This is a genomic window from Luteimonas padinae (assembly GCF_014652935.1).
Taxonomy (GTDB): Bacteria; Pseudomonadota; Gammaproteobacteria; order Xanthomonadales; family Xanthomonadaceae; genus Luteimonas; species Luteimonas padinae.
Genome location: NZ_BMZT01000002.1, coordinates 168,095 through 283,437, shown reverse-complemented (window position 1 = coordinate 283,437; position 115,343 = coordinate 168,095). Strand labels below are relative to the sequence as shown.

The following is a 115,343-nucleotide window of genomic DNA, read 5'->3' as shown; positions in this document are numbered from 1 at the left end:
GCCTTCCGCCGCCATCTGCTCGCCAGCCAGGTGCTGCTGCAGGCGGTGCTGCCGGGGATGCGCGACGCGCGGTGGGGCCGCATCGTCAACGTGGTTTCGACCTCGGTGCGCGAGCCCATCCCCGGCCTCGGCGTTTCCAACACGGTGCGCGGCGCCGTCGCCAGCTGGGCGAAGACCCTGGCGCGCGAGCTGGGCGGCGACGGCATCACCGTGAACAACGTGCTGCCGGGCTTCACCGAGACCGGGCGCATCGAGCAGATCGTGGCCGACCGCGTGGCGAAGACCGGGCAGTCCCCGGACGACGTGCGCGCGGCGATGTGCGCCACGGTGCCGGCCGGACGCTTCGCGCGCCCGGAGGAGACCGGCGGCGTGATCGCCTTCCTGTGCTCGCCGGCGGCCGGCTACGTCAACGGCGTCAGCCTGGCTGTCGACGGCGGGCGCATGGCCTCGATCTGAGGCCGTGCCCGAAGGCCCGGAAATCCGCCGCGCCGCCGATCGCCTGGCCGAGGCGGTGGCCGGCGAGCCGATCACGCGGGCGATGTTCGCCTTCCCGGAGCTGAAGCGCTTCGAGGCCGACCTCGTCGGACGGCGCATCGAATCGATCACCCCGCGCGGCAAGGCGCTGCTCATCCGCTTCGACCATGGCTGGACGATGTACAGCCACAACCAGCTTTACGGCGTCTGGCGGATCGTCGCGCCCGGCGAGCAGCCGCAGGCGACCACACGCTCGCTGCGCGTGGCCTTCGAGACCGCCCGCGGTGCGATCCGGCTGTACTCGGCCTCGGACGTGTCGATGTGGCGCAGCGACGAGGTCGAGTCCCATCCCTTCCTCCAGGGCCTGGGCCCGGACGTGCTCGATCCCGCGCTCGATGCCGCGGCCGTGGCCACGCGCCTGCAGTCGCCGGCCTTCCGCGGCCGCGCGCTGGCAAGCCTGCTGCTCGACCAGGGCTTCCTCGCCGGCATGGGCAACTACCTGCGCGCCGAAGTGCTGTTCGCCGCGGGGCTGCGGCCGGAGCGACGGCCGAAGACGCTCGATGCGGCGGCCACCGCGCGACTGGCGCAGGCCCTGCTCGACATCCCGCGGCACAGCTACCGCACCCGCGGCATCGCGCCGGCCGACCGCATGCGCGAGGACTACCTCACCGACACCTCCGACGCCTTCCGCTTCCAGGTGTTCGGCCGCGAAGGCCAGCCCTGCCCGGCCTGTGGCACGCGCATCGAGCGGATCAACTCGGGATCGCGGCGGCTCTACCTCTGCCCCGCCTGCCAGTCCTGACGGCCCGGGCCCGCGCGGGTAAGCTTGCGGGATGCGACGCTACACACACGTCATCGGCAGCGGCACGCGCGAGGCCGCCAGCGCGCGCTGGCGCGACGTGTTCGAGCCAGCCTCCGGCAAGGTGTATGCCGAAGTGGCGGATGGCGATGCCTCCGACGTCGACGCCGCGGCCACCGCGGCCGGCGAGGCGTTCCCCGCCTGGTCGGGACTGCGCAACAGCGAGCGCGCGCGCCACCTAGAGCGCCTGGCCGACGCCCTCGAGGCGCGGCTGGACGACTTCGCGCATGCCGAGGCCCGCGACGGCGGCAAGCCCCATGCGCTGGCGCGCGACGCGGAGATCCCGCGCGCGGTGTCGAACCTGCGCTTCTTCGCCCATGCCGCGACCCAGTTCGCAAGCGAGTCGCACCACGGGGAGGCCGGCCTGAACTACACCCTGCGCCAGCCGCTGGGCGTGGTCGGCACGATCTCGCCCTGGAACCTGCCGCTGTATCTGTTCACCTGGAAGATCGCGCCGGCGCTGGCGGCCGGCAACACCGTCGTCGCCAAGCCGTCGGAGGTGACGCCCGCGACCGCGACGATGCTCGGCGAACTGGCGCTGGAGGCCGGGCTGCCGGCCGGCGTGCTCAACGTGGTGCACGGCGGCGGGCCCGAGGTCGGCGAGGCGATCGTGCGCCACGACGCGATCAGGGCGGTGTCGTTCACCGGCAGCACCGCCGTGGGCCGGCACATCGCGGGCATTGCCGGCACGCAGCTGAAGAAGGTCTCGCTGGAACTGGGCGGCAAGAACCCGACGCTGGTGTTCGCCGACAGCGACTGGCGCGACCGGCTCGACACCATCGTCCGCTCCGCGTTCCAGAACAGCGGGCAGATCTGCCTGTGCGGCTCGCGCATCCTGGTCGAGCGGCGGGTGTATGCCGAATTCCGCGACGCCTTCGTCCAGGCCGCGCTCGCGCTGCGCCCCGGGGATCCCATGGACCGCGATGCCAACCTCGGCCCGCTGGTCTCGCAGGCGCACTTCGACAAGGTCGTAGCCGCGATCGCGCGCGCGCGCGACGAGGGCGGCCGGGTGCTGTGCGGCGGCGTTGCGCTGGACCGTCCCGGCTGGTTCGTGGCGCCGACGGTGATCGAGGGCCTGGGTCCCGACTGCGCCAGCAACCGCGACGAGATCTTCGGCCCGGTCGCCACCCTGCAGCCGTTCGACGACGACGACCATGCGCTGGCCCTGGCCAACGCCGGCGACTACGGCCTGGCCGCTTCGGTGTGGACGCGCGACCTGGCGCGGGCGCACCGCTTCGGCGCGCAGCTGCGCTGCGGCATCGTCTGGATCAACACCTGGCTGATGCGCGACCTGCGCACGCCCTTCGGCGGCATGGGCCAGTCCGGCCTCGGCCGCGAAGGCGGGCTGGAGGCGATGCGCTTCTTCACCGAACCGCGCAACGTCTGCATCGCGACCTGAGCCCGCATCCCTTTCGCACCACACGGATTCCCCATGTACCGAATGCACGACCTGCTCGAACGCAACCGCATCTGGGCCGAGCGCGCCCGCGCGGAGGACCCGGGCTTCTTCAGCCGCCTGTCCGGGCTGCAGCACCCCAAGTACCTGTGGATCGGCTGCTCCGACTCGCGCGTGCCGGCCAACCAGATCATCGACATGAACCCGGGCGAGGTCTTCGTCCATCGCAACATCGCCAACGTCGTGGTGCACACCGACCTCAACTGCCTGTCGGTGATCCAGTACGCGATCGACGTGCTCGAGGTCGAGCACATCCTGGTGGTCGGCCACTACGGCTGCGGCGGCGTGGGCGCGGCGCTCACCGGCCAGCGCGTGGGCCTGGCCGACAACTGGATCCGCCACGTCAAGGACGTCAAACACAAGCACCGCGCCATCATCGAGGCCATCGACAGCGACGAGATCCGCCACGACCGCCTGTGCGAGCTCAACGCCCTGGAGCAGATGATCAACGTCTGCGAGACCACGGTGGTGCGCGAAGCCTGGGCGCGCGGGCAGAAGCTGGCGGTGCATGCCTGGGTGTACTCGCTGCGCGACGGCCGCGTGCATGATCTCGGCCTGTCTATCGATTCGCCGACAGCCCTGCCCGAGCAGTACTGGCCGGCGCTGCAGCGCATCAGCGAAGACCGCGAGGACCGCTGAGATGGCCGGCACCGTGGTCCAGGCCAGCACCGCGCCCAAGCCGGTCGGCGCCTATCCGCACGCGCGGCGCGTCGGCGACCTGCTGTTCCTCTCGGGCATCGGCCCGCGCGACCCGGCCAGCGACGCGATCCCCGGCAACGACTACTACGCCGACGGGCGCGTGCGCGCCTACGACATCGCGGCGCAAACCCGCGCCGTGTTCGCCAACGTCCGCGCCGTGCTCGAAGCCAGCGGCGCGCGCTGGGAGGACCTGGTAGACGTGACCGTCTACCTCACCGACATGGCGCGTGACTTCAAGGCCTACAACGCGGTCTGGGCCGAGCACTTCCCCGATCCCGCCACCGCGCCCTGCCGCACCACGCTGGGCATCACCGCGCTGCCGACGCCGATCGCGATCGAACTCAAGTGCGTCGCCGCCATCCAGGGAGACACGCCATGATTCCGCCGCCGCTGGACTTCCAGAAGTGGATCGAGGACAACCACCACCTGCTCAAGCCCCCCGTGGGCAACAAGTGCATCTACGACGGCGATTTCATCGTGATGGTGGTCGGCGGCCCGAACGCGCGCACCGACTACCACTTCGAGGAAGGCCCGGAGTGGTTCTACCAACTCGAAGGCGAGATGGTGCTGCGCATCCAGGAGGACGGGAAGGTGCGCGACGTGCCGATCCGTGCCGGCGAGACCTTCCTGCTGCCGCCGCGCGTGCCGCATTCGCCGCAGCGCGCCGAGGGTTCGATCGGGCTGGTGATCGAGCGCCGCCGCCTGGCGCACGAGGACGACGGCCTGATGTGGTACTGCGTGAACTGCAACGAGAAGGTCTATGAGGAGTTCTTCCACCTCGAGGACATCGAGCAGGACTTCTTCCGCGTGTTCGAGAGGTTCTATCGCAACGACGAGCTGCGCACCTGCAAGGCCTGCGGCCATCTCAACCCGCGACCGACGCGCTATGAGATGCAGGCGGATTCGCAGGCGGACATCACTTGACCATTGCAGGTTCAAATCCCGCCCCCGCTACCAGCAGCGCTTGACCATGCCCGATCTGGGCATTAATTTGCCCAATATGGGCAACAAACCATCGGCACAGAAGATCAGCGAGGCTGCAGCCCGCTACGCCAAGGCCAACCTGAGCGATGCGCTCTTCACCGCCACGCAGCGCCGCGTGCTGGGCTGTCTCTTCGGCCAATCCGGACGCAGCTACAGCGTCAGCGAGCTGATCCAGAACACCGGCGCCGGCAGCGGTGCCGTGCAGCGTGAGCTGGCCCGCCTGGCGGGCAGCGGACTGCTGCGGGTCGAGCAGGTCGGCAAGCAGAAGCGCTACAGCGCGAATCCCGATGCTCCCATCCACGACGAGCTCGTCGCCATCGTCCGCAAGACCTTTGGCCTTGCCGATCCCCTGCGCGAAGCGCTGACGCCGCTGGCCGATCGCATCCGGGCCGCTTTCGTCTACGGCTCCGTGGCCAAGGGCACCGACGTAGCGAGCAGCGACATCGACCTGATGCTGGTGTCCGACGACCTCGCCTATCCCGAGGTCATGGGCGCGCTGCATCCGGTGATCGAGCGGCTCGGGCGGGAGGTCAATCCCACCCTCTACACCCAGGCCGAACTGCGCCAGCGCGTCGACTCCGGCAACAGCTTCGTCACCCGCGTGCTGCAGCAGCCGCGCATCTGGCTGATCGGAGGCGAGCATGAGTTCGCCGCTTGAGAACCTCGCCGGCCCCGGAAAGCCGCTGTCGCCGGAACCGGCCGACGATGCCGAAGTCGCGGGCCTGCTGCGCTCGGGCCGTGCACGTCTGGCCGATGCCGGCAACGACGCGCTTTCGCTCGAAAGCCGCTTCGACCTTGCCTACAACGCCGCGCACGCACTGTGCCTGGCGGCGCTGCGGCGCCACGGTTACCGGGCGCGACACCGCTACATCGTGTTCCAGGTGTTGCCGCACACGCTCGGGCTTGGCCCCGAGGTGTGGGCGCGTGCTCGCCAAGGCGCATGATCTGCGCAATCTGGCCGAGTACGAGGGCCATGTCGACGTCGAGGCACGGCTGGTACAGGACGTCATCTTCGCCTGCCGGAAGGTGTCCGCCGCACGCGACTGACCAGCGCGCTCAATGACATGCACCCGCGGCCGGCTTAGGATTCCGCCATGCTGAAAATCGACATCCACGCCCACTACCTGCCCCGCGACTGGCCGGATCTCGCGCGCAAGTACGGCGACGAACGTTTCCCGGTGATCCACCACACCGAGGACGGGCGCCACCGCATCTACAAGGACGGGCGCTTCTTCCGCGAGATCTGGTCGAAGACCTGGGACGCACGCGAGCGCATCGACGACTACGCCCGCTTCGGCGTGCAGGTGCAGGTGATCAGCACGGTGCCGGTGATGTTCAGCTACTGGGCGAAGCCCAACCAGGCGCTGGAGCTGCACCAGGCGCTCAACGACCACATGGCCGAAACCTGCCGCGCGCATCCGCGCCATTACGCCGGCATCGGCACGGTGCCGCTGCAGTCGGCGCGGCTGGCGGTGCAGGAGCTGGAGCGCTGCATGGACCAGCTCGGCCTGCAGGGCGTGCAGATCGGCTCGCACGTGCAGGTTTCGCCGGACGTGCACTGGAACCTCGACGCGCCCGAGCTGTTCCCGTTCTTCGAAGCCGCCGCCGACCTGGGCGCGGCGATCCTGGTGCATCCCTGGGACATGATGGGCACGCCGACCATGCCCAAGTACTGGCTGCCGTGGCTGGTGGGCATGCCGGCCGAGCAGTCGCGCGCGGCCTGTTCGCTGGTGTTCGGCGGCGTGCTCGAGCGGCTGCCGAAGCTGAAGATCTGCATGGCCCACGGCGGCGGCAGCTTCCCCTACACCATCGGCCGCATCGAGCACGGCTTCAACATGCGCCCGGACCTGGTGGCCACCGACAACCCGCGCAACCCGCGCGAATACCTGTCGCGCCTGTACTTCGATTCCTGGGTGGCCGACGACCGCGCGCTGCGCTACCTCATCGACACCTGCGGCATCGACCGCGTGATGCTCGGCACCGACTATCCCTTCCCGCTGGGCGAACAGCAGCCCGGCGCCGGCATCGACGCCCTTGGCCTCGACACCACCGCCCAGGCCCGTCTCTATCACGGCACCGCACTGGAATGGCTGGGGCTGGCGGTTTCGCGCTTTGCGTGACATCTGTTTTTTGCCACGGATGGACGCGGATTTGCACGGATTTACACGGATAGAGCAACAGCATGGAGAGCAGGCCGTGGTGAACTGATCCCTTTCTTTTTCTTCTGCTTTATCCGTGTGAATCCGTGCCATCCGCGTCCATCCGTGGCAAAAGAGGCTTTCCAATGACCGAGCCATACACCGACCAGTACGCCGCAGCCCTCGACGGGGCCGATCCCCTGCGCAGCCTGCGCGGCGAGTACCACGTGCCGCGGCACGGCGATGGCGAGCAGGCGTATTTCGTCGGCAATTCGCTGGGGCTGCAGCCGAAATCGGCGCGGGCGCATGTCGAGGACGTGCTCGACAAGTGGGCCGCGGAAGCCGTCGAGGCGCACTTCACCGGCACCACGCAGTGGATGCCCTACCACGCCCTGCTGCGCGAGCCGCTGGCGCGGGTGGTCGGCGCGGAGCCCGGCGAGGTGGTGGCGATGAACTCGCTCACCGCCAACCTGCACTTCATGCTGGTCAGCTTCTACCGGCCCACGCGCGAGCGGCCGGCGATCCTGATGGAGGCCGGGGCGTTCCCCTCCGACCGCTATGCGCTGGAATCGCAGGTCCGTTTCCACGGCTTCGACCCGGCCACCGACCTGATCGAGCTCGAGCCCGACCAGCCCGAGGGCCGCTTCTCGATGGAGGCCATCGCACGCGCGATCGAAATCCACGGGCCACGCCTGGCGCTGGTGCTGTGGCCCGGCGTGCAGTACCGCACCGGGCAGGCCTTCGACGTCGCGGAGATCACGTGGCTGGGGCACGCCGCCGGCGCGGTGGTCGGCTTCGACCACGCGCACGCCGCGGGCAACCTGGCGCTGCGACTGCATGACGACGGCCCCGACTTCGCGGTGTGGTGCCACTACAAATACATGAACGCCGGCCCGGGAGCGGTGGCCGGCTGCTTCGTGCATGCGCGGCACGCGCACACCGACCGCCCGCGCTTCGCCGGCTGGTGGGGGCACGAGGAGGCCACGCGCTTCCGGATGGCACCGACGTTCGAACCCACGCCCGGCGCGGAAGGCTGGCAGCTCAGCAATCCGCCGATCCTCGGGCTGGCGCCGCTTCGCGCGGCGCTGGAACTCTTCGACCGCGTCGGCATGGACGCGCTGCGCGCGAAGTCGCTGTCGCTGACTGGCTACCTGGAAACACTGATCGCGCAGCGCCTGTCCGGGACGCTGGCCATCGTCACCCCGGGCGATCCGGGGCAGCGCGGCGCCCAGCTTTCGCTGCGCGTGCTCGAGGGCCGCGGTCTGCGCGGGCGCGACGCCGGGCGTTCGCTGTTCGAATCGCTGTCGGCGCAGGGCGTGCTGGGCGACTGGCGCGAACCCGACGTGATCCGCATCTCGCCGGCGCCGATGTACAACAGCCACGCCGACGTGCTGCGCTTCGTGCGCGCCACCGAAGCCTGGCGCGAGGGCCGCGCATGAGCACCGCGCCGCGCGAAGCCACCATCATCGGTGCCGGCCTGGCCGGCGCACTGATGGCCACGCTGCTGGCCCGGCGCGGCTGGAAGGTCGAGGTCTACGAAAGCCGCGGCGACCCGCGCGTGCACGGCTTCGCCGGCGGCCGTTCGATCAACCTCGCGCTGGCCGAGCGCGGCCTGCACGCCCTGCGCGCCGCCGACGCCGACCGCGACGTGCTCGCCCAGGCGGTGATGATGCGCGGGCGCATGGTGCATCCGCCTGCCGGCACGCCGCAGCTGCAGCGCTACGGCCGCGACGACAGCGAGGTGATCTGGTCGGTCAGCCGCGGCGAGCTCAACATCACCCTGATCAACGCGGCCGAAGCCGCCGGTGCGCAGCTGCACTTCGACCGGCGGCTGGAGGCGGTGGACTTCGCCGCCAAGCGCGCGTTCTACCGCGGCGGCGGCGAACTGCACCGCGTCGGCTTCACCACGCTGATCGGCTGCGACGGCGCCGGCTCCACCCTGCGCGGGCAGATGCGCGCGCAGCGCGACCTCGGCGAACGCACCGAGTGGCTCGGCCACGGCTACAAGGAGCTGGAAATCCCGCCCGCGCCTGACGGCGACTTCCGCATCGAGCCCAACGCGCTGCACATCTGGCCGCGCGGGCGCTACATGTGCATCGCGCTGCCCAACGACGAGCGCACGTTCACGGTGACGCTGTTCATGGCGATGCAGGACGAAGGCAACGGCGACCCGAGCTTCGAGACCGTGCCAGACTCTGCCGCCGCGCGCGCGCTGTTCGAACGCGACTTTCCCGACGCCCTGCCGCTGATCCCCGAGCTCGAGCACGACTTCGACGCCAACCCGGTCGGCACGCTGGGCACGCTCTACCTCGACCGCTGGCACCTCGGCGGCGACGCGGTGCTGATCGGCGACGCCGCGCACGCGATGGTGCCCTTCCATGGCCAGGGCATGAACTGCGCCTTCGAGGACTGCGTCGCGCTGGCGCGGCACCTGGATGCGACCCGGGACCTCGCCGCAGCCTACGTGGCCTTCGAAGCCCAGCGCATGCCCGACGCCGCCGCCATCCAGAAGATGGCGCTCGACAACTACATCGAGATGCGCGACCTGGTCGACGATCCCGGCTTCCTGCTGCAGCGCGAGCTGGAGCTGGCGCTGCAGGCGCGCCACCCCACCCGCTTCATCCCGCACTACGCCATGGTCACCTTCATGCGCATCCCCTACTCGCTGGCGCTGGAGCGCAGCGAGCTGCAGCGGGTGATCCTCGAGGACGCCACCCGCGGCCTGACCTCGCTGGACGAAGTTGACATCGGCGCGCTCGATCCCGTGATCGAGGCCGCCCTGCCGCCGCTGGAGGACAGCCCGTGAGCGCCCGCGCACCTGTGGCCGCAGGCACGGTGGCGGCGTGAGCGACAGCTTCCTGTTCTACGACCTCGAGACCTGGGGCACCGATCCACGACGCACGCGGATCGCGCAGTTCGCGGCGATCCGCACCGATGCCGACCTGACCGAGCTGGGTGACCCGATCGAGTTCCTCGTGCGTCCCTCCGACGACCTGCTGCCCTCGCCCGGCGCCTCGATGGTCACCGGGCTCGCCCCGCAGGACGCGCTTGCCGGCCTGTCCGAGGCCGAGGCCTTCGCGCGCATCGCCGACGAGATGTCCCGGCCAGGCACCTGCACGCTGGGCTACAACTCGCTGCGCTTCGACGACGAGTTCGTGCGCCACGGGCTGTTCCGCAACTTCCACGATCCCTACGAGCGCGAGTGGCGCAACGGCAACTGCCGCTGGGACCTGCTCGACGTGATGCGCCTGGCGCACGCGCTGCGGCCCGAGGGCATCGAGTGGCCCACTCGCGACGACGGAGCCACTTCGTTCCGGCTCGAACACCTGGCCGAGGCCAACGGCGTGCGCATCGGCGACGCCCACGAGGCGCTGTCGGACGTGCGTGCGCTGATCGGGCTGGCCCGGCTGTTCCGGACCGCGCAGCCGCGGCTGTGGCAGTACGCGCTGGCGCTGCGCGACAAGCGCCACGTCGCCGGCATGCTCGATCCGTTCGCGATGACGCCGGTGCTGCACGTCTCGCAGCGCTACCCGGCATCCCGCCTGTGCGCGGCGGCCGTGGTGCCGGTGGCGGTGCATCCGCAGATCGGCAACCGCGTCATCGTCTACGACCTCGACAGCGACCCGGACGGGCTGCTGGCGCTGTCGGCCGACGAGATCGCCGCGCGCCTGTACGTGCGCTCGGCCGACCTGCCCGAGGGCGTGTCGCGCGTGCCGCTGAAGGAAGTGCACACCAACCGCTGCCCCGCGCTGGTGCAGTGGAACCACCTGCGCCCGGCGGACTTCGAGCGCCTGGGGATCGATCGCGAGGTCGCCGAGGCCCGCGCCGCCCGCATCCGCGCGCACGGCCCCGCGATCGCGGAGAAGGTGCGCCGCGTGTTCGCCCGCGAGCGCGACCCGCGCGAGCGGCCGGACGTCGACGCGGCGCTCTACGACGGCTTCGTCGGCGACGGCGACAAGGCGCGCATGGCCCGCGTGCGCGCCACGCCTCCGGCGCAGCTGGGAACCACCGACTACGGGTTCCAGGACCCGCGCCTGGCCGAACTGCTGTTCCGCTACCGCGCCCGCAACTGGCCCGACACCCTCGACGCCATCGAGCGCGCGCGCTGGGACGACTACCGGCGCCGGCGCCTGCACGCCGACAGCGGCCTGTCCGAATGCAGCTTCGAAACCTATTTCGCCGACATCGCCCGGCTGCGCGCGGAGGCAGGCAGCGACGCCGCCCGCCTCGCTCTGCTCGACCGCCTGGAAGGCTGGGGCCGCGAGCTGGCGACCGGCCTGCCCCCGGCCGAAGACGCGCCCACCGGCGGCGCCGGCGTCCACGACCACGCCGCCCCCACGCCATGACCACCTACTTCAGCGACCGGACCTTCCGCTTCCTGCGCGCGCTCGCCCGCCACAACGAGCGCGCCTGGTTCCATGCCCACAAGCAGGACTACGAGGCGCACGTGCGCGAGCCGCTGCAGCGGCTCATCACCGACCTGCAGCCCGACCTGGCCGAAGTGAGCCTGCACTTCCGCGCCGACCCGCGCACCGTGGGCGGCTCGCTGTACCGCATCCAGCGCGACACCCGCTTCGCCAACGACAAGCGCCCCTACAAGACCTGGCAGGGCGCACGCCTGTTCCACGCCCGCCGCCAGGAGCTGGCCACGCCGCTGTACTACCTGCACATCGAGCCCGGCGGCTGCTTCGTCGGCGCCGGCATCTGGCGCCCCGAATCGCCGACGCTGCGCCGGATCCGCCAGTTCATCGTCGACAACCCCGCCGCCTGGAAGGCCGCCGCCCACGCGCCCGCCTTCCGCCGCCGCTACGCGTTCGACGACGAGGACAGGCTGGTGCGCCCGCCGCGCGGCTTCCCCGCCGACTTCGCCTTCATCGACGACCTGCGCCACCGCAGCTTCGTGGCCACGCGGCCGCTGGACGACGACACCGTCACCGGCCCGAAGCTGCGCCAGGTGCTGGCGAAGGACCTGCGCGACCTCGCGCCCTTCGTGGACTATCTCTGCGCCGCGCTGGACCTGGAGTTCTGAGCATGGCCGATTCCCGCAGGCTGAAATCACTCGGCTGGATTGCGGCACTCGTGCTGGTGGCGCTGCTGGCATGGACCGCCAGCGGACCGTGGCGCGCCGTCGCCGGCATCCGCCAGGCCGCGCAGGCCGGAGACGCGCGCGCGCTGGCCCGGCACGTCGACTTCCCGGCGCTGCGCGCCAGCCTGAAGCCGCAGGTGCAGGACCGGATCGTGCGCGCGGCCGGCGTGGACGCGCAGGCCGGCCCGTTCGCCGCCTTCGGCCTGAGCGTGGCCAGCGGGCTGGCCGGCGGCCTGGTGGATGCGATGGTCACCCCGGCGGGCCTGGGCGCGATGATGGAAGGCCGCAAGGTCTGGAACCGGCTCGGCAACGTGCCCCCGTCCGCGCGCGGCGATACCTCCGCGCAGCCCGGGCCCGTCCCGGAGCCGCGCCTGCGCTTCGAATCCCTGTCGCGCGCGTCGGCGACGGTGTCGAGCGGAGACGGCGGCGAACTTGTGCTGGTGCTGACCCGCAAGGGCACGCGCTGGCGGCTGTCGGAGGTCCGGCTGCCGCCAGCCTGAGCCTGCTTCAGCCTGCCACCGCCTCCGGCCGGCGCTCGGCCTTCGCAGCGGCCCTGGCAGGGCCCTCAGCGGGCCGGGATGCCTGCGCCGGAGCCTTCACCGCCGCCGTTTCCGGGCACTTGGCCTCCGGAACACGCAGGAACGCCTCCAGCGAATCGTCCATCGCCTCCATCCACGGCGTGTGGTGCGGCGGCGCCTGGGTCCCGGTGATGGTCGATCGATAGCTCTTGTTGCGGTAGTCGAGGATGCCGAGCTCCTTGTCGTGCATCCACTCCTTGAACATCGCCGCCATCTCCTCGATCGCGAAGTCCGGGTAGTCGCTGCGGTCCACCAGGTCGCGGACGTAGGCGGCCTGGAAGTCGATGTCCTCGTCGGCCGAGGTGGTGGCGTTCTCGCGCGCGAACCAGGCCTCGCTGTCGGCGAGCATCTCCTCGCGGGCCGGCAGTGCGGTGCGGCCGATGATCACGTCGCGCGCCAGCCATGCCTGGGCGTCGAACATGTTGAAGGTGTAGTACTGGTCCTGCATGCCGAGATAGACCAGCTTCGGGTTGTCGATCCAGAACACGCCCTTGTACAGGCCCTGCGGATACAGCCGGTTGCTGGTGCGCAGCGTCAGCTCGTCGGGCAGGAACGGGAAGTGGTGCTGGTAGCCGGTGCAGAGGATGATCGCGTCCACGTCGCGCGAGCTGCCGTCGGCGAAGTGCGCGGTATTGCCCTCCACGCGCAGCAGCAGCGGCTTCTCGCTGAAGGCCTCCGGCCAGTCGTAGCCCATGGGCGCGCTGCGGTAGCTGAACGTCACCGACTTCGCGCCGTACTTGTAGCACTGCGTGCCGATGTCCTCGGCCGAATAGCTGCTGCCGATCAGCAGCAGGTCCTTGCCGGCGAACTCGCAGGCATCGCGGAAATCATGCGCATGCAGCACGCGCCCGGGGAACTGCGAGAGCCCCTCGAAGTTCGGCGCATTGGGCGTGGAGAAATGGCCGGTGGCCACGACCACCCAGTCGAACTCTTCGCTCACCATGCGGTCCTCGACGAGCTCGCGCACGGTGACGGTGAACCTGCCGGTCTCCTCGCTGTACTCGACCGAGTGCACGGCGGTGTTGAAGCGGATCTGGTCGCGCAGGCCGCTGCGTTCGATCCGGCCCATGATGTAGTCGCGCAGCACCGGGCGCGGCGGGTAGGAAGCGATCGGACGCCCGAAATGCTCCTCGAAGCTGTAGTCGGCGAACTCCAGGCACTCCTTGGGGCCGTTCGACCAGAGATAGCGGTACATGCTCGCGTGCACCGGCTCGCCGTGCTGGTCCAGGCCGGTGCGCCAGGTGTAGTTCCACATGCCGCCAAGGTCGGACTGCTTCTCGAAGCAGACCACTTCGGGAACGTCCACGCCGGCCCGGCGGGCGGCGTCGAAGGCGCGAAGCTGGGCAAGGCCGCTGGGGCCGGCTCCGAGAATGGCGATGCGTTGACTCATGATGTGTCTTCTCCTGTTCGAGGCGCAGCCGGAGGCTGCGGCCTGGCGCGACGGGCGCGCGGAAAGCGCTGCCGGAAAGGAAAGGAAAAACAGCGGCCGGCAGGCGCAGGAATGCCCGGCTGCAGCGGGCTGCACCCAGGACGTTCGGCTGGGCTGGGGCGTTGTCGGCGGCGCCTGCGCGAAACGGGTCGCGAAACTTCGGCGAATGCGAAGCAATCGGCGGCAAATTGCGATCAACAGCGGCGAATTGTAGCACGGGCTCCGCGACGGCCCGGCGCTGGCCTCGACTCAGCCGGCGTTGGAGACACCGTGCGGCACGTGTCCGGTGGCCACGTGCTCGCGCGCCGAATCGATGTTGTGCTGCGAATCATCGAAGAAGATGTCGGCGCCGAACACGTCGAGGAACGGCCCCTTCGGGCGGCCGCCGAGGAACAGCGCCTCGTCCAGGCGCACGCCCCACTCGCGCAGGGTGCGGATGACGCGCTCGTGCGCGGGCGCCGAGCGCGCGGTGACCAGCGCGGTGCGGATCGGCGAGGCCTCGCCCGGCGGATACGCCGCCTGCAGGTGGTGCAATGCATCGAGGAAGCCGCGGAACGGGCCGCCGGACAGCGGCTCGCGCGCGCGCTCGATCTCGTGGCGGTGGAAGGCCTCGATGCCGGCCTCGCGAGAGACCCGCTCGCCCTCGTCGCCGAAGATCACCGCGTCGCCGTCGAAGGCGATGCGCAGCTGGTCATGCCGGTGCGCCGGCGCCTTGGCCGGCAGGATGGTGGCCGCCGCGACGCCGTTCTCCAGCGCCGCTCGCACCGACTCCGGGTTGGCCGACAGGAACAGCTGCGCGCCGAACGGGCGGATGTAGGGCCAGGTCGGCTCACCCGAGGTGAAGGTGGCGCGCGCGATCGCCAGGCCGTGGTGCTGGATGGAATTGAAGATGCGCAGCCCGGTGTCGGCGGAGTTGCGCGACAGCAGGATCACCTCGACCCGCGGTGCCTCCGGCGAGGCGCCTTCGTTGAGCGCCAGCAGCTTGCGCACCAGCGGGAAGGCGATGCCCGGCTCGAGGATCTCGTCCTCCTTCGCGCGCTGGTGCTCGGCATAGGCCTCGATGCCGTCGCTCTCGAACAGCGCATGGCTGTCCTCGAGGTCGAACAGGGCCCGCGAGGAGATGGCGACGATCAGCGGCGGCAGGACATCGGAGGGCATGGCGCCAGTATGGGCGAAGGCCGTCGCATGCGGCGAGACCCCGGGGCGGCCGGCTCAGGCCTCGAACTGTTCGCTGAGGATGCGCTCTTCCAGGTTGTGCTCGGGATCGAACAGCAGGGTCACGGTGCGGTCGCGCGACTCCTGGATGGTGACCTCGACCACGTCGCGCACCTCGTGCGAGTCGGCGGTGGCGCTGACCGGGCGCTTGTAAGGATCGAGCACGCGGAAGCGGACCACGGTGTCGGCCTTGAGCAGCGCGCCGCGCCAGCGCCGCGGGCGGAAGGCGGCGATGGGCGTCAGTGCCACCACGCTCGAGCCCAGCGGCAGGATCGGGCCGTGCGCGGAATAGTTGTACGCGGTGCTGCCGGCCGGCGTCGCCAGCATCACGCCGTCGCAGACCAGCTCGTCCAGGCGCACCTGGCCGTTGAGTTCGATCGAGACATGCGCGGCCTGGCGCGTCTGCCGCAGCAGCGACACCTCGTTGTAGGCCAGCGACCCGACGCTGGCGCCGGACTCGGTGGCCGCCACCATCTCCAGCGGCCGCAGCACGGCGGGTTCCGCACCCTCGAGGCGCGCCATCAGGTCGGGCACGCCGCCGGACTCGCCCTGGTAGTGGTTCATCAGGAAGCCGACGGTGCCGAGCTTGAGGCCGTAGACGGGCTTGCCCAGCCCGCCGTGGCGATGCAGCGTCTGCAGCATGAAGCCGTCGCCGCCCAGCGCGCAGATGATGTCGGCCTCGTCCGGCGCGCACTGCCCGTGCCGGGCGGTGAAGCGTGCCAGCGCCGCCTGCGCGTCGGCGGCAGGGCTGGCGAGGAAGGCGATGCGCGGCGATCCGGTCATGGCCGCAGCATAACCCGCGGCCATGGTCGGCGAAGCCCCGCCCTCCCCCGCCTTGGACGGAGGGCGGGTGGCCGCCTGCCTCAGCCCGCGCTGGCCAGCTGCGCCAGGCGGCGCACCGCCACCGACGCGGTCGGATAGTCCAGCGAGGTCTGCGCCGCAAGCTCGGACAGCATGCCGAGCGTGAAGCGCAGCGCGGCGTCGTCGCGGCCGATCCACTGCGCGACCTTGGCGTCGGCGTCGCGGCCCGGCATCGACAGCACCTGGCCCACGAGGGCGCGCTGCTGCGCGGCGAGTTCGTCGCGCAGCGCGCCGCGGGCGACCGCGTGCCAGCGCCCGTCCACCGCCAGCGCGTCGATCTGCTGCACCAGCCAGGGCAGGTTCAGCGCGTCGGCGAGGCGGAAGTACACGCGCGCCACCTCGACCGGCTTGCGCTTGCGCTCGCGCGCCAGCTCGATGATGTCGGGGCTGGCCTCGAGGTACGGCAGCGCGGCCAGCTGGCTGGCCAGCACGTCCGGAAGGCCCTTGGCGCGCCAGTCGGCCAGCGACTGCTCGTAGGCCGGGCGCTGCGCGGCGGTGAGGATGTCCTCGCCGGCATAGATCGCCTGGAAGCCGTCGTGGTAGCGCTCCACCGCGCTGGTGATGGTCGGCAACGCGCCCGGGCGCGCCAGCAGCCAGCGCGTGAACGAACGCTGCAGCGCCCAGATCACCTGCAGGGCGTCGATCTGCACCGACTCGTGCACCTTGCCGTCCAGCGCATCGATCTGCGCCCACAGCGTGCGCGCCTCGATGGTCTCGCGGGTGATCGTGAACGCCTTGGCCACCTCGGCCGGCGTGCGCCCGCTGTCTTCCTGCATGCGCAGCAGGAAGGTCGCGCCCATGCGGTTGATGGTCGAGTTGGTGACCGCCGTGGCGATGATCTCGCGCTTCAGGCGGTGCTGCTCCATGGCCTTGGCGTACTTCGCCTGCAGCGGCTGCGGGAAGTAGCGCTGCAGTTCGCGCGACAGGTACGGGTCCTCCGGGATGTCGGAGTTCAGCAGCTGCTCGAACGCCACCAGCTTGGAGTACGACAGCAGCACCGCCAGCTCCGGGCGGGTCAGGCCGAGGTTGCGCGCCTTGCGGTCGGCGAGCTCGGCGTCGCTGGGCAGGAACTCGATCTGGCGGTCCAGCAGGCCCTGCGACTCCAGGGTCTGGATGAAGTGCTGCTTGGAGCCCAGGCGCGACACGCTCATCCGCTCCATCAGGCTGATGGCCTGGTTCTGGCGGTAGTTGTCGTTGAGCACCAGACCGGCGACCTCGTCGGTCATCGCCTTCAGCAGCTTATTGCGCTCCTCGATCTTCAGCTTGCCGGCCTGCACCTGGCCGTTGAGCAGGATCTTGATGTTCACCTCGTGGTCGGAGGTGTCGACGCCGGCGGAGTTGTCGATGAAGTCGGTGTTGAGCAGCACGCCCGCCTGCGCAGCCTCGATGCGGCCGCGCTGGGTCATGCCCAGGTTGCCGCCCTCGCCCACGACGCGGCAGCGCAACTCGCCGCCGTTGACGCGGATGGCGTTGTTGGCACGGTCGCCGACGTCGGCGTGGGTCTCGCCCGCGCCCTTGACGTAGGTGCCGATGCCGCCGTTCCAGAGCAGGTCGACCGGCGCCTTCAGCACCGCCGACATCAGCTCGTTGGGGCTCATCGCGGTGGTGCCGTCGGCGAGGCCGAGCGCTTCTCGCATCTCCGGCGACACCGGGATCGACTTCGCGCTGCGCGGGAACACGCCGCCGCCCTTGCTGATGAGCGCCTTGTCGTAGTCGTCCCAGCTCGAGCGCGGCACCTTGAACAGGCGCTGGCGCTCCTTGTACGAGATCGCCGAGTCGGGGTTGGGGTCGACGAAGATGTGGCGGTGGTCCATGGCCGCGACCAGGCGGATGTGCTTCGACAGCAGCATGCCGTTGCCGAACACGTCGCCCGACATGTCGCCGATGCCGACCGCGGTGAAGTCCTGCTTCTGGCAGTCGATGCCGAGCGCGCGGAAGTGGCGCTTGACCGACTCCCAGGCGCCGCGCGCGGTGATGCCCATGCCCTTGTGGTCGTAGCCGACCGAGCCGCCGGAGGCGAAGGCGTCGTCGAGCCAGTAGCCGTAGTCGCGCGACAGGCCGTTGGCGATGTCGGAGAAGGTCGCGGTGCCCTTGTCGGCGGCCACCACCATGTAGGGATCCGGATCGTCGTGGCGGACCACGTTCGCCGGCGGCACGATGTCGCCGGCGACGGTCAGGTTGTCGGTCAGGTCGAGCAGGCCGCTGATGAAGCGCTTGTAGCAGGCGATGCCCTCGGCCTGGATGGCATCGCGATCGCCGCCCACCGGCGGGCGCTTGACGATGAAGCCGCCCTTGGAGCCGACCGGCACGATCACCGTGTTCTTCACCATCTGCGCCTTCACCAGGCCCAGCACCTCGGTGCGGAAGTCCTCGCGGCGGTCGGACCAGCGCAGGCCGCCGCGCGCCACCGGGCCGAAGCGCAGGTGGGTGCCTTCCACGCGCGGGCCGCAGACGAAGATCTCGCGGTACGGGCGCGGCTTGGGCAGGTCCGGCACCAGGGCGGAGTCGAACTTGAAGGCGATGTAGTCCTTCGGCGCGCCGCTGGCGTCGAGCTGGTAGTAGTTGTTGCGCAGCGTCGCGTCGATCACGCCGACGTAGCTGCGCAGGATGCGGTCCTCGTCGAGGCTGGCCACGCCCTCGAGCAGCTCGCGGATCGCGGCGTGCGCCGCCTCGATCGCCGGCTTGCGGGCCTTGTCGCTGATCGCGGGGTCGAAGCGCGCCTCGAACAGTTCGACCAGCTTGACCGCAAGCTGCGGATTGCGGACCAGGGTCTGCTCGACGTAGCTCTGCGAGAAGGGCACGCCCACCTGCAGCAGGTACTTGCAGTAGGCGCGCAGCATCGAGACCTGGCGCCAGCCCAGGCCGGCAGTGGCGACCAGGCGGTTGAAGCCGTCGTTCTCGGCGTCACCGCTCCAGATGCTGGCGAAGGCCTCCTCGAAGCGGGCGGCATCGGGCTCGGCGCCGCCGACCACCTCGACCTCGAAGTCCTGGATGTAGGCCACGCGCGGTGCGCCGCCGCCCGCCGCCGCCATCTCCAGGCGGTGCGGATGCTCGGCGATCACGCGCAGGCCCATGTTCTCCATCATCGGCAGCACGTCCGACAGCGGCACGTCGTGGCCGGCACGGTAGAGCTTCAGGCGCAGCGCGCCCTCGCCCGGGCGGTCGAGCGCGGAGCGCTGCAGGCTCAGGCGCAGGTCGTCGGGGCCCGACAGCGCATCGAGGCGGGCGACATCGGCCGCCGCCACCTTCGGCGTGGCGCGCTCGATGTAGGGCACCGGCAGCGCACGCCCCCACTCCGCGGCCAGGGCCAGGCCACGGGCCTCGCCGTGGTCTTCGATCAGGGCTTCGCGCAGGTCGTCCTGCCAGTTGCGGACGATCGCCGACAGGCGCGCCTGCAGGGCGCCCTCGTCCACCTCGACCGCCTCACCGGTGCGCGGCCGCGCCAGCATGTGCAGCTGCGCCAGCGGCGACTCGCCGAGGCTGACGTTGGTGTCGACGTGGTCGGCGCCCAGCACCTCCTTGAGCATCGATTCAACGCGCAGGCGGACCTCGGTGTTGTAGCGGTCGCGCGGCACGTAGGCGAGCACGGAGTAGTAGCGGCCGTAGTGGTCGCGGCGCAGGAACAGGCGGCTGCGCACGCGCTCCTGCAGGCCGAGGATGCCGCTGGCCACGCGCTGCAGCTCGCCGGCCGAGGCCTGGAACAGCTCGTCGCGCGGCAGGGTCTCGAGGATGTGCTTGAGCGCCTTGCCGCTGTGGCCGGTATCGGCCAGGCCCGAGGCGCCCATGACCTGCTCGTGGCGGTCGCGCACGATCGGGATGTCCCAGGGGCGGCGGCTGTAGGCGCTGGAGGTGTAGAGGCCGAGGAAGCGCTTCTCGCTGGTGGCCTTCGCGCCCTTGGCACCGAAGCCGAGCACGCCGATGTAGTCCATGTAGCCGGGGCGATGGATGCTGGAGCGGGCGTTGGTCTTGGTCAGGATCAGCGGCTCGACGGCGCGCTCGGTGCGCTGCGCGCCGACCGTGCGCAGCAGTCGCGGCTTGCCGACGTCGCGGCCGCGCAGCAGGCCCAGGCCGCTGCCGTCGATGGCCTGCAGGACCTCGTCCTTGCCCTTTTTCACCACCTCGTACTCGCGGTAGCCGAAGAAGGTGAAGTGGTTGTCGGCGGCCCAGCGCAGGAAGGCCTGGATTTCGGTGCGCTCGGCGTCGGACACCGGCAGCGGCGCGTCGTCGAGGCCTTCGGCCACCTGCTCCATGCGTTCGCGCATCTGCTGCCAGTCCGCGACGATCGCGCGCACGTCCTCCAGCACACCGCGCACCGCGGCCTCGACGCGCGCGCAGCCTTCCGGCGTCTGGCGATCGATCTCCAGGTGCATGAGCGACTCACCCGCGCCCGTGCCCACGCCGGTGAGCCGGCCGGCGCGGTCGCGGGCGATCTCCACCACCGGATGGCCCAGCACGTGCACGCCGATGCCGAGTTCGGCCAGCGCCATGGTCACCGAGTCGACCAGGAACGGCATATCGTCGTTGGCGATCTGCAGCACGGTGTGCTGGGTCTCCCAGCCGTGAGTGGCGAGCGTCGGGTTGAACAGGCGCACGCTGGCGCTGCCCGGCTTGCGCTTGCCAATGAAGTCGAGGAAATCGGTGGCCAGCGCCGCCCAGCTGTCGGCCTCGTGCACGCCGATCTCGTCATCGCCCATGCGCTGGTAGAAGGCGGCGGCAAAGGCCGCGGCATCGTCGCCGCCGGCCTTGCCGGCGCGCTTGCGGACGGCGGCCAGGACCGGATCGAGCAGCGTGCTGTCGCGCGCGACGGCGCGGCGTCCACCGGCCGTCTCGGCCTTGGCGGGGCTGGTGCTACGGGCAGGAACCTTCTTGCGGGCAGTACTCATGTCGGCTTCCGGATGCAATGAGGCCCGCGCACAGGCACGGGCCAAGGGGTGGGGGTTGTCAGGGACAGGGGACCGCGGACGCGCCGTTTCCCGGGATGGGAACCGGCACCGGGCGCGGGCACTGGCTTGTCGATGGCACAGGCTGCACGGTCGCTTGCCTCAGCGCAGCCCGGTTTCGTTGCGGGCGATCACCAGCCGCTGGATCTCGCTGGTGCCCTCGTAGATCTCGGTGATCTTGGCGTCGCGGAAATAGCGCTCGATCGGCATTTCCTTGCTGTAGCCCATGCCGCCGTGGATCTGCAGCGCCTGGTGGGTGATCCACATGGCGGCCTCCGACGCGGTGAGCTTGGCGATCGCCGCCTCGTTGCTGAAGCGCTGGCCCTGGCCCTTCACCCACGCCGCACGCAGCGTCAGCAGCAGGGCCGCGTCGAGCTTGCACTTCATGTCGGCGATCTTGGCCTGGGTCATCTGGAAGGTGCCGATCGGCGCGCCGAACGCCTTGCGCTCCTTGACGTATTCGAGCGTCGCCTCGTAGGCGGCGCGGGCGATGCCGATGGCCTGGCTGGCGATGCCGATGCGGCCGGCATCGAGCACGCCCATGGCGATCTTGAATCCCTCGCCCTCGTCGCCCAGGACCTCGTCGGCCTGGACGACGTAGTCGTTGAACTCGATTTCGCAGGTGGCCGAGGCGCGGATGCCGAGCTTGGGCTCGGTCTTGCCGCGGCCGAAGCCGTCGCGGGCGGTGTCGATAATGAAGGCGGTGATCCCGCGGGCGCCCTTGTCCGGGTCGGTCATCGCGAACAGCACGATGTACTTGGCCACCGGGCCCGAGGTGATCCAGCTCTTCTTGCCGTTGACCACGAAGCTGCCGTCGGCCTGCTTCACGGCGCGGCAGCGCATGGCGGTGGCGTCGGAGCCCGACTGCGGTTCGGTCAGCGCGAAGGCGCCGATCTCGCGCCCTTCGGCGATGGCGCTGACGTAGAGCTTCTTCTGCGCCTCGGTGCCGTGGGTCAGGATGCCGTTGCAGAACAGCGAGTTGTTGACCGACATGATGGTCGAGTGCGCGGCGTCGGCCGCGGCCACTTCGACCATGGCCAGCACGTAGGCCACCGGGTCCATGCCGGCGCCGCCGTACTCGGCCGGCACCTCGATGCCCATCAGGCCGTTCTCGCCCAGCAGCCGGATGTTGTCGAGGGGGAATTCGCCGGTCTGGTCGTGGTGCTCGGCGCTCGGCGCGATCTTTTCCTGCGCGATGCGGCGGGCCACGTCCTGGATCATCAACTGCTCTTCGGTGAAGCTGAAATCCACGCGCTGCTCCTGTATGCGCCGCGCCCGGGCGACGGCCTGAAAACAAGAGCGCCATTCTAGCCTGCCCGCCGCGCCGCATCGACAGTCCGAGCGCGCCGCGCGCGCACTCCGGCAGTCCCTGCGCGGGACGCGCGGCCTTGACCGGGCGCGGATCGCGTTCGACAATGCATCTCTATATCGCGATGCGAAGATATATCGATGGATCTCGAAGCCTGGTCGAGCCACCTCAAGGTACTCGCCGACGCCACCCGCGTACGCCTGCTGGCCCTGCTCGACGGAGAGGAGCTCACGGTCGCTGAACTCTCCGCGATCACGCGCCTGGCCCAGCCCCGCGTCTCCACCCACCTCGCCCGGCTGAAGGAAGCCGGCCTGGTCCGCGACCGGCGCGCCGGCGTGTCCGCGTACTACCGCTTCGACGAGGACCGCCTGGATCCGGCGCAGCGCGCATTGTGGCAGACGCTGCGCGACGGCAGCGACGACCCGCTGCTGCGCCAGGACGCCGAGCGCGTGGCCGGCGTGCTGGCGATGCGCGCCGCCGACCAGAACTGGGCCGATTCGGTGGCCGGCGACATGGAGCGCCACTACTCGCCGGGCCGCACCTGGGAGGCGATGGCGCGCTCGGCGCTGCCGCTGCTGGAAACCGGCGACGTGCTCGACATCGCCTCCGGCGACGGCGTGCTGGCCGAGCTGCTGGCACCGCATGCGCAGCGCTATGTCTGCATCGACGCCAGCCCGCGCGTGGTGGCGGCGGCGCAGGAGCGCCTGAAGCGCTACCGCAACGTCGAAGTGCGCGAAGCGGACATGCACGCCCTGCCCTTCGACGACGGCAGCTTCGACCTGGTGGTGCTGATGCACGCCCTGACGTACTCCGCCAAGCCCGCGCTCTCGGTGGCCGAGGCCGCGCGCGTGCTGCGCCCGGGCGGCCGCCTGCTGCTCACCAGCCTCGCCCGCCACGGCCACCGGGCCGCGGTCGAGGCCTTCGGCCACGTCAACCTCGGCTTCACCGAAAAGGAGCTGCGCCGATTCGTCGACAAGGCCGGCCTCGCGCTGCAGTCCTGCGAAACGGTCACCCGCGAGAAGCGCCCGCCGCACTTCGAAGTCATCTCCCTGATCGCAGGCGCGCCATGAGCCCCCTTCCCTGGCTCCATCCCGGCCGCGTCGCGCTGCTGGAAGCCGCGCTGGCCGAACGCATCCTGGTCATCGACGGCGCCATGGGCACGATGATCCAGGGCCACCGGCTGGACGAGGCCGCCTACCGCGGCGAGCGCTTCGCCGCCGGCTTCGACGCGCACCAGCCCGGCGACCGCGCCGCACACGACCTCAAGGGCAACAACGACCTGCTGAACCTCACCCGTCCGGAGCTGATCAGCGGCGTGCACGCGGATTACCTCGCGGCGGGCGCGGACCTGGTCGAGACCAACACCTTCAACTCGACCGCCGTCAGCCAGGCCGACTACGGCCTGCAGCACCTGGTGCGCGAGCTCAACCTCGAGGGCGCGCGCCTGGCCCGCGCCGCCTGCGACGCCGCCGAAGCCGCCACGCCCGGCAAGCCGCGCTTCGCCATCGGCGTGATCGGGCCCACCAGCCGCACCGCCTCGATCAGCCCCGACGTCAACGATCCCGGCTTCCGCAACACCAGCTTCGACGCCCTGCGCGAGGACTACCGCGTGGCCATCGACGGGCTCATCGACGGCGGCGCCGACGTGCTGATGGTCGAGACCATCTTCGACACCCTCAACGCCAAGGCCGCCCTGTTCGCGATCGAGGAAGCATTCGACGCCCGGGGCGCACGCCTGCCGGTGATGATCTCCGGCACCATCACCGACGCCTCGGGGCGCACGCTGTCGGGCCAGACCGCGGAGGCCTTCCACATCTCGGTCGCACACGCGCGGCCGCTGGCCGTGGGCCTGAACTGCGCGCTGGGCGCGAAGGAGCTGCGTCCGCACGTCGAAACCCTGGCGCGGGTGGCCGACTGCCTGGTCAGCGCGCATCCCAACGCCGGCCTGCCCAATGCCTTCGCCGAGTACGACCAGACGCCGGACGAGATGGCGACGATGCTGGAGGAGTTCGCCCGCTCGGGCCTGCTGAACCTTGTCGGCGGCTGCTGCGGCACCACCCCGGCGCACATCCGCGCCATCGCCGACGCCGTCCGGGGCCTCCCGCCGCGGTCGCTGGCTTCGCTGGAGGTGGCGGCGTGAGAGTTCTTTTGCCACGGATTTACGCGGATGCGCCGCGGATTTTCACGGATAAGGCAAAAGCATTTTTTTGCCACGGATTTACGCGGATTAACGCGGATCTGGCCGAGGCAAGTCTTGGGGAGGTCGGTGAAAGTGGTTCGCCGCGTACTGTCGCCGGCCGCTCCGAACCCACTTCCAGCGGCTTTTGCTCTATCCGCTTTAATCCGCGTAAATCCGTGGCAAAAAATGCTCCTCGCTTTTTCTGCTCTTCCCGCTTTATCCGTGTAGATCCGCGGCGCATCCGCGTAAATCCGTGGCAAAAAAACGGCGGGGTGTCCCGATGAGCACGCGCAGGTACACGCGGCTGTCGGGGCTGGAGCCGCTGGTCATCACTCCGGAGCTGCTGTTCGTCAACGTCGGCGAGCGCACCAACGTCACCGGCAGCGCGCAGTTCCGGAAGCTGATCAAGGAAGACCGCTTCGAGGAGGCGGTCGAGGTCGCGCGCCAGCAGGTCGCCAATGGCGCCCAGATCCTCGACGTCAACATGGACGAGGGCCTGATCGATTCGGCGAAGGCGATGACGCGCTTCCTCACCCTGATCGCGTCCGAGCCCGACATCGCGCGCATCCCGGTGATGGTCGACTCCTCGAAATGGGAGGTGATCGAGGCCGGGCTGAAGTGCCTGCAGGGCAAGGGCGTGGTCAATTCGATCTCGCTCAAGGAGGGCGAGGAGGCATTCGTCGAGCACGCGCGCAAGGTGCTGCGCTACGGCGCGGCGGCGGTGGTCATGGCCTTCGACGAGGACGGACAGGCCGACACCGCCGCGCGCAAGGTCGAGATCTGCACCCGGGCCTACCGGATCCTGGTCGACCAGGTCGGCTTCCCGCCCGAGGACATCATCTTCGACCCGAACATCTTCGCCATCGCCACCGGGCTGGAGGAGCACAACAACTACGCGGTGGACTTCATCGAGGCCACGCGCGTCATCCGCGCGACGCTGCCGCACTGCCACGTCTCCGGCGGCGTCTCCAACGTCTCGTTCTCGTTCCGCGGCAACGAGACCGTGCGCCAGGCGATCCATTCGGTGTTCCTGTACCACGCGATCGCCGCGGGCATGGACATGGGCATCGTCAACGCCGGCGCGATGCCGATCTACGACGACCTCGATCCCGAACTGCGCGAACACGTCGAGGACGTGATCCTCAACCGCCGCCCGGACGCCACCGAGCGCCTGCTCGCGCTGGCCGAGCGCTACCGCGGCAGCAAGGGCCGGAAGCAGGAGGAGGACCTGGCGTGGCGCGGCAAGGACGTGCGCGCGCGGCTCAGCCATGCCCTCGTGCACGGCATCGACCAGTACGTGGTCGAGGACACCGAAGAGGCGCGCCTGCTGTCGACGCGACCGCTGGACGTGATCGAAGGCCCGCTGATGGACGGCATGAACGTGGTCGGCGACCTGTTCGGCGCGGGCAAGATGTTCCTGCCGCAGGTGGTGAAGTCGGCGCGGGTGATGAAGAAGGCGGTGGCCTGGCTGCTGCCCTTCATCGAGGCCGAGAAGCTGCGCACCGGCGACAGCGGGAAGAACAACGGCAAGGTGGTGATGGCGACCGTGAAGGGCGACGTCCACGACATCGGCAAGAACATCGTCGGCGTGGTCCTGGCCTGCAACAACTTCGAAGTGATCGACCTCGGGGTGATGGTGCCGGCGCAGAAGATCATCGACACGGCGGTCGCCGAGAACGCCGACCTGGTCGGCGTCTCGGGCCTGATCACGCCTTCGCTCGAGGAGATGGGCCACGTCGCGCGCGAGATGCAGCGCCAGGGGCTGACCATCCCGCTGATGATCGGCGGCGCCACCACGTCGCGCGCGCATACCGCGCTCAAGATCGATCCGCACTACAGGTCGCCCACGATCTGGGTGAAGGACGCCTCGCGCGCCGTGGGCGTGGCGCAGTCGCTGGTGTCGGCGGACCTGCGCGCACCCTTCGTCGCCGCCAACGAGGCCGACTACGCCGGCATCCGCGAGCGCCACCGCAACCGCGGCGACGCCAAGCGCCTGGTGCCGCTGGAGAAAGCCCGCGGCCAGCGCTTCGACGGCGGCTGGGACGCCTACGTGCCGCCGGCGCCGGCGAAGCCCGGCATCACCGTGTTCGACGACTACCCGCTGGCCGACCTGGTCGAGACCATCGACTGGACGCCGTTCTTCCAGGCCTGGGAGCTGGCCGGCCGCTTCCCGGCCATCCTCGATGACGAGGTGGTGGGCGTTGCCGCCAGCGAGCTCTATCGCGACGCGCGCGCGATGCTCGACACCATCATCGAGGAGAAGTGGCTGACCGCGAAGGCGGTCTTCGGACTGTTTCCCGCCAACAGCGTGGGCGATGACGTCGAGCTGGAGGTCGCGCCCGGCGCACCCCTCACCGTCCCCTTCCTGCGCCAGCAGGTCGACAAGCCGGCCGAACGCCCCGACTTCTGCCTGGCCGACTTCATCGCGCCGAAGGACAGCGGCCTGCAGGACTGGATGGGCATGTTCGCGGTCACCGCGGGCATCGGTATCGAGCCGCACCTGGAGCGCTTCCGCGCCGACCACGACGACTACCGCGGGATCCTGCTCAAGGCGCTCGCCGATCGCCTGGCCGAGGCCCTGGCCGAGCACCTGCACCGCCGCGTGCGCACGGAGTTCTGGGGCTATGCGCCCGACGAGGCGCTCGACAACGATGCCTTGATCAATGAGGCCTATCGCGGCATCCGCCCCGCCCCCGGCTACCCGGCCTGCCCCGACCACAGCCCGAAGGAGCAGCTGTTCGCGGTGCTCGACGCCACCCGGAACGCCGGCATGGAGCTGACCGACGGCTTCGCGATGCTGCCGACCGCGGCGGTGTCCGGCTACTACTTCAGCCACCCGAAGAGCCAGTACTTCGTCGTCGGGCGGGTCGGCAAGGACCAGGCGGCCGACTACGCCAGGCGCCGCGGCGTGCCGCTGGCCCAGGTCGAGCAGTGGCTGGCCTCCAACCTCGACTACGATCCCGACTGAGCACCCCACCGGCACGTCGATGATCGAGCACGCGCGCACTGCCGCGGCAGCACCGGTGGTGCGGCTGTCGAGCTTCTACTTCGCCTACTACGCCGCGCTGGGCGCGTTGACGCCCTACTGGGCGATGCACCTGCAGTCGCGCGGCATGGGCATCACCGCGATCAGCGTGATGATGAGCCTCTGGTACGCGACCCGGGTGGTGGCACCCAGCACCTGGGCCACGATCGCCGGCGCATCGCCGAAGCCGATCCGCTGGCTGCGCATCGGCTGCGTGCTGACGGTGGCGAGCTTCGCCTGCTTCCTGCCGGAGCAGCCGGAATGGACCCTGTTCGCGGCGATGGTGGCGTTCTGCTTCTTCTACAACGCGGTGATGCCGCAATTCGAGGCGATCACGCTCGGCCACCTCGGCGCCGATGCGCACCGCTACGGCACGATTCGGGTCTGGGGCTCGATCGGCTTCATCCTGGTGACCACCGGCTTCGGCTGGCTGATCGAACGCCACGGCGCCGGCATCCTGCCCTGGGCGATGCTGCCGCTGTTCGTGCTGATGGCCGCGAGCGCCTTCGCCAACCGCGACGCCGGCCACGTCGGCCCGCGGGGGCGCGCGGGCGGCGAGTTCTGGGCGATCGTGCGCCAGCCGCGCGTCGCCGCGTTCCTGGTCGCCGCCTTCCTGGAACAGCTGTCCTTCGGCCCGTACTACACCTTCTTCTCGGTCTACATGGACGGGCTCGGCTACTCGACGTCCACGCTGGGCCTGCTGTGGACGGTGGGCGTGGTGTTCGAGGTCGCGGTGTTCTTCACCATCTCCGGCATCTTCCGCCGCTGGGACGCGAGCTGGCTGCTGCTGGTATCGATGGCCAGCGCCGTGCTGCGCTGGTGGGCCACCGCGCTGTGGCCGGACAGCATGCCGGTGATGCTCGTGGCCCAGGCCACCCATGCGCTGGGCTTCGCGGCGTTCTTCGCCGCCGCCATGCAGATGCTGGCGACCTGCTTTCCCGGACGACTCAACGGCCACGCCCAAGGCCTGTTCTACGGCTTTTCCTCGGGCCTGGGCGGCGTGCTGGGCGCCCTGGTCGCCGGCCAGCTCTGGCCCTGGGGCGATGGCCGCCTCGCCTTCCTGGCCGCCGGCTGTTTCGCCCTGCTCGGCTGCGTCATCGCCTGGATCTGGGTGGTGCCGCGGGGAAAAGGCGTTGCCACGGATCTAGGCGGATGAGAGCGGATCTGCGCGGATAGGGCGAAGGGTGGGGAAAGAGCGGAAAGGCTTTACCACGGATGACGCGGATCACGCGGATTTACGCGGATCTGGCCGAGGCAAGATGGTGCATGTTCTGACAGGGCATCGCGCGACTCCACTCGGCGCGCGCAGACCTTCCTTCAAGGCACTGCTCTATCCGCGTAAATCCGCGTGATCCGCGTCATCCGTGGTGAAAAAAGCTCTTGCCTGATCCGTACAGATCCGCCCTCATCAGCGTAGATCCGGGGCAAGGCTTTTCCAGCCCCTCACCAGACAAGATCATCCGGCACCTGGTACTTCGGGTCGGCGTAGGGGTCGTCTTCGGCCGGGGCGTCCGGGTCGACCTTCAGCGCCACGCAGGCCGGGAACACGGCTTCGGCTTCGGCCAGGACCGCGGCGGTGACCAGGAGGTAGCTGCCCTTGACCTGGACCACGCCCAGCTCGCCGGCGTTCAGCGCGCGCAGCTGGTCGGCGGTGACGTGCACGCGCTTGATCTTGCCGCCGTAGTCGAAGTGGCGAACATGGTCGGCATCGGCGGCGTTAAGGCCCTTGCCATCGAGCAGCGCCGCCAGCTTCGCCTGTGCTTCGCGGCGCAGGCGTGCGGCTTCCTGCTTCTCGCGCTCGGCGCGGATGCGCTCGTCCTTCTCGCGCTGGGCGCGGATGGCGTAGGCCTTGGCGAGGTCGATGTCGCCTTCCGGCCGGCGCGCGCGCGCGTCGCCGCCCTGGCGCTTCTTCGCGTCCGCCTGCCCCCGGCCCGCACCGGGTGGCTGCCCCTGCCGGCGCCCGGCGTCGCCGCCCGGCCGGCCACCCTTGCCGCCGCGCGCATCGGCCACGCGGCCCTTGCCGCCCTGGCCATCCTGCCGGCGCGGCGGCTTCGGCTTCTCTGCGCCCGGGGTCGGCTTGAAACCGAGGCCCAGCAGCTGGTCGCGCAACGTATCGCTCATCGGTCTTCAGTAATGCGGCGGAGGGGGTTCGTCGGCGGGATCGGCGGTGACGCCCGGGCGGCTGGCCTGCAGCTCCTCGAGGGCGCGCCGCAGCAGGACATCATTGCGCGCCAGCTCGATCCTGGCCCCGGCGAGGGCGTCGCTCAGCTCCGCCATCGCCTGCTCCTGGAAGGCGAGCCGGGTTTCCAGCTCGACCACGCGGGCCTCGATGTCGGCGGCCATCGTCAGTGCGCCCGCACCGAGCGCCCGCGGCCGATGCCGTAGTAGGCCAGGCCGGCGTCCTCGGCGTCTTCCGGGCGGTAGATGTTGCGGCCGTCGAAGACCACCGCGTCACCGAGCTTCGCACGGACCTGGGCCAGGTCGGCGCTGCGGAACTGCTTCCACTCGGTCACCACCACCAGGGCATCCGCGCCGTCGAGCGCGTCGGCGGCGGACGCGCAGAGCACGAGGTCGTCGCGATCGCCGAAGATCCGGCGGGCCTCGTCGGCCGCCTCGGGATCGTAGGCACGCACCCGCGCCCCGGATTCCCAGAGCTGGGCCAGCAGGCGGCGGCTGGAGGCTTCGCGCATGTCGTCGGTGTCGGGCTTGAAGGCCAGGCCCCAGACCGCGAAGGTCTTGCCACTGATGCCACCGTCACCGTAGTGGCGCGTCACCAGTTCGTGCAGGTGGCCCTTCTGGCGCTCGTTGACCGCTTCCACCGCGTCCAGCAGCAGCGGCTGGTGGCCGACCTGCTGCGCGGTGCGCGCCAGTGCCTGCACGTCCTTCGGAAAGCACGAGCCGCCGTAGCCGGCGCCCGGATAGATGAAGTGCCAGCCGATGCGCGGGTCCGAACCGATGCCCTTGCGCACCATCTCCACGTCCGCGCCCACCTTCTCCGCGATGTTCGCGATCTCGTTCATGAAGCTGATCTTGGTCGCCAGCATCGCGTTGGCCGCGTACTTGGTCAGCTCGGCCGAGCGCACGTCCATGACCACGAAGCGGTCGTGGTTGCGGTTGAACGGTGCATACAGGCGCTTGAGCTTCTCGGCCGCGCGCGGATCGTCCACGCCCAGCACGATGCGGTCCGGGCGCATGCAGTCCTCGACCGCGGCGCCCTCCTTCAGGAACTCGGGGTTGGAGACCACGTCGAAGGCGATATCGGCGCCACGCGCCGCGAGCACCTCGGCGATGGTCGCGCGCACGCGGTCCGCGGTGCCCACCGGCACCGTCGACTTGTCGACCACGATGGTTGGCGCCTGCAGGTGTTCGCCGATGGTGCGCGCGACCTGCAGCACGTACTGCAGGTCGGCGCTGCCGTCCTCGTCGGGCGGCGTGCCGACGGCGATGAAGACCACCTCGCCGTGCGCGACCGCGCGCGCTGCGTCGGTGGTGAAGTCCAGCCGGCCGGCGGCGTGGTTGGCCTTCACCATCGGCTCGAGGCCGGGCTCGTAGATCGGGATGATGCCCTGGTGCAGGCGCTCGACCTTGCCCGCGTCCACGTCCACGCAGACCACGTCGTGCCCGACCTCGGCCAGGCAGGTGCCGGTGACCAGGCCGACGTAACCGGTGCCGAAGATGCTGACCCGCATCGCTTATTCCGCCTCGTCGATGATGTCGAGCAGTTCGACCTCGAACACCAGCGCACTGCCCGGGGCGATCGGACCGCCCGGAGTGCCGGTGTCGCCGTAGCCCAGCTCGCTGGGCAGCCACAGCATGTACTTGCTGCCGACCGGCATCAGCTGCAGGCCTTCCTGCCAACCCGGGACCACGCTCGAGAGCGTGAACACCGCCGGCTCGCCGCGGTCGTAGGAGCTGTCGAACACGGTGCCGTCGAGCAGCGAGCCCTTGTAGTGCACGCTGACGCGGCTGTCCGGACCCGGCTTCGGGCCCTCGCCCGCCGTCAGCACCTTGTACTGGAGGCCCGACGCGGTGACCTGTACGCCTTCCTGCTTCGCGTTCGCGTCGAGGAAGGCCTTGCCGGCGTCACGGTTGCCCGAGGCCATGCGCGACTGCATGCGCTGGCCGAAGGCCTCGAACGCCTGACGCGCCTGGGCTTCGTCCATCAGCGGCGTTTCGCCGTTCATCGAGGTGCGCATGGCCTTCACGATGGCGTCGAAATCGACGTCGTCCTTGATCTCGGCCAGCGTCGAGCCGATCTGCAGGCCGATGGCGTAGCCGGCCTGTTCCTCTTCGGTGGGCAGGCCCTTGATCTCGAGCGAGGACGGCGTCGCGCCGGCCTTGGCCGGCTTGGGCGCATCGGGGTCGATCTTCTTGCAGGCGCCCAGGGCGAGGAGGAGCGAAGCGGCCAGCAGGCTGGTCGCGGTGGCGCGTGCGAACGTGTTCATCGGAATGACCTCGGAAGGGATGGGACGGGCTGCGCTCAGGGCAGCTGCAGCAGTTCGACGTCGAAGACGAGGGTGGAGTTCGGCGGGATGCTGCCCGGCGAACCGTTGCGGCCGTAGGCCAGCTCGGCGGGGATCCAGAAGCGGTACTTCGCGCCCACCGCCATCAGCTGCAGGCCCTCGGTCCAGCCGGCGATCACCTGGTTGAGGCCGAAGGTGGCGGGATCGTTGCGCGCATAGGAGCTGTCGAAGACGGTGCCGTCGAGCAGGCGGCCCTCGTAGTGCACGCGAACCTGGGCCGAGCCGTTCGGCGGGCGCGGGCCCGAACCCTGGCGCAGCACCATGTACTGCAGGCCGGAGCCGGTGGTGATGACGCCCTTGGCGTTGCGGTTGCCGGCAAGGAACTCGGCACCGGCGGCGGCGTTCTCGCGCGCGGCCGCCGCGCTCTCCTCCTGCATGCGCTGCTGGATGCGGGTGGTGAAGGCCTCGCGCACCGAGGCCAGCTCGGCCTCGTCCATGAGCGGCTTGCTGCCGTCGAGCACCGTGGCGACGCCGCGGCCGAACACGGCCATGTCGACCTCGTCCTTGAGCGGCGCCAGCGAACGGCCGACGTCGGCGCCCACCAGCAGGCCGACCTTGTCCTTCGCCACCGGCGGCGGCTCGCTGCCGGGGGCCATGCCCGGCATCGACTGGCCGCTGCGGACGCCCACGCGCTGCATCAGCGCGGGACCGACTTCGGCCGCCTCGGCCTCGGACAGCAGCGGCTTGCCGCCGTCGAAGGCGTTGCGGACGGCGCGCAGGAAGGCCTCTCGGTCCAGGTCGGGGCCGACGGCCTCGATCGAGCGGCCGACGTCCATGCCGATCATGTAGCTGTTCTTCTCGCGCTCGGTGGTCGGCACGGCGTTCTCCTGGGCAATGGCGGGTGCCAGCGACAGGGCCGCGGCGAGGGACAACGCGGCCAGGCCGCGCAGCGTGGATTTCATCAGGGGATGCTCCTGGACTCTGGCCGCGGTCCGCGGCGCCTGCCCCTATTGTCGCGGGCCGGGCCTGCCCCGGCAATCCACGGCCCCCACCCCTGCCATCAGCTGGCCGCCGGGACGCTTGACGGTGTGTGTAGTGGTGTTATAGTTGCATACAACACCAGTCACCCAGAGCAGGACGGCCACCATGAACCGCAAGCTCGACAACAGCCTGATCGCCCTCACCGCCAGCGGCCTGGCCCTGGTCGCCATCGCCCTGATCGCCTCGCCCGCCTTCTACCCGGCGCCAGGGTCCCGCGCCACCCCGGTCCCGGTCGTGGAGTCCGCGGCCGACGCCGACGCCGGCGAGCGCAGGAGCCGGACGGTGGGTCGCCGGGGATTGGCCATGCCCTATTTCTCGTTTGCCCGCGGCGTTCGTCGCATCGGAGGCTGAAGCCATGTCCGGCATCCAATGGAGCGACGGCGCTCCCATCTACCGCCAGCTGAAGGAGCGGGTCATCGCGATGATGCTCGACGGCCAGCTCAAGCCCGGCGACGCCCTGCCGTCCGTGCGCCAGGTCGCCGCCGAGTACCAGCTGAACCCGATCACCGTGTCGCGTGCCTACCAGGAGCTGGCCGACGAGGCCCTGGTGGAGAAGCGCCGCGGCCTGGGCATGTTCGTGACCGACCAGGCTTCGAAGAAGCTCCTGGGCAACGAGCGCGAACGCTTCCTGACCGACGAATGGCCGCAGGTGCTCGAACGCATCCGCCTGCTCGGCCTCTCACCCGAAGAACTGCTGCGCGAAGGGGATTCCGCATGAACAGCCAGGACACCGCCGTCATCGATGCCCGCGGCCTGCGCAAGGCCTACAAGGGCAAGCCCGCGCTGGACGGCGCCAGCTTCCGCATCGCGCCCGGGCGCATCGTCGGCCTGGTGGGCCCCAATGGCGCCGGCAAGACCACAGCGCTCAAGGCCGTGCTCGGCCTGATCCCCTTCCAGGGCGATCTTTCCGTGCTCGGTCGCGACCCGCGCAGCCAGCGCAACGACCTGATGAACGACGTCTGTTTCATCGCCGACGTCGCCGTGCTGCCGCGCTGGATGCGGGTGCGCGAGGCGATCGCCTTCGTCGAAGGCGTGCATCCGCGCTTTGACCGGGCACGCTGCGAGCGCTTCCTCGCCAATACCAAGCTGACCCCGAAGATGCGGGTGCGCGAAATGTCGAAGGGCATGATCGTGCAGCTGCACCTGGCGCTGGTGATGGCGATCGACGCCCGCCTGCTGGTGCTCGACGAGCCGACGCTGGGCCTGGACGTGCTCTACCGCAAGGAGTTCTACCAGCGCCTGCTGGAGGACTACTTCGACGAGGAGAAGACCATCGTCATCACCACCCACCAGGTGGAGGAGGTCGAGCACATCCTCACCGACGCGCTGTTCATCCGCGACGGCAGGATCGTGCTCGACGCGCCCATGGACGACCTGGCGCAGCGCTTCACCGAAGTGCTGGTCGACGCCGGCCAGGCCGACGCCGCGCGCGCCCTGTCGCCGATCGACGAGCGCAGCCTGCCCTTCGGCAAGACCGTGATGCTGTTCGACGGCGTCGAGCGCAGCGCGCTGGCCACCTACGGCGAGACCCGCACCCCCGGCCTCGCCGACCTCTTCGTCGCCACCATGAAGGGAACCTACGCATGAACGCCACAGCCGAAACCCTGCCGGTGGCGAAGGCCCCGGCGCACAGGACCCACCGCTTCGCCCTGCTGCTCAGGCGCGAGTACTGGGAGCACCGCGGCGGCATCTTCTGGGCACCGGTGATCGCCGGCGCGATTTCGCTGCTGCTGACCGCGGTGTTCTTCGTGATCGCCGCCGTCGGGATCCGCAACGCCGACAGCGACGCCACCGTCAACCTGGACGACGGCACCACGATGTCGATCAACGGCCTCGACCTCGGCGTGCTCGCCGAGCAGCTGAGTGCCGAGGACAAGGCGCAGCTCGCCAGCGGCATCGACATGACGATGCTGATGGCCTCGGCCTGGCCCTACATCGTCATGGTGTTCGTGATGTTCTTCTACTGCCTGGGCGCGCTGTACGACGAGCGAAAGGACCGCAGCGTGCTGTTCTGGAAGTCGCTGCCGCTCTCGGACGGCGAAACCGTGCTGTCGAAGGTCGCGACCGCCACCCTGGTCATCCCGCTGGTGGCGACGCTGGCCGCGATCGCGACCGTGTTTGCCTTCCTGCTGCTGCTCAGCGTCATGGTCATGGCCCACGGCGGCAATCCCTGGGAGCTGATCTGGAGCCCCGGGCATCCGCTGCAGGTGTCGGCCTACGTGCTGGCCGCGATCCCGGTGTACGCGGTCTGGGCGCTGCCCACGGTCGGCTGGCTGATGCTGTGCTCGGCCTGGGCGCGCAGCGTGCCCTTCCTCTGGGCGCTGCTGGTGCCGATCCTGTCCGGCGTGTTCGTGAGCATGTTCAGCGTGATGCGGCTGTTCAACCTCGACGCCGAATGGTTCTGGGGCCACATCGTCGCCCGCCTGCTGCTCGGCGTGGTGCCGCTGACCCGCCACGACATCCACCGCATCGGCGGCTTCGACGCCGGCGAGGATTCGATGCTGGCCCTGGTTTCCCCGCCCGGCGTGTGGTCGAACCTGCTGCAGCCGGAGATGTGGATCGGCGCCGCCGCCGGCGTGGCCATGCTGCTGCTGGCCACCCGCCTGCGCCGCTGGCGCGACGAGGGCTGAACCCCATGGCACCGCGAGGAGGTTCCACCATGAAGTCCGCGATCCACCGCTCCATGCTGCTGGCCGCCGCCGTGTCCTGCCTCGCCGCCGCCGGCTGCGACCGCGCGCCGCAGGCGCAGCGGAACACCGCGCCCGCGGTGGCCGACGCCACGCCGGATGCGGACCGGAGCTTCATCGGCCGCAAGGCCGCGGAGGCGATCGACAAGGCCGGCGAGAAGCTCCGCGCCGGCAACATCACGCTCGGCGAGGGCGTCCGGGTCAGCGTCAACGGGCGCAACTACGGCAGCAACCCCGCCAGCCGCGACCTGCCCAAGGCCGAGCTCACCCCCGCGGGCGACCTGCTGATCGCGGGCACGCAGGTGGAGACCACGGCCGCGCAGCGCGCGCTGCTGGTCGAACACCGTCGCCGCCTCGAGGGCGTGGCGCTGGCCGGCATGGCCATCGGCGTCGAGGGCGCCGACATCGCCGGCACCGCCCTCACCGGGATCGGCGAAGCGGTGTTCGGCGGCGAGGAAGGCCGTCGGGCGTATGAAGCCAGGATCGAAGCCGAGGCGGGCCGGATCAAGGACGAGGCCCGCCGGCTGTGCACGCTGCTGCCGCCGCTGTACGACAGCCAGCAGGCGCTGGCGGCCGCGCTGCCGGAGTTCGCGCCCTACGCGACGATGACGCAGCAGGACGTGGACGAGTGCGGCGACGCCGTCCGCGACGGCGGCACCGATGCCGGTGGCCACACCGCGGCCTGACGCCCTTCCCCTCCGGCGCTCCCATCACGCGAACCACGCGCCGCCCCCTACCCGAACCAAGCGAGGCCACGATGCGACCGACCGCCACTTCCCTGTCCCTGCCCCTGCTGGCCCTCGCGCTGGCCACGGCCCCCACTGCGCGGGCCGATGATGGCCGCGCCTGCGCCCACGAGGCGCCGCAGTCGCTGGCGCTCGACATCGGCGATGCCCGCACCATCGAATTCCACGTCGGCAACGGCCAGCTGCGCCTGGACGGCCAGCCCGGCCGTACCGGCAGGCTGTCGGGCCGCGCCTGCGGCTCCAGCGCCGACGAACTGTCACGGCTGCGGATCGAACAGTCCCGGGAGGGCGATACCCTGGTGGTGCGCATGGTCCGCGAGGAGCGTTCGGGCTGGAGCCTCGGCAACCGCTATGCCTACCTCGACCTCGCCGGCAGCGTCCCGGATGGACTGCACGTCGAGGTGTCGGTCGGCTCGGGCGATGTCCGGGCGACCGGTCTCGCCGCACTCGGCCTCACCGTCGGCTCCGGCGATGGCGAGGCGCACCGGATCCGCGGCGCCGTGGAGGCGCGCGTGGGCTCCGGCGACATCACGCTGGCCGACATCGGCAGCCTCGATCTCGGGTCGATCGGCTCCGGCGACGCCGACGTCCGCGGCGTGCGCGGCGACGCGCGCGTGGGCAGCGTCGGCTCCGGCGACCTCGAACTCGCGGACGTCGGCGGCAGCGTCGACGTGGGCTCGCTGGGCTCGGGCGACATCGAGCTCCAGCGCATCGCCGGCAGCGTCGTGTTCGGCTCGATCGGCTCGGGCGACGTCGACATCGACGGCGTCGGCGGCGACCTGCGCGTGCGCGCACTCGGCAGCGGTTCGGTCGACCACGCCGGCGTCAGCGGCCGCGTCGAACTGCCGCGCAAGCGCTGACGCCGCGACGCGCAGCGGGAAGCCCCGGCCCGCTGCGCTAGACTCGGGCACCGCCACGCCGCAGCCCGCGGCGTGGCGACGGACCCGGGGACACCATGCGCGACATCGTCTGGAAGCCCGGCGCAGCGCGCGCCATCCTGCTTGCCACCGACCTCGACGGCCGCTGCGATCGCGCCCTGGACCGCGCGGTGGCGCTGGCGCGCGAGTGGCGGGCCAGGCTGGTGGTGCTGACCGTGGTGGAACCCCCGGCGTCACCGCCGCCGCGCCTCGGCGACGCCCCGCCGTTGCAGGCGAGCGAAGCCGCGCTCCGGGCCGCCGCACGGCTGCGCCGCGACGTCGGTCCCGCCGCCGAAGGACTGGACTTCGAACTGCTGGTCCGCGAAGGGCGCGTTGCCGAGTGCATCGATGCGGTCGCCACCGAGACCGGCTGCAGCCTGCTGGTCACCGGCGTGGCCCACGACGCGTTCTTCGGCCGCCATCTCGCCGGCAGCACGGTGGACTGGCTGGTGCGCCACGGCCGCCTGCCGCTGCTGGTGGTACGCGACCGCGCCCACGCCGCCTACGCGCGCGTCGTGGTCGCGAGCGACCTGTCGCCGGCGTCCACGCGCGCGCTCGACGTGGCCCGGGACCTCTTCCCCGCGACCGCCAGGAGCCTGTTCACCGCCTTCCAGGTGCCCTACCTCGGCCTGCGCGATGGTGACCGCGACAGCGGCATCGACGATGTCCGCGACGCGACCCTGCAGGCCGCGCGGACGTTCCTGGCCGAGGCCGGCCATGGCGGCCTGTCGGCTGCGGTCGCGCACGGCGACGCCGCGTCCCGCCTGGCCGAACACGCCATCGCCTCCGGGGCCGACCTGGTCATCGCGGCCTGCGAAGGGCGCGGCGCGCTGTTCCACCTGCTGATCGGCAGCGTCGCGCGGGAAATCCTCGACGCCAGCCCCTGCGACACCCTGCTCGTGCCCGATCCCGCGCCGGCGTCATCCGTGCCGTAGGCGCGGGATGGCCGCGTTCTGCGCTCAGCCCTGAATGCCGCCGCGCGTCAGCGCCAGCGGATCGAGCAGCGCGCGCAGCTTTTCCTCGGGCATCCCGGTGGCTTCGACCGCCACCTCCAGCACCGGTCGTCCCTCGCGATAGGCCTGCTTCGCGATCGCCGCCGCCTTCTCGTAGCCGATCACCGGATTGAGCGCCGTCACCAGGATCGGGTTGCGGCCCAGCGCCGCCTCGACGACGTCGCGGCGCACCTTCAGCCCGTCGATCACCTTGTCGGCCAGCAGCCGCGACACCGCCGCCAGCAGCCCGACCGACTCCAGCAGGTTGCTGGCGACCAGCGGCAGCGCCACGTTGAGCTGGAAGTTGCCAGTCTGCCCGGCGATGGTGACCGCCACGTGGTGCCCCATGACCTGTGCGCAGGCCATCACCGTCGCCTCCGGAATCACCGGATTGACCTTGCCCGGCATGATCGAACTGCCCGGCTGCAGCGCCGGCAGCTCGACCTCGCCCAGCCCCGCCAGCGGGCCGGCGTTCATCCAGCGCAGGTCGTTGGCGATCTTGGTCAGCGCCACCGCCAGCGCGTTGAGCTGGCCCGACAGCTCCACCGCATCGTCCTGCGAGGCGATGCCTTCGAACCTGTCGCCGGCCGACTCGAAGCGCGTTCCGGTGGCGTCCGACAGCGCCTGCGCCACCGCCTGTCCGAAGCGCGGATCGGCATTGATCCCGGTCCCGATCGCGGTGCCGCCGATCGGCAGCCGCCGCACTCGCTTGAGCGTGTCGGCCAAGCGCGCCTCGGCCGACGCCAGCTGCGACGACCACGCCCCGAACTCCTGCGCGAAGGTAAGAGGCATCGCATCCATCAGGTGCGTGCGCCCGGTCTTGACCACCTTGCCCAGCGAGCGGCCCTTGCGGTCGATGCTCCTGCGCAGGTGCTTCAGCGCCGGCAGCAGCTCTTCCACCACCGCCAGCTGCGCCGACACGCGCAGCGCGGTGGGCACCACGTCGTTCGAACTCTGTCCCAGGTTCACGTGGTCGTTGGGATGCACCGGCTTGCGCCCGGCCCGCGTCGCCAGCGTCGCGATCACCTCGTTGGCGTTCATGTTCGACGAGGTGCCCGATCCGGTCTGGTAGACATCCACCGGGAAATGCGCGTCGTGCGCGCCGGCGGCCACTTCACGCGCCGCCTTGCGGATCGACGCCGCCAGCCCCTTGGGCAGCAGCCCGAAGCCGGCGTTCGCCTCCGCCGCCGCGGCCTTGACCAGTCCCAGCGCGCGGATGAAGCCCCGCGGCATCGGCCGCCCGCTGACCGGAAAATTCTCCACCGCCCGCTGCGTCGACGCGCCCCACAGCGCATCGGCCGGCACCTGCAGCTCGCCCATGCTGTCGTGCTCGATCCGGAATTCCCTGGTCGCCATGACATCCTCCATCTGTGATGACACCGAGGATACGCCGGGGATCGTGGACTCCCCGATGATCGGGAATCCGCATGGTGCGAATGTTTCCGGTACTGGCGCAGGTCGCAACTGGAAGCTCCGCGCAGCGGGAGGCGGATGGCGGGGGGAGTGCTCCGCCCGGCCGCAGACGTCCGTGTCTGAAGCCGGGGCGTGGGCCATCCCTGGCCCACTCTCCGCACTCCCCCCGCCATCCACCTCCCGCACGACCGTCGTCGGCTTCGTGAAGAAGCCCCCCCTGCGACATCGGGCGACGACCAGGAGGGTTCGCTCGCCGGATGTCTGGCCGACGAAAGCAGCCGAAGCCGCGGAACTCCAGCCTCGCCGCAGCGGGACACTGCGTGGTGGGGATGGACAGCGCACATGGACGTGCGCGGTAGGCGAATCAGCCATGGATGGCTGCTTCGCCGGTCCGTCCCCACCGCGCAGTGGCACGCGTCCTGCCGAAGCCCGCGACTTCGTCATCGCCAACCGAAACCAGCGACCCGGCCATCCGACATCGGCACGAGCCCGTCAATTCGAGAAGCGATCGAACACCATCCCCACCGCGCAGTGGCACGCGTCCCGCCGAAGTCCGTGCACCTGGGGCATCCCAAGCCACCGGCCGCCCCCGACATCCACAGGTAGAATGACGGGCCGCCAATCGCCAGACGCCGCCATGCCCGCCCTCGACCCGCTGCTCGCCCTCTCCCCGCTCGACGGCCGCTATGCCGGCAAGGTGGAGGCCCTGCGGCCGGTGTTCTCCGAGTTCGGCCTGGTCCACGCCCGCGTCCGCGTCGAGATCGAATGGCTGCTGGCCCTGGCCAACGAACCCGGGATTCCGGAACTCGCGCCCTTCGGCGACGCCGCCACCGCCCGCCTGCGCGCCCTGGCCCGCGACTTCTCCCCCGCCGACGCCGCCCGCGTGAAGGAGATCGAGCGCACCACCAACCACGACGTCAAGGCCGTCGAGTACTTCATCAAGGAGCGCCTGGCCGACGACGCCGAGCTCGGCCCCGCGCTCGAATTCGTCCATTTCGCCTGCACCAGCGAGGACATCAACAACCTCTCCTACGGCCTGATGCTCGACGCCGCCCGCCGCGACGTCATGCTGCCGGCGCTCGACGGCGTCACCGCCACCCTGCGCGGCATGGCGCACGAGCTGGCCGCGCTGCCGATGCTGTCGCGCACGCACGGCCAGACCGCCTCGCCGACCACCGTGGGCAAGGAACTCGCGAACGTGGTGGCGCGCCTGGAGCGCCAGCGCGCCCAGCTGGTTGCCGTGTCCCTGACCGGCAAGGCCAACGGCGCGGTCGGCAACTACAACGCCCACGTCGCCGCCTATCCGGACGTGGACTGGCCGGCGTTCTCGCGCCGGTTCGTGGAATCTCTGGGACTGGACTTCAATCCGTACACCACCCAGATCGAACCGCACGACTGCGTCGCCGAGATCGCCGACGTGCACAAGCGCATCGCCACCATCCTCATCGACCTCTGCCGCGACGTCTGGGGCTACATTTCGCTGGGCTATTTCAAGCAGGCGGTGAAGGCCGGCGAAGTCGGCAGCTCGACCATGCCGCACAAGGTCAACCCGATCGACTTCGAGAACGCCGAGGGCAACTTCGGTATCGCGGTCGCGCTGTTCGAGCACTTCGCCACCAAGCTGCCGGTCAGCCGCTGGCAGCGCGACCTCACCGACTCCACCGTGCTGCGCGCGGTCGGCACCGCCTTCGGCCACGCGCTGATCGGCTTCGACGCGCTCGGCCGCGGCCTCGGCAAGCTCAGCGCCAATCCCGAGCGCCTGGCCGCCGACCTCGACGCCGCCTGGGAAGTGCTGGCCGAAGCCGTGCAGACGGTGATGCGCCGCCACGGCCTGCCCAACCCCTACGAGCAGCTCAAGGCACTGACCCGCGGCCAGGGCATCAACGCCGCGTCGATGCGCGAGTTCATCGCCGGCCTGGACCTGCCCGAAGCCGAGCGCGCCCGCCTGCTCGAACTCACCCCCGCCGCCTACACCGGCCTGGCCGAAGCCCAGGCCCGCGCCGTCTGACGGCGTCGACCATCAGGAACACGACATGGCCAAGCGCCCCGCAGCCCTTCCCTTCGAGGTCCAGGCCCGCGCCGGCCAGCCGCTCGGCATGGCGCCGCGCGCCTTCCTGCGCGACTACTGGCACAAGCGCCCGCTGCTGGTCCGCGGCGCCTTCCCCGGCTACACCTCGCCGGTCGAGCCCGAGGATCTGGCCGGCCTGGCCTGCGAGGAGGGCGTGCTGGCGCGCCTGATCCAGCACGACCGCGCCAGCGACGCCTGGACCGTGCGCAGCGGCCCCTTCCCGGAGGAGATCTTCCCCGGCCTCGGCGACCGCGACTGGACCCTGCTGGTCCAGGACATGGACAAGTGGGACCCGGACATCGCCGCGCTGCTGCCCGCGTTCAGCTTCCTGCCGCGCTGGCGGGTGGACGACGTCATGGTCAGCTTCGCCGCCACCGGCGGCTCGGTCGGCGCCCACGTCGACCACTACGACGTGTTCCTCCTGCAGGCCATGGGCCACCGCCGCTGGCAGATCGACGCCTCCGACGCCATGGGCCGCGGCGTGCCGCCGCTCGGCTTCCGCGACGACGCCGAGATCAAGCTGCTGCGCGAATTCACGCCCACCCACGACTGGGTGCTGGAGCCCGGCGACATGCTCTACCTGCCGCCGCTGGTGCCGCACCACGGCGTGGCCGAGGCCCCCTGCCTGACCTTCTCGCTGGGCATGCGCGCGCCCTCGGTGGCCGAGCTGATGGGCGACTACGTCGACACCCTGGCCGCCGAGGCCGACGAGGCCCTGCGCTACGCCGACCCGACCCTGGAGGCGGCGAAGGACCCGTGGGAGATCGACGCCGCGGCGATGGGCCGCGTGGTCGAGGCGCTCAACGCCGTGCGCATGGCCGACGCCGACGCGCTGGGCGACTGGTTCGGCCGCTTCATCACGGTCTACCGCGCCGCGGCCGGCCCCGGCACCGGCCCGGGTGCCGACCAGGGCGAGGCCGGGCCGGTGGACGTCGAGCAGCTGGCACGGGCGCTGGAAGACGGCCTGGTGCTGGCGCGCTATCCCTGGACGCGCGTGGCCTGGCGCCGCGCGGCCAAGGGCGCGAGCCTGTACGTGGCCGGCCAGTCCTGGCGCCTGCCGGTCGCCGACGCGAAGCGTCTGGCGGCCTCGAACCCGCTGGATGCCGCCGGCTGGAATCGCCTCTCGGCGGCGGGGCGCGACTGCGTCGCCGGGCTGATCGCCGAGGGCCACTACCGGCTCGAGGAAGAGGACAGCGGCGACCAGGACGACCGGGAGGACTGAGCATGGGCGAGGCCCACGCGTTCCGGATCCAGTCCTCCGGCTACGAGCAGGGCCTGCCCGACCTGCGGCGCGTGCGCGAAGCCGTGTTCGTCGAGGAACAGGGCGTCCCGCTGGCGCTGGAATGGGACGAGCTCGATCCGGACTGCCACCACGTGATCGCGCGCGACGCCGCGGGCGAGCCGATCGGCACCGGCCGGCTCACGCCCGCGCGCAGCATCGGCCGCATGGCGGTGCTGCCGGAATGGCGCGGCCGCGGCGTCGGCGAGGCGCTGCTCGCGGCCCTGGTCGAGCAGGCGCGCACGCTCGGCTGGCGCGAGGTCTCGCTGCACGCCCAGGCCAGCGCGATCGGCTTCTATGCGCGCGCAGGCTTCCTGCCCGTCGGCGAGCGCTTCCAGGAGGCCGGCATCGAGCACCAGGGCATGCGGCTGCTGATCGATGCGCTGAACCTGGTCGAGTCGCGCGCCGCGGCCATCGCCGCGACCCTGGGGGTAGTGGCAGGCGCCCGCCGCCAGCTCGACATCTATACCCGTGAACTCGATCCCGGCCTGCTCGACCAGTCCGCCGTGGTCGATGCCATCCGCCGCCTCGCGGCGCGCGGGGAGTGTGCGATCCGCATCCTGCTGCAGGAGCCGGCCGCAGCCCAGCGCGCGCTCGCGCCGCTGATCGCGCTCAGCCAGCGCCTGCCCAGCGCGATCGCCTTCCGCGCGGTCGAGGAGCAGGTCGATCGCGCCTGGCCCTCGGCCTTCATCGCCAACGACCGCGGCGGCCACCTGTTCCGACCGCTGGGCAACCGCTGGGAAGGCGAGACCCGGCTGGATGCGCCCGGCCGGGCCCGGCACCTGCGCGGCGTCTTCGAGCCGTTCTGGGAGCGCGCCCGCCCCTGCAGCGAATACCGCGCCCTCGGAATCTGAGCCCCGGCACAACCGCGGGGCGATGCGGGTGGCCGCGCACCATGCCGGGCCGGCAACAATGCGTTTCCGTTGCATCCGTCGCCGCCTCATTCGCGCCGGCGGGGCTATAATTGCGCGGATGCGCCGCCTGAACAGGCGTCGCACCATCGAAACGCCTCCTCCCCCCTTCCTTCTGAGCTTTCCAACGCCATCGTGGCCAATCTATTGAAGCAGTTTGCGCAGTCCTCCGAGCTCGGCGCCAATGCCGCCTACATCGAGGACCTGTACGAGCAGTATCTCGTGGACCCCGACAGCGTCGGCGACAAGTGGAAGACCTGGTTCGACGGCTTCAAGGGCCGCGAAGCGGGCGACGTGCCCCACTCCGTGGTCATGGACGCGGTCGCCCGCGCCGGACGCGAGGCCAAGGCCGGCGTGGTCGTGGCCAGCGGCGCCGGCGGCGGCGACCTCGAAGCCCAGCGCAAGCAAGGCTCGGTGCTGAAGCTGATCACCGCCTACCGCTCGCGCGGCCACCTGCAGGCGGACACCGATCCGCTGGGCATGGCGGAAAAGATCGACGCCCCCGACCTCGACCTGCCCTTCCACGGCCTGTCCGACGCCGACCTCGACACCGAGTTCGCCACCGGCCCCGGCGGCGGCACCAGCACCTTCGGCGGCGCCCCGCGCATGCGCCTGCGCGACCTGCTCGCCCTGCTGCGTGCGACCTACGCCGGCCCGATCGGCGCCGAGTTCATGCACATCCCGCAGGCCGAGCAGCGCCGCTGGATGTACGAGCGCATGGAGCAGGCCGGCGGCCGCTACAGCCTCACCGCCGACGAGCAGCGCCGGATCCTCGAGCGCCTGACCGCGGCCGAGGGCCTCGAGCGCTACCTGCACACCAAGTACGTCGGCCAGAAGCGCTTCTCGCTGGAAGGCGGCGACTCGCTGATCCCCCTGCTCGACACCGTGATCCGCAGCGCCGGCAAGGACGGCGTCAAGGACATCGTGATCGGCATGGCCCACCGCGGCCGCCTGAACGTCCTGGTCAACACGCTCGGCAAGAACCCGCGCCGCCTGTTCGACGAGTTCGAAGGCAAGTTCGAGCACAACGCACTCGCCCACGCCGGCGACGTGAAGTACCACATGGGCTTCTCCGCCGACGTCGCCACCGAGGGCGGCCCGGTGCACCTGGCGCTGGCCTTCAACCCCTCGCACCTGGAGATCGTCGACCCGGTGGTCGCGGGCTCGGTGCGTTCGCGCCAGGAGCGCCGCAAGGACACCGCGCGCCGCCAGGTGATGCCGATCCTGATCCACGGCGACGCGGCCTTCGCCGGCCAGGGCGTGGTGATGGAGCTGTTCCAGATGTCGCAGGCGCGCGGCTTCGCCGTCGGCGGCACCGTGCACGTGGTAGTCAACAACCAGGTCGGCTTCACCACCAGCGCCCGCGAGGACGCCCGTTCCACCCTGTACTGCACCGACGTCGCCAAGATGATCGGCGCGCCGGTGCTGCACGTGAACGCCGACGACCCGGAGGCCGTGGCCTTCGCCGCGCGCCTGGCCTACGACTTCCGCCAGGAGTTCCGCAAGGACGTGGTGATCGACCTGGTCTGCTACCGCCGCCACGGCCACAACGAGGCCGACGAGCCGGCGATCACCCAGCCGGTGATGTACCAGATCATCCGCAAGCACAAGACCACCCGCGAACTCTACGCATCGCAGCTCGAATCCAGCGGCGTGCTGGAGGACAAGGGCGGCCAGGCGCTGGTCGACCGCTACCGCGACAAGCTCGACGCCGGCGAGGTCACCACCGAGCTGGCCGAAGTCGGCAAGACGCCGGCGGACAGCGGCCTGTTCGTCGACTGGGGCAAGCTGGTCGCGGGCAGCCTCGCCGACAAGGCCGGCACCGCGGTCAAGCCGGCGAAGCTCAAGGAGCTCGCGAAGGCCATCACCACGATCCCCGAAGAGGTGCAGCTGCACTCGCGCGTGGCCAAGGTCTATGACGACCGCCGGAAGATGGCGGCGGGCGAGATCCCGGCCGACTGGGGCTTCGCCGAGAACCTGGCCTACGCCACCCTGCTCGACGAGGGCTTCGGCCTGCGCCTGGTGGGCCAGGACGTCGGCCGCGGCACGTTCACGCACCGCCACGCGATCCTGCACGACCAGAAGACCGACTCCTACTACCTGCCGCTGCGCCAGCTGGTCGACAGCCCGGAGCGCGCCACCGTGATCGACTCGCTGCTCAGCGAGGAGGCGGTGATGGCCTACGAGTACGGCTTCTCCACCACCGACCCCAACACCATGTGCATCTGGGAGGGCCAGTTCGGCGACTTCGCCAACGGCGCCCAGGTGGTGATCGACCAGTTCATCGCCTCGGGCGAGGCCAAGTGGGGCCGCATCAGCGGGCTGACCCTGCTGCTGCCGCACGGCTACGAGGGCCAGGGCCCGGAGCACAGCTCGGCGCGCCTGGAGCGTTTCCTGCAGCTGTGCGCGCTCGACAACATGCTGGTCTGCGTGCCGTCCACGCCGGCCCAGGCCTTCCACATGCTGCGCCGGCAGATGCACATGACCACCCGCAAGCCGCTGGTGGTGATGAGCCCGAAGTCGCTGCTGCGCCACAAGCTGGCGGTGTCGACGCTGGACGAGCTGGCCAAGGGCGAATTCCAGCACCTGATCGGCGACGCCTCGGCGGATCCGAAGAAGGTCAAGCGCGTGGTCCTGTGCTCGGGCAAGGTCTACTACGACCTGCTCGAGGAGATGGAGAAGCGCGGCCAGGACGACGTGGCGCTGGTGCGCGTCGAGCAGCTCTATCCCTTCCCGCGCGGGGTGCTGTCGGCCGAACTGGCCCGGTTCAAGCAGGCGACCAGCGTCATCTGGTGCCAGGAAGAACCGCAGAACCAGGGGGCCTGGTACCAGATCCGCCACCACCTGCAGCATTGCGTGCCGTCGAACCTGGAACTGCACTACGCCGGTCGCCAGCGCTCGCCCTCGCCCGCCGTCGGCCTCTTCTCCAAGCACGTCGCCGAGCAGCAGAAGCTGGTCGACGACGCCCTCGCCTCGCCCGTCGGCAGCGTCTTCGCCGCCGACTGACCCCCACACCGATTACGACCAGGACGCATCAACACCATGGCCACCGAGATCAAGGTACCGGTACTCCCCGAATCCGTTTCCGACGCCACCATCGCCACCTGGCACAAGAAGGTGGGCGACAGCGTCGCGCGCGACGAGAACATCGTCGACCTCGAGACCGACAAGGTCGTGCTCGAGGTCCCCTCGACCGTCGAGGGCGTGATCAAGGAGCTGAAGTACGCCGAGGGTGACACCGTCACCAGCCAGCAGGTGCTGGCGATCATCGAGGAAGGCGCCGCCCCGGCGAAGTCGGCCGAGGCGCCGAAGGCCGAGCCGGCCGCCGGCGCCGAGCAGGTGCAGCCGAAGGCCGAGGCCGCGAAGGCCGAAGCCGCCGCGCCCGCTTCCACCCGTCCCGCCCCGGTCTCCGGCGGCGCCGCCGACCTGCCCCCGGGCGCGCGGTTTACCGCCGTCACCCAGGGCATCGATCCCTCGCAGGTCGAAGGCACCGGCCGCCGCGGCGCGGTGACCAAGGAAGACCTGGTCAACTACGCCTCGGGCAAGACCGCCGGCGTCTCCGGCGGCCACCGTCCGGAAGAGCGCGTGCCGATGACCCGCATCCGCAAGCGCATCGCCGAGCGCCTGATGCAGTCCAAGGAATCGATCGCGATGCTGACCTCGTTCAACGAGGTCAACCTGGGCAAGGTCATGGCCATGCGCAAGGAGCTCGGCGAGAGCTTCCAGAAGCAGCACGGCGTCAAGCTCGGCTTCATGAGCTTCTTCGCCAAGGCCGCCGCCAACGCGCTGCAGAAGTACCCGGTGATCAACGCCTCGGTCGACGGCGACGACATCATCTACCACGGCTACGCCGACATCTCGATCGCGGTCTCCACCGACCGCGGCCTGGTGACGCCGGTGCTGCGCAACGTCGAGCGCATGGGCTTCGCCGACGTCGAGAAGGCGATCGGCGACTACGCCGTGAAGGCGCGCGACGGCAAGCTGTCGCTGGACGACCTCCAGGGCGGCACCTTCACCATCACCAACGGCGGCACCTTCGGCTCGCTGATGTCGACGCCGATCGTCAACCCGCCGCAGTCCGCGATCCTCGGCATGCACACCATCAAGGAGCGCCCGATCGTCGAGAACGGCCAGATCGTGGCGGCGCCGATGATGTACATCGCGCTCAGCTACGACCACCGCATCATCGACGGCAAGGACGCGGTGCAGTTCCTGGTCGACATCAAGGACCAGCTCGAGAACCCGCACCGCATGCTGCTGGGCATGTAAGGAGAAGGAACAGACATGGCTGAACAATTCGACGTCGTCGTGATCGGTGCCGGCCCCGCCGGCTACCACGCCGCCATCCGCGCCGCCCAGCTGGGCATGAAGGTCGCCTGCATCGACGCCGCCCTGGGCAAGGACGGCAAGCCGGCGCTCGGCGGCACCTGCCTGCGCGTGGGCTGCATCCCGTCCAAGGCGCTGCTCGACAGCTCGCGCCAGTTCCACAACCTGCAGCACATCTTCGGCGAGCACGGCATCACCGCCAGCAACCCGAAGATCGACGTCGAGAAGATGGTCGGCCGCAAGGACGCCATCGTGAAGCAGTTCACCGGCGGCATCGCACAGCTGTTCAAGGCCAACAAGGTGACGCCGTACTACGGCTTCGCCACCCTGCACGCCGACCGCCTGGTGAAGGTGAAGCAGCATGACGGCAGCGAGGTCGAGCTGACCGGCACGAACGTCATCATCGCCGCGGGCTCGGACTCGATCGAGCTGCCGTTCGCGAAGTTCGACGGCGAGACCATCGTCGACAACGTCGGCGCGCTGGACTTCACCGAAGTGCCCAAGCGCCTGGCCGTGATCGGCGCCGGCGTGATCGGCCTCGAGCTGGGCAGCGTGTGGAAGCGCCTGGGCGCCGAGGTGGTGATCCTCGAGGCGATGCCGGACTTCCTGGCCGCGGCCGACGCCGAGGTCTCGAAGGTCGCCGCGCGCGAGTTCAAGAAGCAGGGCCTCGACATCCGCCTGGGCGCCAAGGTCTCGAAGGCCGAGGTCACGGGCAAGGGCAAGAAGAAGGAAGTGCAGGTCACCTTCGCCGACAAGAAGGGCGAGGAGACGATCACCGTCGACAAGCTGCTGGTCGCCGTCGGCCGCAAGGCCGCGTCGAAGGGCCTGCTGGCCGAAGGCAGCGGCGTGAAGCTGACCGAGCGCGGCCAGATCGAGGTCGACGAGCACTGCCACACCGGCGTCGACGGCGTCTGGGCCGTGGGCGACTGCGTCCGGGGACCGATGCTGGCGCACAAGGGCTTCGAGGAAGGCATCGCGGTGGCCGAGCTGATCGCGGGCCTGCCGGGCCACGTCAACTTCGACACCATCCCGTGGGTGATCTACACCGAGCCGGAGCTGGCCTGGGTCGGCAAGACCGAGCAGCAGCTGAAGGAAGAAGGCGTTCCGTACAAGTCGGGCAGCTTCCCCTTCGCCGCCAACGGCCGCGCGGTGGCCATGGTCGAGCCGGCGGGCTTCGTGAAGGTGCTGGCGCACGCCGAAACCGATCGCGTGCTCGGCATGCACCTGGTCGGCGCCAACGTCTCCGAGCTGGTGCACGAGGGCGTGCTGACGATGGAGTTCAAGGGCTCCGCCGACGACCTCGCCCGCATCTGCCACGCCCACCCCAGCCTGTCGGAAGCAATCCACGACGCCGCCATGGCCGTGGACAAGCGCGCGATCCACAAGGCCAACTGAGGGCTGGCGGGACCACCGCCGGCACTCCTGCGACACCACCGGCGCCGGGCACTGCCCGGCGTCGTCCTTTCCGGGTCCGCCAGGGCCGGCCTTCCCGCCCACCGATCCATGAAGAGCCTCCAAGCATGAAAAGCCTCTGCGTCTACTGCGGTTCCAACAGCGGCGCCCACCCCGCCTACGCCGAGGCCGCGATCGCGCTCGGTACGCGCATGGCCCGGGACGGCATCCGCCTGGTCTACGGCGGCGGCAACATCGGCCTGATGGGCACGGTCGCCGATGCGGTGCTGGCTGCGGGCGGCGAAGTGGTGGGCGTGATCCCGAAGCACCTGGTCGACATGGAGGTCGCGCACGCCGGCCTGACCGAGCTCGAGGTCGTCGGTTCGATGCATCAGCGCAAGTCGCGCATGTTCGACCTCGCCGACGCCTTCGTGGCCATGCCCGGCGGCTTCGGAACGCTCGAGGAGATCGTGGAGATGTTCACCTGGCGGCAGCTCGGCATCAGCGAGAAGCCCTGCGCCCTGCTCGACGTCAACGGCTACTACCGGCCACTGGTCGCAATGATGGACCGCATGGTGGAGGAGCGCTTCCTGCATCCCGGCCAGCGCGAGGACATGTGGACCGGCGACGACATCGACGCGATGTTCGACTGGATGCGTGGCTACCAGCCTGCGCAGGCCTCGAAGTGGCTGGACGAGAAGCGCAGCCGCGAGCTGCGCTGACCCCGCCGCCAGTGCCGCACCCACCGCGCTGACCGGCCTGGCACCACCGCATACCGGCCTGGTACTGCCAGACACCGGTCTGGTACCGCCACGTTCTGTAGGAGCAGCTACAGCTGCGACCTGCTCCTCCGCGCCCCGTCCGGGTCGCAGCTGTAGCTGCTCCTGCAGCCTCGTCGGGGATACGGCGTCATGGGGGATACAGCCTCATCGGGGATCGCGGATAATCGTCGCGGGCCGCGCGTTCGCGGCGTCGCCAGAGACGACGGCATGACCATCCCCCCCAGCTTCCGCGCCTTCCGCATCCACAGCGACGACGCCGGCTACCGCAGCGGCATCGAGGAGATGGCCCTCGGCGACCTGTCGCCGGGCGAGGTCGTGCTGCGCACGGTCTACTCCTCGGTCAACTTCAAGGACGCGCTGGCCGGCACCGGCCAGGGCAGGATCCTGCGCCGCTTTCCGCTGGTCGGCGGCATCGACGTCGCCGGCCACGTGGTCGCCTCGACCGATCCCGCGTTCAGGGAAGGCGACGAAGTCCTGGTCACCGGCTGCGGACTCAGCGAGACCCGCGACGGCGGCTATTCGGATTACGCACGCGTGGAGTCGAAGTGGGCGATCCGGCTGCCCGCCGGGCTGTCCCTGCGCGAATCGATGGTGCTCGGCACCGCCGGCTTCACCGCCGCCCTCGGCCTGTTGCGGATGAGCGAGAACCGCCAGCATCCCGGCCTGGGTCCGCTGGCCGTCACCGGCGCGACCGGCGGCGTCGGCTCGCTGGCGGTCGACATCTTCTCCAGCGCCGGCTACGAGGTGCACGCGGTCAGCGGCAAGCCGGAACAGGCGGATTACCTGAAGTCGATCGGCGCGGCCGAGGTGATCGGGCGCGACGCGCTGGCGACCACGCGGCCGATGGAGTCCGCGCGCTTCGGCGGCGGCCTCGACAACGTCGGCGGGCCGATGCTGGCCAGCCTGCTGGCGCAGACCGCGCCCTACGGCAACGTCGCCAGCGCCGGGCTGGCCGCCAGCCACGACCTGCCGGCCACGGTCATGCCCTTCATCATCCGCGGCGTCTCGCTGCTGGGCGTGGCCTCCGCCGGCACCGCGCGCGACATCCGCGACGAGGTCTGGCAGCGCCTGGCCCACGAGTGGAAGCCCCGCCACCTCGACCGCATCTGCACACGCGAGGTCGGGCTGGACGGGCTGCCGGGCGTGTTCGCGTCCATGCTGGCCGGCGGATCGCTCGGACGCACCCTGGTCCGGCTGTAAGCCGAAGCCCGCTTGCAGCCCCGCTTCCGGCGGCTACAATCGCCGGACTTGAATGGGGGACAACATGGCGCGCATCCTGATCGTCGACGATTCGCCGTCGCAGCTGATGGGCATCCGCCGCATCGTGGAGAGCCTCGGCCACGAAGCGCTGACCGCGGAAGACGGCGCCGCCGGCGTCGAGGCCGCCAGGCGCGAGCTGCCGGACCTGATCCTGATGGACGTGGTGATGCCGAACCTCAACGGGTTCCAGGCCACGCGCTCGATCACCCGCGACCCGGCCACGAAGCACATCCCGGTGATCCTGGTCACGACCAAGGACCAGGAAACCGACAAGGTCTGGGGCATGCGCCAGGGCGCGCGCGCCTACATCACCAAGCCCTTCAGCGACACCGAGCTGTCCGAGACCATCAGCACCGCCATCGCGACCGAACCGCTGCCGCCGACCGCGGCCTGAACCCGGCCACGGCCACGCCGCGCACGGCGCCTCAACGGCGCCGCCACTCTCCCGCGAACGCGTCGCGCAGTCCTTCGTAAGCCGCCGTCTGCGCCTCGTCGCGCGGCGCCGGGGCCTGCACCTCGAGCTCCACGATCTGGTCGCCATCGGCCTGGCCACCGCTGCCCGGCAGTCCGCGCCCGCGCAGGCGCAGCCGGCGGCCGGCCTCCGAGCCCGCGGGCACCTTCAGCTCCACCGTCCCGCCCAGCGTCGGTACGCCGACGCTGGCGCCCAGGGCCGCCTCCCACGGCGCCACCTCCAGCGCGTACAGGATGTTGCGGCCATCGACCTCGAATCGCGGATCGGTGGCGTACTCGACCTCCAGCAGCAGGTGCCCGCCGCGCTCGCCCTGCCCCGCCAGGCGGATCACCTGGCCCGGACGGATCCCGCGCGGCACCTTCACTTCCAGCGTCCGGCCGTTGACCGCGATGCGCATCGCCCCGCCCTTGTACACGGTGTCGAGCGGAACGGCCAGGCGCGCACGGGTGTCGCCGCGCGGTGGCGCGCCGAATCCCGGCCCGCCGCGCTGCTGCTGGGCCTGGCGCCGGAACAGGCTTTCGAAGAAGTCGCTGAAGCCGCCGTTGCCACCGCCACCGCCGCCGAACACCTCCTCGAAATCGAAGTCCTGCCCGCCGCCGTTGCCGCCGAAGCCGCCGGGCGGCGGGTGGATGTCGTCGCCGGGGCGGTAGCCGCGCGCGCGCAGCTGGTCGTAGGCCTTGCGGCGCTCGGGGTCGCGCAGCGCCTCGTAGGCCTCGTTGACGGCCTTGAACCGGTCCTCGGCATCCGACTCCTTGCTGACGTCGGGGTGGTAGCGTCGCGCAAGCCGCCGGTAGGCGGTCTTGATCTCGGCGTCGCCGGCGCTCGGCTCGACGCCGAGGATGGCGTAATAGTCCTTGAACTGCATGCATGCTCCAGTCGCGCGGCAACGGGGGCGCGGCGGCCGCGGCAGGGTAGCAATATCGGGGCGGCGCGCGGCAAGGCAAGCCCCGGTGGGCGCCGCGGGCGGGGGAAGGATGCATCGTGGCGTGGCACCATGGGCGGCGGTGGCCGATCGCGGCCGCCCCCGACCACACGGAGCCCCCATGTCCATCCAGCCCGGCGACGCCATCCCCGAAGTCACCCTCAAGCACATCGACGACGGCGTGCAGACCATCGACACCCCGACCCTGTTCGCGCACCGCAACGTGGTCCTGTTCGCGGTGCCGGGCGCATTCACGCCCACCTGCTCCGAGCGCCACCTGCCCGGCTTCGTGGAGAAGTTCGACGAATTCCGCGAGCGCGGCATCGAAGTCGCCTGCATGGCCGTCAACGATCCCTTCGTGATGCAGGCCTGGGGCGAGAGCCAGAACGTGCCGAAGGGCCTGCGCATGCTCTCCGACGGCAACGGCGACTTCGCGCGTGCGCTCGGCCTGGAAATGGACGCCAGCGCCTTCGGCATGGGCCTGCGCAGCAAGCGCTTCGCGCTCTACGCCGAGGACGGCGTGGTCAAGCAGCTGTTCGTCGAGGCGCCGGGCGAATTCAAGGTGTCGTCGGCCGAGCACGTGCTGGGCGCGATCTGAGGTTTCGCCGGCCGACGGGTCTCCCGCCGGCCGTTCACGGGGCGACTTCGAAGGCCAGGCTGGCCCAGGCGCCGCCCTCGGCCAGCGCGGTCAGCTGCTGGCGGCCGGGTTCGCCGAACTCGCGCCACAGCGGCTGGCTGCCGCGGGTGCGGCCGACCAGGCGGCCGTTGAGCAGCCACTGCACCTCGCCTTCGGCGCCGACTGCGCGCAGGGCCAGCCGCGGCGGCTTAGCAGATCCGGGCGCGCGCAGCAGCAGCGCGCCATCGTTGACGCCCTCGATGCGCAGGGCCACGGCGGCGGCGCGGCCGTCGTCGGCACAGTCCGGCGACAGCGACGGCAGGCGCGCGGCGGCACGGTCGGCGGCACCCAGCCAGGGCGAGGCCAGCGCCGGCCAGCGTGCGATCTGGCGCGGCTCGCGCTCATGCGCGGCCGAACAGTCGGCGGAAAGCCGGCGGCCGCTGGTCGCGTCCACTTCGATCCGCTCCAGGCCCGCGCTCCAGCTGCGGGCCTCGCGCTCGGGCAGCGTGGGCGGCACCGCGCCGTCGAGCACCCAGGCGTCCATCCGCCGCCGGCAGGCGCCCTCCGGCTGGTCCTCCAGCGCCGTTCCCAGCGGCCAGCACACCGTGCGCCCAGAGACGCTCGCCGGCTGCGGCAGGCGCGCGCCGTCACCGGCGCGCCGCGGCAGGCTGTCGAAGACCTCGAACAGCAGCGGCAGCGCGGTCACCGCGCCGTACTGGCCCGGCAGCGGCGTGCCGTCGGGGCGCCCCACCCACACGCCCACCGTGTACCGCCGCGTGGTGCCCAGTGCCCAGGCGTCGCGATAGCCGTAGCTGGTGCCGGTCTTCCAGGCCACGCGCTGGCGGCCGCCGGTGTCGAAGGTGTCCACGCGCTCGCCCGGGCGCGGGTTGGCGGCGAGGATCTCGTGCACGATCCAGGCCGCGCCCGGCGACAGCAGGCGGCGGTCGACCACCGGATCATCGGCGGCGTAGCGCACGCGCCCCGCGATGCCGCCGCGCGACAGCGCCGCGTGGGCGCCGACCAGGTCCTCCAGCCGCGCACCGGTGCCGCCAAGGATCAGGGTGAGATTGGGCCGGGTGCCGCGCGGGAAGCGCAGGCCGATGCCGGCATGGTCCAGGCGCGCCGCGAAGCGCGCCGGGCCGACCCGGTCCAGCAGGTCGACCGCGGGCACGTTGAGCGACAGGCGCAGCGCATCGGCCACCGACACCGGGCCGTTGAAGGCGGCATCGAAGTTGCCCGGGCGGTAGCCGCCGAAGGACTGCGGCGCATCCAGCAACAGGCTCTGCGAATGCACCAGGCCATCGTCGAGCGCCATGCCGTAGACAAAGGGCTTGAGCGTGGAGCCCGGCGAACGCCAGGCGCGCACCATGTCGACGTGGCCCAGGCGCGCGGCATCGCCGAAGGCTGCGGTGCCGAGATAGGCGCGTGCCTCCATGCGCTCGTTGTCGACCACCAGCAGCGCGGCCGAGGTGCGTTCCGGCAGCTGGCTGACGTAGGCCGTCAGGCGCTCTTCCAGGGTGCGCTGCAGGGCGGCGTCGATGGTGGATCCGATGCGCTCGGCGTGCGGATCGCGCGCGCGCAGGCGCTGGGCGAGGAGCGCGGCCGACAGCGGCGGCTGCAGGGCGCGCGCGACCACGGGCTCGATCAACGCGTCGTCGACGTCGGCGCGGCTCCAGCGGCCGCTCGCGACCATGCGTTCGAGCACCTTGTCGCGCGCGCGCCTCGCGGCCTCGGGCTCGCGGTCGGGGCGCAGGCGCGTCGGTGCCTGCGGCAGCACTGCCAGCAGCGCGGCCTCGGCGTGCGAAAGCCGCGACGCCGGCTTGCCGAGATAGGCCCAGCTCGCCGCCTCGACGCCCTCGATGGTGCCGCCGAAGGGCGCGCGCTCGAGGTAGAGCCTGAGGATCGCGTCCTTGGACAAGTGTGCCTCGAGCTGGATCGCGCGCAGCATCTGCCGCAGCTTGCCGGGCAGGCTGCGCGGATGCGGTTCGAGGATGCGCGCGACCTGCATCGTCAGGGTGGAGCCACCCGAGACGATCCGGCCGCTGCTGGCCGCCTGCCGCGCGGCACGCAGCAGGGCCACGGGATTCACGCCCGGATGGCGGCGGAACCAGCGGTCCTCGTAGGCCAGCAGCGCTTCGACGTACAGCGGCGACACCGTGGCTTCGGAAGCCGGATAGCGCCAAACGCCATCGGCATCGGCGAAGGCGCGCAGCGGGGTGCCATCGCGCGCGGTGACCAGCGTTGCGTGATCGCGCGCTTCCGGCAGGGGCGGCGGGAACGCCAGGTCGAGCGCAAGCAGGGACAGCAGCAGCGCCACCGTGCTCCAGCGCAGGAGCGCGGGAGCACGCCGACGCAGCCACCCGTTGCGAGCGGCGCCGTCGGCCGGAAGCACGGTCGCGGCGCCGGCCGGTTCAGCGACGGGAGCGCCCCGGACCATCAGTGCGGTGTCCTCCACAAGCCAGCCGCGGAGGACGGCCGGCGGCAGCGGTCCGCCAGGACGTCAGCGCGGCCACCGCCGCTTTTGCTGGAATGGTCACGGCTGCACCACCGTCAGGCGCTCCGGCACCGCGCGGCCGACACCGCGCAGCTCGGGCCGGTACATGTCCTCGGCCAGTGGCGGCGGCACGGTGTACTCGCCCGGCGTGACCGCGCGTACCAGGTAGAACACGTCCGCCGCGCGGCCCGCGTCGAGCTTGATCGCGGCGACGTAGCGGTCGTCGCGGAACTCCTCGTGCAGCAGCTCCGCGGCATCCCTGCGATCGCTCAGTCGGATGCCGTCGACCACCACGTCGGCCCAGGCCGAAGCGTCACCGAGGTTCATGTTCTCGACCTCCAGGCCCGCCGGCAGCAGTTCGGTGAGCAGTGCATCGGGCATGGCGCGGTCGGCGGTGAGGGTGACCCGCACCACCAGCGCTTCGCCCTCGCGCAGCGCACGCGGGGTCCAGGACTTGCCGTCGGTGGTGTACCAGCGGCGCTCGACGCGCAGCACGCTGTCGTCGGGCGCGGGCGCCGTGCGCGGGATGCCGGCCACGTCCATGCTCGCGTACAGCGGTGCTTCGCCCTGCGGCACCAGGCGCACGCCGGCCGCCATCGCCGCATGGTCATAGCTGCGCGAGAAGCGGCGCATCGGCTCCAGCGCTTCCTGCACGCCGGCTTCGGTCAGGCTGCCGGTGAAGGTCTTGCCGGCGGTTGTGCCCAGCTCGCGGCCCAGGCGCGCGATCGCCGCCTGTTCCTGCGTGCTCAGGTAGAACCAGCGCGCCTTGCGGCGGGCCTCCAGCTCGGCGCCGACCCCGCGCAGCCCGGCCGTGCGCCGCGGCGTGGCCAGGTCGTGCTTGCGCGCCAGGGCCTGCATCAGCGCGGCGTCGCGCAGCGGCGTGCCGTAGTCGCCCAGCCAGCCCGGGCGGTCGCCCTTCCAGGCGAAGGCCTCGTCCAGGGCCTTGTTGCCGCGCGTGGCGTCGCCCTGCAGCGACAGCGCAAGCCCCAGGTGGGCCAGAGGCATGGCGCTGCGGGCAGCGGCTCGATCGTTGTCATACAGCGCGCGCAGGGTGCCCAGCGGTGCGCGGTTGACGCGCGCCAGCACATAGCCGGCGTGCGCCTTGTAGGCCAGGCGCAGGTGGCTGCGGTTGTCGCGGCCGTAGAACTGCTGGCCGTCGGACAGCAGGTCCTCGGACAGGCGCGACAGCGTCCGCTGCAGCATCGCCTCGGGCACGTCGAAGCCGGCCTCGCGCGCGTCGAGCATGAACTCGGCGATGTACGGGGTGAGGGTCGGCTCGGTGCCGCCGCTGCCGCCCCACATGCTGAAGTGGCCCGAGCTGGCCTGCAGCGCGGCCAGCCTGCCCAGCGCGCCTTCCATGCGCCGCTGGCGGCTGTCGCCCGGCAGCGGCGACATGCCCCAGGACGTCGCGGTCGGCGCATCGAGCACCAGCGCCGCATAGCCCTTGCTGGCGGTCTGTTCCGCGCAGCCGTAGGGATAGCGCAGCGCGCCTTCGAGCGCGGCTGCGAAGGCGATCGGCGGCGTCGCGCTCAGGCCCAGGCGTGCGTTCACCGACCCCGGCAGCAGGCCCTCTGCCAGCGCCGGATCGAGCACCACCGGCGCCAGCGGATCGAGGACATGGCTGCGCGAGCGCAGCACCTGCGGCCATGGTGCGCGCACCGGCAGCTCGTAGCTGCGATCGACCGCAACGCCCGGGCCATCGACGCGCACCCGCACCTTGCCCACGTCGTGGCCGTCGAGCGCGCGCAGCGGGAAGGACAGGGTCGAGCGGCCGTCGACGGCAAGCTTCGCCTCGCGCGTGCCCTCCTCCACCCGCAGCGGCCCGACGCCCTCCACGCGCACGCGGAAATCACCCGCCTTGCCGGTGAAGTTGGACAGGTCGAGCGTGACCGTGGCGCGGTCGCCCGGCGCCATCACCCGCGGCATGCTGGCCTCGGCAACCAGCGGCGCGCGCACCAGCACCTCGCTGTCGCGGTTGCCATAGGCCTCGTCGCCGAACACCAAGGCCGACACGCGCAGGGTGCCGTTGAAGTCGGGCAGCTTGAACTCGACCGTGGCATTGCCCTTCGCGTCGAGCTTCACCGGGCCCGAGAACAGGTCGACGGTCTGCACGCGCGCGGTCGGGCGCCGCGCCTGCGGCAATGCTTCCAGACCCTGGTCGCCGCCGAAGCGCAGGCGCGCGGTGCCGCCATCCAGGCTCTCGATCACCCGGCCATAGACGTCATAGGCGTCCACGCCCAGGCGCCGCTGTGCGAAGAAGTGGCGGTTGGCGTCGGGCACCGGGTAGCGGGTGATGTTGAGGATGCCGACGTCGACCGCGGACACGGTTGCGTGCGCGGTCTTCCCGGCCAGCGCCGGCACGGCAAGCGTCACCCGCAGGGTCTCGTCGGGCTTCGCCTGCTTCGGCAGCGACAGGCCGACCGCCACGCGGCGGTCGCCGCGCGCCATCGGCACGTGGGCCACGCCGACCGCGCGCGCCGGGGTCACCTTGCTGGTGGCGCTGCCGCCGCGGAACACCAGGGCGGTCACGTACACGTCGTGGCGCTCCCAGTCTTCGGTCACCGGCACCTTGAACGTGCTGCCGGCGCGCGCGTCGATCGCCTGCACATGGAGCAGCCTGTCGCTTTCCACCAGCAGCAGGCCCTTGCCCGCGTGCGGCGGCGTGACCGTCACTTCCAGGGTGTCGCCGGCGCGGTAGCCGGTGCGGTCGAGCGCCAGCTTGACCTTGTCGGGGCGGGCGTCGAGGCCGCGGTTGTCGTCGTCCCAGCTCCAGCCGGCATTGAAGGGATAGCGGGTGACCAGGCCGGTGTCCGGATCGCGCACCTCCAGCCGGTAGCCGCCCCACTCCACCGGGAAATCGACGCGGGCGGCCGACGCCCCGGCATCCAGGCTGCGGGTCTCGACCACCTCGAACCGGCTGCTGTGGCTGTAGCTCCAGCCGGCGTCCTCGTCGAAGTTCCAGTGGTAGTCACGGCGCTCGCGCACCAGCTTGAGCTCGAGGCCCGCCAGTGGCCGCGGCTTGCCGTCCGCATCCACGCGCAGGATCTCGAAGCCCGCCCGGGCGTTCGCGTCGCTGCCCTCCTTGTCGTCGAACAGCGGGCGCACGCCGACCAGGGCATCGGCTGGCCACAGCACGCGCTTCAGGCTGCGGTTGACGGTGCGGCCGCCGCTTTCGTACAGGCTGCCGGCCACCACCACCGACACCGGCGTGTCGCCGCGCACTTCGGCGGGCAGCGGCAGCGTCTGCGCGAGCTTGCCGGCGTCATCCAGCGCAGTGTCGACCACGTCCTTCGCTTCGCGCGGCAGCTGCACCGTCGGGTCGCCGAAGAACCAGCCCGGCAGCGACTCCAGCGGATGCTGCTCCACCGCCACCGCCAGGCGCGCGGTGAAACGGTTGCCCGCGGCCGGCGCGCCGTAGAGGTAGGCGCCGGTGACGTCCATCTTCAGCGCCTCGCCCCTGGCCAGGCGCGCCTGCGGGCTTTCCAGCTCGAGCTTCATGCGCTCGGGCAGGAACTCCTCGATGCGCAGGTCCATGCCCTGGACCACGTCCTTGCTGGCCGGGTCGGTGCGGAACTCGACCTGCCAGCGGCCGGTCGGTGCTTCGGCCGGGATCTCCTTCTCGAAGCGGTAGTAGCCCTGCGCGCCCGCTTCCAGGCGCGATTCCACGAACACCTTGCCGTCGGGCTGCTTCAGGCGCGCGAACAGCGGCTGCGCCTTGCCGTCGGCCGCGGCCGGCACCGGTTTGCCGTCAGCGTCGCGCAGCAGGGCCGAAACGCGCACCGTCTCGCCCGGGCGATACAGGTCACGTCCCGACCAGGCGAAGACCTCGAACCAGGCCTGCCTGCGCCCCGCCACCGCGAACTCCGACAGGTCAAGCGCGGGCTGGTTGAACGGCAGCAGCGAGACATCGCTGCCGCGGGTGGCCACCAGCACCTGCGCGGCATCCAGCCCGTGGTTGAGCACGGCATTGCCGTTGCCGTCGGTTTCGGCCTTGAACACCGGCGCGCCGTCCTTGCCCAACACCTTCAGTTCGACCCCGCCCAGCGCCCCGCCGCCCTGCAGCGAGGCCGTGTGCACGAACAGCTGGTCGGCATAGGCGCGCACATGCAGGCCGATGTCGCTGACGCTGAAGAAGGCGGTGTCGTACATGCCGTCGAAGCTGCCGGCGCGCTTCATGGTGGCGAAGTACAGGCCCGGCTGCTGCAGCTCGGCGATGTCCTGCAGCGGCAGGTAGGTGACCGCGCGCTCGTTGCGCTCGCCACCGAGCACGAAGCGGTTCATGTACACCGGTTCGGCCAGGCGGGCGACGCTGCGCCCGTCACGGTAGTCGCTGTCCAGTTCCCAGCCGCTGCGGCGCCCGCCGCGCTGGTATTCGGCAAAGAAGCGCGGCAGCTCGGACTCGCGCACGCGCAGGAACTCGACGTCGACCTCGGCCACGTTCACCGAGACCACCGGCAGCCCGCGCGATTCACGCGCCGGCAGCACGCTGCCCTGCGAGGCGAAGCCGGCGGCGGGCTTCAGTTCGCCGGTGTAGACCTTCTGCTCGATGTCGCGGCCCAGGGTGCTGCCGTCGGCCGCGGTGAGCGCGGCGGAAATGCGCAGCGTGTACTCGCGGTCGGCCTCGGCGAAGGGGAAGCGCAGGACCTTGCCGTCGTCGTCCAGGCTCCAGCTGCTGTCCTCGCCCACCGGCTCGGCGAAGGTCAGCAGCTTGTCGAAGTCCTGGGTGCCCACCAGCGGCTGCGAGAACTCGACCGCCACCGACAGCGAGCTCTCGCTCTGGTCGGGCCAGGCGCGGACCAGGCCGAAGCCTTCCACGGTCGCGCGTTCGGCGACGATGGCCTCGCCACTGGGCGCGGGCAGCTGTCCGCCTTCGTTGCGCTTGCAGCCAGCGACCAGCGCGGCCACGAGCATGAAGCCCACGGCAAGCCGCCGCAGCCCGATCGATCGGTCGATTCCCTTCATTGCCGGTGCCCTTCAGGAGTAGCCGGCAGTATAGGAGCGCCGGCAGCGTGGACGACAACGCGCGACGCCACGGAACGGGGTCGGTGGATGCTGCGTCGTTTCGCGGTGGCAGGCCGGCGGATGCGAACCGGCCGGCGTCAACGGACGCCGGCCGCGTGCCGGGCTCAGTCGGTCGCGGCTTCGCCCGAAGCGGCGTCGCCATTGGCGGCGGACTCCGCGCCGTCGTCCTGGCCTTCACCCTCGTCACCATTGCCGATCGAACCGTCGACGCGCTCGATCGCCTGCAGTCGCTCGCCTTCGCCCAGCCGGATCAGGGTCACGCCCTGGGTGTTGCGGCTGACCACCGAGACCTCGGCGGCGCGGGTCCGCACCAGGGTGCCGCCGTCGGAGATCAGCAGCACCTCGTCCTCGCGGCTGAGCAGCACCGCGGCCACCAGCGCGCCGTTGCGGTCGGTGGTCTGGATGCCGATCACGCCCTGGGTGCCGCGGCCCTTGCGCGGGTATTCGGACAGGCGCGTGCGCTTGCCGTAGCCGTTCGCGGTGGCGGTGAGGACGTAGGCGTCGGGCTCGCCCTCGCGCTCGACATCGGCCGCGTCGCCATTGCCGTTGGTCTCCGTGCCGACGGTCGCCTCGTCGCCGGTGTCCTCGTCCTCGAGTTCCTCGAGGCTGCCGGCACGCTCGGCCACGATCAGGCTGACCACGGACTCGCCATGGGCCAGGCGGATGCCGCGCACGCCGGTCGCCGTGCGGCCCATGGCGCGCACCGCCGACTCGTCGAAGCGCACGGCCTTGCCATTGCTGGCGAACAGCAGGATGTCGCGGCCGCCGTCGGTCAGCTCGGCGCCGACCAGGGCATCGCCCTCCTCCAGGTTGATCGCGATCTTGCCGCGCGCCAGTCGGAACGCGAACTCGGTCAGCGGGGTCTTCTTGACCGTGCCGCGCGCGGTGGCGAAGAACACGTACTGGTCCTCGCGGTACTCGCGCACCGGCTGCACGGCTTGGACCTTCTCGCCCTCTTCCAGCGGCATCCAGTTGATCAGCGGGCGGCCACGCGCGTTCGCGCCGGCCTCCGGCAGCTGGTGCACGGGCAGCCAGAACACGCGGCCGCGGCTGGTGAAGGCCAGCAGGGTGTCGTGGGTGTTGACCAGCCACAGCTGGGCGATGAAGTCCTCGTCCTTGGTCGCCGCCGCGTTGCGGCCGCGGCCGCCGCGCTTCTGCGCGCGGTAGGCGCTGACCGGCTGGCGCTTGGCGTAGCCGGCCTGGGACACGGTCACCACCACGTCCTCGGGCTCGATCAGGTCGAGGATGTCGAGGTCTTCCTCGCTGGCGCGGATCTCGCTGCGGCGCGCGTCGCCGAATTCTTCCTTGACGTTGCGCAGCTCGGTGCGGATCACGTCCAGCAGCACGTCCGGATCCTCGAGGATCTCGATCAGGCCGCGGATGGTGTCGAGCAGCAGCTTGTACTCCTCGGTCAGCTTCTCCTGCTCCAGGCCGGTCAGGCGGTGCAGGCGCATCTCCAGGATCTGCTGCGCCTGGACCTCGGTCAGCTGGTAACCGTCGGCGAGCAGACCAACGCCGGCCGGCAGGTCCTCGGGCCGCGATGCCTCGGCGCCCGCCGCGCCCAGCAGCGAGCCGACCAGGCCCGGCTGCCACAGCTGCGCGAGCATGCGCTCCTTCGCCACCTGCGGGTTCTCCGAGGTCTTGATCAGCTCGATCATCTCGTCGATGTTGGCGAGCGCGACCGTCAGGCCTTCGAGGATGTGGGCGCGGTTGCGCGCCTTGCGCAGCTCGAAGATCGTCCTGCGCGTGACCACCTCGCGGCGGTGGCGCACGAAGGCTTCCAGGAAGTCCTTGAGGTTCAGCAGCTTCGGGCGGCCGTCGACCAGCGCCACCATGTTGATGCCGAACACCGACTCCATCTGGGTCTGCTGGTAGAGGTTGTTCAGCACCACCTCGGCGGAATCGCCGCGCTTGACCTCGATGTAGATGCGCATACCGTCCTTGTCGGACTCGTCGCGCAGCTCGCTGATGCCCTCGAGCTTCTTCTCCTTCACCAGCTCGGCGATCTTCTCGATCATCCGCGCCTTGTTCACCTGGTAGGGGATCTCGGTGACGATGATCGACTCGCGGCCGTTGTCGGCCACTTCGATGTCGGCCTTCGCACGCATGCGCACGCGGCCGCGACCGGTGCGGTAGCCGAGGTGGATGCCGCCGACGCCGTTGATGATGCCGCCGGTGGGGAAATCGGGGCCGGGGATGTATTCCATCAACCCGTCGATGTCGATCTCCGGGTTGTCGATCAGCGCGATCAGCGCGTCGACCACTTCGCCCAGGTTGTGCGGCGGGATGTTGGTGGCCATACCCACCGCGATGCCCGCGGAACCATTGACCAGCAGGTTCGGGAACCGGGTCGGCATGACCGTCGGTTCCAGCTCCTTCTCGTCGTAGTTGGGCTGAAAATCGACGGTGTCCTTGTCGATGTCGGCCATCAGCTCGTGGCTGAGGCGCGACATGCGCGCCTCGGTGTAACGCATGGCCGCGGCGGAGTCGCCGTCGATGGAGCCGAAGTTGCCCTGCCCGTCGACCAGCATGTAGCGCAGCGAGAACGGCTGCGCCATGCGCACGAGCGTGTCGTAGACCGACTGGTCGCCGTGTGGGTGGTACTTACCGATCACGTCACCGACGATGCGCGCCGACTTGTAATAGGGCTTGTTGCTGTGGGCGCCGAGCTCGGTCATGGCGAACAGCACGCGCCGGTGCACCGGCTTCAGTCCGTCGCGGACGTCGGGAAGTGCGCGCCCCACGATCACGCTCATGGCGTAATCGAGGTAGCTGCGGCGCATCTCGTCCTCGAGATTGACCGGGATGATTTCCTTGGCGAGCTCGGCCATCGTGACCCTTCAGAAATGTTCGGAAGACTGCCTCGAAACGCTGCGCGGAAGCCCCTCGCGCATGTCTCTGCAGAACCTTCGAAGTCTACCACAGCGGGCCTTCTTGTGCCCGCACGATCCGCAAGAAATCAATGACTTGCGGACGCATTGAAGACCACCGGCGAACGCAGGCCACGGCCTGCCGGGATCACTGTCGATTGCAGCTGGAAAGGCTGCGCTGACCGCGGTCGCGTGCCTGGGCCGGCGGGAGGGTGGTCGTGCTGCGGTGCGATGCCTGCTGCCGCTCATGTCCCCCCGGCTGCGGCCTGCGGCCACAGCCTCCTCCTTGACTTCCCGTCAGCAGGCATCGCACCGCAGTCCGGAACAGTGTCGGCGGTCGAGGGATGGTGGAAGCGTCGCACCCGGAGCCGCTGGAGAAGGGCAGAACGTTGACGCGCCTCGCGGCTCACGCAAGGGACGATGGCACAAGCCGCGCTCCTTCCGACGGCCCGCCGGGGCCTTGCACGCTTTGGCGCGTGGCCTGCTGACGGGAAGTCAAGGAGGAGATGCCGGCCCCTGTGGGGCCGGCATCGGGGGACATGAGCGGCAGCAGGCCATGCGTCGAAGCGACGCGATGCTCCCACGCGCCCTTTCCCTCAGTCGGGAGAAGAACCAAAAAACCGCTCCTCAAATGCAGCGCGATCAGCGCCCGAACAGCGCCTGCATCGAAGCAATGTCCGGACGCTCGACGATGCCCTTCTCGGTCACGATCGCGTCGACCAGCACGGCCGGGGTGACGTCGAACACCGGGTTCCAGGCCTGCACGCCGTCGGCCACGGTGCGGCTGCCGCCGGTGGCCAGCAGCTCGGCCGGGTCACGCTCCTCGATCTCGATGAGATCGCCGGACGCGGTGTCCATGTCGACCGTCGACGAGGGCGCCACGACCATGAACCTCACCCCGTGGTGGCGCGCGGCGATCGCCAGCTGGTAGGTGCCGATCTTGTTGGCGACGTCGCCGTTGGCGCAGATGCGGTCGGCGCCCACCACCACCCACTGCACGCCGCCGCCTTTCATCAGGTGCGAGGCCGCGGCGTCGGCGATCAGGGTGGCGTCGATGCCGTCTTCCTGCAGTTCCCAGACGGTGAGCCGCGCGCCCTGGTTCCAGGGCCGGGTCTCGCCCGCGAACACGCGCTCGATGCGACCCTGGGCGACGCCGGCGCGGATCACGCCCAGCGCGGTGCCGAAGCCGGCAGTGGCCAGCGATCCGGTGTTGCAGTGGGTGAGCACGCCGCTGCCGGCCTCGATCAGCGAAGCGCCGAGCACGCCCATGGCGTGGTTGGCGGCCAGGTCCTCGGTTTCGATCGCGCGCGCCTCGGCCTCCAGCGCGGCGCGCCAGTCGCTGCCCTCGTCCGCCTGCGCGCGGAACAGCGCGGCGCGCATGCGAGCCAGCGCCCAGGCCAGGTTCACCGCGGTCGGGCGCGCGGCGTTGAGCCGCTGCAGCGCCGGCTCCAGGCGCTCGGCGGCCTGCGCGGCGTCATCGGCCTCGATGTCGCGCGCGGCCAGCACCGTGCCCCAGGCGGCGGCGATGCCGATGGCAGGGGCGCCACGCACGGCCAGCGCGTGGACCGCGGCGGCGACGGCGTCGCTGTCGGTGCAGGTGACGTATTCGGTGGCGAACGGGAGCTTGCGCTGGTCGAGCAGTTCGAGCGCCTCGCCGGTCCAGCGGATCGGGCGGATGCGGTCGTAGCGGGCGTAGTCGATGGCGTCGGTCATGCCGGGATTCTAGGCAAGTGCGGGGTGGTGACCAATCCCGCACTCAGGCACGCCCGAAATCGTAGGCCAGCACGTCGGCGATCGCGCCGGTGCCGAGCATCGCCATCAGCAGCCGGTCGATGCCCAGCGCCACGCCGGAACAATCAGGCATGCCCGCAGCCAGCGCGTCCAGCAGCGCCTCGTCGATGGGCGGCTGGACGACGCCGCGGCCGGCACGCAGCGCGCGGTCGCGCTCGAAGCGCGCGCGCTGCTCGGCCGCGTCGGTCAGCTCGTGGTAGCCGTTGGCCAGCTCCAGCGGGCCCAGGTAAAGCTCGAAGCGCTCGGCCACGTCGATGTCGCCGCGGCGCGCCACCTTCGCCAGCGCACACTGCGTCGCCGGATAGTCGTGCATCGCCAGCAGCTGGCCGGCGGGGAGCGCCGGCTGGATGCGGTGGGTCATCAGCAGGTCGAGCCAGTCGTCGCGGGTCAGGCCTTCGGGGTCGATGTCCCCGGCAAAGGCGGCCTGCAGTTCGGCGATGGATGCGGTGTGCGGATCCAGGCCCAGCGCCTCGCGATAGACCTCGCGGAAGGAGGCCTTGCGCAGCGTCGCCTCGCGGCCCACCAGCGCCAGCGCCGCCTGCACCAGCGCCGCGGTTTCATCGATCAGCGGATCCAGCGTCCAGCCCACGCGGTACCACTCGAGCATGGTGAACTCGGGGTTGTGGCGGCCGCCGGCCTCGCCGTCGCGGAACACGCGCCCGAGTTCGTAGCAATCACCGATGCCTTCGGCGAGCAGGCGCTTGATCGGGAATTCGGCCGAGGTGCGCAGCCAGCGCGTGCGCGGCGCGCCGTCGGTCCGGCCGCCGAATTCAACGGTGAACGAGGCGATGTTGGGGTCGGTGTTGCCCGCGCGCGACATCACCGGGGTCTCGACCTCGAGCACGCCGCGGGCGTCGAAGAAATCGCGCACCAGGCGGTTGAGCCGCGCGCGCAGGCGCATGGCTTCGTGGCTCACGTGCTGTCTCCGGCAAAGGCGAGGCTGAGGATGTCGCGATCGTCGTCGCGGAAGCCGTGGCGCAGGTAGAGCGCCTTCGCGCGCGGGTTGTGGCGGTTCACCTCCAGCCGCGCGACCTCGGCGCCCTGCCCGCGCGCCCAGTCGCAGGCGGCCGCCAGCAGCGCGGCGCCCAGGCCGCGGCCGCGTGCCGCCGGCTCCAGGTACAGCTCGTCGACCAGCACGTGGCGGCCGCCCTGTTCGATGCTGAAGCACCAGCCGAGCACCAGGTAGCCGACGCGCTCGCCCTCGGCTTCGGCGAACAGCACGGCGCCAAGCGCGGCGTCGGCCAGCAGCTGCTCCAGTCCGCGCCGCACGCGCGGCTCGTCGAGCGGGATCCGATCCTCGACGTAGAAGCGGCGCAGCATGTCGAGCAGCTCCGGCAGCTCGCCGTGCCGCACCGGACGCAGCGCGAGCGCGGGCGCCGCGCTCACGACTGTTCTCCCAGGAAGGCCAGCAGCCGCGCCTCGTCCCAGACCTCGATGCCGAGTTCGGTGGCCTTCGCAAGCTTGGAACCGGCCTCGGCACCGGCGACCACGAAGCCGGTCTTCTTCGACACGCTGCCCGCGACCTTGGCACCGAGGGCCTCCAGCCTGGCTTTCGCCTCGTCTCGGCCCATGGATTCCAGCGTGCCGGTGATCACCACGGTCACGCCATCGAGCGGGCCTGTCGCAGTGTCGCCCTCGGGCATCGCCGCGAGCAGTTCGGCCTGCATCGCCGCCGCGGCCGCCAGCATGCGCGCGTTGGCGTCATCGGACAGCCACTCCGCCACCGCGGACGCGGTGTCGTCGGGCAGCCCGGCGATCACGAAGTTGTGGCGTTCCTGGTCAAGCAGGCCCGCGGCGTCGGGGAAGGCGTCGGCCAGCTGCTTCGCGCGCAGCGGCGTCAGCTTCGGGATGGCGAAGTCGGCCAGCAGCTGCGCCAGCGTCAACCCTTCGCGCAGCTTCGGCGACGGTGGATGCGCATCGGTGATGCGCACGCCCGCGGCCAGCAGGCCGTCGATCACCGCCTGGTTGCCCGGCTGGTCGAGGAAGTGGCCGAGCGCGCGCGCGACCTCGTCGCCGATGTCGGGCACGCGCTTGAACAGCGGCCAGGGCGCGCGGCGGATGCGGTCGAGGTCACCAAACCACGCGGCCAGGGCCTTGGCGGTGCTCTCGCCGACGTGTTCGATGCCGAGCGCGAACAGGAAGCGCTCGAGCGTGGTCTCGCGGCTGCGCGCGATCGCGGCCACCAGGTTCTCCGCCCACTTCGTCGCGATCCTGCCGGCCTTCACCGTCTCCGGCGTGGTGCCGTCGCGCTCGTCGGCGCGGCGCTTCATCTCGACGAAGTCGTCGACGCCCAGGCGGTAGAGATCGGCGACGCTCTCCACCTGGCCGAAGTCCACCAGCGCCTGGATCAGCCGCTCGCCCAGGCCCTCGATGTCCATCGCGCGCCGCGAGGCGAAGTGGAACAGGCCCTGCACGCGCTGCGCCGCGCACACCAGCTCGCCGCTGCAGCGCGCGACCACCTCGCCCTCCTCGCGCACGATCTCCGAGCCGCAGACCGGGCAGCGGTCCGGCATCCGCCACGGCGCGGTGCCCTCCGGCCGGCGCTCGGCGATCACGCGGACCACTTCCGGGATCACGTCGCCGGCGCGGCGCACGATGACGCTGTCGCCCACGCGCACGTCCAGGCGTGCGACCTGGTCGGCGTTGTGCAGGGTGGCGCGGGTGACGGTGACGCCGCCCACGTGCACCGGCTGCATCAGCACCCACGGGGTCACGGCGCCGGTGCGGCCGACGTTGACCTCGATCGACTCGACGATCGTGGCCTCTTCCTGCGCCGGGAACTTGTGCGCGATTGCCCAGCGCGGCGCGCGCGAGACGAAGCCGAGGTCGGCCTGCAGTTCGTGGCTGTCGAGCTTGTAGACCACGCCGTCGATGTCGTAGGGCAGCGCGTCGCGGGCGGCGCCGATGCGGCGGTAGTAGTCGAGCACGCCGTCGAGGCCCGAGGCGCATTCGACCAGCGGCGACACCGGCAGCCCGAGCGCGCGCAGCCAGGCCAGCACCTCGGAATGGGTGTCAGGCACGCGCGCCCCGGACACCTCGCCCAGCGAGTAGGCGAAGAAGGCCAGTGGGCGCTTGGCGGTGACCGCGGGATCGAGCTGGCGCAGCGAGCCGGCCGCGCCGTTGCGGGGATTGGCCAGCGGCTTCGCGCCGTGCGCCAGCGCCCAGTCGTTGTACGCCGCGAAGCCCGCGCGCGGCATGTAGACCTCGCCGCGGACCTCGATGACCGCGGGAACGCCCGGGCCGTCCGCACCACCGGCGGCATTGGCGCCGCCGCCCTCGCCCGTCACCCCTGCGCCGCGCAGCCGCAGCGGGATCGCCCGTACCGTGCGCAGGTTGGCGGTGACGTCCTCGCCGGTGGCGCCGTCACCGCGGGTGGCCCCGCGCACGAACAGGCCGTCCTCGTAGCGCAGGCTGATCGCCAGCCCGTCGAACTTCGGCTCCACCGAGAACACCGGCGCGTCCTCGCCGGTCTCGCGGACGATGCGGGCGACGAATTCCGCGACCTCGGCTTCGCTGAAGGCATTGCCCAGCGACAGCATCGGCACCGCGTGCCGGACCTCGGCGAACTTCGACGAAGGCTGGTTGCCGACGCGCTGCGTGGGCGAGTCCGGGGCCACCAGCTCCGGATGCGCGAGTTCCAGCGCTTCAAGCTCGCGCAGCAGCCGGTCGTACTCGGCGTCCGGGATCGCCGGCTCGTCGAGCACGTGGTAGCGGTGGTTGGCGTCGTCGATCAGGCGGCGCAGCTCGGCGGCGCGCTGGTGGGGGGACTGTGGCATGCCCACGATTGTCCCCCGCTTTTGTAGGAGCCGCTACAGCGGCGACCTGGGGTGACCTTTGGGGACGGCACCGCGGTTGTGGTCACAGCTGTAGCTGCTCCTACAGCTGCTCCTGCAGCGGCTCCTGGCTGGCCTTGGGCCTTTCCGGGGCTACCAGGTCGGGCTGCGGGTGATCTGGACCTCGTGCTCGCGGTCGTAGGTGCGCATCTCCTCGCGCAGGTGCGCGATGCGCTGGCGGCCGAGCGCGTTGCGCTGTTCGTCGAGCAGCACGCCGTCGAGCAGGTCGGCCATGCGCTCGGCGGTGGGCAGCATGGCGTCCCAGGCCTCGAGCGCCGGCACCGGCGCCGGCAGCGTCAGGAAGAACGCGATCGCCGGCGTCTCCATCGACTGGATACCGTCCATCTCGAAGCTGCCCGGCTTGCGGATGTTGGCCACGCTGAACACCGGACCGCGCTCGGGATGGCCGCTGACCAGGCGGTGGAAGACGTTGAGGTGGCCATAGGTCAGGCCGGCCTTCTCGGCGGCGACCACGATGTCCGGGCCGCGCAGCACGTTGCCGGCGCGCGCGGCGATGTACAGGGTCACGATCCTGTCGAACTCGTCGCTGACGCGCTGCCCGTACTGGCTGACGGTGGCGCCGGCGGTGCCGCCCACGGCGCCGTCGAGCAGCTCCATCTCGGCCTGCACCGCATCCTCGCCGGCGGCGTCCGCGCCCTCGCCCAGCTCGCGCTCGAGCTGCGCGCCCAGCGTGGGTTCCATGCGCTCCTCGCGCGGCGCCGGCGCGCCCTTCGCCGGCACGCGGCGGCCCTGCGGGCTGCGCGGGCGGGTGCCGAAATACCAGATGGCCACGAACAGCAGGACGCCGACGACCAGGATCCCGATCCGCAGCAGCCAGGTGTCAGTCATCGTGTGCTCCGTCTTGAAAAGGGTCGTCGAACGTCAGGCGGCGCCGGCCAGGCGCGCGGCTTCCGCGAGGTCCACCGACACCAGCCGGCTCACGCCGGGCTCGCGCATGGTAACGCCCGAAAGCTGCTTCGCGGCCTCCATCGTCGCCTTGTTGTGGGTGACGAACAGGAACTGCACCTTCTCGCTCATCTCGGTGACCATCGCGCTGAAGCGGCCGACGTTGGCCTCGTCCAGCGGCGCGTCGACCTCGTCGAGCAGGCAGAACGGCGCGGGATTGAGCTGGAAGATCGCGAACACCAGCGCCACCGCGGTCATCGCCTTCTCGCCGCCCGACAGCAGCGAGATGTTGGACACGCGCTTGCCCGGCGGGCGCGCCATGATCGCGACGCCGGTGTCGAGCAGGTCCTCGCCGGTGAGCTCCAGGTAGGCGTGGCCGCCGCCGAACAGGCGCGGGTAGATCTCCTGCACACCGGAGTTGACCCGGTCGAAGGTGTCCTTGAAGCGACCGCGGGTCTCGCGGTCGATCTTGCGGATCGCGTCTTCCAGCGTCTCCAGCGCCGCGTTGAGGTCGGCGTCCTGGCTGTCGAGGTACTCCTTGCGCTGCGCGGCCTCGGCGTGCTCCTGGATCGCGGCCAGGTTGACCGGCTCCAGGCGGCGCAGCTTCGCGTCGAAGTCGGCGACCATGCGACCCCAGGCACCGACCTCGGCCTCGTCGGACAGGCCAGCGACGACCTCGTCAAGCACGAAGCCGGCTTCGGTGACCGCAGCGGTGAGCTGCTCGGCGTGGATCGCCAGCGCCTGCTGGTCGAGGCGGCGCTGGGCGATGGCCTCACGCTGGGCGATCGCCTGTTCGTCGCGCTGGTGGCGGACCTGCTCGCGCTCGCGCAGCCCGGCGTCGATGCCGTCCAGTGTGCTGCGCGCCGCGGACAGCGCCTGCTCGGCCTGCACGCGCTGCGCGAGCGCGGCCTGGCGCTGCTGCTCGAGCTCGTCGACCGGGCTGTCGCCGGAGGCAAGCTGGGTGGTGATCTCGCCCAGCCGGGTATCGAGCTGGCCGCGCTGGCCGCCCATGCGCTGCAGGGCCTGGCGCAGGCCGTTGGCCTGGGTGCGCTGGGTTTCCAGCCGCAGCGCCAGCGCGTGCGCCTGTTCGCGCGACTCGCGCGCGGCGGTGCGGGCCTCGTCGCGCGCGATGGCATGGCGCGCGCGCTCGGCCTCGAGCCCGCGCCGCACCTCCTCGAGCTCGGCCATGCGCGTGACCGCGTCCTCCAGCCGGCCGCGCGCCTCGCGGGCCTGCTCGCCGCTGCCGGTGATGGCCTCGCCCAACTGCGACAGCTCGGCGTCGATGCGCTCGATGCGGTTGCGCGCCGCGTCCAGGCGGCCCTGCTGGCCCTGCAGGCGGCCGGCGAGCTCGGAGATGCCTCGATGCGCGTGGTACAGCTGGCGCTGCGCGTCCTCGCGCGCCTGCTCGGCGGCCAGCAGGCGCTCGCGGCCGCTGGCCAGCGCGTCCTCCAGCTCGCCTTCGCGGGCCTGCAGCTGTTCGATGCGCTCGCGCAGGCCCTGGATCTCGCGCTCGCGCAGCAGCGCGCCCTGGCGCGCGGCACCGGAGCGCAGCACCCGCAGCCAGCCGGCGCCGAGGCGCTCGCCGTCGCGGGTGATCACCGAATCGCCAGGCTCCAGCCGTGCCTGCAGCTCGCGCGCCTCGGCCAGCGAGTCGGCCACGTGCAGACGTGACAGCAGCCGGCGGATCGCCAGCGGGCCACGCACGCGCGACGCCAGCGAGGTCGGCGCGAATTCCGCATCGCCGCGCTCCGACGACACCAGCGCGATGCGGCCCTCGCCGAGATCGGCCAGCGCCTCGACCAGCGTCCCGGGGCTGTCGACCAGCACGCCCTCGATCATCTGCCCGAGCGCGCCCTCGACGGCGTTTTCCCAGCCGGCCTCGACCTCCAGCGCCTCGCCGACGCGGGTCGCCGAATCCAGCCCGTGCTGGCGCAGCCAGGCCATCGCCGCGCCCTGCTCCTGGCCCAGCGCCGCATGCTGCAGCGTCTCCAGCGAGGACAGGCGGCCGCGGGCCTCCTGCGCCTGCTTGCGGACCTCGGAAATCTCCTGCTGCGCGGCGCGCTGCTGGTCCTGCAGGTCCAGCGCGGCCTGCTTGCGGGCCTCCAGGCCTTCGTTGAGGCCCTCCAGCGCGATCTTCTGCGCCTCGTGTTCTTCCGCGACGCTCTCGAAGGCTTCGGCCAGCGCATCCAGGTCGAGGCCGGCGCGCTCGGCCGACAGCGCCTCGCGGCGGCGGTCGGACTCCAGCGACTGGCGGTCGAGGTAGTCGACGCGGGTGCGTTCGACGTCGGCGGCGCGCGCGGCCTCGCCGGCCGCGCGGCTGTGCGCGTCCCAGCGTTCCTGCCAGTCGGCCAGCGCGGCCTCGGCGTCGCGCAGCGCGTCCTGGCGGGTCTCGTCGCTTTCGCGCAGGGCCTCCAGCGCCGGTTCGGCCTCGGCGATCGACTCCTCGAGGATCGCCAGCCGTTCCTCGTCGCCGCTGATGTGCTGCGCCAGCTCGGCGATCGCGTCCTCGGCCTCCTCGCGGGCGCGCAGCAGGCGTTGCGACAGCTCGCGCTGGTGGGCGATCTGCTGCTCGATGCGCGCCAGCGTGCCGCCGACCTCGTAGCCGGCGGCCTGGGCGCGGCTGAGCGCGTCCATGGCCTCCTCGCGCTTGACGCGGCCCTCTTCAAGCTCGCGCTCGGCCTCGCGCTGTTCGGCGACCAGCTGCTGCAGGCGGGTCTCGTCCTGCGCCAGCTTCGCGCGCATGCCCGACAGCTTCGCGTCCAGCGCGCGGAACTCCAGCGCCTTCCACTCGGCGTCGCGGATGCGGCGCTCGGCCTGGATCGCGGTGTACTGCTCGGCCTGCCGCGCCTGGCGTGCGAGGTGGGTCAGCTGCTTGCCGACCTCTTCGCGCAGGTCGTTGAGGCGGTCGAGGTTCTCGCGGGTGTGGCGGATGCGGGTCTCGGTTTCCTTGCGGCGCTCCTTGTACTTGGAGATGCCGGCGGCCTCCTCCAGGTACACGCGCAGCTCTTCCGGTCGCGCCTCGATGATCTGGCTGATCATCCCCTGCTCGATGATCGAGTAGCTGCGCGGGCCCAGGCCGGTGCCCAGGAACAGGTCGGTGATGTCGCGGCGGCGGCACTTGGCGCCGTTGAGGTAGTAGCTGCTCTGGCCGTCGCGCGACACCAGGCGCTTGACCGAGATCTCGTTGAAGGCCGCGAACTCGCCGCTGATGGTGTGGTCGCTGTTGTCGAAGATCAGCTCGACGGTGGCCTGCGACACCGGCTTGCGCGCGGTGGATCCGGAGAAGATCACGTCGGTCAGCGAATCGCCACGCAGGCGGCTGGCCGAACTCTCGCCCATCACCCAGCGCACCGCGTCGATGATGTTCGACTTGCCGCAGCCGTTGGGCCCCACCACGCCGGTCATGTTGGTCGGCAGGTGCAGCGTGGTCGGGTCGACGAAGGACTTGAAACCGGACAGCTTGATCGTGGACAGGCGCATGCGGCGGTCGGTGGCCTCGGCGGCACACGGGCAGGCCGTGGCGCGGTCGGTGACGGGAAATGGCGTGAATGCGGCCCGGGGGCCGGGATCGCCGCAGTATAGCGGCAGGGGACCGGGCCGGCCGCGCCCTGCCCGCGCACGCGGCAAGTCCCGATCCGGACACGGCCGGAGCGCCGATGCCACCGGGCCGGGCGCCGACGGAGCATGGCCGCATGCACGCTCCCGACCTTCCCGGACCCTCTCGCCCCGCCCCGCCCCCGGCCGGGCCGCGCATCGCTGTTCTCGCCCTGGCGCTGGCCATCGCGGCGGGGGCGGCGCCTGCGTCCGCCGGCGCCAACCGCCCCCACGGTGGCCCGATGCTCGCCGCCACCCTGCCCATCGGCGACGTCGCCGCCACGCCCCGACCCATCGCGGAGTACTGGGTCAGCGAGAAGCTCGACGGCGTCCGCGGACGCTGGGACGGCCGCCGGCTCTGGACCCGCGGCGGCCTCCCGGTGGACGCCCCGGCCTGGTTCACCGCCGGCTGGCCGGACACCGCCATGGACGGCGAACTCTGGCTGGGCCGCGGCCGCTTCGAGGAGGCGAGCAGCCTGGTGCGCAACCCGCCCGCCGACGACGCGGCGTGGCGCGGGATGCGGTTCATCGTGTTCGACCTGCCCGGCCACGGCGGCAGCTTCGGCGAGCGGGTCGCGGCGATGCGGCGGCTGGCGGGTCCCGGTGTGCCGCACTGGCTGCGCCCGGTCGCGCAGTCGCGGGTGGCCGACCGCCGGCAGCTCGACGCGCGCCTGGCCGCGGTGCTGGCGGCCGGCGGCGAAGGCCTGATGCTGCACCACGACGCCGCGCGCTATCTCGCCGGCCGCACGCCCGGCCTGCTCAAGCTCAAGCCGCACGACGACGCCGAGGCGCGCGTCATCGCCCACCTGCCGGGGCGCGGCAAGTACGCCGGCCTGGTGGGCGCACTCCTGGTCGAGCGTGACGACGGCGCCCGCTTCCGCCTCGGCAGCGGCCTGAGCGACGCCGAGCGCGCCGCGCCGCCCGGCATCGGCAGCCTCGTCACCTACCGCTACAGCGGACTGACGGTGAACGGGCTGCCGCGCTTTCCCCGCTACCTGCGGCTGCGGGAGCCGGCCCCGGCGCCCGATTAGGCCTGCAAGCGCCCGCCATCGCCGGGATCGAAGAGATGCAGCTGGCCGGTGGCGACGCGTAGCGGCAGCGTTTCACCGGCGCGCGGCAGCTCGCCCGGCGGCAGGCGCGCCACCAGCGCATGCTCCCCGAGGCGCAGGTTGACGAAGACCTCGCTGCCCACGGGTTCGACCACCTCGACCTGCGCATCGAAGGCGTCCACACGGTCCCTGCCCTGGCCAGCTGCCGTGTCCGCTGCGGCGTCCGCGCGCAGCAGGTGCTCCGGCCGCAGCCCGAGCGCCAGCTCGCGCCCGTCCCACGACTCCGGAACCCGCAGCCCCGGCAGCGGCAGGCGCAGCCCGCCCTCGCCCACCAGCGCCGGCCCATCGGTCAGCGCCAGCCGCCCGCGCAGCACGTTCATCGCCGGGCTGCCGAGGAAGGTGGCCACGAACAGGTTGGCCGGACGCTCGTACAGCGCCATCGGCGTATCGATCTGCTGGATGCGGCCGCCGTCGAGCACCACGATGCGCTGGCCCAGCGTCATCGCCTCCACCTGGTCGTGGGTGACGTAGACCATGGTGGTGCCGAGGCTGCGGTGCAGGCGCGCGATCTCCACGCGCATGGCCGCGCGCAGGCGGGCGTCGAGGTTGGACAGCGGCTCGTCCAGCAGGAACACCTGCGGCTGGCGCACCAGCGCGCGGCCGAGCGCGACGCGCTGGCGCTGGCCGCCCGACAGCGCCGCGGGCTTGCGCTGCAGCATGTCTTCCAGCCCCAGCGTCTTCGCCGCCCCGTCCACGCGCGCGGCGATCGCGGCCTTGTCCATGCCGCGCAGCTTCAGGCCGAAGGCCAGGTTCCCGGCCACGGTCATGTGCGGATACAGCGCGTAGTTCTGGAACACCATGGCGATGTCGCGGTCGCGGGGCGCCACGTCGTTGACCACCCGCCCCCCGATCGACAGCGTGCCGCCATCGACCGTTTCCAGGCCCGCGATCATCCGCAGCAGGGTCGACTTGCCGCAGCCCGACGGCCCGACCAGCACCAGCAGCTCGCCATCGCCGGCTTCGAAACTGGCGTCGTGCACGGCGACGAAGCCGTCGGGATACACCTTGCGGACGTGTTCGAGCCGGACCTGCGCCATCGCCACTCCCGGGGTTGTCCCCGTCATGCGGCGGCGGGGTTGCTGCGCTATTCTCGCAATGTAACCGTTTTCAACACCTCGCCGCGCGGTGCCGCGCACAGCCCCCGGAGCACACCATGTCCGACGCCCCCGCCCAAGGCCGGGACTTCCGCTTTCCCGACGGCTTCCTCTGGGGCGCCGCGACCGCCGCCCACCAGATCGAGGGCTCGCCGCTGGCCGACGGCGCCGGCCCCAGCATCTGGACGCGCTTCGCGCACACCCCGGGCATGACCCTCAACGGCGACACCGGCGACGTCGCCTGCGACCACTACCGCCGCTGGAAGCAGGACGTGGCGCTGATGCGCGAGCTCGGGCTCAAGGCCTACCGCTTCAGCGTTTCCTGGTCGCGCATCCATCCCGAGGGCACCGGGCGCGTCAACCAGGCCGGCCTGGACTTCTACTCGCGGCTGGTCGACGAGCTGCTCGAAAATGGCATCGAGCCGCTGCTGACGCTGTTCCACTGGGACCTGCCGGCGGCGCTCGACGACCGCGGCGGCTGGCTCAACCGCGACTGCGCCGACTGGTTCGCCGACTACGGCACCACGCTCTACCGCGCGCTCGACGGCCGGGTGAAGAAGTGGGCGACCATCAACGAGCCCTGGGTGGTGACCGACGGCGGCTACCTGCATGGCGCGCTCGCGCCCGGGCACCGCAGCCGCTACGAGGCGCCGATCGCCGCGCACAACCTGATGCGCGCCCACGGCGCCGCGGCGCAGGCCTACCGCGCCGAAGGCCGGCACGAGATGGGGCTGGTGGTGAACATCGAGCCGAAATATCCGGCCGGTGACTCCCCGGAAGACGCCGCTGCAGTGCGCCGCGCGCACGCCTACATGAACGAGCAGTTCCTGCACCCCGCCCTGCTCGGCCGCTACCCGGACGAGCTGAAGGACATCTTCGGCGATGCCTGGCCGGAGTGGCCGGCCGAGGACTTCGCGCTGATCCGCCAGCCGCTCGACTTCGTCGGCATCAACTACTACACCCGCAGCGTCACCGCCGCCGGCGACAGCTATCCGCAGAGGACCGCCGTCGTGCGCCAGCCGCTGGGCACCTATACCGAGACCGGCTGGGAAGTGTTCCCGCAGGGCCTGACCGACCTGCTGCTGTGGTTCAAGGACACCTATGGCGACCTGCCCGTCTACATCACCGAGAACGGCGCCGCCTTCTTCGATCCACCGGTCGCCGAAGGCGGCCGCGTGCGCGACCCGCTGCGCACCGACTACCTGCGCAAGCACCTGTCGGCGATCCACGATGCGATCGCCGCCGGCGTCGACGTCCGTGGCTACATGGCCTGGTCGCTGCTGGACAACCTGGAATGGTCGCTGGGGTACTCCAAGCGGTTTGGTATCGTGCACGTGAACTATGGCACCCAGGAGCGCACGCCGAAGGACAGCGCGCGCTGGTATTCCAAGGTCATCGCCAGCAACGGACGCACGCTCTCCGACCCTCTGCCCTACTGACCCGAGGACGACGGCGCCGGCATGCACGACAGCCACCCGCACACCGGAACGCACGGCGGCACCCGGCTCCGCGAAGACGTCGAGTTCCAGTCGTTCCAGGACAGCACGCAGTGGGCCTGGGCGGCGGCCGTCGTTCTCTCTGCAGCGCTGCGCCGTGCGCTCGAAGGCGACTCACGCGCGCGCCTGCTGCTGTCGGGCGGGCGCACGCCGGGACCGGCCTACGCCGCGCTCGCCCGCGCGCCGTTGGCCTGGGACCGGGTCGACGTGGCCCTGGTCGACGAACGCTGGCTGCTGCCCGACGATCCCGACAGCAACGCCCGCATGGTGCGCCAGAGCCTGCTGTCGGAGCGCGCCGCGGCGACGCGCTTCGAGGCCATCACCCGCGCCGGCCGGAGCTTCGAGGAAGCGGTGACCATCGCCAACATGCACGCGGCCAGGCCGGCGAGCGTGGTGGTGCTGGGCATGGGCGAGGACGGGCACGTGGCGTCGCTGTTCCCCGGCATGATCGGGCTGGCGGATGCCCTCGCCTCGCCGCGCCCCTACGTCGCGGTCGATGCCTCCGGCTGCCCGGGCGCCGGCGCCTGGACCCGCCGGGTCAGCCTGACGCCCGCCGGACTCGCGCCCGCGGAGACGCGGCTGCTGCTCATCCGCGGCGCGCGCAAGCGCGAGCTGCTCGACCGCGTCATGGCCGGCGACGACCCGATGGAGTTCCCGGTGCGCATCGCCTTCACCACGCCGGGCGCACCGCTCAGGATCCTCTGGTGCCCGTGAGCCCGAAGCCGATCCGGTAGCCGCTGCATCACGGGCACGGGCGGAGCGATCCAGCATACGCCGGACCCCCGGCCGCAGCGGGAACCGCTCAACGCAGCTCGTCGGGATGCACGCCGTACATGATGCCCAGCTCGAGCACCGCGTCGGATCGGTTGTCGGCGTACAGCAGCTCGAGCACGCGCAGCCGGTACTCGTGGCTGTCGTTCGCCTCCAGCAGCGCCTCCGCCTTGCCGTGGATCTCCGACAGCGTGCCCTCGCGGATGCCGGCGTAGTCGCCCTCCGCCTGCTCGGCGTCGCTCTTGGGCGTGCCGTCGGGCCGGGTGTCGGACACCTCGAGGTCGCGGCCATAGCCGTGCGCCGCCGGGAACTCCGACTCCAGGAAATCGCGCACCAGCGGGCCGTAGTCCACGCCGGCCATGGGCTTCTCGCCGAACTCCTTCATCAGTTCCAGCATGGCGTCGGGATGGTCGTCGCGCAGCTTCGCGAACAGTTCCACCGCCTGCTCGCCGCGGAGGCCGTAGGCATCGGCGACCTCCTTGAAGATGTACGGCGCATACGCGAGCCCCGGGTCGTCGGCCAGCATCTGCTGCCACTGCGTGCCGCTCACGCCGAGCTCCGCGGCGACGTTGTTCTGGGCTTCGCCGCTGCCGAGCATCAGCTCGACGGTGTCGGCGTCCATGCCGGTGGACTCGAGATAGGAGCGGAGTTCTTCGCGGGTCTGGTGCTTGTCGATGGAGTCGCCGATGAAGCCGCCGATGGCCGAGATCACCGCGCCGATGCCGCTGACGATCGCACCCGCCGCAGTGCCGGCGCCCGGCACCAGGGCCACGGCGCTGCCGAGCACGCCGAAGACGTCGCCCACCGCCGCGAGCGCATAGCCCACGTTGCCGTCCTCGGCCGCCTTCTGCACGTTGATCGCCGCCGAGGTCGCGCTGGCGAGCACGCCCAGGCCCGGCGCCAGGCGCGAGGCGAAGGTGGCGAAGCGGATCGCATCGTCGCCATGCTGCGCCAGCCGGCCGGCGTCGGCGAGGTGCCTGGTGGCGCCGGCGAGCAGGTTCAGGCCGCTTTCGCCGACGGACGCGAAGCCCTGCACGGCCTCAAGGTAATCGCCGGACTGGCCGCTCTGGCCGGCCTTGACGGCGCCCAGCACCACGCCCACGCCGGACATCGCGCGCGAGAACGGCGAGGAGTCGGCGAAGCCGTCGCCCAGCTTCTTCAGGACGTCGAAGTCGCCCGCGGCGACCGCGTCCATCATCTCCATGCCTTCCCTGAAGCTGCCGATGCCGCCCTTGACGCCGTCGAACAGGCCCTTGACGTCCTTGAACGGCTGGTAGGCCTCCTTCAGGTCGGCGATGGCGGCCTGCAGGTCGCCGTCGTGGCGGGCCACGATCTCGACCGCGGCGGCGCTGGAGATGCGCTCGAACAGCTCGCCCTGCAGGGTGTCGGCGTGGGCGGCGAAGGCCTCGCCCAGGGCCGAGTCGGGCACGCCCTGGATCTCGCCCAGCAGGTCGAGCGCGAGCTCGCCATGTCCGGAGTCGGCCAGCCGGCCCAGGGTGTCGACCACCTGGCTGGCGATCGCGGGATCGCGCACCGCGGCTTCAAGCAGCGCGTCGCGGTTCTCCGTGACGTGGTCGGCCAGCGCCTGGCCGGCCTCGGCCTCGGCGGCGTAGATGGCCGCGTGGTCGTCGGCGGTGCGGAACGCCTCGATGAACTTCGCCTGCTGTTCATCGGTGAGCGGGCCGGCGCGCAGGAGGAAGGTGTTGAGCTCCTCGTCGAGCTTGTCGGCCTCCGACTTCGCCTCGTCATGCGTGTCCTGCAGCGACTGCAGCGCCTCCGCGGCGGTGCGCGTCGCGTCGGTGCGCCCGACGTTCCCGACTCCCAGCCGCCCTGCGACGTCGGCCCAGCCGGCCAGCCCCTCGTCGGCGGCGCGATGCCGGATCTGGCCCTCGCTGAGCACGCCGCGCTCGACGGCGACGCCGACGGCGACCGACAGGCCATCGCGCGCCCGGTCGGCGTCGGCGCCGGCCAGGGTGTACTGGCCGTCGGGGCCGCGCGAGTACAGCGACGCGTTCACGCCCATCGCGCTGTCGAGCACGCCGGCCTCGTCGGCCAGGCGGACGAGTTCGCCCAGGTAGGCGGGCTCGGTGCCATGGTCGGCCGCCAGCGTGCCGAGCAAGTAAGGCGCCGGCAGGCCGCCGTTGCCGATGCCCTTGGATTCGAAGTCCTGCTGCGCGCGCTGGATCTGCGAAGCCTCGACCTGGTTGCGGCCCGGAAGGTCGGGATCCTGGGGAAGCCCGGGCCCGGCCTCGCCGCCGGTCAGCTCGCGGTACTCGCCGCGGACAGCGGCGGAACCACGCAGCTCCACCGCGTCGCCGACCGCCTGCGCGCCGAAGGCGTCATGCATCTTCGTCAGGTTCTGCGCGTCGAGCCTGCTGGCGAGTCCGTTCAGGAGATCCTGCCGCTGGCCGGCCGGGAGGGCCTCGACGTCCGTGCGGAACTGCTCACGGGCCTGGGCGTCCATGGCCTCGACCGTCCGGTTGGCCTCGTCCGCGCTCGCCTCCGGCAGCGTCTCGACCGGGGGCGGCGGCGGCGGCGGGGGCGGCGGCGCCGGCCGCTGGTGGGGCAAGGGACCGTGGGGGCTGTTCGGATTGACGGACATGGGGGCTCCGGTCGGGCGCCGCCGGGAAGGCCGCGCACCTCGCGGAACCTATCACCGGGCACGTCGCCTTCCATCCGCGGGGCAACCCTATGTCCGCGGCGTTCGCGGCAACCGCCTCAGGGCACGGTGATCTCCACGCGCACGCCGGCGCGGGGGATGCGCAGCTCCCGCCCGTCCCAGGCGACCGGCACGCCCTCCATGCTCGCCGGCCCCGGCTCGCCCGGGTACGGCCACGGCAGCACCAGGCCACCCGGCGGCAGGCCGGCGTCGTCGGCGATCTCGAGAACCAGCCGCCCGTCGTCGCGCGCCAGCCGGTAGCCGAGCGTGCCGTGCGGCGTGCGCATGCCGTGCAGGGCCACGCCGCGACCGTCGAGCCACGACGCCGGCACGCCGGCCGCCAGCACCAGGCTGTCGTCGGACTCGCGCACGTAGGCGAACATGTCCAGCGCCGAGCGCACGAAGTCCGACGCCACCCAGGCGTGCGGCAGGTCGCCGAGGAAGAACGGCGTGCGCGGGGTCGGCGTCACCACTTCGGCCCACTGGTTCCAAGGTGGAGGCGCGCGGTCGTCGAGGAACCAGCGCGCCGCGTCCCAGGCGCGCTCGCGCCAGCCCAGGCGCACGAAGGCACCGACGTTGCGCCATTCGTAGGGCGTGTAGTCCTTCCATGCGCGCTCGCCGTCGCGGCGCTGCGCGAATTCGCGCCAGTAGCGTTCGAAGGTGGCGTGCAGGCGGGCGGGCGGCAGGTGGGCGAGCTCGCCGCCGGGCGCCAGCGCGATGGTGGTGGACGTCGGGTCGAAGTCGCCCAGCTCGGCGGCGCCGGGCAGGTAGTCGATGCCGTGGCGGGTCGCGGCGGCGTCGAGCGAGGCCAGGAGGTCGGCGCGGAAGCGGTCGCGCGCGGCGGCCATGCGCGTCGCGTCCTCCGCCTTGTCCAGCGCTTCGGCCAGCTGCACCGCGTCCTTGTAGCCGCGCAGCGCCCAGAAGTTGTCCCAGTACGAATGCATCGGCTTGGCCGAATAGCCCTCGTGGCTGATCGAGGCCGGCATCATCCCGAAGAAGGCCGGATCCAGCGCGCGGTTGGCCGCGGTGCGCTCGCTCTGTGCCAGCGACTCCATGTACTCCCAGGCGGCCAGCACGTGCGGCCACATGCGCTCGAGGAAGGCGTCGTCGCCGGTGTGGCGCCAGTACTCGGCGATGTTGAAGATCAGCTCGCCGTGGCTGTCGTTCTCGGGAACCGGATCGCTGCCGCGGTCGTCGACGCAGCACGGCACCTTGCCGTCGTCGAACTGGAAGGGCGCGTACCACTCGACGTACTCGCGCACGGCGTCGGCGCGGCCCATGCGCAGCAGGCCCTCGGAAATCATCGCGCCGTCGCGGATCCAGCTGCGCGAGTACGAGCGCGTGCCGGGCTGCAGCCGTGGCCCCACCCGCGACACCAGCATGTGCGCCAGCGCGGTGCGCAGGCTGTCGGCCAGCGACTGGCCCTCGGGCGGGACGTCCAGCCGCACCTGGTCGAGCTTGCCGCGCCACTGCGCCGCGACCTCCTGCTGCAGCGCTTCCGCATCCCACCAGCGCCGCGCCGGCGCGCTGCCGCCGGTCATCGGCACCATCACCTCGATGCTCTCCACCGCGCCGGGCGCCAGGCGCGCGCGCCAGACCAGCGCGGCCGAGGCCAGTCCCGTCGGATCGTTCGGCACGCGCGTGGTGGCGGGCAGCCTGCCGGCGGCCAGGTGCCGGACGACGTCGCCGGCATCGAAGGCCGAGGCGAACGAGGCGTCGGGCACCTGCTTGGCGAACACCCGCGGCACGCCCGCCACCGAGACCATGCCGCCATCGACCGCGATCGCGCTGATCCGGCTGACGCCGCCGAGGGTGTTGAGGAACTGCGCCGGCGGATTGACCTGCAGCGGACGTGCGGCCAGCGCCAGCTGCAGGTCCTGCGGCCGCCCGCTGGTGTTGGCCAGCCGGTAGCGCAACACCAGCTGCGAACGTTCCGGCGTGCCGGCCGCGAACGCGGTGACGCGCAGCGAAAAGTCGTCGTGGCGCCAGTCCACGCTCGGGATCGGCAGGTAGCCGTCCTGGAGCGACTGCCGCGGCGCCACGTCGGCCCAGGTCACCAGCCGGCCGCCGGCGATGACGAAGGGTTCGATGCTGAAGCCGCCGCGCGCCACCTCGACCGCGCCGTCCTCGCCGAGCAGGCCCTGCTGCAGTCCGCCGTCGAGGCCGAGGATGGTCCAGTAGGGCTGTTCGCCGCTGAAGCCGCGCGGCCAGCGGCCACGTGGCAGGTCGGCGGCGACCGCGCGCACGAAGTCGTTGGGATGCGCGCTGAATCCGAGCGGCTTCACCGCGGCGCCGGCGAGGGCGAACTCCGCCCCCGGGCCGTCGAGCAGGTCGAGCGCGATCCAGCGCGCCTCCGACTCCGGCAGCGCGATCCAGTCGCGCTCGCCATCGCCGCCGCGCACGTCGCGCAGGTCGCGCCATGCGGCACCGTCGTCCGACACCTGCACGCGGTAGCGCGACGCCTGCCGGCCCGCCAGCCAGTCCAGCACCAGGCCGCCGAATTCGCGCACGCGGCCGAGGTCGAGCACGATCCGCTGGCCGCCTTCCACATTCGGCGCGCGCCAGGCGCTGGCGGCATCACCGTCCACCGCCGCCGCGGCGTCCCCCGCCGTCGCCAGCGCCGTGAGCTCCAGCGGGCTGTCGTCGGGCGGCGCCAGCTCGCTGAAGGACAGCGCGTCGAAGCAGACCGAGCCGCGGCCGCCGACGCGGTTGTAGACCACGAACTCCATCGACGCGCTGGCGCGCAGCAGCGGATCCGGATCCGGCCCCCAGGCCTTCACGATGTGCCGCGCCTTGTAGCGCTGCGGCGTCCAGCGCGCGGGCGGCTCCACCGAGGTCCGGTTGGCCCACCACACGTTGTCGCCGCTGGCGTCGACGAGCTTGAACTGCAGGTCGTTGGCCGGCGCGTCGCCTCTGAGCTGGAGGTCGAAGCGGTAGTTCGCCGGGAGTTCCAGCGGCAGCGCGCGCTGGATGCCGGCGTGGCCGGAGACGCCGTTGAAGTCGTAGGCCAGGCACAGGGCGCGGCCCTCGGCGCCATCGACCGCGCGGATCGCGGCGCTGACCTGGTCGGAGGCGACCACGCGCCAGGCGGCCGGGTCCTCGAAGCCGTCGAGCAGGCGCGTCGACAGCACCTCCTGCGCCGGCGCCGGCGACGCGCACGCCAGCCAGCCCGCGATCGCCACCATCGCGGCCCTGCCCCACCCGCCGCGCAGGCCCGCAGCCCGCGCCGCCGCACCTGCGCCGCAGCGCGTGTTTCCGCTCACCGCCATCCCGCCACGCCTCCTCATCCCTTGACGCTGCCCAGCAGCAGGCCCTGCATGTACCAGCGCTGCAGCGCCAGGAACAGCAGCAGCACCGGCAGCACCGTCACCACGGCGCCGGCCATCATCATCTCCACGTCCATGATGTGCTCGCGCGACAGCGCCGCGAGCGCCACCGGCAGCGTGTACTGCTCCTGGTCGGCGAGCACGATCAAGGGCCACATGAAGTCGTTCCACGCGGCCATGAAGCTGAAGATCGCCAGCGTCACCAGGACCGGCTTGAGCATCGGCAGCACCACCTGCACGAAGATGCGCAGCTCGCCGGCGCCGTCGATGCGCGCGGCCTCCAGCAGGGCGTCGGGAATCGAGCGCGCGTACTGTCGCACCAGGAAGATCCCGAACACCCCCGCCAGCGCCGGCACCACCACGCCGCCCAGGGTGTTGACCAGGCCGAGCTGCTTCATCAGCAGGAACAGCGGCAGCATCGCCACCTGCGCCGGCACCACCAGCGCCGCCAGCAGCGCCTGGAACAGCCGGTCGCGGCCGCGGAAGCGCAGCTTGGCGAAGGCGTAGCCGGCGGCGGTGTTGATTGCCAGCGACCCGAGCGTGATGCCCAGCGACACCGCCAGGCTGTTGGCGAAGGCGCGGCCGATGCCGGTGCGCGCGAACAGCTCGCGATAGTTGTCCAGCGTCACCGCACTGGGCAGGAGCGGCGGCGGGAACCCACTGGCCTCGCCCATCGGCATGAACGACACCGAGACCATCCACGCCAGCGGCGCCAGTGCCAGCAGCGCGAATGCCGCCAGCGCGCCGTTGACCAGCAGCGCCTGCAGCCGCGAACCACCGACCGGGCGGCTCATACCAGGTCCCGCCTGCGGCCCGCACGCAGCAGCAGCGTGGTCGCGCCGAGGATCACCAGGAACAGCATGAAGGCCACCGCCGACGCGCGGCCGAGGTTCCACCAGCGGAAGCCTTCCTCGAACATGAAGTACAGCACGCTGACCGTGGACTGCAGCGGGTCGCCGCGGGTCATCACATAGGGTTCGGCGAAGAGCTGGAAATAGCCGGAGACCGTGATCACCGACACCACCAGCAGCACCGGTCCCAGTGCCGGCAGGGTGATGTGCAGGATCTGCCGCCAGGTCGACGCGCCGTCGATACGCGCCGCCTCGTACAGCTCGCGCGGGATCGCCTGCAGCCCGGCGAGCAGGATCACCATGTTGTAGCCGAAGTTCTTCCACACCGCGAAGCAGATGATGGTCGGCATCGCCCAGTGCGGATCGCCCAGCCAGTCGACCGGGGACACACCGACATGGCCCAGCGCCCAGTTCACCAGCCCGTAGCTGGTGTGGAACAGGTAGCGCCAGATCACCGCCACCGCCACCAGCGTGGTGACCACCGGCGCGAACAGCGCGGTGCGGAACAGCGCCTTCGCGCGCGCCAGCCGCGAGTCCAGCAGCAGCGCCGCGGCCAGCGACACCGCGATCGACAGCGGCACGCCCACCACCACGAAGTACGTGGTGTTCCACAGCGCCTTCCAGAAGATCGGCGTGCGCAGCAGCTCCAGGTAGTTGTCGAGCGCGACGAAGCGCAGGTGCGCCGGGTCGGCCAGCGCGTAGAGGTCGAAGTCGGTCAGGCTGAGCAGCAGCGCCGACGCCACCGGCAGGGCGAAGAACAGCCCGATCACGATCATCGCCGGGGCGACGAACATCCAGCCCGCGGGCCCGGCGCGCATCAGCGGGCCTCCTGGGCGATGATCCAGCGCCGCTTGGCGAGGATGGCGTCGACGCTGGCGTCGAGCTCGCGTACGGCCTGGTCCTGCGACAGCCCGCCGCGCACCACGCGCTCGGTCACCAGCCGGATCTCCTGGGCGATGCGCTCCCACTCCAGCACCTTGGGCGTCGGGCGCACGCGCTCGAGCTGGTCGCGGAACGCGGCGGCCAGCGGATCGCCGGCAAGCTCCGGATGCGCCCAGGCGCTGCGCCGCGGCGGCAGGTTGCCGCTCAGCGCGTGGAAGCGGTGCTGGATGTCGGGACGCGAGAGGTACTCCACCAGCTGCCAGGCGGCATCGGCGCGTGCACCGCCGCGCGGCAGTACCAGGCTGGTGCCACCGGCGATACCCGCGCCGGGGCCGTCGGGGCCGGGCAGCGGCATCGTGCCCCATTCGTCGGCAAGCCCTGCCGACGCGCGGCGACGGAACTCACGGATGTTCCAGGGGCCGGAAAGGTAGAAGGCGTACGAACCGCGGAAGAACTCGTCCCAGACGTTGGACACCTGGGTCTCGGACAGCGCTGGCGCCCAGCCTTCCTCGAAGATGCGGGCGTAGAACGCGAGCGCGCTGCGGAAGCCGGGGCTGTCGAAGTTGCCGCGGGTGCCGCCGTCGCGCAACAGCGGATCGTCCTGCTGCAGGGCCAGCGACAGCTGCGGCTCGAACTCGTTGAGCGGCAGCAGGATGGCGTGGCGGCCCGGGCCGGCATTGCGCTGCACGGCGTCCATCGCGGCGGCCCACTCGTCCCAGGTGCGCGGCGCTTCCACGACCCCGGCGTCGCGGAGGATGTCGCGCCGGTAGTACAGCAGCCGCGTGTCGACGTACCAGGGCACGCCCAGCAGCTGGTTGTCGACGACATTGGTGTCGAGGATGCCGGGGAAGTAGTCGGCGATGTCGACCGCCGCCGACGCGTCGATGCGGGGCTGCAGCGGCTCCAGCGCCTCGAGCGCGGCGAACTCGGGGATCCAGGTGTTGCCCAGCTGCAGCAGGTCGGGCATGGCGTCGGCCGCGTAGGCGGTGAGCAGCTTTTCGTGCGCGGCGGTCCAGGGAATGGCCTGGACCTCGACGCGCAGGCCCGGATGCTCGCGCTCGAAGTCCGGCAGCAGTTCCGCCACCACCTCGGCCTCGCGGCCCATGGCCCAGAAGCGGATCGTGGTGGTGGCCTCGTCTCCGCTGCGCGCGCAGCCCGCGACCAGCGCCGAGGCTGCAAGCAGCGCGACGACGCAGGCCGCCTGGCACCACGCGGGACGCTGTCGGGCCATGCGGCGTCAGGCCGCGCGGCGCATCGGGCCGCCGGCCGCGGATGCGCTCGCCGTCCGGCCACCCGCATCGCCGCGGTGCTCGGCGTCGTTCGCGGCCGCACCGGTTCCACCCCCTGCACGGCTTTCGCTTCCGGTATCCGCCTCTCCTTCCGCGCCATCTGCACCGTCCGCACCCGCTTCGGCTTCGACGCCGGTTTCGGCCCCGGCTTCGGCCTCCGCGGCGGCTTCGGCTGCGGCCGCATCACGCGCCTGCAGCTCCGCCAGCCACCCACCGGTGAAGCCCGCACGCTCCAGCCCGATGCGGATGTACGGATTGCGCTTCATCACGTCCCAGACGAAGCCGCTGCGGTGGTTGGCGATGCCGATCAGGATCGGCCCCTGGTCGATGCCGATGTAGTCGCTGGCCACCCAGCCCTTGCCCGGCACGATGCGGCCGGTCTTGAGCGGGATGTCGTACTCGAAGCTCGGGTTGAATGAATCCAGGAAGCCGTAGCTCGAGTACAGGTACTCGCCGTGGCGCTCGACCAGGGCTTCGGTGGCCGGGATCACGATCTCCGGGGCGAATGGCAGCGACGCGATTGCCGCGGTCGGCGCGATGGTGCCGTCGTCGAAGGCCACCGCGATGCCGGCGCCGCGCGCGCTGTAATGGCGGAACTCGCGCAGCTGGCCGTTGTACTCCTGGTCGGTGCGCTGCGGGCCGTCGCTCGCGGTCAGGCCCCAGATCTCCGGCCCGTAGCCCTTCCAGCCCATCGGGTTCTCGATCGCGTAGGAACGCTGGGCGTAGGTCGCGCGCCGCGAGTTCTCGAAGTAGTCGATGCCGCGCCCGCGCATGTAGGCGTCGCGGATGCCGCGGAAGTCGATCCAGGCGTGGCTGTACTGGTGCCCGAAGTGCGGCGCGAAGCTCAGGTATTCCTGGCCCTGGAAGATGCCCCAGCTGTCGTCGTAGGTCCGCGTCCAGGCTTCCCACGCCTCGGGTTCGACCGGATGCGTGGGCGAGCCCAGGGCGAGGATGTAGACCAGCATCGCCTCGTCGTAGCCGGTCCAGTCGTGCTCGATGAAGCCGCGCTCCGGATACCAGCCCATCGACACCAGCGGCGGCCGCACCTGCAGCCACGGCCATTCGATGCGCCGGTAGAGCTCGTCGGCCACCTCGCGGATGCGCTGCTCGCGCGGGTCGTCGCCGTCGTAGTACGACTGCGCGAACAGCACGCCCAGCATCATCAGCCCGGTGTCCACGCTGGACAGTTCCACCCAGGGCTCGTAGCGGTGGCCGCTGCGCATATCGAGGAAGTGGTAGAAGAAACCGCGGTGGCCGATGGTGCCGGTGGCCTCCGGCCCCTGCGGCGACTCCAGCAGGAACTCCAGCGTCAGCAGCGTGCGGTCGACCGCCTGCCGGCGGCTGATCCATCCGTTCTCGATGCCGATGGGATATGCCGTCAGCGCGAAACCGATCGCCGCCACGCTCGCGAACGGGCGCGACGGGAAGCGGTCGGGCGTCATCCCGTTGCGCTCGTCGGTGGTGTCCCAGAAGAACTGGAAGGTGCGCTTCTCGATATCGCGGAACAGCGGCGGCAGCGGCTCCGGGCCCGGCTTCGCCGCATCCGGCGGCGGCGCGGTCACCACCACTTCCTCGATGGGGCCCGGGCGCGGCGGCTCGACCTCGGGCGGCCGATCGCCGCGTCCGCAGGCGGCGAGCAGCAGCACGCACGCGGCGAACGACAGCAGGCGCGGCAACGGCAGGCCCCTCATCCGCATCAGTCGCCCCGCCTCCCGGTCACCAGTTGAATCCCATTGAAAGCTTGAACGTGCGCGTCGGCAGCAGCTGGCTGGTCGGGCGGCCGAGGTTGGGATTCGGCTCGCCCGGTGCACCGAACCAGTCGTCGCGGCCATCGTAGTTCACCCAGTCGAACACGTTCAGCACGTCACCGCGGACGTAGAAGCTGAGCCGGTCACCGGCCTGCCAGGTGCGCTGCGCCGCCAGGTCGAACTGCTTGAAGCCGATCGAACCTTCGGGCGTGTAGTAATCGATGATGCAGTCGTCCCACCCGGCCAGGCAGTTGGTGCCCTGGCGCGGACTGGGGCTGGCCAGGCTCAGCTTGCCCGACAGGGTGATGCCCCAGGGCGCCTCGTAGACGCCGGTCGCGACCATGCGGTGCTTCGGCACGCCGGTCGAGGCAAGCCAGCCGAATCCCGACAGGTCGGGATAGTCGAACGCGCCGCCCGAGGTGGTGTTGGCGTTCTGCTCGGCGTCGGTATAGGTGTAGGCGAAGGTCATGCCCCAGCGCGAGGCCGGCGTGTACGGCTTGTCGATCTTCAGCGCGAGGCTGTTGGCGCGGGTCTCGAGCCCGTTGGTGCCGATGATCAGGCGGCCGTAGCCCGGCACGCCGAAGGCCGCGTCATCCCACGGCGGGCCCCAGGTGGTGCCGGGCGCGAAGAAGTCGCCATCCGGCCGGCGGTTGCCGAGATGGAACACCAGGCCGTCATGGCTGGTGATGTGCGACAGCGTCACCTCGGTCACCCACGGGCCGTAGAGGTTGCGCATGCCCAGGCTGAACTGGTCCGAGTACGGCGTCTTGATGTCGTTGTGCATCAGATAGCGCTCGGCGCCCAGGTTGGGGTTGGCCGCCACCAGCGCCTGAAGCGCCGCCGGATCGAACCAGCCCTCGTCCCAGGCCAGACAGGTCGGGCTGGCGTCATCGCAGTCGTGGCCCGCGGTGTCGAACTGGTAGGTATAGGGCGGGAAGCTGTACTTGGTGCTCTCCAGCGCCAGCTGGCTGAAGAGGTTGCGGTCGTACGAGCGCCCTGCGCCGCCGAAGATGACGTGGCGCTGGTCGCCGCGCAGGTCGTACGAGAAGCCCAGCCTGGGCTGCCACGCGTCCTTGAAGTCGTCGCGCTCCGAGCCGGTGCTGATGTAGTCGTCGATGTCGATGCCGGAGCCCGGCGCGTTGATGTTGTCCCAGCCGCGCAGCGCCGCGACGTAATCGGCCGGCGTCACGTAGCCGGTGTACGCGGGGTTGGTCTCGTAGTCCCAGCGCAGGCCGAGGTTGAGCGTGAGGTGTTCGTTGACCTCCCAGTCGTCCTGGATGTAGAGCCCGTACTGCTTGCCGGACGTGGTCACGCCGCCCGTCGCCTCGCCCACCGGCGCGCCGAAGCGGACCTGGTACGGGATCGAGGTGTCCTGCCCGAGGTCGTAGTAGTACTGGGCGTTGTACGGGTTCTGCTCCAGCGACGTGATGTCGATGTCCTTGAACTTCACGCCCATCTTGATGGTGTGGCTGCCGCTCCACTCGAAGCTGTTGAGCGTCAGGTCGTTCTGCAGCGACCAGCCCTTCTGCCCCTTGTCCTGGAAGTCGGGGCCGCCGCCGGCCTGGAGGATGACGTCGTTGGGATTGACGGTGGTCAGCACATAGCCAGGCGCCAGGGTGTAGGCGCGCGGGCGCCAGCTCGCATCCTCGTAACCGACATGGAAGTCGTTGAGGAAGCGTTCGCCGCTGAACTGGTAGCGCAGGTCGAGCCGGCGGTCGTCATTGTCCTTGGCGCTGCCGTACATCAGCGTGCGCGTGCCGTCGAAGTTGCCGAGCTCGGTTTCCTCGCGGACCTTGGCCGTCAGCTCGACCAGGTGGGCGTCGCCCGGCAGCCAGCTGAGCTTGCCGAAGTACATGTCCTGCTTGAACGGTGAGCTGAAGGTGCCGACGAGCGGCTGCAATTCGGCCGGCAGCAGCCCCGGCGTGCTCGCGAAGCCCTGGCCGGGCACCACCGAACGCGGCGAGACGTACTCTTTGGCCTCGTAGGCGAGGAAGAACTGCAGGCGGTCGCGGATGATCGGGCCTTCGAAGGAGGCGCCGTACTGCTCCTCGCGGAACTCGGCCTTCTCGCCCGATGCCTCCTCGCCCTCGGTGGGCGCGCGCCAGTCGGTGGACGTGCGGTCCCAGAAGAAGCTGCCGCCGAACTCGTTGCTGCCCGAGCGCGTGACCGCGGTGATCGCGGCGCTGCCGAGCTGGTCATACTCGGCCTTGTAGTTGGAGGTGATCACCTTGTACTCGCCGATCGCCGCCTGCGGGAAGGGATTGCCGCGGGTCGAGTCCTGGCCGCTGACGCCTCCGGGCAGCACGTAGTTCTTCTGCCCCACGCCGTCGATGAAGACGTTGATCGCGCTGGAGTCCTGCGCGCCCGAGCGCAGGCGGGTGGTCCCGTCGCTGCCCTGGGTGAACTGCACGCCGGGCACGGTGTCGGCGAAGGCCAGGAAGTTGCGCGTGCCCTGCGGCAGCGCCTGGATCTGCTTCGGCGTGATGTAGGTGGCCACCTCGGAGGTGCGGGTCTCGACCAGCACCTGGCCGGTCACGGTCACCGTGTCCAGCGTTTCGGCCTCCCCTGCCGTGGGGGTCTCGTCGACGCCGCCCACGCCGAGGTCGAGCGTGGCCGTCTGGCCGACCCGCAGGGTGACGTTGCGGCTGTCGGTGCGGCCGCCGGCGCTGACGTCGATGCGGTAGCTGCCGGGCGGCAGGCCGCCGAGGCTGTAGCCGCCGTTGGTGACGCGCACGCTGCGGCGCAGGCCCGTGGCCAGGTTGGTGGCGGTGACCTCGGCGTCGGTGGCCGGGGCGGAGTCCAGCATGACCTGCCCGCGCACGGTGGCGGCAGTGGACTGCGCAAGCGCCGGCGCCGTGCAGAGCACAGGCCCGAGGCCAGGGCGGCGGCCAGCAGCGAGCGCTGGAGGGGAAGGTGTCGCGGGCGGTGCGTACTCATGTCGAATGTCTCCGTGGGCCAGTCATGGCCCGGGACGGGAACCGGCGCACTGGCTGGATCCGCGGATGACGAGCTGCGGCACGATGGATCGGATGCCGTCCCCTGCACCGGCCCCCTCCCTCGACTGCACCAGCAGCCGCAACGCGCTTGCCCCGAGCCCGGCGATATCTACCTGCATGGTGGTGAGCGCCGGGTGCACGAGGCGGGCCAGCGGGATATCGTCGAAGCCGGCCACGGCGACCTCGCCCGGCACGTCCACGCCGGCGTCGGCGCAGGCCCGCAGGCAGCCGATCGCCATGGCGTCGTTGGCGGCGAAGATCGCATCGGGCCGTGGGGTCCGCTCGAGCAGGCCCGCGGCGGCGCGGGCGCCCGACGCCTGGTCGAAGTCGCCGGCCACGACCACCGGTCCGGCCGCCGGGTCGAATTCCCGCAGCGCATCCTCGTACCCACGCCGGCGCTCGCGTGCATCACGGTTGTCGTCGGGACCGGAGACGAAGGCGATCCTGCGGCGGCCCGCGTCCAGCAGATGCCGCGTCATCCGCAGCGCCCCGGCATGGCCGTCGACCATCACCGCGGGCCAGCGGCCCTCCGGATCGGCGGCGTTGACGAGGACCGCGGGCAGCGCCAGCGACAGCTGCCCGGCCAGCGGCACGATGCCGCCATCGGTCGGCGCCATCAGCAGCACGCCATCGACGCGGCCGCGCATCGCCTGCAGGGCGGAGCCCTGTTCGCCGGGATCGCCGTGGTGGGCGGACAGCAGCAGGTGCAGCCCGTGCGCCCGCGCCTCCTGGCCGATGCCGCGGATCAGTTCGGAGAAAAATTCGCCGTGCAGGTCGGGCAGGACCACGCCGACAGTGCGGGTGCGCCGGCTGCTGAGCGCGCGCGCGGCCTGGTGCGGGGCATAGTCCAGGCGACTGGCGACCTCCAGCACGCGGTCGCGCACCGCCACTGCGACGCCGTCCTGGCCGTTGATCGCGCGCGAGACCGTGGCCACCGAGACACCGGCTTCGCGCGCCACATCCTTGATGGTGACCGCCATGCGGGCCCCGATTCGCTGGATCGACCCGAATGTAAACGTTTACAGCCCGACCGGCAAAGCCCCGCCATCGGCCAGGATCAGGGCAGCACCTTGCGGAATGGCCGCACCTCGACGCTCGCATACACGCCCGCGGCGATGTAGGGGTCGGCGTCCGCCCAGGCGCGCGCGTCCTCCAGCGAATCGAAGCGCGCGATCACGATGCTGCCGGAGAAGCCGGCCGGGCCCGGATCCTCCGCGTCCACGGCCGGGCACGGCCCCGCGACCAGCAGGCGGCCGTCGTCGCGCAGCGCCCGCAGGCGCGCAAGATGGGCGGCGCGCGCGGCCATGCGCCTGTCGAGGACGCCGGCGGCGTCACGGCCTTCGATCGCGTACCACATGCTCTGCTCCAACGCCCGGTGGGCCGCCATCGTAGCCGCAACCGGCCATGAAGCCCGCGACAATCCGGGCTGGACAGCCCTCTCCGCTGCCATTACCCTGAATCCCGGTTCCGAGTGCCGGAACGCAGCGGCGGCGCAGTCCGCCCGTCCTGCCCCCGCCGGCCCCACCCACGACCTCACTGCCACCGCGCCGCTACGGCTCCTGCCGTTGCGCCCGGCCGGAGTGGTCTGGCTGCAGTGCCCCGCGGCCGCCGGCCGCACAGGCGCCACCGCGTCCCGCCCGGGGCCTGGCGCATGCGTTCCCAAGTTCGAGTGGCCCGGAGGGGGCCGCGACACCGATGATCCAAGCCGGTTCAGACACCGCTGCCGCCGCCGCGCCCGACGCCCCTGCGTCCGGGAGCGCGCCGATGCAGCAGGAAATGCCGCTGGCCACGGTGCACGGGCAACCGCTGCTGCAGCTGCCGCAGGACCTGTACATCCCGCCGGACGCGCTCGAGGTGATCCTCGAGGCCTTCGAGGGCCCGCTCGACCTGCTGCTGTACCTGATCCGCCGCCAGAACCTCGACATCCTCGACATCCCGGTGGCCGAGATCACCCGCCAGTACGTGTCCTACATCGACGTGATGCAGGAGCTGCGCTTCGAACTGGCCGCCGAGTACCTGGTGATGGCCGCGATCCTGGCCGAGATCAAGTCGCGGATGCTGCTGCCGCGGCCGCCGTCGGAGGAGGGACTGGAGGACGACCCGCGCGCCGACCTGGTCCGCCGGCTGCAGGAATACGAGCGCTTCAAGCAGGCCGCCGAGGACATCGACACCCTGCCCCGCATGGACCGCGACACCGCGCCCGCCAGCGCCTTCGTGCCGGAGCGGACGCTGCACCGCGAGCCGCCTCCGGTCGACCTGCGCGAGATGCTGATGGCGCTGCACGACGTGCTCAAGCGCGCCGAGCTGTTCACCGGGCACTCGATCAAGCGCGAGGCGCTGAGCGTGCGCCAGCGCATGGGCGAGCTGCTCGCGCGGCTGGAGGACGGCGCCTTCCACCGCTTCGAGCAGCTGTTCGAGGCGCGCGAAGGCAAGCTGGGGGTGGTCGTGACCTTCCTGTCGATCCTGGAGCTCGCCAAGGAGCGCCTGCTCGACGTCGTGCAGGAAGCGCCGCTGGCCCCGATCTACGTCAAGTCGCTGGCGGTGGACCGCGGCGACGACCAGGCGCCGCTGGAGTTCGCCAGCGAATTCGACGACGACGACGGCGCCGCGAACGGCGACGCGGCGCGCTGACCCGCCGCCACCCGCCACAGGACACGCATGGATCCGCAACTGATCAAACGCATCGTCGAGGCCGCCCTGCTGGCGTCCAGCCAGCCGCTGACGCTGGTGCAGCTCAACGGCCTGTTCACGCTGGACGAGCCGGCGCCGGACGGCGCGATCGCGCAGGCGCTCGAGGCCCTTCAGGCCGACTGCGCCGGCCGCGGCGTCGAACTGGTCGAAGTCGCCTCGGGCTGGCGCTACCAGGTCAAGGCCGACGTGCACGCCTGGGTCGCGCGGCTGTGGACCGAGCGCCAGGTGAAATACACCCGGGCCACGCTCGAGACACTCGCGCTGATCGCCTACCGCCAGCCGATCACCCGCGGCGAGATCGAGCAGGTGCGCGGCGTGGCCACCAACAGCAACATCATCAAGGCGCTGGAAGAGCGCGAGTGGATCCGCGTGGTCGGCCACCGTGACATGCCCGGCCGGCCGGAGCTCCTGGGCACCACCAAGGGCTTCCTCGACTACTTCGGCCTGAAGCGCCTGGACGAACTGCCGCCGCTGTCGGAGCTGAAGGACTTCGGCGAACTGGAGCCGCAGCTGCAGTTCGAGCCGGAGGCCAAGCCGCAGGACAACGACGGCGCGATGCCGCTGGGCGACATCGACGCCGGCAGCGGCGGCCCGGACGACGGCAGCGATACCGACAGCGACACAGATCCCGACAGCACCGACACCGACACCGGATCCGACGCCGTGGACACCACGGACGCCGGGGACGTTCCGCCGCACACCGCGGCAACCGACGAAGACGATGCCCTCGCCGACGACGGCGACAGCACTGGAGTGGAAGAAGAATGACGCAAGACAAGACCGGCGGCCGCAAGCTGTCGCTGAAGCGCGGCCCGGCCGCGACCGCCGAGGCCGAAGCGCCGAAGCTGGAAGAACGCCTGCACAAGGTGCTGGCCCAGGCCGGCCTGGGCTCGCGCCGCGCGCTCGAGCAGCGCATCGCCGACGGCCTGGTGAAGGTCAACGGCGAGACCGCCCAGGTGGGCATGAGCATCCGCGGCGGCGACCGCGTCGAGCTCGACGGCAAGAGCTTCGTGGCCAGCGCGCTGACCGAGCCCGCGCGCGTGCTGCTGTACAACAAGCCCGAAGGCGAAGTGACCACCCGCGAGGATCCCGAGGGCCGCCCGACCATCTTCGATTCCCTGCCCGCGCTCAAGGGCGCGCGCTGGATCGCGATCGGCCGCCTGGACATCAACACCACCGGCCTGCTGCTGCTCACCACCGACGGCGAGCTGGCGAACGCGCTGATGCATCCCTCCTTCGAGGTCGAGCGCGAATACGTCTGCCGCGTGCGCGCGCCCGAGGGCATGGAGACCGTCCCCGACAACATCGTCGACCGCCTGCAGCGCGGCGTGGCCCTGGACGATGGCCCGGCGAAGTTCGACGAAATCAAGCGTATCGGCGGCACCGATTCGCACGAGTGGTTCCAGGTGACCGTGAAGGAAGGCCGCAACCGCGAGGTTCGCCGGCTGTGGGAATCCCAGGGCTGCCAGGTCAGCCGCCTGAAGCGCATCCGCTACGGCCAGGTCGAACTGCCGCAGCCGCTGCTGCGCGGGCAGTCGCAGGAGCTGGCCGACGAGAAGGTGCAGGCGCTGCGCACCGAACTGGGCCTCGAGGACGGCGCGCCGGCGGCGCTGACCCTGCTGCCGGTGATCGGCCAGCGCCGCGCGGCCAAGTCCACGGTGCACGTGGGCGGCCAGCACCGCAGCCACGGCTACGTGGGCGGCCACACCACCGCCGACGAGGGCCGCGAGCTGCGCCGCTTCGACCACGTGCGCGAGGACCGCGGTCGCCGCGGCGGCCCGCGCAAGCCCTCCGGCGGCCTGACGGTCACCGGCGAGGCCGCCGCGCGCCAGTCACACAAGCCGCTCAAGCAGCGCCAGGACAAGCGTGCCCTGCCCGAAGGCAACCCGGCCGCGTTCCGCAGCTGGTACGTGCCCGACGGCGTGGACACCGGCCCGGCCGGGCATCGCAATGCCGGACCCGGCGGCGCGCGCAAGCCGGCGGGGCGCAAGCCCGGTGGTCCGCGTCCGGGTGGTCCCGGCGGTGGTGGCGCCGGCGCCCGCAGCGGCGGCCCGGGCAAGTCCGCGCGCGCCGCGCATCCCTACGGCCATCCCGGCAACGCGCCGGTGTTCCCCTCCGACCACGCGACGCCCGGCGGCCATGACCGCCCGCGTGGCCCGCGTGCCGGCAGCCCGGGCGGAAGGCCTGGTGGCAAGCCCGGCGGTGGCCGTCCCGGTGGCGGTGGCGCGCCCGGTCGCGGCGGCCCCGGGGCCGGTCGTCCCGGTGGCCGTCCGCAGGGCGCAGGTCCGCGCGGCCCGCGCAGCGGCGGCGGCGGCGGTCGCCGCGGGGCCTGAGTTCAGGCCCCGGACAGCGTGAACGCGTCCCCGTCGCCCAAGGCGGGGAAGCGCTCGCGGTGTGCCGCCAGCTCGGCGGCCAGCAGGGTGGTGGTGACCACCACCTCCTCGTCGGCGCACTCGCTCAGCGGTGCGCCCAGGAAATCGATCACCGCGCTGTCGCCCGAATAGGCCAGCCCGTTGCCGTCGCGGCCCACGCGGTTGAGCCCGGCGACGTAGCAGAGGTTCTCGATCGCGCGCGCGCGCAGCAGCGTCTTCCAGGCATAGGCCCGAGCGGCCGGCCAGTTGGCGACGTAGAGCTGCAGGTCGAAGGCCGGGCGGCCGTCGGCATCGAGCGTGTTGCGCGCGAACACCGGGAAGCGCAGGTCGTAGCAGACCAGCGGATTGATCCGCCAGCCGCGCAGTTCGACCACCAACCGCTCGCGGCCGGCGGCGTAGCGCTCGTGCTCGCGCGCATAGGTGAACAGATGGCGCTTGTCGTAGTGCGCAAGCGTGCCGTCGGGCCGCGCCCACAGCATCCGGTTGTAGACGCCGTCGCCGTCGCGCAGCTGCACGCTGCCGCTGACCACCGCGCCCAGCGCGGCGGCCTGTTCGCGCATCCAGCGCACCGTCGGCCCGTCCATGTCCTCGGCCTGGTCGATGGCGTCGTTGCTGAAGCCGCTGGTGAAGGTTTCCGGCAGCAGCACCAGGTCGGTGATGCCGCGCAGCGGGGCGATCAGCCCGCCGTAGTAGTCGCGGTTGCCGGCGGGGTCATGCCAGAGCGTGTCGCCCTGGACCAGTGAGATGCGGAGGTTGTCCATGAGCCGATCCTAGTCCTTCCGGACGACCACGTGGCACCCGACACCTTTCTGTAGGAGCAGCTACAGCTGCGACCCGGCGAACCGGCTCACGACTGCAACCGCTCCTGCTGGCCAGGTGGCTGGGTGGTCGCAGCTATAGCTGCTCCTACAGGCGGGGGAGGCGTTGTGGCTGGGTGGTCGCAGCTGTGGCTGCTCCTACAGGCCGGTGAGGCGTTCGATGGCGGCGTCAAGCGTCGGCTGGGCCTTGGCGAAGCACAGCCGCGCCAGCCGCTGACCGGGCGGCGGCGATTCGTAGAACGGCGACAGCGGGATCGAGGCCACGCCGTGCTCGATGGTCAGCCAGCGACAGAACTCGGTGTCCACCAGGTCGCTGACGGCCGAGTAGTCGACCAGCTGGAAATAGCCGCCCGGCACCGGCAGCGGCCGCAGCTTCGTGCCCAGCAGCTGTTCGCGGAACGCATCGCGCTTGGACTGGTAGAAATCGCCCAGCCCAAGGTAGTGCTCCGGCTCCTCGCGCAGCATCTCGGCGAAGGCGTGCTGCGCCGGCGCGAAGGTGCAGAACACGTTGTACTGGTGCACCTTGCGGAACTCGAGCGACAGCCCCGGCGGCGCGATGCAGTAGCCGACCTTCCAGCCGGTGCAGTGGTAGGTCTTGCCGAAGCTCGACACGACGAAGGCACGTTCGCGCAGCGCCGGGTAGCGCAGCGCGGATTCGTGGCGCGCGCCGTCGAACACGATGTGCTCGTAGACCTCGTCGGAGATGAGCCAGACGCCGGTGTCCTGCACGATCGCGGCCAGTTCGGCCATGTCGTTGGCGGACAGCATCGCGCCCGACGGGTTGTGCGGCGTGTTGACGATCAGCATGCGCGTCTTCGGGCCGATCGCCGCGCGCACCCGCGCCCAGTCGGAGGCGAAGGTCACAGGGTCCAGCGGCACGTGCACCGCGCGCGCGCCGGCCAGGTCGATTGCCGGCTCGTAGCAGTCGTAGGCGGGATCGAGCACCACCACCTCGTCGCCCGCACGGACCACGGCGTGGATGGCGTTGAAGATGGCCTCGGTGGCGCCGCTGGTGACGGTGACCTCGGCGTCGGGATCCGGGCGATGGCCGTACAGCGCGGCGGTCTTGTCGGCGATCGCCTCGCGCAGCGCGGCCACGCCGGTCATCGGCGCGTACTGGTTGTGGCCGGCGCGCATGGCGCGATCGAGCGCGTCGACCAGCCGCGGCGGCACGTCGAAATCGGGGAAGCCCTGGCCCAGATTGACGGCGCCGTGCTCGGCCGCGAGCTGCGACATCACGGTGAAGATGGTGGTTCCCACCTTCGGGAGCTTGGTGCCGGGCATGCGTGTTCCTCCTTCCGGCCACGTGCCGGGCAGCGACGAGTTTACGCAGCAGGCCGGCATCGCGTTAAATCCCGCCATGCATTACCCGCCCCCCGCCGCGACCGAGGCCGACGTCCAGCGCCTGACCACTGCCTACCTCGACGCGGTATACCGCTGGGCCCGCGACGGCGACTGGCACGACATCCGGATCGGGCTGCCGGTGCCGGGGCTCGAGTTGCTGCATCCGCGGGTGCGCAGCTTCGGACTGCTGTCGGCATGGAACCCGTGTTCGCAGCCGCTGGACGAGGCCTCCAACCGGCGCGCGGACGCCGCGCTGGAGCATGAACTGGCCACGCGCGGCATCGTCCACATCCCCGCGTTCTCGTCGGCACGCAACCGCAGCTGGCGCGAGCCGGGCTGGGTGGTGTTCGACGTCGACAGCGGGTTGCTCGACGCGCTCTGCCGCCAGTTCGGCCAGCTCGGCGGGCTGTGGTGGGCGCGCGGCGAGCCGGTGCGCCTGCGCATGCAGGCGGCGAAGCCCGCGGACTTCCCGGACGTCCCGGTGGTCGACTGGCTAGAATAGCCGCCGTCCGGTCGCCGTCGCGGCCCGTGCCGCACGATGCCCGAGTCCCCCAGCCCCACGCCCCCCCTGCTCTCCGCCCGGGCGCTGCGCTTCACGCGCAGCGACGCGCCCGTGTTCGGCCCGATCGATTTCGACGTGGCCGCAGGCGAGGCGCTGCTGGTGCAGGGCGACAACGGCGCCGGCAAGACCACGCTGTTGAAAGTCCTGGCCGGCCTGCTCCGCGCCGACGACGGCGAGGTCAGCCTGCAGGGGCGACCGGTGGATCCCGCGCTGCGTGCGCGCGTGGTCGGCTACCTCGGCCACCTGCCGGCGCAGAAGGCGGACCTGAGCGCGCTGGAAAACCTGCGCTTCCTCTGCGGCCTGCACGGCAGCCGCCCGGGCATGTCGCTGGAGGATGCGATGGCCACCGTCGGCCTGGCCGGCTACGAGGACGCGCTGGCGCGGCAGATGTCGGCCGGCCAGCGCAAGCGCCTGTCGCTCGCGCGGCTGTGGCTGTCGCCGGCGCCGCTGTGGCTGATGGACGAGCCCTACGCCAACCTCGACCTCGAAGGCATCGAGCTGGTCAACCGCATGATCCAGGCGCACCTGCGCGAAGGTGGCGGGACCATGGTCACCACGCACGGCGCCTACGCGGCGCCGCCGGTGCGCACGCGGATGCTGGTGCTGGAGCGCGCCGCATGATGTGGCAGGCCGCCCGCGCCCTGGCCGTCCGCGACCTGCAGCTGCTCTGGCGCCGGCGCGGTGATTCGCTGCAGCCGGCCCTGTTCGCGCTGCTGGTGCTGGTGCTGTTCGCGCTGGCGCTGGGCAGCGACCGCGCGATGCTGGCGCGCGTGGCGCCGGGCGCGCTGTGGGTCGCGGTGCTGCTGTCGGGCCTGCTGGCGCTGGACACGCTGTTCCGCGGCGATGCCGAGGACGGTTCGCTCGAACAATGGCTCCTGGCGCCAGTGCCGCTGGCCTGGCTGGTGCTGGTGCGGGTGGCCACGCACTGGGCCACGACGGCGCTGCCGCTGGTGCTGGCGATGCCGCTGCTGGCGGAGCTGATGGCGCTGCCGCGGGCCGACTGGCCCGTGCTGTTCGCGTCGCTGCTGCTGGGTACGCCGCTGCTGGCGCTGCTGGGGGCGGTGGTCGCGGCGCTGACCGTGGGCATGCGCCGCTCCGGCATCCTGGTGGCGCTGCTGGCGCTGCCGCTGTACGTGCCGGTGCTGGTGTTCGGCGCCGGCAGCGTCACGGCGGCGACCCAGGGCTTCGATGCCACGGGTGGCCTGCTCCTCCTCGCTGCCGGCCTCGTCGCGGCGCTGGTGCTGGCCCCGCTGGCCGCGGCCGCGGCAATCCGGATTGCGCTGGCTTGACCCGGGCAGGATCATGTCCCGCATGGTGAAGACGCGATCCACGTCGCCCGGAGAGATCCTGCCCCCCACACCCTCTCCTCCCGGCCGCAAGCAGCGCCAGCGGCAGCCGGGCAGGCGCGCGCAGCCGCGCGTGGACAGCTTCCTCGAGGCCGCGACCGAAGTGTTCCTCGAGAAGGGCTATCGCAACACGCGACTGACCGACATCGTGGCGCGCAGCGGCGGCTCGCTGTCCACCCTGTACGCCGCCTTCGGCGACAAGGAAGGCCTGGTGCACGCGATCATGGAGCGCAGCATCCGCTCCTTCGGCGAAGGCCTCGACATCCTCGACGAGCCCGGGCTGGCGCCGGCCGATGCACTGCCCCCCGCGGCCGAACGCCTCGCCGCGGAGATGCTCACCCCGGAGCGGGTGGTCAGCCATCGCATCATCATCGGCGAGGGCATCGCCTTCCCCGAGCTGCGGGACTGGTTCTTCGAGCACGGCGTCGACCCCGCCCACGCCCGCCTGGCCGACTACTTCAGCCGCCAGGTGGCCGCGAACGCGCTGGTGATCGACCACCCGGCCATCGCCGCCGACCAGTTCTACATGGCCGCATTTGCCGGGACGATCATCCGCACCATCAACGGCAAGCTCTCGCCGACCGACCTACCCGCCGTTCGCGCCCAGGCCCGGGAGGCCGCGCTGGTGTTCCTGCGCGGCGTCCTTCCCCGCTGAGCCCCCACCCGGCGCCGTCGCTCGCGGCCCTGCGCCACGACCCGCGACCCGCGCGTCGCGGCGGTGCAGCTTGACGAAGCCTGAATCCACCCCCAACATCGCCGTAACGCCAGTTACACGCCAGCCGACCGCAGGGGTCGGGCCAGCCACCGGGAGAGGGCGATGAGGGTTTTCCTTGCAAGTCTTGTTGCGCTCGCAGCAGCCGTCCTGCTGGGCGCCGGACTGGTTGCGCCGGTCGCCGCCCAGCAGTCGCCGGAGAGCCGCCTTCCGTCCACGCACTTCGGCAGCGAACAGCCGGTGGTCTCGGCGCATGGCTTCAATGCGGCGCCGGGCTTCGCCCACGCGCCCGTCGCGCACAACCCGGACAGCCCCGACGCCCGCCAGGTCGGCGAGCTGGTGTGCACCTCCTGCCATGCGCAGGAAACCTCGAATTTCGCCCACACGGCCCATGCCCTGGGCATGAGCGCGGCGCTGGCGGCCGATCCCGGCACTGCCACCTGCGAGTCCTGTCACGGCGGCGGCTCCAACCACATCGAGTCGCCCACCACCCCGGGCTCGATCATCGCGTTCACCAAGGACGGCGGTACCAGCGTCGATACCCAGGCCGCCAGTTGCCTGGGCTGCCACTCCGGCGGCCAGCGCGACCAGTGGGCCGGCTCGGTCCACCAGCGCAACGACCTCTCCTGCAGCGACTGCCACAACCCCATGGCCAAGCTCTCCAGCGAAGGCCTGCTGGCCAAGCAGTCGATCAGCGAAACCTGCGCCGGCTGCCATCGCGACATCCGCCAGCAGTTCGACCGCCGCTCGCACATGCCGCTGCCCGAGGGCCAGATGAGCTGCGCCGACTGCCACAACCCGCACGGCACCATCAACGCGACCCTGCTCAAGACCGACACGGTCAACGAAACCTGCTACCAGTGCCACGCCGAGAAGCGCGGCCCGATGCTGTTCGAACACGCGCCGGTCCGCGACAGCTGCCTGAACTGCCATTCGCCGCACGGCTCCAACCAGCAGTCGCTACTGGTCGCGCCGGTGCCCTTCCTGTGCCAGCAATGCCATTCGCACGTCCGCCATCCCAACGACCTGCTGACGAGCACGTCGCTGCCGGGCGGCGGTGCGCCGGACGAGCGCCTGATGGCACGCGGCTGCCTGACCTGCCATTCACAGGTGCACGGATCCAACCACCCATCAGGCCCGCGGCTGCACAAGTAGCGGCGCGGACGACGCGCAGGAGGTCACACCATGAGCCCTCGTAACCGCACGATCGCACGCCGCCACCCGTTGGCCCTGGCGCTGCTGGGCGCCCTCGCCTTCCCGGCGGTGGCGCAGGACAGTGGCGTCGGCGTCGATCTGCAACTCGGCAATGCCTTCGACCCCTCAGGCACCGCCGCCAGCGGCTGTTCCGCCGACGGCATGAGCTGGCTGACCGCCGCACGCAAGCGCACGCCCAGCGGGCACCTGTATCCCTGCGTGCCGGACTTCGGCCAGCCGCGCGAGCTCGACGGGGGCTGGCTGTTCTCGGGCAGCCTCGGTGTCGGCTACATCCACATCAACGACGAGAACAACACGAACTGGCTGCGCTTCAACGACTGGTCCGACGGCCTCGTCGCGCGTCTTTCGCTGGCCTACACGCGACCGGCCGACGGCAGCCATGTCGACGTGCGCGGCAGCCGGATCAATTCCGACAACCAGTACGTCAAGGCCACCTGGGGCCGTGCCGGCCATTTCCGCCTGGAAGCCTTCGGCCGCAGCCAGCCCAACGTCACCAGCGGCGCGGCGCGCTCGATCTGGGACGGCGTGGGCAGCGACTACCTCGCCCTGAAGTCGGGGCTGACGCCCGGCGGCAGCACCCATGCCGAAGTCGCCGCTGTTTCCGCGGGCACCTCGCCCCAGGTGCTGAAGGTCGTGCGCGACAAGTTCGGCCTGTCGGGCAGCTACATGTTCAGCCGACAGCTGAGCGCCTACTTCGGCGCCAGCCACGAGCAGCGCGAGGGTGCGCGACCGTTCGGCGGCCCGTTCTTCTTCGCCTACATCGCCCCCGGCTTGGGCGGCGCCTACGAGACGCCGCGTCCGATCGACGACAGCACCTTCAACTTCAACGGCGGCCTGCGCTATGCGGGCAACGAATGGAACTTCGACGTCGGCTACAGCGCTTCGATGTTCCGCAACGGCAGCCGCCGCTTCAGCTACGAAGTGCCGTTCGGGTTCGCGGCGCTGGTGCCGGGCTTCGACAACTTCCCGCTGACCCTGGGCGAGTTCGCCTACGAGCCCGAGAACGATTATCACAACATCCGCGCCACCGCGACGCGCAAGCTGGAGGGCAACGGCCAGTTCAGCCTCACCGCTTCGTACTCGACCTCGCGCCAGGACGACGACCTGCTCGCACCGATGAACTGCGCCAGCGGCAACCAGTTCGGCCTGACCGTGGCGCCGTTCGCCTTCGACTGCTCCGACTGGAACACCACCGCCGCGCTCTCGCAGCGCAGCGCCGACCTGAAGATCGACAGCACCCTGGTCAATGCGCGACTGGTCCTGCAGCCGGCCGACCGCGTGACCGTGCAGGGCAACCTCAAGTACCACCGCCAGGACTACAAGGGCGATTACTTCGCCTACAACCCGCTCACCGGCCAGTATGGCTACATCGCCGAAAACGGCGCCCAGGGCAGTTCGGTTCCGCTGGAAATGGGCGTCTGGGACCCGGTGCTGTTCCCGAGCGTGCTGACCCGCGTGCGCAACCTCCCGCTGGACAAGGACATCCTCGAGGCCCATGCCGCGGTCGACTGGCGCGTCAACGACAAGAACACCCTTGGCGCCTCGCTGACCTTCACCCGCACCGACCGCGACCACCGCGAAGTCGAGCGCCAGGAGGACACCCTGGTCAAGCTCACCTGGAGCAGCCGCGCGATCGACGACGTGACCCTGCGCGCCAACTATTCCTACCTGGACCGCTCCGGCAGCGACTATAACTACGACCCCTACCACTTCACCTACTCCACCGACCTGCCCGGCTTCGTCGATGACGGCAACCTGCCGCCGCACACCGTCGCCGGGCTGCGCAAGTACGACGTGGGTGACCGCGAACAGCACAAGGCGACCCTGATCGCGACCCTCGCGCTGCCCGCCAACCAGACCCTGTCGGGCACCCTGCGCGGCGACTGGAACGACTACGACGCCGACTTCGGCCGCCAGGACTACGACAGCCTCGGCGCCAGCCTGTCCTGGGACTGGCAGCCCGACGAGCGCACCACCGCCAACGTCTTCCTGGGCTACGACCGCTCGGAGCTGGGCGTGGCCAACGTCAACGAGCTCGCCGCCTTCGGCAACGATCCCGTTCTTGGCGGCGACAGCTACCTCGACGCCGGCCGCTGGTGGGTGGACGACGACCAGCGCAACTACTACGCCGGCATCAACTTCAGCCGGCGCTTCGAGCGCAGCCAGCTGGACCTGGGCTGGAACTACAGCGACTCGCGCGGCGAAACCGGCTACCGCTTCGACTCGGCCGACGCGCTTGCGTATCCGGCGCTCGCGGCGCTGGCGGGCAACGGCTTCTCGCCGATGACGCACCGGGTCAACAGCTTCAGTGTCACCTGGACGATCCCGCTCCACCCGCGCATCGACCTGCGCCTGTTCGACACCTATGAAACGGCGAAGCTCGCCGACTGGCACTACTTCGGCTTCGAGGAAGGACTGGTAACCTCCAACCGCGTGTACCTGGACAGCGGCCCTTCGGGCTATTCGGTCAATATGGTCGGCGCGATGCTGGAGGTGCGGCTGTGAGCCGGCGCGTGACGGGCCGGCACGCGCGGGCGGGCCTGCTGGCGCTGGCCGCCACGATCACCCTCCTGGCCGCCGCGACCGCGCCCGCACAGGATGCCGGTGCCACGGATGCCGAAGCCGACGCAACCGCCGAAGAAGCACAGGTGGCAACCGACGGCCCCCGCTACTTCGACCTCAGGCGCATCACCCCGATCACCGGCGACCCGGCGCGCGGCAAGGAAAAGTCGGAGCTGTGCAGCGCCTGCCACGGGCAGGACGGCACTTCGGTGGTCCCCATCTACCCCGATATCGCCGGCCAGAGCGCCGACTACATGTACTGGCAGCTGGTGAAGTTCAAGGACGCCGGCTTCGGCGGCACGGTGATGGCGGTGGCCGTGGAGAACCTCGACGAGCAGGACATGCGCGACCTGGCGCTCTACTACGCCAGCCTGCCCTACGCCGGCAGCCCGCCGGAGCCGGGCGAGGACGCCGAAGAGCCGCGCGACCCGGCGCTGCTGGCGCGTGGCGAGCAGCTCTACCTGCACGGAGACCCCTCCGCGGGCATTCCGCCCTGCCAGGCCTGCCACGGCGCCGATGCGCGCGGCCACCCCCGCGCCCGCGAGGTCGACGCCGCCGGCTTCACGCCCTACGCCGCCTATCCGGCGCTTCGCGGGCAGCGCGACGCCTACCTGATCACCCGGATCGGCGAGTACCAGGACGGGAAGCACACCAATCTGACCACGGATTTCGTCATGGGCGGGGCCGCGAAGCACCTGGACAAGGCCAGCGTCGAAGCACTGGCCGCGTGGCTCTCCTCTCTGCCGCGCTGAGACCGCTCAGGCGGCGTTCGGCTCGTTGCGGATAAACTGTATTTGCAATTACACTTGCACCATCATCCATTCCGGAGACACGACATGCTTCGCAAGATCCTCCTCGCCTCGTCGCTCATGCTGGGCGCGCCTGCCGCGATGGCCGCGACCTGCTCGGTCGACATCGAGGGCAACGACATGATGAAGTTCAACGTCGCCAGCATCGACGTCAGCAAGAGCTGCAAGGACTTCACCATCAACCTCAAGCACGTCGGCAAGCTGCCCAAGGCCGCGATGGGCCACAACGTGGTGGTCGCCGCGACCGCCGACATCAAGGGCATCGACAGCGACGGCATCAAGGCCGGTGTCGCCAGCAACTATGTCAAGGCCGGCGACGCCCGCGTGATCGCCGCTTCGCCCCTGGTCGGCGGCGGCGAGAGCACCTCGGTGACCTTCCCGGTGTCCAGGCTCGACGGCGGCCCCTACTCGTTCTTCTGCACCTTCCCCGGCCATTCGGCCCTGATGAAGGGCACGATCAACCTGACGCCCTGAGCACGCGCGTCCGTCGCTTCGGCGGGATGGCCACACCGGCCATCCCGCTCGCTTGGCCCGGAGGGCCAAACCTGAAACAATGCGCTGACGCGCGCCGAGGGCGTCCGCCGAGGCCCTGAGCAGGCAATCCGCGGCCTGCCCACCTCCTGCCAGCGAAAACCGATGTCCGACATGAATCCGGTGATCCGCTGGTTCCACCAGCTGGGCTCACCGCCCTACTTCGACCGCTTCGCCGCCCGCTGGGCCCCCTGGGGCCATGGGCTCGGCCTGCTGGTCATGGCCTGGGGCGTGTACGGCGCGCTGTTCCAGGTGCCCGCCGACTACCAGCAGGGCGACAGCTTCCGCATCCTCTACATCCACGTGCCCGCGGCCTGGATGAGCCTGATGGTGTTCGGGCTGATGGCGCTGTACTCCGCGATCGCCCTGGTCTGGCGGATCAAGCTGTGCGAGATCCTGGCCATGGCCTGTGCGCCGATCGGCGCCGCCTTCACCTTCGTCACACTCGCCACTGGTTCGATCTGGGGCAAGCCCATGTGGGGCACCTGGTGGGACTGGGATCCGCGCCTGACCAGCCAACTGGTGCTGCTGTTCCTGTATCTGGGCGTGATCGGCCTGTACCACGCCATCGACGACCGCCGCACCGCCGCGCGCGCCGCCGGCCTGCTGGCGCTGGTGGGCGTGGTGATGCTGCCGATCATCCGCTACTCGGTGGTGTGGTGGAACTCGCTGCACCAGGGCCAGACCATCCGCGTGTTCGGCGAATCCTCGATGGACCCGAGCATGATCCCGCCGCTGGTGTGGATGCTGGTCGGCACCAAGCTCTGGTTCGCCGGCTCCCTGCTGGCGCGCGCGCGCGCCGACAACCTGCAGCGCGAAGCCGGCAAGGACTGGGTCCGCCGGATCACCGAGAGCGTGAAATGAGCTATCGCGAATACGTCGTAGCCGCCTATGCGGTGTTCGTGCTGATGCTGGCCTGGGACTACGTCGTCCCGCGCCTGGCCATCGCGCGCCAGCTGCGCGCCGCGCGGAGGCTGGCCGCGCGCCGCGCCGCGCGTCCCGCCCGCAGTGCAGCCCCCACGGAGCTTGGTCGATGAATCCCACCCGCCGCAGGCGCTTCTGGTTCGTGCTCGCCATCGTCGCCGCCGCCTCGCTGGTGGCGGTGCTCGTGGCCATGGCGCTGCAGCGCAACGTCGCCTACCTGTTCACGCCGGCCGAGGTGCTCGACGGCCGCGCGGGCGCCGACGTGGCCTCCGGCGCAAGCCGCTTCCGCCTGGGCGGCATGGTCGCCAAGGGCTCGTTCGAACGCCCGCCGGGTTCGATGGAGGCACGCTTCATGGTCAGCGACGGCGACGCGCTGCTGCCGGTGGTCTATTCCGGCATCCTTCCCGACCTGTTCCGCGAGAGCCAGTCGGTGGTCGCCACCGGGCGCATGCGCGCCGACGGTACCTTCGTCGCCGACGACGTGCTGGCCAAGCACGACGAGACCTACGTGCCCAAGGAAGTGGCCGACAAGATGGGCCTGGCTCACGAGAAGCACAACGTCGACGTGCCCGCGCCAGTCGCCGAAGGCCCGCGCTGATGCTGCCCGAGGTCGGCCAGGCGGCGCTCGCGCTCGCGCTCGCGTTCGCCGTCGTGCAGGGGCTTGCCGGCCTGGTCGGTGCCGCCTGCGGCCGCCAGGACCTCGCCGCGGTCACGCGCCCGACCGCCCTCGCGCAGCTGGTGCTGGTGCTGGCCGCATACGTCCTGCTGACACTCGCCTTCGTGCTGCAGGATTTTTCGGTCAAGTACGTCGCCGACAACTCCAATTCGCTGCTGCCGCTCATCTACCGCTACACCGCGGTCTGGGGCTCGCACGAGGGCTCGCTGCTGCTGTGGTCGCTGATGCTGGCGGCCTGGAACGCCGCGGTGGCCGTGGCTTCGGCCAGCATCCCCTGGAGCTTCCGCGCGCGCGCCCTGGGCGTGATCGGCCTGGTCGCGGTCGGCTTCCTGTCGTTCATGGTGTTCACCTCGAACCCCTTTGAACGCCTGCTGCCGGCGGCGGCCGAGGGCCACGACCTCAATCCGCTGCTGCAGGACCCGGGGATGATCATCCATCCGCCCCTGCTGTACATCGGCTACATCGGCTTCGTGGTGCCGTTCGCGTTCTCGCTGGCCGCGCTGCTGGAAGGCGCGGTCGATGCGCGCTGGCTGCGCTGGTCGCGGCCCTGGACCAACATCGCATGGGCCTTCCTCACCGTGGGCATCGCCATGGGCAGCTGGTGGGCCTATTACGAGCTCGGCTGGGGCGGCTGGTGGTTCTGGGATCCGGTCGAGAACGCGAGCTTCATGCCCTGGCTGGTGGGCGCGGCACTGATCCATTCGCAGGCGGTCACCGAGAAGCGCGGCAGCTTCGGCAGCTGGACCATACTGCTGTCCATCGCCGCATTCTCGCTGTCGCTGCTCGGCGCCTTCCTGGTGCGCTCGGGCGTGCTGACCAGCGTGCACTCCTTCGCCGCCGATCCCTCGCGCGGCCTGTTCATCCTGGTCTTCCTGGGCGCGGTGATCGGCGGCGCGCTGCTGGTCTACCTCACCCGCGCACCGCGCCTGGCGCAGGGCAAGCCCTTCGCCGCCTCGTCGCGCGAGACCCTGCTGCTGGTCAACAACCTGCTGCTGGCCTCGGCCTGCGCGATGGTGCTGCTGGGCACGCTGTATCCGCTGATCGCCGATGCGCTGGACCTGGGCAAGGTGTCGGTCGGCCCGCCCTATTTCGGCACCCTGTTCCTGGTGCTGATGGCGCCACTGGTGCTGCTGGTGCCCTTCGGCCCGCTGACGCGCTGGCAGCAGGACCAGGCCTCGAAGCCCTTCGCGCTGCTCGCGCCCTGGCTGGGCCTGGCCCTGCTGCTGGGCGTGGTCGCCTGGTTCAAGGCGCCGCAGGGTGCGATCAAGTCCGGCCTGGGGGTGTTCGCCGCCGCCTGGGTGGGCCTGGGCACGCTGCGCTTCGCCTGGACGCGCATCCGCGCCAAGGGCCGCGCCTTCACGCCCGAGATGCTGGGCATGGTGCTGGGCCATCTCGGCATCGCCGTGTTCCTGGTCGGCGCCCTGCTGGTGGAGGCGCAGAACGTGCTGCGCGAAGTGCCGATGTCGCCGGGCGCCAGCGAGACCATCGGCCGCTACGCCTTCCGCTTCGACGGCGTCGAGCGCGTCCAGGGCCCGAACTACATCGCCGACCGCGGGCACGTGCAGGTCTTCCACGACGACAAGCCGCTGGTGCTGCTGCACCCGGAAAAGCGCGCCTACGCCAGCGGCGGCCAGGTGATGACCGATGCCGGCATCCACGCCGGCGTGCGCGCCGACGTCTTCGTGGCCCTGGGCGAGCCCTTGGGCGGCGACGCCTGGGCCGTGCGCCTGCACATCAAACCCTTCGTGCGCTGGATCTGGGCCGGCGCGCTGCTGATGGCACTGGGCGGGGTGATCGCGGCCACCGACCGCCGCTTCCGCCTGCCGCTGAAGGCGAAGGAGGAGCCGCGATGAACACTCCACACGCGCCTGGAACCGCCCCTTCCGGCGGGCGCGGGCTGCTGGCCGCACTGCTGGTCGGCGGCTTCGTGCTGCTGCTGGTGCTGCTCGGCTGGGGCGTCAGCCGCTCCGACCGCCCCGACCGCGAATCACTGCCCTCACCGCTGATCGGCAAGCCGGCGCCGGAGTTCTCGCTGCCGGTCCTGCACGATCCCGGCTACCGCATCGGCAGTGGGGACCTGCGCGGCAAGCCCTACCTGATGAACGTCTGGGGCAGCTGGTGCCCGGCCTGCCAGGTCGAGCACCCGGTGCTGGCGCGCTACGCCGAGACGAAGAAGATCCGCGTGGTCGGCTACAACTGGAAGGACGAGCCCGAGGACGCGCTGCGCTGGCTTGAGCAGTTCGGCAATCCCTACTGGGTCGTGATCGCCGACTACGACAGCGACGCGGCGATCGAATGGGGCATCTACGGCGCACCCGAGACCTTCCTGGTCGATGCCGACGGCATCGTGCGCTGGAAGCACGTCGGCCCGCTGAGCGACGAGCTCGTCGACGAGGTGCTGGCGCCGATGGTCGAAGCGATGGAGGGCGGCGGATGAATCTGCGACCGGCATCGTTTCCGATCGCCATGCTGCTCGGCGCGGCCCTGACGCTGCTGCTGGCCGGCGCGCTCGCCATCGCGCCCGCGCCGGCGCGCGCCCAGGTCACGCGCCCGGCACAGCCGCTGGAATTCCACGACCGCGCGGAGGAGCAGCGCTTCCACAAGCTGACCCTCGAACTGCGCTGCGTGATGTGCCAGAACCAGTCGCTAGCCGATTCCGACGCACCGATCGCCCACGACCTGCGCCGCGAAGTGTTCAACCTGATGCGCGAAGGCCGCAGCGACGCCGAGATCAAGGCCTTCCTCGTCGACCGCTACGGCGAGTTCGTGCTTTACCGCCCGCAGTTCGGCGGCGGCACCCTGCTGCTGTGGCTGGGCCCGGCGGTGGTGCTGCTGGCCGGCGCGGCGGTGGTGGTCGTCGTCGTGCGCAGGCGCGCCGCCGGCAACCGCGCCGCGCTCGATCCCGTCGACGACGGACAGGAGTGGTGATGGCCAGCGTCTTCCTGCTCACGGTCCTGTTCGTATCGCTGCTGGCCACCGCCCTGGTGGTGGCGCCGCTGCGGCGCGGCTCGCCGCGCACCTGGCTGGTGCTGCTCGCGGCGGTGCCGCTGCTGACAGTCGGCCTGTACCAGCTGCTGGGCACGCCGGCTGCGCTGGATCCCGCCGTCCGCGCGCCGTCCGCGGATGGTTTCGACGCCACCGCCCACGCCGATCCCGCGCAGTTCGCCGAAGCCGTCGCCGAGCTTCGGGCGGAGCTGGAGCGCAATCCGCAGCAGCCGGAAGGCTGGGCCCTGCTGGCGCGTTCGCTGTCGGTCCAGGGCGACCATGCCGGTGCGCGCGACGCCTACGCGAAGGCGCAGGCGCTGGTGCCCGACGAACCGGCGCTGATGGTGGAACTGGCCCAGGCCAGCGCCCAGGCGCATTCGCAGAACCTGTTCGATGACGAGGCCCTGGCCCTGCTCGAGCGCGCGGTCGCCCTGCAGCCATCCAACCAGCGCGCGCGCTGGTTCATCGGCGTTGCCCAGCGCCAGCGCGGCCAGGATGCCGAAGCGGCCGCGACCTGGGAGGCACTGCTGCCGGAGGTCGATCCATCCACCGCGGCCAGCCTGCGCAACCAGATCGCCGCGGCACGCACGGCTGCCGGCCTGCCCCCTGCGGCCCAGGCCGCTACCGCGGGCGCGGGCACCGCGGCGACGGCCGGCAACGCCCCGGCGGTGGCGACCACGGGTGGTCCCGGCCTGCGCGTGCGCATCAGCCTGGCGCCGGGCGTCGCCGAGCGCCTGGGCGGCCGCGGCACCGTGTTCGTGATGGCGCGCGCGCCCGACGGCCCGCCGATGCCCGTGGCCGCCGAGCGCCACGAAGTCTCCGCCCTGCCCCTGGACATCGTGCTCGACGACAGCGACAGCCCGATGCCGACGCAGGCGCTGTCGCAGCTCGCCACCGCCCTGGTATCGGCGCGGATCTCCGCCGGCGGCACGGTGGAGCGCAGCGCGGGCGACATCGAGTCGGCACCGGTCACGGTATCGCTGCCCCACGACGGCGTCGTGGAGCTGGTGCTGGGCGGAAAGTGACGCGGTGCCTCCGGGGGCCGCGACCCTGTCCGGCGCCACGGCCGTCGCCGTTAGACTTGACGGCATGACCGAATTCATCCCGCCCGGCACGCGCTGGATCGAGCTGCCCGCCGGCTTCGCCATGAAGCGCGGCGGCGTCCTGCCGCAGGGCCGCATCGCCTACGAGACCTGGGGCCGCCGCAACGCCGCCGGCGACAACTCCATCCTGATCCTGACCGGGCTGTCCCCCGACGCGCACGCCGCGGCCAGCGAGGACAATCCGGCAGCCGGCTGGTGGGAGGCCATCGTCGGTCCGGGCAAGGCGGTGGACACCACGCGCTGGCACGTGGTCTGCGTGAACTCGCTGGGCAGCTGCAAGGGCTCCAGCGGTCCGGCCTCGATCGATCCGGGCACCGGCCAGCCGTACCGGCTCGCCTTCCCCGATGTCTCCATCGAGGACGTGGCCGACGCCGCCGCGCACGTGGTGCGTGCGCTGGGGATCGAGCGTCTGGCCTGCGTCATCGGCAACTCGATGGGCGGGATGGCGGCACTGGCGCTGCTGGCGCGGCATCCCGGCATCGCGCGCAGCCACGTCAACGTGTCGGGCGCGGCGCGCGCGCTGCCGTTCTCGATCGCCATCCGCTCGCTGCAGCGCGAAGCCATCCGCCTCGATCCGGACTGGAACAACGGCGACTACGACGACGCGCGCTACCCCGAAAGCGGCATGCGCATGGCGCGCAAGCTCGGCGTCATCACCTACCGCTCCGCGCTGGAGTGGGACGGCCGCTTCGGCCGCGTGCGCCTGGACTCCGACCGCCGCGACGACGAGGATCCCTTCGGCCTGGAGTTCGAGGTCGAAAGCTATCTCGAGGCGCACGCGCGCCGCTTCGTGCGCAACTTCGATCCCAACTGCTACCTCTACCTCAGCCGCTCGATGGACTGGTTCGACATCGGCGAATCCTGCGGCGGCACCACGGCCGAAGGCCTGGCGAAGATCCGGGTCGAGCGCGCGCTGGCGATCGGCGTGCACACCGACATCCTGTTCCCGCTGCAGCAACAGGAGGAGATCGCCGACGGCCTGCGCGCCGGGGGCTCGGCGGCGGAGTTCCTGCCGCTGGAGTCGCCCCAGGGCCATGACGCGTTCCTGGTGGACTTCGCGCGCTTCTCGCCCGCGATCGGCGGCTTCCTGGCGGCGCTGTGAGTCCCGCACCGGGGCGCTGCGCGCCGGGGATGCTGCGCCGCGGCGCGGGCAGCGGACGGGCCGTCGTACACTCGACGCCATGAGCAAGCCCAGCGATCGCGCCGGCGGCGCCTTCCCCGACGTCCCGTTCCCCGGCCGCGAGCGCCTGCTGGCGGGCATCGACCAGGCCCTGGCGGCCGGCGACTGCCGCGCGGTCACCGCGGCGCTGCGCGGGGTGCTGTGCGAGCTGATCCGCGACCCCGGCGTGCGCCTGCCCGACTGCGTGCACCAGCCGATCGAGGACCATTACGCGCGCCGCGAGCTCTATCGCAGCCCGGAACACGGCTACAGCGTGGTGGCCATGACCTGGGGCCCGGGCCAGGGCACCCCGATCCACGACCACGCCGGCTGCTGGTGCGTCGAGGGGGTCTGGGAAGGCGAGCTGGAAATCACCCAGTTCGAGCTGCTGGAGCGCGACGGCGACCGCTTCCGCTTCCGCTCGGCCGGCGGCATGCAGGCGGGGCCCGGCAGCGCCGGCAGCCTGATCCCGCCGCACGAGTACCACACGATCCGCAATGCCGACTCCAGCGCCATCGCGGTGTCGCTGCACGTGTACGAGGGGCCGCTGGAGCAGTGCTCGCGCTTCGAGGCGGTATCCGGCGAATGGCACCTGCGCATGGACAGCACCCTGCGCACCGACGAAGCGGCCTGAGCATCCGCTGCCGCTATACTTGGCGCCCGCGCCGGAATGGCGGAATCGGTAGACGCAGCGGACTCAAAATCCGCCGCCCTTAAAAGCGTGAGGGTTCGAGTCCCTCTTCCGGCACCAGCGTAGGATTTTTCTGACCCCGCGACGGGGCCAGCGCCGATACCGTCGCCGGGCCTTCGTCCGCATCATGTCCTGACCGGCAGCACAGCGCACCAACGGACGGAGCGCCGCCTACAGGGACGTACGGCCGTGGCCACTGGCCACGGTGCTGGGCCGGAAACCTCTTTCGCGCACCGGGCGACTCCTGCGACTACGATGGCCGCATGTGCCTGATCGCGCTCGCCTGGCGCCAGCATCCACGCTGGCCCCTCGTCATCGCCGCAAACCGCGACGAATTCCACGCCCGTCCCACGGCAAGTGCCGCCCCCGATCCCGACGCGCCTGCGGTCTACGGCGGACGCGACCTCGTGCAGGGTGGCGGCTGGCTGCAGGTGTCCGGGCGTGGTCGGCTGGCGGCGGTCACCAATGTGCGCGACGGCCATGCCGCTGGCGTATATCCGCGTTCACGGGGATGGCTCGTGCGCGATTTCGTGCGTGGCAACCTGTCCGCCAGGGCCTTCGCCGCAGGCCCCGCCGCCAGCGATGGCCACGGC

The 115,343-nt window shown here is 71.1% G+C and carries 90 protein-coding genes, 1 tRNA gene and 4 pseudogenes (2 of these 95 running past the window's edge); 62 read left to right on the top strand and 33 right to left on the bottom strand.

Annotation, left to right across the window (positions count from 1 at the left end; translation table 11 throughout):
• The 15 genes and pseudogenes from IE168_RS03095 to IE168_RS03030 all read left to right on the top strand — a co-directional run.
• On the top strand, window positions 1-456 hold the 3' portion of the coding sequence (locus IE168_RS03095) for an SDR family oxidoreductase (protein WP_189495114.1). Its footprint begins 330 nt before the window's first position; only the last 456 of its 786 coding nucleotides appear in the window; the start codon falls outside the window, past its left edge; its stop codon occupies window positions 454-456.
• A 4-nt stretch (window positions 457-460) separates the two neighbouring features.
• Window positions 461-1,276: an endonuclease VIII gene (gene nei / locus IE168_RS03090; protein WP_189495112.1), complete on the top strand. Its 816-nt coding sequence runs from the start codon at window positions 461-463 to the stop codon at window positions 1,274-1,276.
• A gap of 31 nt (window positions 1,277-1,307) precedes the next feature.
• Complete coding sequence (locus IE168_RS03085) at window positions 1,308-2,732, top strand: aldehyde dehydrogenase (RefSeq protein ID WP_189495110.1); 1,425 nt, start codon at window positions 1,308-1,310, stop codon at window positions 2,730-2,732.
• 33 nt (window positions 2,733-2,765) lie between these two features.
• A complete protein-coding gene (gene can, locus IE168_RS03080; protein WP_189495108.1) occupies window positions 2,766-3,428 on the top strand; it encodes a carbonate dehydratase in 663 nt (220 codons plus the stop codon).
• Window position 3,429: 1 nt separating this feature from the next.
• Entirely contained in the window at window positions 3,430-3,867 is a 438-nt protein-coding gene (locus IE168_RS03075; protein WP_189495106.1) for a RidA family protein, read from the top strand.
• Window positions 3,864-4,412 carry a 3-hydroxyanthranilate 3,4-dioxygenase gene (locus tag IE168_RS03070; RefSeq protein WP_189495104.1) on the top strand — a complete coding sequence of 183 codons (549 nt, stop codon included), beginning with the start codon at window positions 3,864-3,866 and terminating at the stop codon, window positions 4,410-4,412. The genes IE168_RS03075 and IE168_RS03070 overlap by 4 nt, the downstream gene beginning before the upstream one ends.
• Before the next feature lie 46 nt (window positions 4,413-4,458).
• A complete protein-coding gene (locus tag IE168_RS03065) occupies window positions 4,459-5,130 on the top strand; it encodes a nucleotidyltransferase domain-containing protein (RefSeq protein WP_229823042.1) in 672 nt (223 codons plus the stop codon).
• The gene (locus IE168_RS03060) at window positions 5,114-5,416 is read left to right on the top strand and encodes a hypothetical protein (RefSeq protein ID WP_229823041.1); all 303 of its coding nucleotides are present in this window, start codon (window positions 5,114-5,116) and stop codon (window positions 5,414-5,416) included. The genes IE168_RS03065 and IE168_RS03060 overlap by 17 nt, the downstream gene beginning before the upstream one ends.
• Window positions 5,397-5,519, top strand: coding sequence for a hypothetical protein (locus IE168_RS14680; protein ID WP_268245186.1), 123 nt, complete (start codon window positions 5,397-5,399; stop codon window positions 5,517-5,519). The genes IE168_RS03060 and IE168_RS14680 overlap by 20 nt, the downstream gene beginning before the upstream one ends.
• 47 nt (window positions 5,520-5,566) lie before the next feature.
• Complete coding sequence (locus IE168_RS03055; RefSeq protein ID WP_189495102.1) at window positions 5,567-6,592, top strand: amidohydrolase family protein; 1,026 nt, start codon at window positions 5,567-5,569, stop codon at window positions 6,590-6,592.
• Between the two features lie 164 nt (window positions 6,593-6,756).
• Window positions 6,757-8,049 carry a kynureninase gene (kynU, locus tag IE168_RS03050; protein ID WP_189495100.1) on the top strand — a complete coding sequence of 431 codons (1,293 nt, stop codon included), beginning with the start codon at window positions 6,757-6,759 and terminating at the stop codon, window positions 8,047-8,049.
• On the top strand, window positions 8,046-9,416 hold the full coding sequence (locus IE168_RS03045; RefSeq protein ID WP_189495098.1) for an FAD-dependent oxidoreductase: 1,371 nt from the start codon (window positions 8,046-8,048) through the stop codon (window positions 9,414-9,416). The genes kynU and IE168_RS03045 overlap by 4 nt, the downstream gene beginning before the upstream one ends.
• A 37-nt stretch (window positions 9,417-9,453) precedes the next feature.
• Window positions 9,454-10,890, top strand: a pseudogene (gene sbcB, locus IE168_RS03040) (exodeoxyribonuclease I); the annotation flags it as partial.
• Window positions 10,891-10,952: 62 nt separating this feature from the next.
• Window positions 10,953-11,639, top strand: coding sequence for a DUF2461 domain-containing protein (locus IE168_RS03035; RefSeq protein WP_189495094.1), 687 nt, complete (start codon window positions 10,953-10,955; stop codon window positions 11,637-11,639).
• A 2-nt stretch (window positions 11,640-11,641) separates the two neighbouring features.
• Window positions 11,642-12,196, top strand: coding sequence for a DUF2939 domain-containing protein (locus IE168_RS03030; RefSeq protein WP_189495092.1), 555 nt, complete (start codon window positions 11,642-11,644; stop codon window positions 12,194-12,196).
• A gap of 7 nt (window positions 12,197-12,203) precedes the next feature.
• On the opposite strand, the gene IE168_RS03025 is transcribed toward IE168_RS03030, so the two are convergent.
• From IE168_RS03025 to IE168_RS03005, 5 genes are all read right to left on the bottom strand, one after another.
• Window positions 12,204-13,664: a flavin-containing monooxygenase gene (locus IE168_RS03025; protein WP_189495090.1), complete on the bottom strand. Its 1,461-nt coding sequence runs from the start codon at window positions 13,662-13,664 to the stop codon at window positions 12,204-12,206.
• A gap of 288 nt (window positions 13,665-13,952) precedes the next feature.
• The gene (locus IE168_RS03020) at window positions 13,953-14,861 is read right to left on the bottom strand and encodes a 5'-nucleotidase (RefSeq protein ID WP_189495088.1); all 909 of its coding nucleotides are present in this window, start codon (window positions 14,859-14,861) and stop codon (window positions 13,953-13,955) included.
• A 54-nt stretch (window positions 14,862-14,915) separates the two neighbouring features.
• Window positions 14,916-15,701 (bottom strand): NAD kinase, encoded by a 786-nt coding sequence (locus IE168_RS03015; RefSeq protein WP_189495086.1) that lies wholly within the window; start codon window positions 15,699-15,701, stop codon window positions 14,916-14,918.
• 80 nt (window positions 15,702-15,781) lie between these two features.
• Window positions 15,782-20,662 (bottom strand): NAD-glutamate dehydrogenase, encoded by a 4,881-nt coding sequence (locus IE168_RS03010; RefSeq protein ID WP_189495084.1) that lies wholly within the window; start codon window positions 20,660-20,662, stop codon window positions 15,782-15,784.
• Window positions 20,663-20,821: 159 nt separating this feature from the next.
• Complete coding sequence (locus tag IE168_RS03005; protein ID WP_386660318.1) at window positions 20,822-21,985, bottom strand: acyl-CoA dehydrogenase family protein; 1,164 nt, start codon at window positions 21,983-21,985, stop codon at window positions 20,822-20,824.
• A 183-nt stretch (window positions 21,986-22,168) separates the two neighbouring features.
• Here IE168_RS03005 and IE168_RS03000 point away from each other — a divergent pair, with 183 nt between their 5' ends.
• The 5 genes from IE168_RS03000 to IE168_RS02980 are packed head-to-tail and all read left to right on the top strand — an operon-like array spanning window position 22,169 to window position 28,388.
• Window positions 22,169-23,098 carry an ArsR/SmtB family transcription factor gene (locus IE168_RS03000; RefSeq protein ID WP_189495080.1) on the top strand — a complete coding sequence of 310 codons (930 nt, stop codon included), beginning with the start codon at window positions 22,169-22,171 and terminating at the stop codon, window positions 23,096-23,098.
• Window positions 23,095-24,168: a homocysteine S-methyltransferase family protein gene (locus tag IE168_RS02995; protein WP_189495078.1), complete on the top strand. Its 1,074-nt coding sequence runs from the start codon at window positions 23,095-23,097 to the stop codon at window positions 24,166-24,168. The genes IE168_RS03000 and IE168_RS02995 overlap by 4 nt, the downstream gene beginning before the upstream one ends.
• Window positions 24,165-24,491, top strand: a complete 327-nt coding sequence (locus IE168_RS02990; protein WP_189495076.1) for a hypothetical protein — start codon at window positions 24,165-24,167, stop codon at window positions 24,489-24,491. The genes IE168_RS02995 and IE168_RS02990 overlap by 4 nt, the downstream gene beginning before the upstream one ends.
• Window positions 24,488-27,175: a methionine synthase gene (metH, locus tag IE168_RS02985; RefSeq protein WP_189495074.1), complete on the top strand. Its 2,688-nt coding sequence runs from the start codon at window positions 24,488-24,490 to the stop codon at window positions 27,173-27,175. The genes IE168_RS02990 and metH overlap by 4 nt, the downstream gene beginning before the upstream one ends.
• A 19-nt stretch (window positions 27,176-27,194) precedes the next feature.
• Window positions 27,195-28,388, top strand: a complete 1,194-nt coding sequence (locus IE168_RS02980) for an MFS transporter (protein WP_189495072.1) — start codon at window positions 27,195-27,197, stop codon at window positions 28,386-28,388.
• 287 nt (window positions 28,389-28,675) lie between these two features.
• Here the strand turns inward: IE168_RS02980 and IE168_RS02975 are convergent, their stop codons facing one another.
• The 5 genes from IE168_RS02975 to bamJ are packed head-to-tail and all read right to left on the bottom strand — an operon-like array spanning window position 28,676 to window position 32,657.
• On the bottom strand, window positions 28,676-29,353 hold the full coding sequence (locus IE168_RS02975) for a DUF2058 domain-containing protein (protein WP_189495069.1): 678 nt from the start codon (window positions 29,351-29,353) through the stop codon (window positions 28,676-28,678).
• A gap of 6 nt (window positions 29,354-29,359) precedes the next feature.
• Window positions 29,360-29,575, bottom strand: a complete 216-nt coding sequence (locus IE168_RS02970; RefSeq protein WP_189495067.1) for a SlyX family protein — start codon at window positions 29,573-29,575, stop codon at window positions 29,360-29,362.
• A gap of 2 nt (window positions 29,576-29,577) precedes the next feature.
• A complete protein-coding gene (locus IE168_RS02965; protein WP_189495065.1) occupies window positions 29,578-30,921 on the bottom strand; it encodes a UDP-glucose dehydrogenase family protein in 1,344 nt (447 codons plus the stop codon).
• A gap of 3 nt (window positions 30,922-30,924) precedes the next feature.
• Window positions 30,925-31,677: an FKBP-type peptidyl-prolyl cis-trans isomerase gene (locus IE168_RS02960; protein ID WP_189495063.1), complete on the bottom strand. Its 753-nt coding sequence runs from the start codon at window positions 31,675-31,677 to the stop codon at window positions 30,925-30,927.
• Window positions 31,678-31,712: 35 nt separating this feature from the next.
• Window positions 31,713-32,657: a BamJ family beta-barrel-assembly machinery protein gene (bamJ, locus tag IE168_RS02955; RefSeq protein ID WP_189495061.1), complete on the bottom strand. Its 945-nt coding sequence runs from the start codon at window positions 32,655-32,657 to the stop codon at window positions 31,713-31,715.
• 184 nt (window positions 32,658-32,841) lie between these two features.
• Here bamJ and IE168_RS02950 point away from each other — a divergent pair, with 184 nt between their 5' ends.
• From IE168_RS02950 to IE168_RS02920, 7 genes are all read left to right on the top strand, one after another.
• The gene (locus tag IE168_RS02950; protein ID WP_189495059.1) at window positions 32,842-33,087 is read left to right on the top strand and encodes a hypothetical protein; all 246 of its coding nucleotides are present in this window, start codon (window positions 32,842-32,844) and stop codon (window positions 33,085-33,087) included.
• Between the two features lie 4 nt (window positions 33,088-33,091).
• The gene (locus tag IE168_RS02945; RefSeq protein ID WP_189495056.1) at window positions 33,092-33,454 is read left to right on the top strand and encodes a GntR family transcriptional regulator; all 363 of its coding nucleotides are present in this window, start codon (window positions 33,092-33,094) and stop codon (window positions 33,452-33,454) included.
• Window positions 33,451-34,323, top strand: a complete 873-nt coding sequence (locus tag IE168_RS02940) for an ABC transporter ATP-binding protein (RefSeq protein WP_189495054.1) — start codon at window positions 33,451-33,453, stop codon at window positions 34,321-34,323. Before IE168_RS02945 ends, IE168_RS02940 begins: the two co-directional genes overlap by 4 nt.
• Window positions 34,320-35,366, top strand: a complete 1,047-nt coding sequence (locus IE168_RS02935; protein WP_229823040.1) for a hypothetical protein — start codon at window positions 34,320-34,322, stop codon at window positions 35,364-35,366. Before IE168_RS02940 ends, IE168_RS02935 begins: the two co-directional genes overlap by 4 nt.
• 29 nt (window positions 35,367-35,395) lie before the next feature.
• Window positions 35,396-36,109, top strand: coding sequence for a YggN family protein (locus IE168_RS02930; RefSeq protein WP_189495052.1), 714 nt, complete (start codon window positions 35,396-35,398; stop codon window positions 36,107-36,109).
• Window positions 36,110-36,180: 71 nt separating this feature from the next.
• Window positions 36,181-37,029 (top strand): DUF4097 family beta strand repeat-containing protein, encoded by an 849-nt coding sequence (locus tag IE168_RS02925; RefSeq protein ID WP_189495050.1) that lies wholly within the window; start codon window positions 36,181-36,183, stop codon window positions 37,027-37,029.
• Between the two features lie 95 nt (window positions 37,030-37,124).
• Complete coding sequence (locus IE168_RS02920; RefSeq protein ID WP_189495048.1) at window positions 37,125-38,021, top strand: universal stress protein; 897 nt, start codon at window positions 37,125-37,127, stop codon at window positions 38,019-38,021.
• 24 nt (window positions 38,022-38,045) lie between these two features.
• On the opposite strand, the gene IE168_RS02915 is transcribed toward IE168_RS02920, so the two are convergent.
• Entirely contained in the window at window positions 38,046-39,434 is a 1,389-nt protein-coding gene (locus IE168_RS02915) for a class II fumarate hydratase (RefSeq protein ID WP_189495046.1), read from the bottom strand.
• A 694-nt stretch (window positions 39,435-40,128) separates the two neighbouring features.
• On the opposite strand from IE168_RS02915, the gene purB reads away from it, so the two are divergent.
• The 9 genes from purB to pilH all read left to right on the top strand — a co-directional run bounded on the left by purB (window position 40,129) and on the right by pilH (window position 51,903).
• Window positions 40,129-41,499, top strand: a complete 1,371-nt coding sequence (purB, locus tag IE168_RS02910) for an adenylosuccinate lyase (RefSeq protein WP_189495044.1) — start codon at window positions 40,129-40,131, stop codon at window positions 41,497-41,499.
• A 25-nt stretch (window positions 41,500-41,524) separates the two neighbouring features.
• Window positions 41,525-42,781, top strand: a complete 1,257-nt coding sequence (locus IE168_RS02905) for a ribosomal protein uL16 3-hydroxylase (protein ID WP_189495043.1) — start codon at window positions 41,525-41,527, stop codon at window positions 42,779-42,781.
• Window positions 42,782-42,783: 2 nt separating this feature from the next.
• A complete protein-coding gene (locus tag IE168_RS02900) occupies window positions 42,784-43,692 on the top strand; it encodes a GNAT family N-acetyltransferase (protein WP_189495041.1) in 909 nt (302 codons plus the stop codon).
• 192 nt (window positions 43,693-43,884) lie between these two features.
• Entirely contained in the window at window positions 43,885-46,755 is a 2,871-nt protein-coding gene (locus IE168_RS02895) for a 2-oxoglutarate dehydrogenase E1 component (RefSeq protein ID WP_189495040.1), read from the top strand.
• Between the two features lie 36 nt (window positions 46,756-46,791).
• Window positions 46,792-48,018, top strand: coding sequence for a dihydrolipoyllysine-residue succinyltransferase (gene sucB, locus IE168_RS02890; protein ID WP_189495038.1), 1,227 nt, complete (start codon window positions 46,792-46,794; stop codon window positions 48,016-48,018).
• A gap of 15 nt (window positions 48,019-48,033) precedes the next feature.
• Window positions 48,034-49,470 carry a dihydrolipoyl dehydrogenase gene (gene lpdA / locus IE168_RS02885; protein ID WP_189495034.1) on the top strand — a complete coding sequence of 479 codons (1,437 nt, stop codon included), beginning with the start codon at window positions 48,034-48,036 and terminating at the stop codon, window positions 49,468-49,470.
• A 125-nt stretch (window positions 49,471-49,595) separates the two neighbouring features.
• Window positions 49,596-50,189, top strand: a complete 594-nt coding sequence (locus IE168_RS02880; RefSeq protein ID WP_189495031.1) for an LOG family protein — start codon at window positions 49,596-49,598, stop codon at window positions 50,187-50,189.
• Window positions 50,190-50,456: 267 nt separating this feature from the next.
• Window positions 50,457-51,449, top strand: a complete 993-nt coding sequence (locus IE168_RS02875) for a YhdH/YhfP family quinone oxidoreductase (RefSeq protein WP_189495030.1) — start codon at window positions 50,457-50,459, stop codon at window positions 51,447-51,449.
• Window positions 51,450-51,513: 64 nt separating this feature from the next.
• A complete protein-coding gene (gene pilH / locus IE168_RS02870) occupies window positions 51,514-51,903 on the top strand; it encodes a twitching motility response regulator PilH (RefSeq protein WP_189495300.1) in 390 nt (129 codons plus the stop codon).
• Window positions 51,904-51,934: 31 nt separating this feature from the next.
• Here the strand turns inward: pilH and IE168_RS02865 are convergent, their stop codons facing one another.
• Window positions 51,935-52,846, bottom strand: a complete 912-nt coding sequence (locus tag IE168_RS02865) for a DnaJ C-terminal domain-containing protein (protein WP_189495027.1) — start codon at window positions 52,844-52,846, stop codon at window positions 51,935-51,937.
• A 178-nt stretch (window positions 52,847-53,024) separates the two neighbouring features.
• Between IE168_RS02865 and IE168_RS02860 the strand changes: the two genes are divergently transcribed.
• Window positions 53,025-53,501, top strand: coding sequence for a peroxiredoxin (locus IE168_RS02860; RefSeq protein WP_189495025.1), 477 nt, complete (start codon window positions 53,025-53,027; stop codon window positions 53,499-53,501).
• A 34-nt stretch (window positions 53,502-53,535) separates the two neighbouring features.
• Here IE168_RS02860 and pbpC read toward each other — a convergent pair whose 3' ends face one another.
• The 9 genes from pbpC to smc form a co-directional block, all read right to left on the bottom strand.
• Window positions 53,536-55,956, bottom strand: coding sequence for a penicillin-binding protein 1C (gene pbpC / locus IE168_RS02855; protein ID WP_189495023.1), 2,421 nt, complete (start codon window positions 55,954-55,956; stop codon window positions 53,536-53,538).
• 96 nt (window positions 55,957-56,052) lie between these two features.
• Entirely contained in the window at window positions 56,053-60,924 is a 4,872-nt protein-coding gene (locus IE168_RS02850) for an alpha-2-macroglobulin family protein (protein WP_229823069.1), read from the bottom strand.
• A 215-nt stretch (window positions 60,925-61,139) separates the two neighbouring features.
• Window positions 61,140-63,866: a DNA gyrase subunit A gene (gene gyrA, locus IE168_RS02845; protein ID WP_189495019.1), complete on the bottom strand. Its 2,727-nt coding sequence runs from the start codon at window positions 63,864-63,866 to the stop codon at window positions 61,140-61,142.
• 681 nt (window positions 63,867-64,547) lie between these two features.
• Window positions 64,548-65,618: an S-methyl-5-thioribose-1-phosphate isomerase gene (mtnA, locus tag IE168_RS02840; protein ID WP_189495016.1), complete on the bottom strand. Its 1,071-nt coding sequence runs from the start codon at window positions 65,616-65,618 to the stop codon at window positions 64,548-64,550.
• Between the two features lie 43 nt (window positions 65,619-65,661).
• Complete coding sequence (epmA, locus tag IE168_RS02835; RefSeq protein WP_229823067.1) at window positions 65,662-66,597, bottom strand: EF-P lysine aminoacylase EpmA; 936 nt, start codon at window positions 66,595-66,597, stop codon at window positions 65,662-65,664.
• An 11-nt stretch (window positions 66,598-66,608) separates the two neighbouring features.
• Window positions 66,609-67,082: a GNAT family N-acetyltransferase gene (locus IE168_RS02830; protein ID WP_229823037.1), complete on the bottom strand. Its 474-nt coding sequence runs from the start codon at window positions 67,080-67,082 to the stop codon at window positions 66,609-66,611.
• Window positions 67,079-69,472 carry an NAD-dependent DNA ligase LigA gene (gene ligA / locus IE168_RS02825; protein ID WP_189495013.1) on the bottom strand — a complete coding sequence of 798 codons (2,394 nt, stop codon included), beginning with the start codon at window positions 69,470-69,472 and terminating at the stop codon, window positions 67,079-67,081. The genes IE168_RS02830 and ligA overlap by 4 nt, the downstream gene beginning before the upstream one ends.
• A gap of 150 nt (window positions 69,473-69,622) precedes the next feature.
• Window positions 69,623-70,378, bottom strand: a complete 756-nt coding sequence (gene zipA / locus IE168_RS02820; protein WP_189495011.1) for a cell division protein ZipA — start codon at window positions 70,376-70,378, stop codon at window positions 69,623-69,625.
• A 33-nt stretch (window positions 70,379-70,411) separates the two neighbouring features.
• The gene (smc, locus tag IE168_RS02815) at window positions 70,412-73,915 is read right to left on the bottom strand and encodes a chromosome segregation protein SMC (RefSeq protein ID WP_189495009.1); all 3,504 of its coding nucleotides are present in this window, start codon (window positions 73,913-73,915) and stop codon (window positions 70,412-70,414) included.
• Window positions 73,916-74,127: 212 nt separating this feature from the next.
• On the opposite strand from smc, the gene IE168_RS02810 reads away from it, so the two are divergent.
• Window positions 74,128-75,060, top strand: coding sequence for a DNA ligase (locus IE168_RS02810; protein WP_229823036.1), 933 nt, complete (start codon window positions 74,128-74,130; stop codon window positions 75,058-75,060).
• Here IE168_RS02810 and IE168_RS02805 read toward each other — a convergent pair.
• A complete protein-coding gene (locus IE168_RS02805; RefSeq protein WP_189495007.1) occupies window positions 75,057-76,175 on the bottom strand; it encodes an ABC transporter ATP-binding protein in 1,119 nt (372 codons plus the stop codon). The genes IE168_RS02810 and IE168_RS02805 overlap by 4 nt on opposite strands.
• Window positions 76,176-76,291: 116 nt before the next feature.
• On the opposite strand from IE168_RS02805, the gene IE168_RS02800 reads away from it, so the two are divergent.
• Together IE168_RS02800 and pgl are read left to right on the top strand one after the other, a co-directional pair.
• Window positions 76,292-77,671, top strand: a complete 1,380-nt coding sequence (locus tag IE168_RS02800; protein WP_189495005.1) for a GH1 family beta-glucosidase — start codon at window positions 76,292-76,294, stop codon at window positions 77,669-77,671.
• A gap of 21 nt (window positions 77,672-77,692) precedes the next feature.
• Window positions 77,693-78,442 (top strand): 6-phosphogluconolactonase, encoded by a 750-nt coding sequence (gene pgl / locus IE168_RS02795; RefSeq protein ID WP_189495003.1) that lies wholly within the window; start codon window positions 77,693-77,695, stop codon window positions 78,440-78,442.
• A gap of 88 nt (window positions 78,443-78,530) precedes the next feature.
• Here pgl and IE168_RS02790 read toward each other — a convergent pair whose 3' ends face one another.
• The 9 genes and pseudogenes from IE168_RS02790 to IE168_RS02750 all read right to left on the bottom strand — a co-directional run bounded on the left by IE168_RS02790 (window position 78,531) and on the right by IE168_RS02750 (window position 93,607).
• Window positions 78,531-81,101 (bottom strand): phage tail family protein, encoded by a 2,571-nt coding sequence (locus IE168_RS02790; protein WP_189495001.1) that lies wholly within the window; start codon window positions 81,099-81,101, stop codon window positions 78,531-78,533.
• A gap of 116 nt (window positions 81,102-81,217) precedes the next feature.
• Window positions 81,218-84,343, bottom strand: a complete 3,126-nt coding sequence (locus IE168_RS02785; RefSeq protein WP_189494999.1) for a discoidin domain-containing protein — start codon at window positions 84,341-84,343, stop codon at window positions 81,218-81,220.
• A gap of 98 nt (window positions 84,344-84,441) precedes the next feature.
• The gene (locus IE168_RS02780) at window positions 84,442-85,278 is read right to left on the bottom strand and encodes a carbohydrate ABC transporter permease (protein ID WP_189494997.1); all 837 of its coding nucleotides are present in this window, start codon (window positions 85,276-85,278) and stop codon (window positions 84,442-84,444) included.
• Window positions 85,275-86,153, bottom strand: a complete 879-nt coding sequence (locus IE168_RS02775; protein ID WP_189494995.1) for a carbohydrate ABC transporter permease — start codon at window positions 86,151-86,153, stop codon at window positions 85,275-85,277. The genes IE168_RS02780 and IE168_RS02775 overlap by 4 nt, the downstream gene beginning before the upstream one ends.
• Complete coding sequence (locus IE168_RS02770; RefSeq protein ID WP_189494993.1) at window positions 86,153-87,448, bottom strand: sugar ABC transporter substrate-binding protein; 1,296 nt, start codon at window positions 87,446-87,448, stop codon at window positions 86,153-86,155. Before IE168_RS02770 ends, IE168_RS02775 begins: the two co-directional genes overlap by 1 nt.
• A gap of 198 nt (window positions 87,449-87,646) precedes the next feature.
• A pseudogene (locus IE168_RS02765) lies at window positions 87,647-89,203 on the bottom strand (glucoamylase family protein); the annotation flags it as partial.
• Between the two features lie 19 nt (window positions 89,204-89,222).
• A pseudogene (locus tag IE168_RS02760) lies at window positions 89,223-92,191 on the bottom strand (TonB-dependent receptor).
• A gap of 22 nt (window positions 92,192-92,213) precedes the next feature.
• Entirely contained in the window at window positions 92,214-93,230 is a 1,017-nt protein-coding gene (locus IE168_RS02755; protein WP_189494990.1) for a LacI family DNA-binding transcriptional regulator, read from the bottom strand.
• Window positions 93,231-93,307: 77 nt separating this feature from the next.
• Complete coding sequence (locus IE168_RS02750; protein ID WP_189494987.1) at window positions 93,308-93,607, bottom strand: YciI family protein; 300 nt, start codon at window positions 93,605-93,607, stop codon at window positions 93,308-93,310.
• A gap of 407 nt (window positions 93,608-94,014) precedes the next feature.
• Between IE168_RS02750 and IE168_RS02745 the strand changes: the two genes are divergently transcribed.
• The 3 genes and pseudogenes from IE168_RS02745 to IE168_RS02735 all read left to right on the top strand — a co-directional run bounded on the left by IE168_RS02745 (window position 94,015) and on the right by IE168_RS02735 (window position 97,274).
• Window positions 94,015-94,881: a segregation and condensation protein A gene (locus IE168_RS02745; protein WP_308430332.1), complete on the top strand. Its 867-nt coding sequence runs from the start codon at window positions 94,015-94,017 to the stop codon at window positions 94,879-94,881.
• A 27-nt stretch (window positions 94,882-94,908) separates the two neighbouring features.
• Window positions 94,909-95,691 (top strand): annotated as a pseudogene (gene scpB, locus IE168_RS02740) (SMC-Scp complex subunit ScpB); the annotation flags it as partial.
• Between the two features lie 14 nt (window positions 95,692-95,705).
• Window positions 95,706-97,274 carry a pseudouridine synthase gene (locus tag IE168_RS02735; protein WP_189494982.1) on the top strand — a complete coding sequence of 523 codons (1,569 nt, stop codon included), beginning with the start codon at window positions 95,706-95,708 and terminating at the stop codon, window positions 97,272-97,274.
• Between the two features lie 2 nt (window positions 97,275-97,276).
• On the opposite strand, the gene IE168_RS02730 is transcribed toward IE168_RS02735, so the two are convergent.
• The gene (locus tag IE168_RS02730; protein WP_189494980.1) at window positions 97,277-98,074 is read right to left on the bottom strand and encodes an amidohydrolase; all 798 of its coding nucleotides are present in this window, start codon (window positions 98,072-98,074) and stop codon (window positions 97,277-97,279) included.
• Between the two features lie 195 nt (window positions 98,075-98,269).
• Window positions 98,270-99,415 carry a pyridoxal phosphate-dependent aminotransferase gene (locus tag IE168_RS02725; protein ID WP_189494976.1) on the bottom strand — a complete coding sequence of 382 codons (1,146 nt, stop codon included), beginning with the start codon at window positions 99,413-99,415 and terminating at the stop codon, window positions 98,270-98,272.
• On the opposite strand from IE168_RS02725, the gene IE168_RS02720 reads away from it, so the two are divergent.
• The 19 genes from IE168_RS02720 to IE168_RS02630 all read left to right on the top strand — a co-directional run.
• Window positions 99,414-99,977, top strand: coding sequence for a DUF3293 domain-containing protein (locus IE168_RS02720; RefSeq protein WP_189494974.1), 564 nt, complete (start codon window positions 99,414-99,416; stop codon window positions 99,975-99,977). The two genes, IE168_RS02725 and IE168_RS02720, sit on opposite strands and share 2 nt — an antisense overlap.
• Window positions 99,978-100,013: 36 nt before the next feature.
• Entirely contained in the window at window positions 100,014-100,658 is a 645-nt protein-coding gene (gene ccmA, locus IE168_RS02715; protein WP_189494972.1) for a heme ABC exporter ATP-binding protein CcmA, read from the top strand.
• Window positions 100,655-101,326 (top strand): heme exporter protein CcmB, encoded by a 672-nt coding sequence (gene ccmB / locus IE168_RS02710; protein WP_189494970.1) that lies wholly within the window; start codon window positions 100,655-100,657, stop codon window positions 101,324-101,326. Before ccmA ends, ccmB begins: the two co-directional genes overlap by 4 nt.
• A 22-nt stretch (window positions 101,327-101,348) precedes the next feature.
• Window positions 101,349-102,038: a TetR/AcrR family transcriptional regulator gene (locus IE168_RS02705; protein ID WP_189494968.1), complete on the top strand. Its 690-nt coding sequence runs from the start codon at window positions 101,349-101,351 to the stop codon at window positions 102,036-102,038.
• Window positions 102,039-102,200: 162 nt separating this feature from the next.
• Window positions 102,201-103,250, top strand: coding sequence for a DmsE family decaheme c-type cytochrome (locus IE168_RS02700; RefSeq protein ID WP_189494966.1), 1,050 nt, complete (start codon window positions 102,201-102,203; stop codon window positions 103,248-103,250).
• Between the two features lie 30 nt (window positions 103,251-103,280).
• Window positions 103,281-105,815 carry an MtrB/PioB family outer membrane beta-barrel protein gene (locus IE168_RS02695; protein WP_189494964.1) on the top strand — a complete coding sequence of 845 codons (2,535 nt, stop codon included), beginning with the start codon at window positions 103,281-103,283 and terminating at the stop codon, window positions 105,813-105,815.
• Window positions 105,812-106,624, top strand: a complete 813-nt coding sequence (locus tag IE168_RS02690; protein ID WP_189494962.1) for a c-type cytochrome — start codon at window positions 105,812-105,814, stop codon at window positions 106,622-106,624. Before IE168_RS02695 ends, IE168_RS02690 begins: the two co-directional genes overlap by 4 nt.
• An 84-nt stretch (window positions 106,625-106,708) precedes the next feature.
• Window positions 106,709-107,155 carry an azurin gene (azu, locus tag IE168_RS02685; protein WP_189494960.1) on the top strand — a complete coding sequence of 149 codons (447 nt, stop codon included), beginning with the start codon at window positions 106,709-106,711 and terminating at the stop codon, window positions 107,153-107,155.
• Between the two features lie 171 nt (window positions 107,156-107,326).
• Window positions 107,327-108,076 carry a heme ABC transporter permease gene (locus IE168_RS02680; protein WP_189495294.1) on the top strand — a complete coding sequence of 250 codons (750 nt, stop codon included), beginning with the start codon at window positions 107,327-107,329 and terminating at the stop codon, window positions 108,074-108,076.
• Entirely contained in the window at window positions 108,073-108,249 is a 177-nt protein-coding gene (gene ccmD, locus IE168_RS02675; protein WP_189494958.1) for a heme exporter protein CcmD, read from the top strand. Before IE168_RS02680 ends, ccmD begins: the two co-directional genes overlap by 4 nt.
• Window positions 108,246-108,734 (top strand): cytochrome c maturation protein CcmE, encoded by a 489-nt coding sequence (ccmE, locus tag IE168_RS02670; RefSeq protein WP_189494956.1) that lies wholly within the window; start codon window positions 108,246-108,248, stop codon window positions 108,732-108,734. Before ccmD ends, ccmE begins: the two co-directional genes overlap by 4 nt.
• A complete protein-coding gene (locus IE168_RS02665; RefSeq protein WP_189494953.1) occupies window positions 108,734-110,665 on the top strand; it encodes a heme lyase CcmF/NrfE family subunit in 1,932 nt (643 codons plus the stop codon). Before ccmE ends, IE168_RS02665 begins: the two co-directional genes overlap by 1 nt.
• On the top strand, window positions 110,662-111,249 hold the full coding sequence (locus tag IE168_RS02660) for a DsbE family thiol:disulfide interchange protein (protein ID WP_189494951.1): 588 nt from the start codon (window positions 110,662-110,664) through the stop codon (window positions 111,247-111,249). The genes IE168_RS02665 and IE168_RS02660 overlap by 4 nt, the downstream gene beginning before the upstream one ends.
• Complete coding sequence (locus IE168_RS02655) at window positions 111,246-111,740, top strand: cytochrome c-type biogenesis protein (RefSeq protein WP_229823030.1); 495 nt, start codon at window positions 111,246-111,248, stop codon at window positions 111,738-111,740. The genes IE168_RS02660 and IE168_RS02655 overlap by 4 nt, the downstream gene beginning before the upstream one ends.
• Window positions 111,740-112,822, top strand: a complete 1,083-nt coding sequence (locus IE168_RS02650; protein ID WP_386660220.1) for a tetratricopeptide repeat protein — start codon at window positions 111,740-111,742, stop codon at window positions 112,820-112,822. Before IE168_RS02655 ends, IE168_RS02650 begins: the two co-directional genes overlap by 1 nt.
• Before the next feature lie 64 nt (window positions 112,823-112,886).
• Window positions 112,887-114,002, top strand: a complete 1,116-nt coding sequence (gene metX / locus IE168_RS02645) for a homoserine O-acetyltransferase MetX (protein WP_189494947.1) — start codon at window positions 112,887-112,889, stop codon at window positions 114,000-114,002.
• A gap of 79 nt (window positions 114,003-114,081) precedes the next feature.
• Complete coding sequence (locus tag IE168_RS02640) at window positions 114,082-114,693, top strand: cysteine dioxygenase family protein (protein ID WP_189494945.1); 612 nt, start codon at window positions 114,082-114,084, stop codon at window positions 114,691-114,693.
• 30 nt (window positions 114,694-114,723) lie between these two features.
• Window positions 114,724-114,810, top strand: a tRNA-Leu gene (locus IE168_RS02635).
• A 203-nt stretch (window positions 114,811-115,013) separates the two neighbouring features.
• Window positions 115,014-115,343, top strand: partial view of an NRDE family protein gene (locus tag IE168_RS02630; RefSeq protein WP_189494943.1) — the 5' end (the start) only. 498 nt of this gene lie beyond the right edge of the window; the window shows 330 of its 828 coding nt (coding positions 1-330); the start codon lies at window positions 115,014-115,016; its stop codon lies off the right edge, out of view.

Bases quoted from the DNA above. Each gene is read 5' to 3' on its own strand.
- IE168_RS03085 (WP_189495110.1), top strand. From the start codon at position 1,308: ATGCGACGCTACACACACGTCATCGGCAGCGGCACGCGCGAGGCCGCC.
- can (WP_189495108.1), top strand. From the start codon at position 2,766: ATGTACCGAATGCACGACCTGCTCGAACGCAACCGCATCTGGGCCGAG.
- IE168_RS03075 (WP_189495106.1), top strand. From the start codon at position 3,430: ATGGCCGGCACCGTGGTCCAGGCCAGCACCGCGCCCAAGCCGGTCGGC.
- IE168_RS03070 (WP_189495104.1), top strand. From the start codon at position 3,864: ATGATTCCGCCGCCGCTGGACTTCCAGAAGTGGATCGAGGACAACCAC.
- IE168_RS03065 (WP_229823042.1), top strand. From the start codon at position 4,459: ATGCCCGATCTGGGCATTAATTTGCCCAATATGGGCAACAAACCATCG.
- IE168_RS03060 (WP_229823041.1), top strand. From the start codon at position 5,114: ATGAGTTCGCCGCTTGAGAACCTCGCCGGCCCCGGAAAGCCGCTGTCG.
- IE168_RS03055 (WP_189495102.1), top strand. From the start codon at position 5,567: ATGCTGAAAATCGACATCCACGCCCACTACCTGCCCCGCGACTGGCCG.
- kynU (WP_189495100.1), top strand. From the start codon at position 6,757: ATGACCGAGCCATACACCGACCAGTACGCCGCAGCCCTCGACGGGGCC.
- IE168_RS03045 (WP_189495098.1), top strand. From the start codon at position 8,046: ATGAGCACCGCGCCGCGCGAAGCCACCATCATCGGTGCCGGCCTGGCC.
- IE168_RS03035 (WP_189495094.1), top strand. From the start codon at position 10,953: ATGACCACCTACTTCAGCGACCGGACCTTCCGCTTCCTGCGCGCGCTC.
- IE168_RS03030 (WP_189495092.1), top strand. From the start codon at position 11,642: ATGGCCGATTCCCGCAGGCTGAAATCACTCGGCTGGATTGCGGCACTC.
- IE168_RS03025 (WP_189495090.1), bottom strand. From the start codon at position 13,664: ATGAGTCAACGCATCGCCATTCTCGGAGCCGGCCCCAGCGGCCTTGCC.
- IE168_RS03020 (WP_189495088.1), bottom strand. From the start codon at position 14,861: ATGCCCTCCGATGTCCTGCCGCCGCTGATCGTCGCCATCTCCTCGCGG.
- IE168_RS03015 (WP_189495086.1), bottom strand. From the start codon at position 15,701: ATGACCGGATCGCCGCGCATCGCCTTCCTCGCCAGCCCTGCCGCCGAC.
- IE168_RS03010 (WP_189495084.1), bottom strand. From the start codon at position 20,662: ATGAGTACTGCCCGCAAGAAGGTTCCTGCCCGTAGCACCAGCCCCGCC.
- IE168_RS03000 (WP_189495080.1), top strand. From the start codon at position 22,169: ATGGATCTCGAAGCCTGGTCGAGCCACCTCAAGGTACTCGCCGACGCC.
- IE168_RS02995 (WP_189495078.1), top strand. From the start codon at position 23,095: ATGAGCCCCCTTCCCTGGCTCCATCCCGGCCGCGTCGCGCTGCTGGAA.
- metH (WP_189495074.1), top strand. From the start codon at position 24,488: ATGAGCACGCGCAGGTACACGCGGCTGTCGGGGCTGGAGCCGCTGGTC.
- IE168_RS02980 (WP_189495072.1), top strand. From the start codon at position 27,195: ATGATCGAGCACGCGCGCACTGCCGCGGCAGCACCGGTGGTGCGGCTG.
- IE168_RS02975 (WP_189495069.1), bottom strand. From the start codon at position 29,353: ATGAGCGATACGTTGCGCGACCAGCTGCTGGGCCTCGGTTTCAAGCCG.
- IE168_RS02970 (WP_189495067.1), bottom strand. From the start codon at position 29,575: ATGGCCGCCGACATCGAGGCCCGCGTGGTCGAGCTGGAAACCCGGCTC.
- IE168_RS02965 (WP_189495065.1), bottom strand. From the start codon at position 30,921: ATGCGGGTCAGCATCTTCGGCACCGGTTACGTCGGCCTGGTCACCGGC.
- IE168_RS02960 (WP_189495063.1), bottom strand. From the start codon at position 31,677: ATGAACACGTTCGCACGCGCCACCGCGACCAGCCTGCTGGCCGCTTCG.
- bamJ (WP_189495061.1), bottom strand. From the start codon at position 32,657: ATGAAATCCACGCTGCGCGGCCTGGCCGCGTTGTCCCTCGCCGCGGCC.
- IE168_RS02950 (WP_189495059.1), top strand. From the start codon at position 32,842: ATGAACCGCAAGCTCGACAACAGCCTGATCGCCCTCACCGCCAGCGGC.
- IE168_RS02945 (WP_189495056.1), top strand. From the start codon at position 33,092: ATGTCCGGCATCCAATGGAGCGACGGCGCTCCCATCTACCGCCAGCTG.
- IE168_RS02940 (WP_189495054.1), top strand. From the start codon at position 33,451: ATGAACAGCCAGGACACCGCCGTCATCGATGCCCGCGGCCTGCGCAAG.
- IE168_RS02935 (WP_229823040.1), top strand. From the start codon at position 34,320: ATGAACGCCACAGCCGAAACCCTGCCGGTGGCGAAGGCCCCGGCGCAC.
- IE168_RS02930 (WP_189495052.1), top strand. From the start codon at position 35,396: ATGAAGTCCGCGATCCACCGCTCCATGCTGCTGGCCGCCGCCGTGTCC.
- IE168_RS02925 (WP_189495050.1), top strand. From the start codon at position 36,181: ATGCGACCGACCGCCACTTCCCTGTCCCTGCCCCTGCTGGCCCTCGCG.
- IE168_RS02920 (WP_189495048.1), top strand. From the start codon at position 37,125: ATGCGCGACATCGTCTGGAAGCCCGGCGCAGCGCGCGCCATCCTGCTT.
- IE168_RS02915 (WP_189495046.1), bottom strand. From the start codon at position 39,434: ATGGCGACCAGGGAATTCCGGATCGAGCACGACAGCATGGGCGAGCTG.
- purB (WP_189495044.1), top strand. From the start codon at position 40,129: ATGCCCGCCCTCGACCCGCTGCTCGCCCTCTCCCCGCTCGACGGCCGC.
- IE168_RS02905 (WP_189495043.1), top strand. From the start codon at position 41,525: ATGGCCAAGCGCCCCGCAGCCCTTCCCTTCGAGGTCCAGGCCCGCGCC.
- IE168_RS02900 (WP_189495041.1), top strand. From the start codon at position 42,784: ATGGGCGAGGCCCACGCGTTCCGGATCCAGTCCTCCGGCTACGAGCAG.
- sucB (WP_189495038.1), top strand. From the start codon at position 46,792: ATGGCCACCGAGATCAAGGTACCGGTACTCCCCGAATCCGTTTCCGAC.
- lpdA (WP_189495034.1), top strand. From the start codon at position 48,034: ATGGCTGAACAATTCGACGTCGTCGTGATCGGTGCCGGCCCCGCCGGC.
- IE168_RS02880 (WP_189495031.1), top strand. From the start codon at position 49,596: ATGAAAAGCCTCTGCGTCTACTGCGGTTCCAACAGCGGCGCCCACCCC.
- IE168_RS02875 (WP_189495030.1), top strand. From the start codon at position 50,457: ATGACCATCCCCCCCAGCTTCCGCGCCTTCCGCATCCACAGCGACGAC.
- pilH (WP_189495300.1), top strand. From the start codon at position 51,514: ATGGCGCGCATCCTGATCGTCGACGATTCGCCGTCGCAGCTGATGGGC.
- IE168_RS02865 (WP_189495027.1), bottom strand. From the start codon at position 52,846: ATGCAGTTCAAGGACTATTACGCCATCCTCGGCGTCGAGCCGAGCGCC.
- IE168_RS02860 (WP_189495025.1), top strand. From the start codon at position 53,025: ATGTCCATCCAGCCCGGCGACGCCATCCCCGAAGTCACCCTCAAGCAC.
- pbpC (WP_189495023.1), bottom strand. From the start codon at position 55,956: ATGGTCCGGGGCGCTCCCGTCGCTGAACCGGCCGGCGCCGCGACCGTG.
- IE168_RS02850 (WP_229823069.1), bottom strand. From the start codon at position 60,924: ATGCTCGTGGCCGCGCTGGTCGCTGGCTGCAAGCGCAACGAAGGCGGA.
- gyrA (WP_189495019.1), bottom strand. From the start codon at position 63,866: ATGGCCGAGCTCGCCAAGGAAATCATCCCGGTCAATCTCGAGGACGAG.
- mtnA (WP_189495016.1), bottom strand. From the start codon at position 65,618: ATGACCGACGCCATCGACTACGCCCGCTACGACCGCATCCGCCCGATC.
- epmA (WP_229823067.1), bottom strand. From the start codon at position 66,597: ATGCGCCTGCGCGCGCGGCTCAACCGCCTGGTGCGCGATTTCTTCGAC.
- ligA (WP_189495013.1), bottom strand. From the start codon at position 69,472: ATGCCACAGTCCCCCCACCAGCGCGCCGCCGAGCTGCGCCGCCTGATC.
- zipA (WP_189495011.1), bottom strand. From the start codon at position 70,378: ATGACTGACACCTGGCTGCTGCGGATCGGGATCCTGGTCGTCGGCGTC.
- smc (WP_189495009.1), bottom strand. From the start codon at position 73,915: ATGCGCCTGTCCACGATCAAGCTGTCCGGTTTCAAGTCCTTCGTCGAC.
- IE168_RS02810 (WP_229823036.1), top strand. From the start codon at position 74,128: ATGCACGCTCCCGACCTTCCCGGACCCTCTCGCCCCGCCCCGCCCCCG.
- IE168_RS02805 (WP_189495007.1), bottom strand. From the start codon at position 76,175: ATGGCGCAGGTCCGGCTCGAACACGTCCGCAAGGTGTATCCCGACGGC.
- IE168_RS02800 (WP_189495005.1), top strand. From the start codon at position 76,292: ATGTCCGACGCCCCCGCCCAAGGCCGGGACTTCCGCTTTCCCGACGGC.
- pgl (WP_189495003.1), top strand. From the start codon at position 77,693: ATGCACGACAGCCACCCGCACACCGGAACGCACGGCGGCACCCGGCTC.
- IE168_RS02790 (WP_189495001.1), bottom strand. From the start codon at position 81,101: ATGTCCGTCAATCCGAACAGCCCCCACGGTCCCTTGCCCCACCAGCGG.
- IE168_RS02785 (WP_189494999.1), bottom strand. From the start codon at position 84,343: ATGGTGGCGATCGCGGGCTGGCTGGCGTGCGCGTCGCCGGCGCCGGCG.
- IE168_RS02780 (WP_189494997.1), bottom strand. From the start codon at position 85,278: ATGAGCCGCCCGGTCGGTGGTTCGCGGCTGCAGGCGCTGCTGGTCAAC.
- IE168_RS02775 (WP_189494995.1), bottom strand. From the start codon at position 86,153: ATGCGCGCCGGGCCCGCGGGCTGGATGTTCGTCGCCCCGGCGATGATC.
- IE168_RS02770 (WP_189494993.1), bottom strand. From the start codon at position 87,448: ATGGCCCGACAGCGTCCCGCGTGGTGCCAGGCGGCCTGCGTCGTCGCG.
- IE168_RS02755 (WP_189494990.1), bottom strand. From the start codon at position 93,230: ATGGCGGTCACCATCAAGGATGTGGCGCGCGAAGCCGGTGTCTCGGTG.
- IE168_RS02750 (WP_189494987.1), bottom strand. From the start codon at position 93,607: ATGTGGTACGCGATCGAAGGCCGTGACGCCGCCGGCGTCCTCGACAGG.
- IE168_RS02745 (WP_308430332.1), top strand. From the start codon at position 94,015: ATGCAGCAGGAAATGCCGCTGGCCACGGTGCACGGGCAACCGCTGCTG.
- IE168_RS02735 (WP_189494982.1), top strand. From the start codon at position 95,706: ATGACGCAAGACAAGACCGGCGGCCGCAAGCTGTCGCTGAAGCGCGGC.
- IE168_RS02730 (WP_189494980.1), bottom strand. From the start codon at position 98,074: ATGGACAACCTCCGCATCTCACTGGTCCAGGGCGACACGCTCTGGCAT.
- IE168_RS02720 (WP_189494974.1), top strand. From the start codon at position 99,414: ATGCGTGTTCCTCCTTCCGGCCACGTGCCGGGCAGCGACGAGTTTACG.
- IE168_RS02725 (WP_189494976.1), bottom strand. From the start codon at position 99,415: ATGCCCGGCACCAAGCTCCCGAAGGTGGGAACCACCATCTTCACCGTG.
- ccmA (WP_189494972.1), top strand. From the start codon at position 100,014: ATGCCCGAGTCCCCCAGCCCCACGCCCCCCCTGCTCTCCGCCCGGGCG.
- ccmB (WP_189494970.1), top strand. From the start codon at position 100,655: ATGATGTGGCAGGCCGCCCGCGCCCTGGCCGTCCGCGACCTGCAGCTG.
- IE168_RS02705 (WP_189494968.1), top strand. From the start codon at position 101,349: ATGGTGAAGACGCGATCCACGTCGCCCGGAGAGATCCTGCCCCCCACA.
- IE168_RS02700 (WP_189494966.1), top strand. From the start codon at position 102,201: ATGAGGGTTTTCCTTGCAAGTCTTGTTGCGCTCGCAGCAGCCGTCCTG.
- IE168_RS02695 (WP_189494964.1), top strand. From the start codon at position 103,281: ATGAGCCCTCGTAACCGCACGATCGCACGCCGCCACCCGTTGGCCCTG.
- azu (WP_189494960.1), top strand. From the start codon at position 106,709: ATGCTTCGCAAGATCCTCCTCGCCTCGTCGCTCATGCTGGGCGCGCCT.
- IE168_RS02680 (WP_189495294.1), top strand. From the start codon at position 107,327: ATGAATCCGGTGATCCGCTGGTTCCACCAGCTGGGCTCACCGCCCTAC.
- ccmD (WP_189494958.1), top strand. From the start codon at position 108,073: ATGAGCTATCGCGAATACGTCGTAGCCGCCTATGCGGTGTTCGTGCTG.
- ccmE (WP_189494956.1), top strand. From the start codon at position 108,246: ATGAATCCCACCCGCCGCAGGCGCTTCTGGTTCGTGCTCGCCATCGTC.
- IE168_RS02665 (WP_189494953.1), top strand. From the start codon at position 108,734: ATGCTGCCCGAGGTCGGCCAGGCGGCGCTCGCGCTCGCGCTCGCGTTC.
- IE168_RS02660 (WP_189494951.1), top strand. From the start codon at position 110,662: ATGAACACTCCACACGCGCCTGGAACCGCCCCTTCCGGCGGGCGCGGG.
- IE168_RS02655 (WP_229823030.1), top strand. From the start codon at position 111,246: ATGAATCTGCGACCGGCATCGTTTCCGATCGCCATGCTGCTCGGCGCG.
- IE168_RS02650 (WP_386660220.1), top strand. From the start codon at position 111,740: ATGGCCAGCGTCTTCCTGCTCACGGTCCTGTTCGTATCGCTGCTGGCC.
- metX (WP_189494947.1), top strand. From the start codon at position 112,887: ATGACCGAATTCATCCCGCCCGGCACGCGCTGGATCGAGCTGCCCGCC.
- IE168_RS02640 (WP_189494945.1), top strand. From the start codon at position 114,082: ATGAGCAAGCCCAGCGATCGCGCCGGCGGCGCCTTCCCCGACGTCCCG.